A 111,887-nucleotide genomic window follows, 5' to 3' on the forward strand; every position below is an offset into this window, starting at 1 on the left:
TCGGCGAATGGCTGCGCTCCCGCCACCTGGACATCCCGGAGGTCCTGCTGTGACCGTCCTGCCGTCGGTGCTGGACCCCAACGGCCCCGACCACCGCGCGCACCGCGAGGCCATGCTCGCCAAGCTCGCCGACCTCGACGCCGAGCACGCCAAGGCGCTGGCGGGCGGCGGCGAGAAGTACGTGGCCCGCCACCGCGCGCGCGGCAAACTCCTCGCCCGGGAGCGCATCGAGCTGCTCCTCGACCCCGACACGCCCTTCCTGGAGCTGTCCCCGCTGGCCGCCTGGGGCAGCGAGTACACCGTCGGAGCCTCGCTCGTCACCGGCATCGGGACCGTCGAGGGCGTGGAGTGCCTGATCACCGCCAACGACCCCACCGTGCGCGGCGGCGCCAGCAACCCCTGGTCGCTGAAGAAGGCCCTGCGCGCCAACGACATCGCGCTCGCCAACCGGCTGCCCTGCATCAGCCTGGTCGAGTCCGGCGGCGCCGACCTGCCCTCGCAGAAGGAGATCTTCATCCCCGGCGGCGCGATCTTCCGGGACCTCACCCGGCTGTCGGCGGCCGGCATCCCGACCGTCGCGGTCGTCTTCGGCAACTCCACCGCCGGCGGCGCGTACGTCCCCGGCATGTCCGACCACGTGATCATGGTCAAGGAGCGGGCCAAGGTGTTCCTCGGCGGCCCGCCGCTGGTGAAGATGGCCACCGGCGAGGAGAGCGACGACGAGTCCCTGGGCGGCGCGGAGATGCACGCGCGCGTGTCCGGCCTCGCCGACCACTTCGCCGTCGACGAACACGACGCCCTGCGCCAGGCGCGGCGCGTGGTCGCCCGCCTCAACCACCGCAAGGCGTACCAGGACCCGGGGCCGGCCGCGCCCCCCAAGTACGACCCCGAAGAACTGCTCGGCATCGTCCCCGGCGACCTGAAGGTGCCCTTCGACCCGCGCGAGGTGATCGCCCGGATCGTCGACGCCTCCGACTTCGACGAGTTCAAGCCGCTGTACGGGACGAGCCTGGTCACCGGCTGGGCCGCCCTCCACGGCTATCCCGTCGGCATCCTGGCGAACGCCCAGGGCGTGCTCTTCAGCGCCGAGTCCCAGAAGGCCGCCCAGTTCATCCAGCTCGCCAACCAGCGCGACATCCCCCTGCTCTTCCTGCACAACACCACCGGCTACATGGTCGGCAGGGAGTACGAACAGGGCGGCATCATCAAACACGGCGCGATGATGATCAACGCGGTGTCCAACTCCAAGGTGCCGCACCTGTCCGTCCTCATGGGCGCCTCCTACGGCGCCGGCCACTACGGCATGTGCGGCCGCGCCTACGACCCCCGCTTCCTGTTCGCCTGGCCCAGCGCCAAATCGGCCGTCATGGGCCCGCAGCAGCTCGCCGGCGTCCTGTCGATCGTCGCCCGCCAGTCGGCCACGGCGAAGGGCCGGCCCTACGACGACGAGGCCGACGCCGCCCTGCGCGCGATGGTCGAGCAGCAGATCGAGTCCGAGTCCCTGCCGATGTTCCTGTCCGGGCGGCTGTACGACGACGGCGTCATCGACCCGCGCGACACCCGCACCGTCCTCGGCCTGTGCCTGTCGGCCGTCCACACCGCGCCCTACGAGGGCGCGCGCGGCGGCTTCGGCGTCTTCCGGATGTGAGGCCCAGTGATTACCTCCGTACTTGTCGCGAACCGGGGCGAGATCGCCTGCCGCGTCTTCCGCACCTGCCGTGAGCTGGGCATCCGCACCGTCGCGGTGCACTCGGACGCCGACGAAGGCGCCCTCCACGCGCGCGTGGCCGACACGGCGGTACGGCTGCCGGGCGCGGCGCCCGCCGACACCTACCTGCGCGCCGACCTGATCGTGAAGGCCGCCGTCGCGGCCGGCGCGGACGCCGTGCACCCCGGCTACGGCTTCCTCTCCGAGAACGCCGCCTTCGCCCGCGCCGTCCGGGACGCCGGCCTGGTCTGGATCGGACCGCCGCCCGAGGCGATCGAGGCGATGGCGTCCAAGACCCGCGCCAAGGCCCTCATGGGACTCGCCCCCCTGCGCGCGGACGAGGTGTCCGACGCCGACCTGCCGGTGCTGGTGAAGGCGGCCGCGGGCGGCGGCGGGCGCGGCATGCGCGTCGTACGCCGCCTGGCGGACCTGGGCGCCGCGCTGGAGGCCGCGCGCGCCGAGGCCGCGAGCGCCTTCGGCGACGGCGAGGTGTTCGTCGAGCCCTACGTGGAGAACGGCCGCCACGTGGAGGTGCAGGTCCTCGCCGACACCCACGGCACGGTCTGGGCCCTCGGCACCCGCGACTGCTCCCTCCAGCGCCGCCACCAGAAGGTGATCGAGGAGGCGCCGGCGCCCGCGCTGTCCGAGAAGCTCTCCGAGGAGGTGCACGCGCTCGCCGTGCGCGCCGCCCGCGCCGTCGACTACGTCGGTGCCGGCACGGTCGAGTTCCTGGTGGCCGGCGACACCGCCCACTTCCTGGAGATGAACACCCGGCTCCAGGTCGAACACCCCGTCACGGAAGCCGTGTTCGGCGTCGACCTGGTCGCCGAGCAGATCCGCGTCGCCGAGGGCCACGCCCTCACCGGCCACCCCCCACGCGCGCGGGGCCACGCGATCGAGGCCCGCCTCTACGCCGAGGACCCCGCGAACGGCTGGACCCCCCAGACGGGCACCCTCCACCACCTGGCCGTCCCCGACGGCGTCCGCCTGGACACCGGCTACGACGACGGCGACGAGATCGGCGTCCACTACGACCCCCTCCTCGCCAAGGTCGTCGCCCACGCCCCCACCCGCGCGGAGGCGGCCCGCGCACTCGCCGGAGCCCTGGAACGGGCGGCGATCCACGGCCCGGTCACCAACCGCGACCTGCTCGTCCGCTCCCTGCGCCACGAGGAGTTCGCCTCGGCCCGCATGGACACCGGCTTCTACGACCGCCACCTGCCCGCCCTGACCGCACCGGCCCCCGACCCGTACGCCCCCCTCGCCGCCGCGCTCGCCGACGCGCACACCGGCACCGGACCCGGCCCCCGCCTCGGCGGCTGGCGCAACCTGCCCTCACCACCGCAGACCAAGCGGTACGCCATGGCGGGCGAGGAGCACGAGGTCCACTACCGGCACACACGCACCGGCCTGACCGCGCAGGGCGTACGGATCGTGCACGCCGACGCGCACCTGGTCGTCCTGGAGGCCGACGGCCTGCGCCGGCGCTACCAGGTGGCCCGCTACGGCGACCAGGTCCACGTCAACGCCACCACCCTCACCGCCCTGCCCCGCTTCCCCGCCCCCGAGACCCAGCGCGCCCCCGGCTCCCTGCTGGCCCCGATGCCCGGCACCGTCGTCAAGATCGCCGACGGCCTCGTCACCGGATCGAGTGTCCAGGCGGGAGAACCGATCGTCTGGCTCGAAGCGATGAAGATGCAACACGTCATTTCCGCCCCGGCGACGGGGACGCTGTCGTCCCTGCCGGTCACGGAAGGACAACAAGTACAGGTCGGCACTCTGCTGGCGGTAGTGCAAGAGACCTAGGGGCGCGGGGAACCGCGCGACCAGCCACGACGACGCCGCACCCGAAGGAGCCACAGTGACCACCCTCATCGAATCGGACGAACACAAGGCACTCCGCGCGGCGGTCGCGGCCTTCGCGAGGAGCCATGACCACGCCTCCAAGACCCTCTGGCAGGACGCCGCCAAGCTCGGCTACATCGGCGTCAACCTGCCGGAGGCCTACGGCGGCGGAGGCGGCGGCATCACCGAACTCTCCCTCGTCCTCGAAGAACTCGGCACCGCCGGCAACCCCCTCCTCATGATGATCGTCTCCCCGGCGATCTGCGGCACGGTGATCGCCCGCTTCGGCACGGAAGCCCAGAAACAGGAGTGGCTCCCCGCCCTCGCGGACGGCGCCCGCATCATGGCCTTCGGCATCACCGAGCCCGACGCCGGCTCCAACAGCCACCGCATCACCACCACCGCCCGCCGCGACGGCACCGACTGGCTGCTCACCGGCCGCAAGGTGTTCGTCTCCGGCGTCGACATCGCCGACGCCACCCTGATCGTCGGCCGCACCGAGGACGCCCGCACCGGCCGGCTCAAGCCCTGCCTCTTCATCGTCCCGCGCGACGCGCCGGGCTTCACCCGCCGCGCCATCGACATGGAACTGCACAGCGTGGAGAAACAGTTCGAGCTGGTCCTGGACGACGTACGGCTGCCCGCCGACGCACTCGTGGGCGACGAGGACGCGGGCCTGCTCCAGCTCTTCGCCGGCCTCAACCCGGAACGGATCATGACGGCCGCCTTCGCGATCGGCATGGGCCGCCACGCCCTCGCCAAAGCCGTCGCGTACGCCCGCGACCGCACCGTCTGGAAGACCCCCATCGGCGCCCACCAGGCCATCGCCCACCCCCTGGCACAGGCCCACATCGACCTCGAACTGGCCCGCCTGATGATGCAGAAGGCGGCCCACCTGTACGACGCGGGGGACGACATCGGCGCCGGCGAGGCCGCCAACATGGCCAAGTACGCGGCCGGCGAAGCCTGTGTGAAGGCCGTCGACCAGGCCGTGCACACCCTCGGCGGCAACGGCCTCACCCGCGAGTTCGGCCTCGCCCGGCTGATCACGGCCTCCCGCGTGGCCCGTATCGCCCCGGTGAGCCGCGAGATGATCCTGAACTACGTCTCCCACCAGACCCTGGGCCTGCCCAAGTCGTACTGAGCGGCACCGTGGGGTGCCAGTCGCGCCAGGAGGAACCAGCCATGTTCCGCAGCGAGTACGCAGACGTCCCGCCCGTAGAACTCCCCATCCACGACGCCGTACTGGGCCACGCCGCCGACTTCGGCGACCAGCCCGCCCTGGTCGACGGCACCGACGGCACCACCCTCACGTACGACCAACTCGACCGCTTCCACCGGCGGATCGCCGCCGCCCTCGCCGAGGCCGGCGTCCGCAAGGGCGACGTGCTCGCCCTGCACAGCCCCAACACCATCGCCTTCCCCGCCGCGTTCTACGCGGCCACCCGCGCGGGCGCCACCGTCACCACCGCGCACCCCCTCTCCACCGCCGAGGAGTTCGCCAAACAGCTCGGCGACTCGGCCGCCCGCTGGATCGTCACCGTCTCCCCCCTGCTGGAGACGGCCCGCCGCGCCGCCGAACTCGCCGGCGGCGTCCAGGAGATCTTCGTCTGCGACAGCGCCCCCGGCCACCGCTCCCTCCTCGACATGCTCGCCTCGACGGCCCCCGAACCCCGCGTCGACGTCGACCCCGCCGAGGACGTCGCGGCCCTGCCGTACTCCTCCGGCACCACCGGCGTCCCCAAAGGCGTGATGCTCACCCACCGGCAGATCGCCACCAACCTCGCCCAGCTCGAACCGGCGGTCCCGGCCGGACCCGGCGACCGCATCCTCGCCGTCCTGCCCTTCTTCCACATCTACGGCCTCACCGCCCTGATGAACGGCCCCCTCCGCAACGGCGCCACCGTCGTCGTCCTGCCCCGCTTCGACCTGGAGACGTTCCTCACCGCCATCCAGAACCACCGCATCACCGGCCTCTACGTCGCCCCGCCGATCGTGCTGGCCCTCGCCAAACACCCGGCCGTCGCCCAGTACGACCTGTCGTCCCTGCGGCACGTCATCAGCGCGGCCGCCCCCCTCGACGCCGACCTCGCCGCCGCCTGCTCGGCCCGCCTGGACCTGCCGCCCGTAGGCCAGGCCTACGGCATGACCGAACTCTCCCCCGGCACCCACGTCGTCCCCCTCGACGCCATGCGCGACGCCCCCGCCGGCACCGTCGGCAAGCTCATCGCCGGCACCGAGATGCGCATCGTCTCCCTCGCCGACCCCGACAAGGACCTCGGCGTCGGCGAGGCCGGCGAGATCCTCATCCGCGGCCCCCAGGTCATGAAGGGCTACCTCGGCCACCCCGACGCCACCGCCGCCATGATCGACCCCGACGGCTGGCTGCACACCGGCGACATCGGCCGCGTCGACGGCGGCGGCTGGCTCTTCGTCGTCGACCGCGTCAAGGAACTCATCAAGTACAAGGGCTTCCAGGTCGCCCCCGCCGAACTGGAGGCACTGCTGCTCACCCACCCCGGCATAGCGGACGCCGCCGTCATCGGCGCCTACGACCCCGACGGCAACGAGGTCCCGCACGCCCACGTGGTCCGCCAGCCCACCGCCGGCGACCTCACCGAAGGAGAGGTCGCCCTCTACGTCGCCGAACGGGTCGCCCCCTACAAGCGCGTCCGCCGCGTCACCTTCATCGACGCCGTACCGCGCGCCGCCTCCGGGAAGATCCTCCGCCGGCAGCTCAGGGAGGACCGCACATGACATCACCCGTCGGCCGCACCCGCGCACGAGGCGTCGAGACCCTCAGCCTCGACGCACCCGACACCCGCAACGCCCTGTCCCGCGCCCTGGTGGCCGAACTGGCCGACGCGCTGAAGCAGGCCGATGCGGACCCCGGCGTCCGCGCCGTCGTCCTCACCCACACCGGCGGCACCTTCAGCGCCGGCGCCGACCTGCGCGACCCACCCGACCCGGACGCCTTCGTGGACCTGCTGCGGCAGATCGTCCAGCTGCCCACACCGGTCGTCGCCCGGGTCACCGGACACGTCCGGGCCGGCGGCCTCGGCCTGCTCGCCGCCTGCGACATCACGGCCGCGTCCACCGGGGCGTCCTTCGCCTTCACGGAGGTGCGCATCGGCGTCGCCCCCGCCGTGATCTCCCTGCCCCTGCTGCTCCGCACCGACCCGCGCGCCCTGTCCCGCTACTACCTCACCGGCGAGCGCTTCGACGCCGCGGAGGCCGCCCGCATCGGCCTGCTCACCGCCACCGGCGACGATGTCGACGCCGTCCTCGCACCCGTCCTGGACGGTCTGCGCAGATCCGCCCCGCAGGGCCTGGCCGAGACGAAACGACTGCTCACGGCTAGGGTGCTGGAGGCATTCGACCGGGACGCGGCCGCCCTGACCGCGCTCTCGGCCCGCCTGTTCTCCTCCGCGCAGGCCCGCGAGGGGATGACGGCCTTCCTCGAACGACGGGATCCCTCATGGGTGCTGTGACCGCAGCCGACCGCGACCGCGCCCCCAAGCAGGACCGCAGCCGGGCCACCCGGCAGCGGCTCCTGGAAGCCGCCGTCGCCTGCCTCGCCGAACGCGGCTGGGCGGGCTCCACGGTCTCCGTCGTCGCCGAACGGGCGGGCGTCTCCCGGGGCGCCGCCCAGCACCACTTCCCCACCCGCGAGGACCTGTTCACCGCCGCCGTCGAGTACGTCGCCGAAGAACGCTCCCTCGCCCTGCGCGCCCTGTTCCCGCAGGGCGCGTCCGGCGACCGGCGCGCGGTGGTGACGGCCTTGGTCGACCTCTACACCGGCCCCCTCTTCCGGGCCGCCCTGCACCTGTGGGTGGCCGCCTCCGACGAGGAACAGCTCCGCCCCCGCGTGACCGAACTCGAGGCCCGCGTCGGCCGCGAGACCCACCGCATAGCCGTCGACCTGCTCGGCGCCGACGAGTCCCGCCCCGGCACCCGCGAAACCGTCCAGGGCCTGCTCGACATGGCCCGCGGCCTGGGCCTCGCCAACCTCCTCACCGACGACGCGGCGCGCCGCGAACGGGTGGTGGCGCAGTGGGCGGCACTGCTGGAGGAGACGCTCCGCTGACGGGCCCCGGGCCCGGCTCAGGGGCTCAGCCGCTCCACCCGCCAGCTGCCGTCCGCCCGCGCCACGTACCGCAGCCGGTCGTGCAGCCGGTTCTCCCGCCCCTGCCAGAACTCCACGGACTGCGGCGCCACCCGGAAACCACCCCAGTGCGGCGGCACCGGCACCTGCTCGCCCTCGGGATACCGGGCCTCCAGCTCGGCGTAGGAGGCCTCCAGCTCGGCGCGGGTGGCGATCACCGAGGACTGGGCGCTGGCCCACGCGCCCAGCTGCGAGCCGTGCGGCCGGGTCCGGAAGTACGCGGCCGTCTCGTCCCGCCCGGTCCGCCGGGCCACACCCCGCACGATGACCTGCCGGGCCATCGGATGCCACGGAAAGAGCAACGAGACGTACGGGTTCTCCGCGAGGTCGCGGGCCTTGCGGGAGTCGTAGTTGGTGTAGAAGACGAAGCCCTGCTCGTCGAAGTGCTTCAACAGCACCGTGCGCGAGCTGGGCCGCCCCTCGCCGTCCGCCGTGGACACCACCATGGCGTTCGGCTCGAACAGATGGGCCTCCGCCGCGGCCTGCTTGAACCAGCGCGCGAACTGCTCCAGCGGCGTGGCGGCCAGGCCGGACTCGGCGAGGCCCTCGGCCCGGTACTGCTTGCGCATCGAGGCGGGGTCGGGGGAGGCGGCGTCTGCGGGAGTCACGCGGTCATCTTGCCGTACCGGCGCACCGAAACCCAGGGTGGCACTGAGTGCCGCGAGGACTCCCCAAACATGGCACTCAGGGATATGGTACTGATACCGGCCCCGGTCGGATGACCGTCGGCCGCACGGGGCGTCACAGGGATGACCGCCCAGGACCGCGAGTCCCCGGACCGCGGAACCCGGCACACCGGTCACACTCAGCCAGTCACCACCACCCTCACACCACCCGTCCCGCTCCACCCGCCCCCACCATCCGTCGCACACATCACGAGGAGCCGCCTGATGTCCGACTTCGTACCCGGACTCGAAGGAGTCGTCGCGTTCGAGACGGAGATCGCCGAACCGGACAAGGAGGGCGGCGCACTCCGGTACCGGGGCGTCGACATCGAGGAACTGGTCGGCCACGTCTCCTTCGGCAACGTCTGGGGCCTGCTCGTCGACGGCGCCTTCAACCCCGGCCTGCCGCCCGCCGAGCCGTTCCCCATCCCCGTCCACTCCGGCGACATCCGCGTCGACGTCCAGTCCGCCCTCGCCATGCTCGCCCCCGTCTGGGGCCTCAAGCCCCTCCTCGACATCGATGCCGAGCAGGCCCGCGAGGACCTCGCCCGCGCCGCCGTCATGGCCCTGTCCTACGTCGCCCAGTCCGCCCGCGGCCAGGGCCGGCCCATGGTCCCGCAGCGCGAGATCGACAAGGCCCGCTCCGTCGTCGAACGCTTCATGATCCGCTGGCGCGGCGAGCCCGACCCCAAGCACGTCGCCGCCGTCGACGCCTACTGGACCTCCGCCGCCGAGCACGGCATGAACGCCTCCACCTTCACGGCCCGCGTCATCGCCTCCACCGGCGCCGACGTCGCCGCCGCCCTCTCCGGCGCCGTGGGAGCCATGTCCGGCCCGCTGCACGGCGGCGCCCCCTCCCGCGTCCTCAACATGATCGAGGAGATCGAACGCACCGGGGACGCCGAGGCCTACGTCAAGCAGGCCCTGGACCGCGGCGAGCGCCTCATGGGCTTCGGCCACCGCGTCTACCGCGCCGAGGACCCCCGCGCCCGCGTCCTGCGCCGCACGGTCCGCGAGCTGGGTGCCCCCCGCTTCGAGATCGCCGAAGCCCTGGAGAAGGCCGCCCTGGAGGAGCTCCACAACCGCCGCCCCGACCGCGTCCTCGCCACCAACGTCGAGTTCTGGGCGGCCATCGTCCTCGACTTCGCCGAGGTCCCGGCGCACATGTTCACCTCGATGTTCACCTGCGCCCGCACGGCCGGCTGGTCGGCGCACATCCTGGAACAGAAGCGCACCGGCCGCCTGGTCCGCCCCTCCGCCCGCTACATCGGCCCCGGCTCCCGCAGCCCCCGCGAGATCGAGGGCTACGCGGACATCGCCCACTGAGCCCCACGGCAGCCCCACACGTCACGCGGGGCCGAACCGCTCCGCGTGACCGACACGCGTGACCGACACCCCACCACCGCCGCAAACGCAGGCGACCCGCGAGTCTGGCCCTCCGGAGGAGGGGCCGGCCGGACGTACCGGCGACTCGCGGGTCGGGTGACTGCGTGGAATTGGCCGGCTGCGTGCATCTCACACACGCGGGTCCGGCGCCGAACCGAGTACGACGACGGGCTGCTAGCCCGCAGTCACCTCTTCCGTCCGGTATGCATACATCTGCCGAACCACCTCCTTTCCGAAGTACCAGCCACCCTAAGAACCGCTCCGGCACCGAATCAACTGTTTTTCGAAAGTCCTGGCGACGCGGTTGCCAGCACATGGCCGACCAGCGGGTTCCGGTCCTCCGTTCGCCGGGCGAGGGCCACCGTGGTGTGGGCGGTGGGCTGGTCGAGGGGGCGGAAGGCGACGCCCTCCAGGCGGACGCGGCGGATGCCGGACGGGGCGAGGGACACGCCCAGGCCGCTCTCCACCAGGGCGCAGACCGTCACCCACTCGACGGCCTCCTGGGCGACCCGCGGGGTGAAGCCGGCGGCGGCGCACACGGCGGTGATGCGGTCGTGCAGGCCGGGGCCGGTCGCGCGGGGGAGGAGGACGAAGGGGGAGTCGCGGAGGTCCGTGAGGGCGACGGCGGGACGGGCGGCCAGGGGGTGGGACGCCGGGAGGACCGCGACGAGCGGCTCGGTCAGGAGCGGGGTGAACGTCAGGTCCGGGTCCCGCGCGGGCGGCTCGCGCAGGAGCCCGACGTCGAGGGAGCCCTCGCGCAGGGCGGTCAGCTGCGGGGCGGTCGTCATCTCGTGGAGGTCCAGGTGGACACCCGGGAACCGCTCCCGGTGGGCGCGGAGCAGCCCCGGCAGCACGGTGAGGGCGAGCGAGGCGGCGAAGCCCAGGCGGAGCCGGCCGGTGCGGCCGTCACCGGCGGCCCTGGCCGCGGCGAGGCCGTCCGCGAGGCCGGTGAGGGCGCAGCGGGCGGCGGGCAGCAGCTGCCGTCCGGCCGGGGTGAGCGCGGTTCCGCCCGGGTCCCGTGTGAACAGGGGGTGGCCGACCTTGGCCTCCAGGCGCCGGATCTGCTGGCTGAGCGGCGGCTGGGCGATGCCGAGGCGGTCGGCGGCCCGGCCGAAGTGGAGTTCCTCGGCGAGGACGACGAAGGCGTGCAGCTGGGGGAGGGGCAGTTCCGGGCGCTCCATACCTCCAGAGATATCAGATGGCATGCAGGTGCGTATTGGACGTATCTGCGCTGGCCCGCCTACGGTTCCGGACATGAGCGAGCGACGTGCCATCCTCAGCGGGTCCCTGTTCGAGGAGCGGATCGGATACGCCCGGGCCGTCGTCGACGGCGACTGGGTGCACGTGTCGGGGACGACCGGCTACGACTACACGACGATGACCATCGCGGACGACGTGGTCGAGCAGGCCGAGCAGTGCCTGCGGAACATCGGGGCCGCGCTCGCGGAGGCGGGCTGCGGGTTCGCGGACGTCGTGCGGGTGCGCTACCTGCTGCCGGAGCGGGACGACTTCGAGCCCTGCTGGCCGGTGCTGCGCCGCTGCTTCGGGGAGGTGCGGCCGGCGGCGACGATGATGGTGTGCGGGCTGGCCGACCCCCGGATGAGGATCGAGATCGAGGTGTACGCGCGCCGGCCGCACACGCGTTGACGCGCGCGGGGGGCCGCGTTTTCCTGTCCCGTGGAGACGTGGTGCCGGCCGCCACGAGGAGGGCCTGCGGTTCGCGGTGGCGCGCGGCTTCGTGGAGATCGAACGGTATGTGCTCGACGGCGGGAGCGACGTCTGGGTCGACCTGCGGCTGGCCGCCTCCGGGCAGGCGGCGTGAGCGGTGCAACGATTCCTCTGCAATCTTGCGGGAACCCTATGTGGGCTGCGTCACGTTCGAGTTGAATGAGGGCACGTGAGCGAACCTGCAGGGGGTCCAGGTGAGTGCTTCCCGCCGTAGTGGGACCACCGACGAGCTGGGGCCGGACGAGCCCGAGCGGTCCGGGCCGGGGGCCTCGGACTGCCCGGCGGGTCCGCACGGCCCGGCGGTTCCGGACGGCTCGGATCTGCTGGCCGCGCTGCTCGACGGCATGGACGCGGCGCTGTGCGCCTTCGACGCCGACGGTGTCGTCACCCACTGGAACCGGGAGGCCGAGCGGATCCTCGGCTGGAGCGCGGAGGACGCGGTGGGCCGCCGCGGCTTCGCCGGGTGGGCGGTGCGCGAGGCGGACGCCGCGGACGTCGAGAGCCGTCTGCTGGCGGCCATGCACGCCCCGGGCCGGCAGGTGCACGAGTTCGCCCTGGTGACCAAGGACGGCGGCCGGGTCCTCGTGCGCACCCAGTCCGCCGCCGTGCGCGGCCCCGAGGGCAAGCCCGCCGGCCTGTACTGCGCCTTCAGCGAGGTGCACGCCCAGATAGACCTGGAGCGTTCGATAGCGCTCAGCGAGGCCCTGTTCGAGGACGCCTCCTGGGGGGTCGTGCTCGTCGACGCCGACCTGCGCCCCGCCGTCGTCAACGCGCACGCCGCCCGCGCGCTCGGCACCGGCCGTACGACCGTCCTGGGCCGCCCGCTGGGCGAGCTGCTCACCCGGGGCGTCGAGGAACTGGAGAACGCCCTGACGCATGTCCTCGCCGAGGGCGCCCCGCCCGCGCCCGCCGAGATGTGGATCGGTGTGCGCACCCCGGAGGGCGAGAAGCGGCGCTGCTGGCGCAGCGGGTTCCTGCGGCTGGCGTCGCCGCTCACGGAGGAGCCGGTGCCGCTGGGGGTGGGCTGGCTGTTCCAGGACGTCACCGAGGCCAAGCAGGGCGAGCAGGAGGCCGCGCTGCTGCGCTTCCGCGCCAACCAGCTGCACCGCGCCTCCCGCGCCGCCGCCGAGTGCGAGGACGCGGCGGAGGCGGCCACCGTGCACCTCGACTTCGCGCTCGCCGGCTTCGCCGACCACGCCCTGATCGACCGGGTGGCGGGCGCCCCGCAGGCCGACGGCGAGTCCGCGGCGCCGCCCCGGCTGGTGCGGGTCGCGGCCACGCCCTCCGGTGGCCCCGGCCCCAGCGCGCTCACCGGCCGCGCGGGCCTGCCCGTGCGCTACGACGACGGGCACCCGGCGCTCCAGTGCGTGGCCCGCGCCGGTTGCGTGCGCTCCTCCGCCGGTGCCGTGCCGCAGGACCGGGCACAGGAGTGGGCGCACGCGCGCCAGTGGCCCGAGGACACCGTGCACGCCCTGTGCGCCGTGCTGCGCAGCCGCGGCCGCACCCTGGGCGTCGTGACGTTCCTCCGGGGCGCCGCCCGCACCCCGTTCGAACGCTCCGACGCGACGTACGCCGAGGACGTCGCCGTCCGCATAGCCCTGGCCCTGGACCTGGCGGCGGCGACGGCACCGGGGGAGCGGGACTGACACCCGGGGGCGCGGGAGGGACGGCGTCCGGAGAGGGCCGGGCTCTCTGCGCAGCAGGCCTGCCCGACCGGCACCTGAGCGTCAGCCCGCCCGCCCCCGTATTGACAGCACACTGGTCCAGACCGCACGGTGATCCGCGACACGGACACCGGACACCGGACCGATGACCCGCGACACGGACACCGGACACCGGACCGGTGGTCCGCGACACCGACACCGGACACGGCAGAGGGGCCCTTCGGATGAGCGACCGCACGCCCGCCGCCCAGTTCTTCGACGCCGCGATCGGCCTGCTGCACCGGGTCCGCGACGAGGAGGCCGGGGCCATCGAGGCCGCGGGCACCCTGCTCGCCGACACCGTCGCCTCCGGCGGCCGCCTCTTCGCCTTCGGCGCCGGTCACTCCTCGCTGGCCGCGCAGGACGTCGTCTACCGGGCCGGCGGCCTGGCCCTGATGAACCTGCTCGCCGTCCCCGGCGTGGTCGGCGTCGACGTCGTGCCCGCCACCCTGGGCTCCGCCCTGGAGCGCGTCGACGGCCTGGCGGGCGCCGTCCTCGGCACGTCCCCGCTGCGCGCGGGCGACGCCCTGGTGATCGTCTCCCTGTCGGGCCGCAACGCCCTGCCCGTCGAGATGGCCCTGACCGCCCGCGGCCTGGGCGTGCGGGTCATCGGCGTCACCTCGGTGGCGTACGCGACCGAGACCGTGTCACGGCACACCTCGGGCACGTTCCTGAAGGACCACTGCGACGTCGTCGTGGACTCCAAGATCGCCGTCGGGGACGCCGAGCTCACCCTCGACACCGTGCCCGCGCCCTTCGCGCCCGCCTCCACGGTGGTCACCGCGGCCCTCCTCCAGGCCGTCGTGGCCACCGCCGCCGCCTCCCTCGCCGCCCGTGGCGTCGAGCCCCCGCTGCTGCGCTCCGGCAACGTGGACGGCGGGCACGAGTGGAACGGACGGATCATGGACGAGTACGGGGACCGGATCTTCTACCGGCACTGAGCCCACTCCCGTCGGCCCCGTCCCACGAGCCCGATCGTCTCCCGAGCTCGATCGTCCCCCGCGCCCGATCGGCCCACCAGCTCGATCGTCCCCCGCGCCCGATCGGCCCACCAGCTCGACCGCCCCACCGGCCCACACGGCCCCACCCGGCCCCACCCGGCCCCACCAGGCCCGTAGGCCTCCGCAGGGCACGGCCGCGTGCCCGCCCCCGGACGGCCACCGGCCAAGGATTCCCCGATGTAACCGCCTCGTTCCACCGGCGCGGCACGCTTGTCAGTGCCATCCGGCAGAATTGAAGCCAGGGCCAGCGCACGCGCCGAAGAGCCGTCGAGCCTTCGGCACATCTCATCGAGGGGCACGTATGTCCGGACTGATCGACACCACGGAGATGTATCTCCGCACCATCCTCGAACTGGAAGAGGAAGGTGTGGTCCCGATGCGCGCCCGGATCGCCGAGCGGCTCGACCAGAGCGGGCCGACGGTCAGCCAGACCGTGGCGCGCATGGAGCGGGACGGCCTGGTCTCGGTGGCCAGCGACCGGCACCTGGAGCTCACGGACGAGGGCCGCCGGCTGGCCACGCGCGTGATGCGCAAGCACCGCCTCGCCGAGTGTCTCCTCGTCGACGTGATCGGCCTGGAGTGGGAGCAGGTCCACGCCGAGGCGTGCCGCTGGGAGCACGTGATGAGCGAGGCCGTCGAGCGCCGTGTCCTGGAGCTGCTGCGCCACCCCACCGAGTCGCCGTACGGCAACCCGATCCCGGGCCTGGAGGAGCTGGGCGAGACGGACGGCGCCCATCCGTTCCTGGACGAGGGCATGGTCTCGCTCGCCGACCTCGACCCCGGCCTGGAGGGCAAGACGGTCGTCGTCCGCCGCATCGGCGAGCCGATCCAGACGGACGCGCAGCTGATGTACACGCTGCGCCGGGCGGGTGTGCAGCCCGGTTCGGTGGTGAGCGTCACGGAGTCGGCCGGCGGCGTGCTGGTGGGCAGCGGCGGTGAGGCGGCCGAGCTGGAGTCGGACGTCGCGTCGCACGTGTTCGTCGCCAAGCGCTGAGCGGAAGCCGGCCGCACCGGAGCGGGGCCGCCCGGAGCCGGGCCGCCCGGAGCCGGGCCGGCACTGGACCCGGGTACGCCCCGTACCGATCACCCGTACCGATCACCCGTACCGGCCGCCCGTACCGACCACGCGGGCGGCGGCGAGACCGGCCGAGACCGGCGGCGGGGCTTCCGCAAAGCCTGAGCATTGTTCAACTCCTGGGGTGCGTCGGGCAGTTGAGGTGACGCATCGATGTCGTCGAATCGGTGATTCCCTGTGCCGAATCGCAGCGCTCCGGCGCTTCGCGTGCCAATCTGTCGCGAGAGGCATATGACCTGAGGGGGCGGGGATGATGTGCCGCAGACGAACGGAGGGCCCCGGCGCCGTGTGGCGCCGGGGCCTGTCCTCCCCTGTCCTGACCCGGAGCCCCGAGCTCTCAGGGTCAATCCCCTCGGACCGTTTTCCCCGAGCGGTCCGCCTCCCGTTGAAGATCTCCCCTCGAGGGTGGCGATCATTCCTTGAGGGTGGTCACTCGAACGAGCGGTGTTGGCCGCGTAAGTGGGTGTTTTCGAATGCTCATTCGATAGCCTGCGGGTGAAGGCCCCGCGCGGGGCGGATCACGGCCGTGACGGTTCAGGGTCGTGACGCGGACCGCGCGAGGTGCGCGATGGGCGAAGGCAGTGGACAGCACAGCGGTACGACGGCAGACACGACGCGTGACCGGACCGGCCGGCTCGAACGGGAGCGAGGGGTCCGAGCGGAGCGAGGGGGGTGCCAGGACCTATGGCGCGACGCATCGACGTGACCGGGGCGGGCGGTGTACGCCTGGCGGCCTGGGAGTTCGGTGACCCGCCCAAGTCCGACCCGGCGCAGAACGGGTCGGAGCCCACGATTCCGGCCCAGTCGTCCGGGGGAGGGGCGGTGCCGGACGGGCCCGCCGACCCCGACCGGACCACCGGCGTGCTGTTGCTGCACGGTCTGATGGGCCGGGCCTCGCACTGGGCGTCCACCGCCCGCTGGCTCTCCGGACGGCACCGGGCGATCGCCCTCGACCAGCGCGGGCACGGCCAGAGCGAGAAGCCCCCGCAGGCCGCCTACACCCGCGAGGCGTACGTGGAGGACGCCGAGGCCGCCCTGGAGCAGCTCGGCCTCGCCCCGGCCGTCGTCATCGGCCACGCCATGGGCGCCCTGACCGCCTGGCAGCTCGCCGCCAAGCGTCCCGACCTGGTCTCCGGGCTGATCATCTGCGACATGCGGGCCTCCGCGCTCGGCGCGGCCTCGCAGCGCGAGTGGGCCGACTGGTTCCGCTCCTGGCCCGTTCCCTTCGCCACCCTCGCCGACGTCCGCAGGTGGTTCGGCGAGGACGACCCCTGGGTGGAGCGCCCGAACCCGGCGCGCGGCGAGTTCTACGCCGAGGTGATGCACGAGTCCACCGACGGCTGGCGCCCCGTCTTCGAACCCGAGCAGATGCTGAAGTCCCGCGAGACCTGGATCTACGACGCCCACTGGGAGGAGCTCGCCCAGGTGCGGTGCCCCACCCTGGTCGTGCGCGGCCTCGACGGCCAGCTGGGCCGCGCCGAGGCCCAGGAGATGGTCCGCGTCCTCCCGCGCGGCGAGTACGCCGAGGTCGCCGACGCCGGCCACCTCGTCCACTACGACCAGCCGGAGGCGTGGCGCGCGGCCATCGAGCCGTTCCTCGACGGCGTCCTCACCGGGTGAGCGGGGCCGTCACGGCCGACATGGCCTGCACGGCCGTCTCGGCCGTCTCGGCCTGCACGGCCGTCTCAGCCGTCTCAGCCGTCCGTCCCGGACCGTGCCGGCGGTGCCGTCACCGGTCCCGCCCGCACGCATAGGCCAGCGGCGAGATCAGCTCCTCCGCGTCCGGCAGCCACCGGTTCGCGGGAGTCGGCCGGCAGGCCCACTGCACGGCGCCCCGCGACCCGAACCGGGTGGGCGGCGCGGCCACGTACGTCCCCTCGCCCAGCGCGACGAGATCGAGCGACCCCGGCGACCAGCCCAGTGCGCGGATGCGTTCGGGCAGCTTCGCGGACGCGCCCGGCAGGACGAAGAAGTGCATCCGGCGGTCCGGCGTCAACGTCACCGGCCCCAGCGTCAGTTCCATCCGCTCCATCCGGGCCAGCGCCAGGAAACCCGCCGTCTCCGGCACGGAGATCGCGTCGAACGTCCGCCCCGTGGGCAGCAGGATCGAGGCGGACGGCTGCTTCTGCCACATCCGGCGCGCGACGGTCGCACTGCCCGTGGCCTGCGTGGCCCAGTCCGGCCGCGCGGGATGCGCCCCGGGCGCCGGACACGCGGCGTCACCGCAGGAGCACCGCTGCGTCCCCTCCACGGCCTCCAGCCAGGTGCCGGGAAAGACGTCCCAGTGACGTTCCTCGGCGTAGCGAACAGCGGTGTCCAGCAGCGATTCCCCGCGCTGCTTCGGGATCTGAGTGGCTTCGGCGCCCGCGATGGTCTCTTCCACGATGAACACAACTCTGGGCGTCACCAGGGGTTACGCCCGCCCACGTGCGCGGGGGAGGAGCATCGATCCCGCGTCCGGGGCGCATGGGTGCATCGGCGGGGGCGCGCGGCAGGAATGAGCGCGGAAGCGGGTAGTCACGCTTGGGGGTCGGCTTCCGCCATTACCCCGGCAATCGTCACATGCCTCGCATTCTCGCCGTATCCGTGGGGCATTGATCTTCACGGCCGGAACTATTCGGTGGAAGACACATCAACTCGGTGCGCGGGACGGCACCGCAGCCACAGGGCGGACGAGCCGAAGGGAGCGCCGGCGCCGGCGGGACGAACGGGACGGAGGCCCACGGGCCCGCCGGGCCGTCCTCCCGGCACCAGCGGCGCGCTCCGGAGGTGAGCCGCCGAGAAACAGGGGGTAGTGCCCATGGCCGCAAGGCCTCTTGTCGCGCGGCAGCCGAACGAACGGTTGCAGGCGCTCATCCAGGAAGCGGGTTGCTCGAACGCCGGGCTCGCCCGCCGCGTCAACATGTGCGGCGCGGAGCACGGCCTCGACCTGCGCTACGACAAGACGTCCGTGGCCCGCTGGCTGCGCGGACAGCAGCCGCGGGGACGCGCCCCGGCGATCATCGCCGAGGCGCTGGGCCGCAAGCTCGGCCGTACGGTCACGATCGACGAGATCGGCATGGCCAACGGCAAGAACCTCGCGTCGGGTGTCGGACTCCAGTTCTCGCCGACGGTACTGGGGGCCATCGAGCAGGTCTGCGAGCTGTGGCGCAGTGACGTGGGCCGCCGGGACTTCCTCTCGGGGTCGTCCGTGGCCGCCTCGGCGCTGGTCGAGCCGAGCCGCGACTGGCTGATCTCCTCCCCGGACGCGCAGGTGGCGCGCTCGGCGGGCCCGCGGGTGGGGCTGTCCGACGTGGCGGCCGTCAAGGCGATGACCCAGGCGCTGGTCGACCTGGACCACCAGTACGGCAGCGGGCATGTGCGCCCGGTCGTCGTGCACTACCTCAACAGCGTCGTCTCGGGCCTGCTCGCCGGGTCCTACCGGGAGGCGGTGGGGCGTGAGCTCTTCGCGTCCGTGGCCCGGCTGACGGAGCTGGCCGGCTACATGGCCGTCGACACCGGACAGCCGGGGCTCGCCCAGCGCTACTACATCCAGGCGCTGCGCCTCGCCCAGGCGGCCGGCGACCGCGGTTACGGCGGTTACGTCCTCGCCGCCTCCATGAGCCACCTGGCCGCGCAGCTCGGGAACCCGCGCGAGATCGCCCAGTTGGCACGGGCGGCGCAGGAGGGCGCACGGGGGCGCGTGACGCCGCGGGCGGAGGCGATGTTCCACGCGGCCGAGGCCCGTGGACACGCGCTCATGGGCGACGTACGGGCGGCCCAGGAGGCGGCCGGCCGGGCGGTGGCGGCACTGGAGGCGGCCGATCCGGCGGCCGGCGACGACCCGTCGTGGATCGCGCACTTCGACGAGGCCTATCTGGCCGACGAGTTGGCGCACTGCCACCGCGATCTCGGCCAGGCCGAGGCGGCGGCCCGGTGCGCCGAGCAGTCCCTGGCCGGGCACCCGCGGAGCCGGGCCCGCCGGCGGGCCATCGGGTATGTGCTCCTGGCCACGGCGCAGGTGCAGCAGCGCGAGGTGGAGCAGGCCTGCAACACCGGTACGAAGGCGGTGGAGTTGCTGGAGACACTGCGCTCCAACCGGGGCGCGGAGTACCTGGAGGACCTCCAGCAGCGGCTCCAGCCGTTCCGGGAGGAACCCGTGGTCAGGGAGTTCGGGGCCCGGCTGGACCTCCAGGCCGCCGCGTGAACGGACGGAGCGTCAGTGCGTGAACGGCCGGGGAACGGCCCGTCGTCGCGCGGGGCGCGGCGGGCACGGCGCACGGCGCTCCGGTTCCGTCACACATCTCACACTCGTCCCATTGGGAGGGAGATCACGTCCTGAGCTGCGTGGCACGGGGTTCCGCCGACCCGGTAGCGTGAGCCGACGATTCCGAAGGTCCCCCATCAGTTGGAGTCCCGGTGACGCAGAGTGGACAGGGCGAGGAGCCCTCGGCGCGGCCCGCGCGCGAAGGCATCGTGCTGCCCTCCGACGGCGGGGAACCCCTGCTGCCGGGCATGACGAGCAGTTCCCCCGACGGCAGGCGGCCGTACGGGCAGCAGGCGCCGCCGCCGGTGTCCGCGCCGTCCGGCGGGCAGACCTGGGGCGGCCCGTGGGGCCCCGAGCAGCAGCAGCCGGGCGGCCAGGGCTGGCCGCCTCCGGCGGACGGGCAGTGGGGCGCCGCCCCGCAGCCCGCGGGCCACGACGCGTGGGGCTCCGGGACCCGGCCGGGCGCCGCCCCGCTGCCGCCCGAGGGCGCCCCGGCCCCGTCGTACGGCCACGGCGTGCCGTCGGCCCCGCTGCCGCCGCCCGCCGACGCCGCCACCCAGTACATCCCGCCGGTCCCGGCCGGTCCCGTCGGCGACGGCGCGACGCAGTACATACCGCCCGTGTCCGCCGTCCCGGTGGACGACGGTGCGACGCAGTACATACCGCCGGTGCCCGCGGCCCCCGTGGACGAGGGCGCCACGCAGTACCTGCCGCCGGTGGGACCGGGCGCCCTGCCCCCGGAGGCGCCGTCGGAGTCGACCCACTTCCTGGGCCGCTCGGCCGGCCACGGCCCCGGCCCGATGCCGGGCGGCGCGCAGCCCGGCTCCTTCCCGGGCGCGGGCGCGGGCGCACACGCGGGCGCAGGCCCCGTCCCGGGGGCTCCGGCGTACCCCGGCGCTCACCCCGGTCCGCTGCCCGGTGCCGCGCACCCCGACTCCGAGGCCACGCAGTACATCCCGCCGGTGACCGGTCAGCCGCCGTACGGCGGGGGCGGCGCGGACCGGCAGCCGCCCGCGGAGTTCGAGAACCTCTTCCGGGGCGGGCCCGCGGACGACGGACCGGCCGGGTCGACGCAGCAGCTGCCGCGGTTCTCCGAGCCCGAGCCCGCCGGACACGGCGGTTACGGCGCCGGGCCCGGTCACGGGTCCGCCTCGTACGCCCCGCCCGGCGGCGGGGGCGGGCGGCGCGCCGCGCGGGACGACGACCACGGGCGCGGCCGCGGAGGCCGCACCGGATCGCGGGTGCCGCTGTTCGCCGCGGTCGGCGTGGCGATCGCCGTCGTCGGGATCGGCGCGGGAGCGCTGCTCGCCGGCGGGGGCACGAGCGACCAGGGCGACGACAACAAGACCGTGGCGGCGTCCGCGCCCGCCACCGAGGCGTCCCCCTCGGCGTCGGCGGCCGACCCCGCCGAGCAGCAGGCGATCGCGCTGGACGCGCTGCTCGCGGACAGCGGCAGCAGCCGGGCCACCGTGATCGGCGCGGTGGCCGACGTGAAGAAGTGCAGCAACCTCGCCCAGGCCGCCAAGAACCTGCGGGACGCGGCGACGCAGCGCACCGAGCTGGTGACCAGGCTGTCCGGGCTGAGCGTCGACCAGCTCCCGAACCACGCCGCGCTGACCACCGCGCTCACCAAGGCGTGGCAGGCGTCCGCGTCCGCCGACAACCACTACGCGGCCTGGGCCGACCAGGTCGCCGCCAACAAGAAGAGCTGCAAGAAGGGCCAGGCCCCGACCACCGCCCAGACGCAGGCCGGCAACCGCGAGAGCGGCACCGCCAGCACCCAGAAGACCCAGGCCGCCACGATCTGGAACCAGATCGCCGGAACGTACGGCCTGACGGAGCGCCAGCCGACCCAGCTCTGAGCCCCGGTGATGCTCACCGGGCGGCCCCACTGTGATGCTCACCGGGCGGCCCGGCAGGGAGCGCTGCCGGGCCGCCCGGCTGGGGGTCCCGTCGGCCGGCCCGGTTGCGAGCTCCGTCGGCCGGCCCGGTTGCGAGCTCCGTCGGCCGACCCGGCTGTGAGGCTCGCCGGCCGACCCGGCTGTTGACCCGCCGGCCGACCCAGCAGGGAGTCCACCGGCCGATCCGGCAGGGAGTTCCGCCGGCCGATCCGGCAGGGAGTCCTGCCGGCCGACCTGGCCGGGAATCCCGCCGGGCGGCCCGGCTGTAGATGCCTGCTGGGCTGCCCAGCTGGGGCCCGTCGGCCGGCCCGGTTGCGAGCCCCGCCTGCCGACCCGGCTGTGAGGCTCACCGGCCGGCCCGACTGTTGACCCGCCGGCCGGCCCGGCTGTGAGGCTCACCGGGCGGTCCGCCCGGCGGGCTCAGTCGACGTCCGCGTTCTCCAGCGTCTTCGTCACGTCGACGAAACCGTCCCGGGCGGCCACCAGCCGCCCCTTGCATACCGTCTGGAGCGTCACGTCGGCGTTGACCAGGCGCGGGAAGCCGATGGAGGCGAGCTTGTCGCTGAACTCCCAGCGCAGGGTCGGCGTGAGCCCGCCGGTGCTGATCTCCAGCCCGTCGTCCAGGGCACCGCGCACGCTGTCGGCGGTCACCTCGCCGCTGCCCAGCGACTCCACGACCCGCCGGAACACGGTGTAGGCGATCCAGGTGGTCTGCACCCCGGTGTCCGACGCGTCGATCCGGGTGTCGGAGAAGGCCTGCTCGCTGATGACCTTCTTCATCGCGTCCCAGCGCGAGTCGTCCGCGACCGGGTACCAGCCGGTGACGTACGACCCCTCGAAGGGGCCGCCGGCGCCGCCGGTGGAGTTGATCACCGCCTGGTCGACGCTGCCGAGGACGGTGGCCGTACGCACGGCGGGGTAGTCCTCGCGGGCGCGGCGGAAGGAGTCCATGTAGGTGCTGGTGCGGTCGCCGAGCGCGGGCACCACGCACCCCTTCCCCTTGGCGTCGCCGCCGTCGGTGGCGTACTCCAGGGCCGCCTCGGCCTGTGCCGTGTACTGGGCGGCGTCCTCGGCCGCCAGCTGGTCGTCGGCCGCGTCGTGCGCGCCCGCCTTCAGCCCGGCGTCGAGCATGGCGGGCAGCGCGTCGCCCGCGATGGTGTCGGGGCGGACGAGCGCGACGGATCCGCAGACCGCGGCGAGTTCCCTGCCGAGTCCGGCCAGCAGCGCCGGCGCCCCGCCGTTGACCGGGTAGGAGAGGGGGCTGGTGAACTCCTCGTTGGTGACGCCGTAGCCGCCGATGTAGGGGATGCCGGCGCCCTCCAGGGGCGGCAGGAAGGACTCGGAGTGCTGGCTGTAGGAGCCGACGACGGCGACCGCCCCCTCCTTGACCGCCCGCCGGGCGCATTTCGCGGCGTTCACGGTGTTGTTGTGGTCGTTGCAGGTCAGGACGGTCAGCTTGCGGCCGCCCAGCCCGCCGTGGGCGTTGATCCAGCGGGCGTAGGCGCGGGCGAAGGCCGGCATTCCGGGCTTGTTGGTCGCGGCCGTGCCCTCGGGGGCCCAGGTCATCACGACGATCGGATCGTCCCCGGAACCCCCCGTGGTGCCGGGGACGATCCCGCATCCCGCGGCGAGTGACGCGCAGGCGATCAGGGCGCCCGCCGACAGGGCGGTGGCTCTGGCGGATCGGGTGAGGCGGAGGTACCTGGGGAGGAAGGTGCTTCGCGTGCGTCGCCTACCGGTCATGAACCCGCACGATTCCGCCACATCACCAACCGCCGAGTGACTCTTGGTCAACGCGCGGTGACGCGCAGGTGAATTACCGGGGCGGGTGGGACGCCCGGGGCGCGGAACGTACGATCGATGACCGTGCAACAAGGTTCGGAGAACTCTTCCCGTCGCAGCCGTCGCTCCTCCACCATGGGCGGCATGCCACTCAACGACATGCCGTGGTGGCGCTGGCGCAGCAATGTGCGCTCCGCGCTGCACATGCTCTCCGACCCGCTGTTCCAGCGGGACGTCTGGCTGGCCGGGGTCGAGGGGTACGGCGACGTCACCGACGCCGTGTACCGCCTGGTCGAGGACACCTGGCTGGACAACTGGTCCGCCGAGAAGTACGTCGGCACGATCTTCCGCGACTCGCAGGAGGCGGCGCTCGTCGACACCGCGGTGCTGCGGGTGCTGCGGATCATGCACCAGGTCGGCCCGGACGCGCCGGTCTCCGCCTACGTCGACCACCAGGCGTGGCCGGAGGCGGTGCGGGCGGCCCGTGACGCGCACGTACGGATGGCCGTGGCCGACGGGGAGGACCCGGACGCGCCGCCGCGCACGCTGGAGGTGCTGCGGATCCTGACCCGGTCCGCGTAGGCAGGCCGGTCCGCGCAGGCAGGCCGGTCCGCACAGGCCGGGGAGGGCGTACCGGAGCGGGTCCGTCCTGCGGACGGAGTTCCGCCGGGCCGGTGCGGTCGTGAGACCCTGTCGTGCATGAGTGAGCAGTCCACCCGCGCCGCGGCGGCCCCCGCCGACCAGTACGTCCTCACCCTGTCCTGCCCCGACAAGCAGGGCATCGTGCACGCCGTGTCGAGCTACCTCTTCATGACCGGGTGCAACATCGAGGACAGCCAGCAGTTCGGCGACCACGACACGGGCCTGTTCTTCATGCGCGTCCACTTCTCGGCGGAGCCCCCGGTGACCGTGGACAAGCTGCGGGCGAGCTTCGCGGCGATCGGCGACTCCTTCCACATGGACTGGCAGATCCACCGGGCCGACGAGCGGATGCGGATCGTCCTCATGGTCAGCAAGTTCGGCCACTGCCTGAACGACCTGCTGTTCCGCGCCCGGATCGGCGCCCTGCCGGTGGACATCGCGGCGGTGGTGTCCAACCACACCGACTTCGCCGAGCTGGTGGCCTCCTACGACCTTCCCTTCCACCACATCCCGGTGACGAAGGACACCAAGTCCGAGGCCGAGACGAAGCTCCTGGAGATCGTCCGCGGGGAGAACGTCGAACTGGTCGTCCTCGCCCGCTACATGCAGGTCCTCTCCGACGACCTCTGCAAGCAGCTCAGCGGCCGGATCATCAACATCCACCACTCCTTCCTGCCGAGCTTCAAGGGCGCCAAGCCGTACCACCAGGCGCACGCGCGGGGCGTGAAGCTGATCGGCGCGACGGCGCACTACGTCACCGCGGACCTCGACGAGGGGCCGATCATCGAGCAGGAGGTCGAGCGGGTCGGGCACGACGTGACCCCGGACCAGCTGGTCGCGATCGGGCGGGACGTGGAGTGCCAGGCGCTGGCGCGGGCCGTCAAGTGGCACGCGGAGCGCCGGATCCTGCTGAACGGACGGCGGACGGTCGTCTTCGCCTGACCCCTTCCCCGGCTCTCCCCCGGGCTCACCGAGCCGTCCTCCTGGCCCGTTTCGACGTCGTCGGCCCCGGCCTGCTCACCCGCATGGCCCCCGAACAGGCCTCAGGATCACAGCGGTCGACCGGGGCGCCGTCACCGCGACGACGCCGGCGGCGTCACCGGCGGCCGGTGGGCGGGCGTGGACGGTGGCCTACATCCGGCTCAGGGACGCCGCCGCGAACAGGACGTCCCTGATCGCCTCCGGGTCCCCGACCTGTCCCGCCGCCGCCTCCTCCGGCGACACATGGCCCGCCGCCAGCCGGCAGAACTCCACGTCGTCCAGGGCGACATGGGCCACCTCGTGGTCGGCGGAGCCCACCGCGGCGGGGGAGTCCAGCGGGATGAGCCACTCGCCGCCGCCCGAGCCCTCGATCTCCAGCCGCAGACTGCGGCCGGGCCGGCCGGCGGTCACCAGGTGCCGGCGGCGTCCCGGCGCGGCGAGGCCCGCCCGCCGCCGTTCGGCGAGGGCGCCCGGCAGCAGGCGGGCGGCCAGGTCGATCATGTCGTGCAGGTGGCGCGGCGCGGGCGGCGCGTAGGGGTAGTCGACGGCCTCCGCGATGTCCTCGGCGTGCACCCAGCACTCGAAGGCCCGGTCGGCGAGCGCGTCCCGCAGCGGCAGTTCGAAGCCGCCGTACGACACCGGCAGGGTGCCGCGGCCGCCGCCGGTGAAGGAGACCGTGCGGACGACGGCGTGGGTCTGCTCCCGCCACGGCGCGCGCACGGTACGCGTCGGCGGGAAGCGCGAGGCCCCCCAGTACGCCTCCGTCCGCTCGGCGGGCGTCTCCGCCGGCTTGTCCCCGGCCAGCGGGTCCTCCAGGCCCAGGGCGACGGCGATCAGTCCGTCCACCGCGAGCAGATGCGCGATGACCCCGGCGACGGTCGTACGGCGGCTCGTCCCGTCCTCGCCCCCGAACCAGCGCAGCCGGACCGGCGCGTGCCACTCCGCGTCCCCGAAGTCCTGGAGCAGGGCGTCCAGGCGGGCGGTCTCGGCGTCGTACGACGTGGCCCACGGGGGCACCGGGACGCGGGGCGGGCGCCGGTCCAGGCAGCCGTCCAGGACGCGGGTGCGCAGGCCGGGGTCCAGGTCGAGGCTCTCGGGCCGCTGGAGCAGGCCGACCGCCTCGCGCAGCCGCCGGGCCTCGTCGGCGCAGGTGCCGCAGCCGCCCAGGTGCTCCTCCACGGCGGCGGTCTCCTCGGCCGAGCAGGCGGCCAGCGCCCACGCGCCCAGCAGCGACTTGAGCACGGGGTGCTCCAGGCGCGGGGGCGTCGGGCCGGCGGGGTCCGTGGCGGACGCCGGCGGCGGACCGCCGCCGTCCGCACCGCGGGAGCCGCCGGAACCAACGGGGCCGTCCGCACCGCCGAAGCCGCCGGCCGGGCCGGGGGCGCTCGGAGCGCCGGGGCCGTGGGCGTCGTCGTCGAACGCCGCGAAGCGTTCCGTGCCGCTCATGCCGCGCCCCCGTATTCGGGCGGTGCGCCCGGGGCGGCGGTGTCGTGGGCCGTGGAGAGCAGTTGCAGGCCGAGACGGAGGCGGCGGCGGGCCTCGTCCTCGGTGATGGCGAGGTCGGCGGCGGTCTGGCGGTAGTCGCGGCGCTGGAAGTAGGCGAGTTCGAGGGCGTCCCGCAACGGGGCCGGCATGGACTGGACGATGTAGTCGGCGCGGGCGGCGACGGAGGCGTGGCGGACCTTGTTCTCCAGTTCCTCGGTGGTGCCGGGGCCGCCGCGGGCGAGCGCCGCGGTCTCGGTGGCGTGCAGCCGCTGCACGGCGAGACGGTGGGTCAGCGCGGCGACGTAGGTGCGCAGCGGGCCCTGCGTGGGGTCGTAGGCGTCGGGGTGCTCCCAGACATGGGCGAAGACCTCGCGGGTGATGCCGTCGGCGGCCCGTTCGTCTCCGAGCACACGATGGGCAAGTCCGTGCACGAGCGAAGCGAAGCGGTCATAGAGCTCACCGAGGGCGGCGGCCTCGCCGCGCGCGAGCCGCTGCTGCATCTTGCGGTCCCAGCGGGGTGGTGCGTCCTTCCGCGCCATGCGACCCCCTCGTCGTCCTCGTGTATGCGTCCAGCGTGGGTCCACCGTCACCTCGAATGTAGTCGGCACGTCCGACGCCGCACGCCCCTTTGATGCAATGTGCGCCCCCTGCCGGGCGGAGGGTGGTATAGGGCGTTGCCTACCCGGCTCGGTACTGATCAGACACGATCGGATCAGTACAAGATTGATCACCGGAGATTGAACAGGACTGAATATGACAGGAATCGGCCTCTTTTCTTCAGTGGCCGTTTTCCGTGCGGCGTTTCGGGGCACGGCCGCTGGGCAGCCGCGCTGCAAGGAAGCGAAGGGACAGCTTCCGTTTACGGCGAGCGAAGGGCGTGGTGGTGGCGTTCAAAGTGACCGGCGGCGAGCGGGGCGGATGGGCCGTGCTCCACGTGTCGGGCGAGCTGGACCTGGTGACGTCGCCGGTGCTGCGTCAGCGGGTCCACGACGTGGTGGCCGAGGGCCGCCACAGCCTCGTCCTGGACCTCTCCGAGGTGCATTTCTGCGACTCCAGCGGCGTCGGCGTCCTGATCGCCGCCCGCCGCCTGATCCGGTCCTGCCGGGGCCGGCTGCGCCTGATCCTCCCGGCGCGCGGCGCCGTCGAGGACTCCCACGTCAACCGGGTGCTCGGCGCGTTGGGCGTCCGCCGGCTCTTCGACGTGTACGGCGATGTCGCGGAGGCCGTCGACGAAGGGACCGAACCCCTGTCGGCGTGACCGGCGCCACCCGCTCGGCCACACTCTTGTCCCGAAATTCCCCCCGTCTTGGCACAACCGTCACTCAGCCGCCGCCGGAGCGTCGCCGGCGTCGTACGCTCCCTGCCGGAAGCACCCGCACGCGACGACGTAAGGCGGCCCGAGAAGACATGGTCAGCAGCGAGTACGAACGCAGGATCGCCGGCCGGTTCGCCACCTTCGACCAGGACGGCAACGGCACCATCGACCGGGAGGACTTCGGCGCCGCGGCCAAGGCCCTGCTCGCCGAGTTCGGCACCCCCGCCCGGTCCGACAAGGGACAGGCCCTGTACGCCGGGGCCGAGGCCTTCTGGCAGGGCATGGCGGGGATCGCCGACCGCGACGGCGACCAGCGCATCAGCCGCGACGAGTTCGTGAACGGCGCGGTCAAGCGGCTGCGCGACAACCCGGACCGGTTCGCCGAGATCGCCCGCCCCTTCCTGCACGCCGCCCTCGCCGTCGCCGACCCCGACGGCGACGGCCGCGCCACCGTCGAGGACACCGCACGCGTCCTCAAGGCCCTCGGTGTCCCCGACGAGACCGCCCGCACGGTGGCGGCGGCACTCGGCACCGGTGCCGACGGCACGGTCGGCGAGGCGGACATCGTGCCGGCGTTCGCCCGCCACTTCACCGTGCCGGAGTAGCCGAGGGCGCGACGCCGTCCGGCTGAACGCCGGTCAGGCCCGCGTCCACACCGATCTGACATCACGTCAGGCATATAACAGGGTTCACCTGGGAGGCGGAGTCCCGGCCCGCACATAGGTGCACTCGATGTGCGTGCAACCACACGGAGGGTGACGAGATGTCCCCTCGCGACCCCTGGGCGCGGATGCGGCGCCACGGCGCCGGCCTGCGGTGATGGACGACTGGCGGCGACAGTGTCACGGATCGTGGCGTGCCGATGTCACGGAGCGTGAATTGCGGTTGTGTCCGAGGCGTGACCCGTCACGGCCCGGAGTCGGGGAGTCGCTCGGGTACCGTCTGTGAAATGCGACTGGTTCCGAGTGCGAGCCGTGCCGGTGGCGCCCCGGGGGCGGTGCCGTACACGAGGGTGCGCACCCCTGCTCGCAGGGCGTATGTGCGCCGGGGCCCCGTCTGTTCGACTCCCCGGGGCGAGCGTCGCACAGTATGCCGCACGGGTACTCCTTCGCGCTGGAATATGCCCGAAGCGCTTGTTGGGGTGACGGTGCGTCAACCAGGCTGTCTCGTAAGGGATTCACGTTCCGTCACGCTGCCTCTGGCCATTGTTCTGGTCATGCAGAAAATGGCTACGATCGTGGCTCTCGTCGTCATGGTGCTCGCGTGGCTTGCGTGGCTCACGTGGCGCGCGGCCATGTGTCCGCCGGTTCGGATGGTGTGAGCGGTGCAGGTGCTTCAAGTGCAACTGGAGATCCGGCCCGACCCCGCTGAGGTGGGGCGGGCCCGGAGGTGGGCCCGTTCGCGCCTGGCCGGGTCCGGGATAAAGGCCGACGAGCCGCTCGCCGAGACGCTGATCCTGCTCGTCTCCGAACTGGTCACCAACGCCGTGGTGCACACGGGCTGTCCGGCCGTGCTGCGCCTCTCCCTGCCGCGCGGCGCCGGAGGGGAGACGGGGGGCTCCACCGTCCGTCTGGAGGTGGCCGACAGCAGCAGCCGGGCGCCCGTGCCCCGGTGTGTGGACGGCGACGCCACGGGCGGCCGCGGTCTGGCCCTCGTCGACTGCCTCGCGGACCGCTGGGGCTGGAGCGTCGAGGGGCCCGGCAAACGCATCTGGTGCGAACTCGACCGCTGTGCGCGGCCCCGCGCGGACGAGGCCGAGTGCGGGGGCGCGGCGGACCGCGGCGGTACGCCGTCCCGTCCCGAACCGGCGGTGGCCTACCGGGGGCCGGCGTACGAGGGGTTCGCCTGCGAGGCCGTGTGACGGCTGGGCGCGTCCGCGGCGCGATCCGGACGACCTGCCCCAGGGGCGCACGGCCGACGGGTGTACGGGTGCGGGCCGTGCGGTCGGCCGGTGTCCGGTGGGTGGCGTGCGCCGGGTGTGCTTCCGTGCGCGCCCATCGCAAAGAGGGCGTAAGTGATGAATCACCGATCCGGTGTTGACGCGGCGTGTCCGTTTGATCACGCTTGTGGTCGGTGATTCGCCGTGAGGGGACGACGAGGGTTCCGGTGACGGGAGTCCTCGCCGAGTGCGGGTCACCGGTTCGGCGTCGGATCCCTCAGGGCCGAGGGGAACCGATGAGGGTCCCCCCGCTCGGGCGAACCGCGAGTGGGGAGGCGTACGCCGAGTCGGACGGTGGCGCGCGCTGCCGTGCCCGGGGCGGGCCGGGGACGTCTCCCGCCCGGGCGCAGTCGGCAGGGGGAGGCGCGCCGCCGTCCGGCGTTCACCCGCTTCTCCACAGGCTGTGGACAACTCTTGGCGACGCCGGGACGCCGAGGACGCCGAGGACGCCGAAGACGCCGCGAACACCGCGAACGCCGGGGGCGCCGCGATCACCGGATCACGTCCGGACGGTGGCCCGGAAGGTGCGGCGGTAGGACGTCGGCGTCACCCCGAGCGCCGCCTGGAGGTGCTGCCGCATCGACTGGGCGGTGCCGAAGCCGGCGTCCTGGGCGACCTGCTCGACGGACAGGTCCGTGGACTCCAGCAGGTGCCGGGCCCGTTCGACGCGCTGCCGGGTGAGCCACTGGCCGGGGCTGACGCCGACCTCCTCCCGGAAGCGCCGGGTGAAGGTCCGTACCGACATGGACTCCTGGGCGGCCATGTCCCGCAGCTGGATCGGTTCGTGGAGGCGGCCGAGGGCCCAGGCGCGCGCGGAGGTCGTGCCGGACAGCTGCGGATCGGGCACCGGCCGCTCGATGTACTGCGCCTGGCCGCCGTCGCGGTGCGGCGGCACGACCGTACGGCGGGCGACGTCGTTGGCGACGGCGGTGCCGTGGTCGCGGCGCACCATGTGCAGGCACAGGTCGATGCCGGCGGCGACGCCCGCCGAGGTCAGCACGTCGCCGTCGTCGATGAACAGCACCTCCGGGTCGACGTCGATCTTCGGGAACAGCCGCTGGAGGCGCTCGGCGTCGGCCCAGTGCGTGGTCGCGGGGCGGCCGTCGAGGAAGCCGGCGGCGGCGAGGACGTAGACGCCGGTGCAGATGGAGGCGAGGCGGGTGCCGGGGCGCAGGTGGGCGAGGGCGGCGGCCAGTTCCTCGGTGAGCACGCCCTGTTCGTGGACCGGGCCCAGTTCGTAGGAGGCGGGGACGATCACGGTGTCGGCGGTGGCGAGGACCTCCGGGCCGTGCTCCACCTGGATCGCGAAGTCGGCGTCCGTCTCGACCGGGCCGGGCGGGCGGACCGAGCAGGTCACGACCTCGTACAGATGCCGCCCCAGGGCGTCGCGGGGGCGGCCGAAGATGCGGTGCGGGATGCCCAGCTCGAAGGGGAGCAGGCCGTCCAGGGCGAGGACGGCGACACGGTGCGGGCGGAACTGCGGTGCGTCCGGCTCACAGGTCATGGCCCGATCCTAGCGAACCCTGTCTTTCGGGCCACTCGTTCGCGCGAGGCGGGTACCGGAAGCTCGATGGCGTGACCCAGACAAGCGAAGCCCCAGTGACCGCCGTCCGTCGGGAGAGGCGGCCGACGCGCGTCCACCGTGCCTGGTTCGTCGCCGCCGTCACCTTCGTGACGATCATCGGCGCGGCCGCCTTCCGCTCCCTGCCCGGATTGCTCATCGACCCCCTGCACCAGGAGTACGGCTGGTCGCGCGGCACGATCGGCGCCGCCGTCTCGGTCAACCTCGCGCTGTACGGGCTCACCGCCCCGTTCGCCGCCGCGCTGATGGACCGCTTCGGCATCCGGCGTGTGGTCGCCGTCGCCCTGACCGTGATCGCGGTCGGCTCGGGCCTGACCGTGTGGATGACGGCGGCCTGGCAACTCCTGCTGTACTGGGGCCTGCTGGTCGGTCTCGGGTCGGGGTCGATGGCGCTGGCGTTCGCCGCGACGGTCACCAACCGCTGGTTCACCGAGCGCCGGGGCCTGGTCAGCGGCATCCTCACCGCGGCCTCCGCCTCCGGCCAGCTGATCTTCCTGCCGCTGCTGTCCTGGATGGTCACGCGCCACGACTGGCGCCCGGCGGCCGTCACGGTCGCCCTCGCCGCCCTCGCCGTCGTCCCGTTCGTATGGCTGCTGCTGCGCGACCACCCGGCGGACGTGGGCCTGAAGCCGTACGGCGCGCGGGAGTTCGTGCCGAAGCCGCCGCCGGTCACGGGCGCCGCGCGCCGCGCGGTCACCGTCCTGTTCTCGGCCGCGCGCACCGGCCCCTTCTGGCTGCTGGCCGGCACCTTCGCGATCTGCGGCGCCTCGACCAACGGCCTCGTCCAGACCCACTTCGTGCCCGCCGCCCACGACCACGGCATGCCCGTCACGGCGGCGGCCTCGCTCCTCGCCGTCATCGGGGTGTTCGACGTGGTCGGCACGGTCGCCTCCGGCTGGTTCACCGACCGCTTCGAGGCACGCCGGCTGCTCGCGGTGTACTACGCGCTCCGGGGTGTCTCGCTGCTGTTCCTCCCGATGCTGCTGGCCCCCACGGTCCACCCCCCGATGATCTTCTTCATCGTCTTCTACGGCCTCGACTGGGTCGCCACCGTCCCGCCCACCCTCGCGCTCTGCCGCGAGCACTACGGCGACGACAGCGCCATCGTCTTCGGCTGGGTCCTCGCCTCCCACCAGGTCGGCGCCGCCCTGGTCGCCTTCCTCGGCGGTGTCGCCCGCGACGTCTTCGGCTCCTACGACGTCGTCTGGTACGCGTCGGGGGCGCTGTGCGCGGCGGCGGCGCTGATGGCCCTGGTGATCCGGCGGCGCCCGGACACCGGGACGGTCCGGATCGCGGTGACGGGCTGACCGCCGGACCGGGCCGACCGCCGGGCCGCCGGACCGTGCCGACGTACCGCTGTGGGGCCGGTCCACGGGGCCGGTCCTACAGCGCCGCCAGGACCTCCTTCGCCACCCGCTCGCCCGACCGCACGGCCCCGTCCATGAAGCCCATCCAGTAGGTGGACGTCTCCGTCCCGGCCCAGTGGATGCCGTCGACGGGCTCCCGCAGGGCCGGGCCGTAGCGGGTCAGCACACCGGGCGGGGCGATCGCCACCGGGCCGCCGCGGGTGTGGGCCTCGTTGTTCCAGCGCTGGAGCACGAAGGCCATGGGGGACTGGGCCCGGTCGCCGAAGTACGTGGCGAAGTCCGCGAGGACGGCGGCCCGCACGGTGTCCGCCGGGGCCGCGTCCAGCTCCCGCATCCGGTCGGCCTCGATGAAGCCCATCAGCGCGCCGTAGGAGGCGTCGGGCGGGGAGTTGTCGAAGGTGGAGCTGACCACGCCGGTGTCGCTGACGACCTGGCCGTTGAGGCCGTCGGCACGCCAGAAGGGGGTGTCGTAGACGGCGATCGCCTTGCCGACCGAGGCCATCGGCATGCGCTGGGTGAGCTGGTCGCGGCCGGCGGGCAGGAGCGGGTCGTAGGAGATCCGGGCGGCGAGCGGCGGGGGTACGGCGACGACGACGCGGTCGGCGGTGACCGTCGTGCCGTCCGCCGCCACCACGTACCGGCCGCCGGAGCGGGTCACCGAGCGGACCGGGGCGTTCAGCACCACCCGGTCGCCGAGCGTCGCGGCGAGCCGGAGCGGCACCAGCTGGGAGCCGCCGTGGAAGCGCAGTTGCTGCGCGCCGTCCGCGGTCTCGGTGAGGCGTTCCAGGGTGCCCGGGTGCGACGCGTCGCCGGCGGCGGCGATGTAGAAGAGGACGAACAGGAGGGAGAGCTCCCGGGGTTCGGCCGAGAAGACGGAGGTGCAGGCCACGTCGAGGAGGAACTTGGCGGACGGGACGACGGCGTTGGCGCGCAGCCAGGTCTCGAAGGTCTGCCGGTCCCACTCCTCGGCCCGGGCGGCGGTCCAGGGCGCGTCGACCGGGACGAGCTTCGCCATGTCGTCGAGCTCGGCCTGCACGATCGCCGCGTTGGCGAGCCCGGCCGCGTCGACCGGCGGGACCGCGCCGAGCAGGCCGTCCGTGGCGTACGGGGTCCTGGTGCCGTCCTTGTGGAGGAGGTTGCTGCCGGTGTTGTAGGTGGGGAAGGTCGCCACGCCGAGGGAGTCGGCGAGCGCCCGGATGCGGTCCTGGGTCGGGCCGATGAACTCGCCGCCGCCCTCGGTGACCTGGCCGCCCGGCAGGGCCAGGTTCACCACCCGGCCGCCGACCCGGTCCTGGGCCTCCAGGACGGCGACCGTCCTCCCGGCCGCGACCAGGTCCCGGGCCGCGGTGAGTCCGGCGAGACCGGCGCCGACGATCGCGACGTCCACGTCCCGGGCGGCCGCCGCGGCCGCCGGGCCGGCGGCGGACGCGGTGAGCGCGGTGAGCGCGGTGGCACCGGCGGCCACCGCGGCGGAGCCGCCGAGCAGGGAGCGGCGGGAGAGCTTTCTTCCACGGGCCACGTGCGTCCTCCGTCGTGCGTCGAGTGCGTCGAGTGCGTCGAGTGCGTCGAGTGCGTCGAGTGCGGCGGGAGCTTCGAGACCTTCGAGAGTTTCGAGAGCTTCGGGAGCGAGAGGGGTGGAACCAGAAGAAGATGAGCAGGGCTCACATTCTGGGGGCACGGGCAGGCGGGCGACAACGCCCCGGTCGCATCCGGCGCACGGGGCGGGGCCGGGCGTCGGGGCGGGGCCGGGCGTCGGGGCGTGCCGTCGTCAGGGGCGGCGCAGGTGGGCGCGTACGGCCTTGGCGATCCGTTCCGCGTCGAGCGCGACCTCGCGCAGGGTGCCGCTGAGCGGTGTGGTGAAGCCGGTGAAGTACAGGCCGGGCGCGTTCTTCGGGGTGCGGGGGCCGTGCGCGACGGGGAGGCCGCGGCCGTCGAGGACGCCGAGGTGGCCGACCAGGCCGTCGAGGGCGCGTACGTAGCCGGTGGCGGCGACGACGGCGTCCGGGGAGATCCGGGTGCCGTCGGCGAGGACCACCTTGCCGTCCTCGAAGCCCTCCACGGCGGCCACCACCTCGACCCTGCCCCGGCGCACGGCGTCGAGCAGACCGACGTCCTGCACGGGTACGGCCCCCTGTCTCGCCCGGGTGTACAGCCCGGTGTCGGGGCGCGGCAGCCCCCGCGCCGACAGGTCGGGCACGCTCGCCCGCGCCAGCACCCGGGAGAGCCGGTCGACGAGGGCGACCGGGAGCCGGCGGACGAGGATGCCGCTGTACTGGGCGGCCCAGCCGGCGGTCGAGCGGCGCACGATGTGCGGCACGGTCCGCACGGCCAGCCGCACCCGTCCGGCGCCGCTCTCCACCAGGTCGACGGCGATCTCGGCGCCGGTGTTGCCGACGCCCACGACCAGGACGTCCCGGCCGGCGTACGGGGTGCCGTCGCGGTAGGCGGAGGCGTGCGCGAGGTCGCCGGCGTACGTCTCGCGGCCCGGCCAGTCCGGCAGGTGCGGGGTGTGGTTGTAGCCGGTGGCGACGACGACCGCCGCGCCCGTCAGCTCCCGGCCGCCGGAGGCGCGCAGCAGCCAGCCGGTGCCGTCGGCGGTGCGCTCGACGCGGGACACCTCGACGCCGGTGACCAGCTCCAGTTCGTGGTGCTCGGCGTACTTCTCCAGGTAGCGGACCACGTCGTCGCGGGCCGGCCACCGTCCGAACCGGCGCGGCATCGCGAGCCCGGGCAGGGCCGACAGACGCCGGGTGGTGTGCAGGCGCAGCCGGTCGTAGTGGCGCCGCCAGGACGCCCCGACCCGGTCGGACCTCTCCACCACCACGGCCCGTATCCCCCGGGTGCGCAGCGCGTAGGCGGCGGCGAGTCCGGCCGGGCCGCCGCCGATGACGTAGACCGGGCGGCCGGCGGGGTTCGGGGCGGTGGGCGCGGAGGGGCTCGGGGACGGTGTGGAGTCGGCCATGAGCGGGAGCGTAATCAAGCACAGGATTGATGGGTCTCGGTCAAGACCGGAATCGGTTGCGGATTGATCACGCTTGCGGAGGCGGGTCTGCGGCCGGTGGCGTACGCCGTTCCGCCCGCGCCCTCCACAGAAGAAGCCGCGCCGCCGGGCCCAGGTGCGCTGGGGTCCGGCGGCGCGGCGGACGGCGTCGGTTCTTATGACGGGAAACGGACGCCGTGTCCAGGGGCCGCTACTTCTTCCTGGCCTTGTAGCCCGCGACCTTCGCGATCCAGGCGATGAAGTCGCCCGGGTCGGTGTTGGAGCCGTGGCCCTCGTCCCAGTAGTAGAGGTGGCTGACGTCGTCGCCGAGGGTGTGCGCGGCGGCGGCGATGTTGGCGGAGACCGTCAGCGAGGTGTCGGAGTCCTTGGTGCCGAGACGGATCCACCAGTGCTTGGTGCGGTTCTCGTTGGGCTCGTCGACCAGGTGGTACATCGGGTTCATCAGGCGCAGCAGCTCGGGGATGTCGCTGTCGAGGCGCTTGGCGGTGAGCCCGGTGGTGTCGTTCTTCAGGCCGTACGCCGTGAAGTGGCGGGCGATGGTCGTGCCCTTGCCGAACTCGTTGTTCTCGCCCGTCGACAGGTCGAAGCCGTCGAAGGCCGGGATGGTCTTCTTGCGGGCGCCGACGTGGGTGAGGAAGTCCGCCCAGGTGAAGGACGCCTTGCCGTTCTTCCAGGTGATGAAGGTGTTGGCGGCCAGGTAGGTCTCGCGCGCGGAGTCCGACAGGGCGGCGAGGTAGGTGGTGGCCGACGGCTGGAGGTACTGCTCGACCAGGTACTCGTCGTAGTTGCGGGCGGTCAGCGTGCCGAAGCCGTCGAGGCCCTTGAGCTTCAGGCCGGCCTGGTACTCGGCGAACTGCGCCTGGAGCTCCTTCGACACCGTCTGGTCGGCGACCTCGCCGGTGGACAGGACGTTGGTGCCCCAGTTCCACTCGTAGGCGCCGTCGGCGTGCTCCAGGTCGGTGATCGGGCACCAGGCGCCGGTCGCGAAGATCGCGTCGGAGGCGTCGGCCGCGCCGAGCTCCTTCAGGTACTTGGCGTAGATCGGGCTGTCGCCGGAGGCGCCGAGCAGGGAGGACAGGGCGCCGCCCGCGCTGGTGCCGGAGGAGACGATCCGGTCGGTGTTGCCGGGGATGCGGCCCTTGTTGGCGCGCACGTACCGCACGGCGGCCTTGAGGTCGACGATCGCGGCCGGGGCGACGCCGTAGTACTCGCCCGCGGAGTTCTTGAGGGTGCGGCCGCGGGCGCCGGGCTCGACGACGACGTAGCCGGCCGCCAGCGCCAACTGGGGGAGGCTGACCATCTTGCCGGCGTTCAGCATGGCGTTGCCGCCGGAGGCGACCTCGCCGGTGCCGGTCGACGCGGAGGCGCTGGGGGCCGCGCTCGCGGAGGCGCCGCCGGTGCCGCCGGTGGGCGCGCCGGTCATCCCGCCGCCGCCCACGCCCGTCGCCTCCGCGACCGAGGACGGCATGTAGCCGCCCACCGAGTTCGCGAAGAGGATCGGCGCGTTGCTCGCGTCCACGGCCGTGCCGTCGATCTCGACGGGCACGCTGACGTTCAGGCTCTGGTAGGCCTCGTCGACCGGCTTGGCGACGTAGGTGATCGCCTTCCAGAAGTGGTACGTCACCTCGTGGTCGGTGCCGTCCGCGTCGGTGATCGTCGTCGTCAGCTTCGTGTAGGCCTCGGGGTCGAAGACCAGGGAGTCCGAGGAGGACGAGGAGTCGCCGGACGCCTGCGCGGTCAGGGCGATGCCGCCCACTGCCGCGACGCCGGCGGTGGCCCCGATGCCGATGACGACGGACCTGCGCTTGACTGCCCTGTGCTTCACGATTCGACTCCTCGCTGCATATGGCTTGCGGGTGTGAACGTAGTAGCAGTGCCGACAAAATTGCCAACAATCTTCGAACTTCATGGCCGATGCACAGCTTCATGGGCACCCCACAGGCTGGCCGGGCGTGCGCGCGGGCTTCGCGGAACGGGAGGTGACGGGCGGTCGGGCGGGTGGTTCGGGCGGGCTCGCCTTCGGGGGGAGGCGGGGCGCGCCCACCTGGTCGGACGGGTGTTCAATGACCGGATGACCGACATCCGCGAGCCGCTCGTTCTTCCCGCCACCCCGGTCCTCCAAGGTCATGGCCTGCGCCTGCGCGCGTGGGACCCCGCGTCCGGCACCGATGTGAGCGCCTGGCTGCGAGGCGTGGCCGACCCCGACTTCCTGCGCTGGAACACACCGCTGCGGACGGTCACCGACGCCGACGGCGCGCGGGAGTCGCTGTGGGCGAGGGCCGCCGACGCGGAGGCCGGTACGGGCATCTCCCTCTGCGTCACGGACGCCGGCGACGGAACGGTCCTCGGCCAGATCGGGCTCGCCGCCGTCGACCCCGTCCAGAGCGTCGCCACCGTCGGCTACTGGGTCCTGCCCGAGGCCCGCGGCCGCCAGGTCGCCACCCGCTCGCTGCTGCTGGTGGCACGCTGGGCGTTCACCGGACTCGGCCTGCACCGCCTGGAACTGGGCCACGCCCTCGGCCACGAGGCGTCCTGCCGGATCGCCGAGCGGTGCGGCTTCCCGTACGAGGGGACCCTGCGCGGGGCGATGTGGGAGGCGGGCCGCAGGGACGCCTGGCGGGACGTCCACCGCCACGGCCGCCTCGCGACGGACCCGGAGCCGGACCTCGGGGGGCTGTGAGCGGCCGGTCCGCCGGTCCGCGGGCGGGTGGCGTCGGTACCGGGCGATCGGTGCCGGGCGATCGGTGCCGGGCGATCGGTACCGGGCGATCACCTGGGGAGGCCGCCGTCGCGAGAGGGCCGCGTCGTCGCGACGGGCGGTCCGTCGTCCTGAGGGGCGGTCCGTCGTCCTGAGGTGAGGGGCGGGTGATCCGTTCGTCCGTCCCCGTCTTCGCGGTGGCGCGGGCGCCCTACGGCCAGAGCAGCTCCGCGACCCAGTCCCCGGCGTCCCGCCGGTACCTCAGCCGTACGTGCCGTCGCCTCTCGTCGCCCTGGAAGAACTCCACCGTCTCCGGACGCAGCCGGTACAGCGTCCAGGTCGGGGACGGGGTCGCCGGGTCCCGCCGGGCCCGTTCCCAGGCCGCCTCCGAGGCCCTCGCCAGCTCCTCCACCGAGCCCAGGACCTCGCTCTGCCGCCCGGTCAGCGCGGCGGCCAGCGCCCCCGTCGACCGCATCCGCAGGTCGGCCCGCGCCGCCTCCGCCGGGGCGACGCCGACCGGTCCGCGGACGCGGACCTGGCGGCCCAGCGTGGGCCAGTAGAAGGTGAGGGCGGCGTAGGGGCGGGCGGCGAGCTGGCGGCCCTTGTCGCTGGTCGCGTGGGTCGCGAAGGACCAGCCGTGCGCGTCGGCGCCGTGCAGCATCACGATCCGGGCGTCCGGCAGGCCGTCCTCTCCGGCGGTCGCGAGGGTCATCGTGTGCGGCTCGCGTTCGCCGGCCGCGGCGGCCTCGGCCAGCCACCGGGCGAACAGCGGCAGCGGCTCGGCGGGGGCCGCCGCCGGGTCGAACGCCCGCAGCTCGGTCACCTCCGGGTCCCACACCCGCAGCGACCTCAGCAGTTCGTGAAGATCCGTTCCCATGGCCCGAGTATCGCCCCGGGGCGGTCGCGGGGTGCCGGGGCGGTCGAGGGTGCCAGGACGGTCGCGGGGTGCCGGGGCCGTCGCGGGGCGCCGGGGCGTTCGCGGGGTGCCGGGGCGGTCATGGGCGGCTCACCCCCCGAGGGCCAGCCGTTGCACCAGCAGGAACGCCCCGATCCCCAGCATCGCCGCACCCGACGTCCGGGTGACCGCGCGGGCCGCGGACGGGCGGGTGCCGAGCAGGGAGCGGGCCATGACGCCCACCGTCAGGTAGACGGCGGCGCAGCACGCCATGTGGAGCAGGCCCAGGGCGGCGGTCTGCGCGGGGACCGGCAGGCGGGCGTCGTGGGTGACGAGGAACTGGGGGAGGACCGAGAGGTAGAGCAGCAGCCCCTTGGGGTTCAGGCCGCTGATCGCCGCCCCGCGCAGGAAGACCCGCCGTCGGCTCTCCTCGACCGCCTCCCCCGCCTCCGGCACCCCCGGCCGGCGCAGCACTCCCCACCCCAGCCACACCAGGTACGCCGCGCCCGCCACCGTCAGCGCGGTGAGCAGCGCGGGCGAGCCGGCGACCAGGACCGCCAGGCCGGCCGCCGCCAGTGCCGTGTGCAGGGCGTAGCCGCTCACCAGGCCGCTCACCGCGGCGCCCACCGAGCGGCCGCGCAGTCCGGCGGAGATCGCGTACGCCCAGTCGGCGCCCGGCACGCACACCAGCAGCAGGTCCACGGCGAGGAAGGAGATCAGTGGTGCGGAGTCCATGAGGGGAAGGTTAGTTACGCTTTGGCCAAAGATGTTCCCGAAGTTTTCACCGCCACGGCCCCGTAGGGGGAAGATCTGCCTCATGGACGACGTGGACCGGAAAATCCTTGCCGAGCTCCAGCAGGACGGGCGACTGACCGTGACCGAGCTGGCCGCGCGCGTGCGGCTGAGCGTCTCGCCGTGTCACCGGCGGCTGCGGGAGCTGGAGCGGTCCGGGGCGATCAGCGGGTACCGCGCGGTGGTGGAGCCCGCCGCCGTCGGGCTGACCTTCGAGGCGCTGGTCTTCGTCTCGATGCGGCAGGAGGACCGGGACACGGTCGCCGACTTCGAGCGGGCCGTCGGAGAGCTGGAGCACGTGCTCGACGCGCAGCGGCTGTTCGGGGAGCCGGACTACCTGCTGCGGGTGGCCACCGCCGACCTCGCCGCCTTCCAGCGGCTCTACGACGAGCGGCTGGCGACGCTGCCGGGGGTGCAGCGGCTGACGTCCACGCTGGTCATGAAGCACGTGGTGAAGGACCGCCCGCTGCCCGCGTGAACGCCGGGGCGCCTTCCCCGCGACAGGGACCGGAAGGCGCGACAGCCGCCACACTGTGTGAAGCCGCCACACAACGCCACAGCCGCCACACAACGCCACAGCCACCACGCAACGCCACAGCCACCACACAACGCGACCGCCGCCACACAACGCGACAGGCGGTGGTCACCCGGAGCGACCGGGTGACCACCGCCTGCCAGACAGGACTTGGGGCCGGAAAGGCCTGGAACAAAGAAAAAAGGGGGAAGCGGAAGCGCTGCCGCCGCGGCTACTTCGTCGGCTTCCTGCCGGTGATGCCCAGGTGCACCAACAGCGCCAGATTGGGCTTGATCTCGGCCTGCTTGACGCCTCCGGCCAGGTAACCCTTCTGATGCGAGGCCACCGCCGCGAGCATGGCGACCAGGGCCCCGGCGATCGCGGCCGGGTTCACGTCCTTGTCGACCCTGCCCTTGGACTGCAACTCCGCGACGGCGTCCGTCAGGGAGCTGTTCACCGAGTTCAGGATCTTCATGCGCAGTTTGTAGAAGCGTTTGTCGCCCTCGGCGGCGCCGAGCTCGACGACGCGCAGGATGGCGTCGTTCTTCTTCCAGAACTCCAGGAAACCGTCGACGAGTTCCTGCGCGGTCTGCCAGCCGGCCTTGCCGACCCACGACCGGCCGCCGACCAGTTCGGTCAACCCGGCGCCCTCGGCGGCCATTTGCTCGGCGATCTCCAGGACGGCGCCCTCGACGTCCGGAAAGTACTGGTAGAAGGTCGCGGGCGAAGTGCCCGCCTTCCGGGCGACGTCGATGACCTTGACGTCCCGGTAAGGCGATGAGCTGAGCATGTCGCTGAGGCAGTCGAGCAACTTCTGCCGCGTCGCCTGCCCGCGCCGACCGGCCACACGGCCGTCGACGGTACGCACTTGTCCTGTCATGCCGTCAGCTTACCGAGGGGTGATCTGAGCGCGATTCGGCCGACTGCAAATGGGGTGCGAGGGGGTGCGGGCGAGGCTTTGCCTGGTCTGCGGGTTGCGGGAACCGCCGTTAGTTTGGCTGCATGGCCGAAAACAGGGCATCGGTGAGCGCACAGGGAGTCACGGAGGGCGTCCCCTGCTGGGTGGACGCGCAGCTCCCCGACGTGGAGGCGGGGCGCCGGTTCTACGGCGAGCTTTTCGGATGGACGTTCGATTCGATGGACGGCGCCTCCGTGTGGGCCCGGCTGGACGGCGAGCCGGTCGCCGCGCTCGCCCCCAAGACGGACGGCCGGATGCCCACCGTCTGGACGGTGTATTTCGCCACCCCGGACGCGGAGGCCACGGCCCGCCGCATCCTGGCGGCCGGCGGGCAGCTCGTCACGGCGCCGTTCCCGGTCGGCGGCCTGGGCACCGCCGCCCTCGCCACCGACCCCGAGGGCGCCGTCTTCGGTCTCTGGCAGCCGGGCGGCCACCGGGGCTTCGGCGTCCGCCACCGGCCCGGCGCCTTCGCCTGGGCGCAGCTCTACGCCCGCGACACCGACACCGTGAACACCTTCTACGGCCACCTCTTCCACGACGCCCTGTTCGGCCCCGGAGCCGACCCCGACTTCGGCCGGGCGCCGGTCTCCGACGTCTTCCCGGAGGTCATGCCGCCCCACTTCCTCGTCCACTTCGGCGTGGAGGACTGCGAGGCGGCGCTCGGTGCGGTGAGCCGGCTCGGCGGGCGCGTACAGGCGGGCCCGTTCACCGCCTCCTACGGAACGGTGGCCGTCGTCACCGACAATCAGGGGGCGTCGTTCGCACTGCTCCAGCGCTGAGCCGCGCCGCGGCCGGCGCCGTCGGCCGCTGTCGTTGGCCGGTACAAGCGTCGCGTTCGCCGGGACAACCGCGCTCTTTGCCGGTATATGAAAGGAGACACCCCGATTGTCCGCGGGTTCGCAACCGGTGGCCCGGCCAGGAAGAATCGGGGTGCGTGCCGCCATGGCGGTGCGGTGGTGAGACGCTGCACTTCGGTCGCGTACACATGTGGGTGGCGCGGCTCGTACGGGGAGGTGGCAGGCAAGTGGTGGATCAGCTGACGCAGCACGATCCGCGGCGGATCGGGCCGTTCGAGGTGCTGGGACGGCTGGGGGCCGGCGGCATGGGGCTGGTCTATCTGGCGCGCTCGGCCTCGGGCCGGCGCGTGGCGATCAAGACGGTCCGCACCGAGCTCGCCGAGGACCAGCTCTTCCGCGTGCGCTTCACGCGCGAGGTGGAGGCGGCGCGGGCGGTCTCCGGCTTCTACACGGCCGCGGTCGTCGACGCCGACCCGCGGGCCGCCGTGCCGTGGCTGGCCACCGCGTACGTGCCCGCGCCCTCGCTCGAGGAGATAGTGAACGAGTGCGGGCCGCTCCCGGCCCAGGCGGTGCGCTGGCTGGCCGCGGGCGTCGCGGAGGCCCTCCAGTCCATCCACGGCGCCGGGCTCGTCCACCGCGACCTGAAGCCGTCCAACGTGCTGGTCGTCGAGGACGGCCCCCGGGTGATCGACTTCGGTATCGCCTCCGGTGTGTCGAACACCCGGCTGACGATGACGAACGTCGCCGTCGGCACCCCCGCCTACATGTCCCCGGAGCAGGCCAAGGACTCGCGCAGCGTCACCGGCGCCAGCGATGTGTTCTCCCTCGGCTCCACCCTGGTCTTCGCCGCCACCGGCCATCCCCCGTTCCACGGCGCCAACCCGGTCGAGACGGTCTTCATGCTGCTGCGCGAGGGCCCGGACCTGGCGGGCCTGCCCGACGAACTGCGCCCGCTCATCGACTCCTGCATGCAGATGGAGGCCGCGGGCCGCCCCAGCCCCGCCGACCTCCAGGCCCAGCTCGCCCCCCACCTCTTCGGCTCCGGCTCCGACGACAGCGGTACGGCGTCGGCGTGGCTGCCCGAGAAGGCGGTCGCCCTCATCGAGACCCGCCGCGGCGGCCGCCCGCCCGCCAAGCCCGCCGCGCCCGCCGCGGGCCGCGGCGGCGGCGCCCCGGCCCGCCCGGCGGTACCGCCCCCGCCCTCGCACGACCCCGTCGTCCCGGCGCCCGCGCCGGTCGCGGTCGGCGCCCCCGACACCGGCCCGGTACGGCTGGCCGGGGCGGCCGTCCCGATCGGCCCCGGCCCGGTCGTCGCCGACGTCCGCGCCACCGCCGCCGTCAAGGCGCCCGTGCCCGAGCCCGGTCTGGTCGCCTCCTGGTCCCGGCCGCGCCCCGGCGTCAACGGCGCCGACCAGACCGCCGCCCCGGCCGCCCCGCCGGCGCCCCCGGAGAGCCCGCCCGGCTGGCGGCCCTGGCGGTTCCGCATGTCGAACGACGTCTGGGGCACCCCGGCCGTCGACGGCGACCTCGTCTACGTCACCTCCTTCGAGGTGCACGCCCTCGACGTGGCCACCGGCCGCCGCCGCTTCAAGACGCGGGACGTGGCCTGGTCGATGGCGGTCGCGGACGGCCGCGTCCACGCCTCCGACGGCCCGACCCTCTTCGCGCTGGACGCCCGCGAGGGCACCGACCTGTGGCGGCTGCCCACGGACGCCTGGGTGTACTGCCTCAAGGCGGAGCGGGGCACGGTCGTCACCGGCACCCGCGGCGGTGGCGTCCAGGGCTGGGAGGCCTCCACCGGCCAGAAGCTGTGGGAGGTCACCGGCTGCCAGACCGACTTCGAGTCCCCGGAGGCCGGTCCCGCCCTGCACGACGGCACGGTCTACGTCTGGCAGGACGCCCGGCTGCGTGCCCTGGACGCCCGCACGGGCGAGGAGCGCTGGTCGTACCCGATCGGCGACGCGGCCTCCTGCGGCGGCGTCCCGGTCCGTGTCACCTCCGCGCCCGACGGCTGCGCCTACATCTCCGCCGGCACCCGCGTGCTCGCCGTGGACGTGGCGAGCGGCATGGTGCGCTGGCACTTCGAGGCCCCGGCGGTCTTCCTCTCCCCGCCCGCCTTCGTGCCCGGCCCCGCCGTCACGGGCGGCGGCATCTACCTCGCCGACTACCTCGGCACGGTCTACGCCCTCGACGCCACCGACGGCCGCGACCGCTGGCGCATCGCCACCGAGGCCCGCTCCTCGGTCGACCCGGTGCTGGTCGCCGCGGGCCACGTCCACGTCGGCAGCGGCAAGGGCCTCTACACCCTGGACGCGGTCACGGGCACGCCCAAGTGGCGTTTCCAGGCGGGCGGCGACATCGTGGGCGCGCCCGCGGTCGCCGAGGGCCGTATCCACTTCGGCTCCACCGACCACCTGCTGTACACCCTGAAGGCCGACGACGGCCGGCTCCGCTGGAAGCTGGCGACCGGCGGCGAGATCACCGGCTCCCCGGTGGTCCGGGACGGGGTGGTGTACGCGTGCAGCAAGGACCGGTGCGTGTACGCGCTGGACGCGGAGAAGGGGACGGGGACGGCCCGCACGGCGTGACACCGCCGTACGGGCCGCCCCGCTGTGGCAGGAGGCCCGCCGGGCGCCCGCCGGTCGACCTCTGGTGACATGACCGTGACAGAAGTTGCCTAAAGTGGCGATCATGAATCAACGGGGACACACACGAGGACGCGGGTTCAGGCTCACCGCCGTGGCCGCACTGGTGGTGCTGGCGCTGACCGGGTTCTCCACCGGACGCGGTCACGGCGGCAGCAGCCACAGCGACTCGGACGGCGGCGGGGGCGGGTGCAGCAGCTCAAGCCAGGACCACGACGACTCGTCGTCGAGCGGCGGCGGAACGACGTCGTCCGGTTCGAGCGGCTACCGCGACTACGACAAGGACGACGAGGACGACGACACCGCCGACACGGGCGGCTCCGGCTCCTCCTCGGTGACCACCTCGGAGCCGGCCACGGTGGAACTGGTGAGCTGCGCGACGGCGGACCAGCCGTACGCCACCGTCGAGGTCACCAACCCGAACGACGTCCCGTACGACTTCGCGGTCAACGTGTACTTCCTGGACGCGTACGAATCGATGCTCGACGCCGCCCAGCCGACCGTGACCGTGCCGGCGCACGGCACGAAGAGTGTCCGGGTGGCGTTCGACGCCGACGCGGCGGGCGAGGCCCCCGACCGCTGCGAGACCGAACCGACCGCCCAGCCGAAGGCCTGACCGGCTGACCGGCCGCCCGGCCGGAGGCCTGACCGGCTGACCGGCCGCCCGGCCGGAAACCGGGCCCACGGACTCCGGACACACGTCGGCCGCGGCGGCTCCCCTCCGCGCCGCCGCGGCCGATACCCGTTCCGGTGAGGTCCGGGTCAGACCGGCTCGCCCGTGGCGTGGATGTTGTCCGTGCCGGTCTCGGTGGTCTCCGCGGTCTTGGCGGTCGCCGCGGTCGCCGCGGTCTCGGCGGGCTCCGCGGTTCCGGCGGCCGCCTCGACCGGGTTCGCGGCGACGAGCGGCTCGCTCGTCGCGTGGATGTTCTTCGTCTCCACGGCCGTGGCCGCGGCGTCCGTGGCGTGGATGTTCTCGGTGCCGATGGCGTCGCTCATGGCGAGTGCCTCCCCTGACAGTTCGGGTGCCCTGAAATGATCACCTGTCCGGCGGCTCCCCCGCGGGCCGCCGGACAGGTGGTGGTGACCGCTCACCGTAGTGCAACGGCCCAGGTCGCCCCGTCTGCCCCCCGACGCGACGGAACGACACGACAAGCCTGCCGGGCGGCGATAAACGAACGATGAACGTTCGGTCGGGTGCCCCGCCCTCACCGCACGCGGGACCGTGTCACCGCCTCACCGCCTCACCGCCTCACCGCGCGCGGGGCCGTGTCACCGCGCTCACGCCATGGCGAGCGGCTTCAGCAGGGCGCGGACGGAGTCGGCCTCGGGCGCTCCCAGCGCCTCGAACGACTCCAGGGCCTCGCGCCAGCACACCTGGGCCCGCCCGGGCTGCCCGATGCCGCTCAGGGCGTGGCCGAGGACGAGCAGCACGTTGGCCCGGCGCCAGTCGCCGCCGATGCCGCGCAGGACGGTGAGGGCGGTTTCGGCGCTCGACGCGGCCTGCGCCGGACGTCCCGCGGCGAGGTCGACCTCCGCGAGCCGGAACAGGGACATGCCCTCCCACAGGCGCTGGCGGCTGTCCCGGAACACCTTCAGTGCCTCCTGAAGGCGCGCGGCCGCCTCGGGCAGCCTGCCGTGCTGGGTGAGGGCGAGACCCAGCGCGTACCGCCCGTTGGCGCCCTTGAGGGCGTGCCCCATGGCGTCGTACATCTCCGTGCCCTGCCGCGCCAGGGAGACCGCGCTGTCGGTCCGGCCGGTGGCGAGGTGGATGCGGGAGAGGTTGCACAGGGCGCTCGCCTCACCCGGGCGGTCGTCGCAGGCGCGGAAGCTCTCGATCGCGTGCGTGAGGTGGGCCTCGCCGTCGTCGTGGCGGCTCCGGTAGAGCGCGATCACGCCGAGGACGTTGGACGACCAGCAACTGGCCAGCGGGTCGGTGGCGGCGCTGGTCAGCTCGCGGGCGCGGGACGCCTCCTCGTCGGCCAGGTCGAACCGGCCGGTGACGCTGTGGGCGTAGGCGAGCGTGATCAGCGCCCGGGCCTCCGCGCGCGGGTCCCCGCCCTCCCGCGCCGCCGCGCGCAGGGCCGAGGCGACCCCCTCGTACGCCTTGGAGTTGGTGCCGGACTCGGCCAGGTCGACGGCCGCCCACAGCGCGTCGACGGCCCGCCCGAGCAGCCCCGACGCAGCGGACTGGCGGACACAGGCCAGCAGCGACACCGCTTCCGCGTACAGCCAGTCCTGCGCCCGGCGCCGGTCCTGGAAGGTCAGGCCTGGGTACACCGGCGTCGCCAGGTGATCCACCAGCCGGTCCCCGGGACGTTCGATCGCGTAGACGCCCGCCGCCGTCGCCAGGTAGAAGTCCAGCAGCCGGGACAGCGCCGCCTCCCGCTCGCTCGGCGGCCACTCGTCCCGTTCCGCGCACGCGCGCGCGTAGAGCCGGACCAGGTCGTGGAAGCGGTACCGGCCCGGGGCCGCCGACTCCAGCAGGGAGGTGTCGACCAGGGACTCCAGCAGGTCCTCGGTGTCCTCCGGCGGCAGGTCCAGTACGGCCGCGGCGGCGGCCAGGGAGATGTCGGGGCCGTCCGCCAGGCCCAGCAGGCGGAACGCGCGCGCCTGGGCGGGCTCCAGCTGGCTGTAGCCGAGCTCGAAGGTCGCCTTCACGGCCAGGTCGCCCGCCTGGAGTTCGTCCAGCCGCCGGCGTTCGTCGCCGAGCTTCGCCGCCAGGACCGACACCGTCCAGGTGCGGCGGGCGGCGAGCCGGGAGGCCGCGATGCGGATGGCGAGCGGGAGGAAACCGCAGGCCGCCACCACGTCGAGGGCCGCCTCCCGTTCCGCCGCCACCCGCTCCTCGCCCACGATCCGGGTGAACAGCTGCAACGCCTCGTCCGGGGACATCACGTCCAGGTCGACCGGGTGCGCCCCGGCCAGGTCCACCATCCGCACCCGGGACGTGACCAGCGCCGCGCACCCCGCCGTCCCGGGCAGCAGCGGACGTACCTGCGCGGCGTCCTTCGCGTTGTCCAGCAGCACCAGGACCCGTCTGCCGTCCAGCACCGAGCGGTACAGGGCCGCCCGTTCCTCCAGGGAGTCCGGGATGGCCGAGTCCGCGGTGCCCAGGGCGCGCAGGAAGGAGCCGAGGACCGTCTCGGGTTCCGCCGGCCGGGCGCCCGCGCCCTGGAGGTCGACGTACAGCTGCCCGTCCGGGAAGGCCGTGCGGGCCTGGTGGGCCACGTGCACCGCCAGGGTCGTCTTGCCGACGCCCCCGATACCGGCCAGCGCCGACACGGCCATCACCCGGCCGGTGTCCCCGCCGTCGCCCGACGCCCCGGCCAGCACCTCGCTGAGCTCGGTCACGAAGGACGCCCGACCGGTGAAGTCCGGTACGGTCGCCGGGAGTTGTGCCGGGCGTGCCGGGGTGGACTGCGCCTCGGCCGCCGGTGCCGACGGCTCCGCGAGGTCCGGGTCGGCCTGGAGGATCCGGCGCTGGAGGTCGCGCAGCCCCGGCCGCGGATCCACCCCCAGCTCCTCCGCCAGCAGCCGCCGGGTGTCCGCGTACACCGCCAGCGCCTCCGCCTGCCGGCCGCTGCGGTACAGCGCCAGCATCAGCAGCTCACGGAACCGCTCGCGCAGCGGGTGCGCCGCCGTGAGCGCCGTCAGCTCGGAGACCGCCTCCGCGTGGCAGCCCTGCTCCAGGTCCATCTCCAGCCGCGTCTCCAGGAGTTGCAGCCGCCACTCCTCCAGCCGGACGCGCTGCGCCTCCGCGTACGGGCCGGGCACGCCCGCCAGCGCCTCGCCGTCCCACAGCGCCAGCGCCCGGTTCAGCAGCTGCCGGGCGTGGTCCAGGTCGCCGGCGGCCCGCGCCTTCTCGGCCTCGGCCGCGCACTCCTGCGCCACCGTCAGGTCCAGGACGCCCTCCCCGAGCCCGCGCACCGCGTACCCGCCCGACTCGCTCACCAGCACGCCCGGGTCCAGCACCTTCCGCAGCCGGGAGGCGTACGTCCGCACCGCCGCCAGCGCCTGCGACGGGGGGTCCTCGCCCCACAGCGCGTCGATCAGTTCGGCGGCCGTCGCCGTACGGCCCTCGCGCAGCAACAGGGCGGCGAGCAGGGCGCGTTGCTGAGGGGACCCGGTGGCCAGCGGCTCCTCGCCGCGCCGGGCGCGCACCGGGCCGAGCACGTCGAAGCGCAACGCCGCCGGCTTCTCGGAGAAGCCGGGACGCCTCTGCTCCGGCACGCGCGGTACACGGTCGTCCATCGGGGCTCCCTAGGCATCCTGACCAACGGGGGTCAGTTTGCCCTGTCCGTGCGGGAACCGTCAGCCGTGCGAGACGCCGATCACAAGGCGGCACGCGGGAGACACACACCGCGCACACGCTCTCCGCACACGTCCGCGCGAGGGCGGCGGCCGGGACTCTCGGCGCGCCGGGGCCGACGAAGCCCCGGACGCCATAACGCCAAGGTCAGTAGGCTGCTGGCGTTGGTCGACATCACCGTGGGGGGTACCGGGCCGATGAGCCATGCGACGGAGGTTTTCCAGCCACTCCAGGCCGACGACCCGCCCGTGGTGGCGGGCTACCGACTTGCCGCGCGGCTGGGGGCCGGTGGCATGGGCCGGGTGTATCTGTCGCACACGCAGGGCGGCCGTCCCGTGGCGATCAAAGTCGTGCGGCCGGAGCTGGCCGACGACCCGAGCTTCCGGCGGCGGTTCGGCCGGGAGATCACGGCGGCTCGACGGGTCCGCGGGGCGTACACCGCCGAGCTGATCGACGCGGACGCGGACGGCGTACCACCGTGGCTGGCCACGCTGTACGTGCCGGGGCCGTCGCTGACGGAGGCGGTGGCCCGGGGCGGGCCGCTGCCGGTGCCCGCGGTGCTGTGGCTGATGGCGGGGGTGGCCGAGGCGTTGCAGGCGGTCCACGCCGAGGGCATCGTGCACCGGGACCTGAAGCCGTCGAACGTGCTGCTGGCCGCCGACGGTCCACGGGTGATCGACTTCGGTATCGCGCTCGCCGCCGACGGAACGTCGTACACGGGGACGGGGGGCACCATCGGCACGCCCTCCTTCATGGCCCCGGAGCAGGCGTCCGGAGGTGAGGTGACGGCGGCGACCGATGTCTTCGCGCTCGGCCAGACGGCGGCGTTCGCGGCGTTGGGCAGGCCGCTCTACGGCGACGGTCCGGCCGTCAACGTGCTGTACCGGATCGTGCACTCCGAACCCGAACTGTCCCTGCTGCCGGCGTCGCTGCGGCCGCTGTTCGCCCGGTGCCTGGCCGCCGACCCGGCGGAGCGGGCCACGCCGGCGGAGGTCGTGCAGTGGTGCCGGCAGAGGCTGGGGGCGGACACCGACGGAGGTGGGGGGCCTGCCGTGTGGCGGGAGGTCACCGGGTCGGAGATCGTGGTCCCGGCGCCGGTACCCGAACCGACCCCGGTGCACCCGCGGCCGCCGGTGCCCGCGCCCGCCCCGGTGCACCCGCGGCCGCAGTTCGGGCGGCCGCAGCCGACGCCGGATGAGCGCAGGGCTCGCAGGCGGCGCACGGCGCTGATCGCGGCCGCCGGTGTGTCGGGAGGCGCGTTGCTCGTGGCGGCGCTGGCATGGTCGCTCATGGACGCGAAGGACCGGCTGGGCGACCGGGACACGGCCGGCTCCGGGCCGTCCGCCTCGGAACCGGCCGCACGGTCGTCGGCATCCGCGCCGGGATCGTCGTCGGGCCCCTCCTCGGATTCGTCGGAGGTCCAAGCCGGTGACGGCTCCTCTGGGGACGCGGCGTCACCGTCGGACTCGCCGCAGGTACCGCGGCCGGAGGGGTTTCCCCTGGTGATGCTGGACGCGAAGAACTCGCTGAGTCTCGACAGCTCCGAGCCGACGCTGAAGAACCGCAAGGGTGACATCCGCTTCGGTTGCGAGTCGACCGGCTGCGAACTGAACGGAGACGGCACCGTGTTCGTTCAGATGTTCGGGACGCGCGGCACCACCCTCGATGAGTGCCTTCTCATGCTGAAGAGTGCCGAGAGCCACAGCTGGCCGCTGGCTGCGGCGGCGGCCGGCACCGAGATCTGCATGAAGGACACCGAGGGCAACGTCGGGCTGTACGTCATCCAGACGAAGTCGACCGCCGTACCGGACATCGCCTTCCTCCAAGGAGACCTGACCATCTGGCGGGACGCGGCCTAGGCGTGTTGTCCCGGGACGTCGGTGGCACGCGTCCTGGGTGCTTGAACAGGTGAGGGCCTTCTGGGGGGCGGTGGGGTCGGACTGGCCCTCCTGCCGTATGCCGTGCACGATGTACTCGTTATGCGGACAAGAGGTGCAAAAACCTCATGGAAGGGATTTCGTGGCATGAGCGCCGACGCGTCGGATGCGAAGAGACCACCGCGACGAGCCACGGCCCGCGCCCGCGCCCGGGGGGCCGCCGCCGCGTTCGCCGGGCTGGCCCTGGGCTGCGCGGGCGCGGTGGCGCTCGTCTCGTGCGGTACGGGCGGCGGCGACGGCGGCGGCGCCACGTTCACCCCGACGCCCACGGGGGCCGACACCGTCTCCTTCTCCGGCGCGGTGCCCTCCGCGCTCGCCTCGCTCGGCGCGTCCGTCAAGGAGTCCGCCCGCGCGGCGGCCTCGGCCGCGGCCTCCTCGGCCTCCGCGCGGGCCTCGGCGTTCGAGGCGTCGGTGTCGGCGGAGGTCGCCCGCGCCAACGCCGCCGCCCAGCAGGAACTGAAGGACGTCGCGGGCAAGGGCAACGCCACCGCCGACGTGTCGCTCACCGGCAAGCCGCGGTCCGAGACGGGCGGCCTGCTCGCCGTCGTCGTGAACATCACCAACAGCACGGACGACGCCGCCTCCTACGCCGTCCAGGTCGACTTCCGCGACTCCGACGGCAAGGTCGTCGAGACCCGCTACGTCGGCGCCGAGGACCTCGCACCCGGCGACCGGGCCCACCCCCTCGCCATCAGCCGCAAACCCCCCGAGCCGCAGCTGACCGCCGTCGTCGCCAAGGCCCAGCGCTACTGAGACCCGCACGTCTCATTCACCCCGCGGACACCAGCGGTTGCTTCAATGGTGGACGACGCGCGTGACGAGAACGGGTGGTGGGGATGCGGGTCGTGACCTGGAACCTGTGGTGGCGCTTCGGGCCCTGGGAGGACCGGCAGAAGGCCATCCTCACCACCCTGCGCGACCTGCGCCCCGACGTGGTGGGCCTCCAGGAGGTGTGGGCCGCCGACGGCGAGAACCTCGCCGAGTGGCTCGCCGGCGAACTGGGCCTGCACTGGGCCTGGGCCCCGTCCCACGCCCCCGAGCGCTGGCGGCGGCGGATAGGGGGCGCGCCGGTGGACGTCGGCAACGCGGTGCTGAGCCGGTGGCCGGTGGCGGAGACGGCGGTCCTCCCGCTGCCCGCCCCCGCCGACCTGGACGACGGCCGCCCGGCCCTCTACGCCCGGCTGGCCGCCCCGGCCCACGACATCCCCTTCTTCACCGCCCACCTCACCTCACAGCTCCACGCCTCGGCCGTCCGTCGCGACCAGGTGACCGCCCTCGCCGAGTTCGTCGCCCGGCACCGCGGCTCCACCCCCTTCCCGCCGATCGTCACCGGTGACTTCAACGCCCGGCCCGACTCCGACGAGGTCCGCCTCTTCGGCGGCCACCTGACGGCGCCGGTGGTGCCGGGCCAGGTCTTCCTCGACGCCTGGGAGTACGCCGACCCGGCCGCCCCCTCGGCCACCTGGGACGCCGCCAACCCGTACGTCGCGCGCGGCGGCTCACCGAGCGCCCGCATCGACTACGTCCACGTCGGCGCCGTCCCCGGCACGCCGGGCCGGGTACGGGCGGTGCGGCGGGCGGGCGACGGTCCCGTCGACGGGGTGTGGCCGTCGGACCACGCGGCGGTCGTCGCCGACCTCACCGACTGACCGAGGCGAGCAGCGCCGCGAAGGCGGCGGGGGTGGCGGAGAGGACGGCGCCGGTGGGGTCGGCGGATTCGGTGAGGTGGATGGTGGCGGGGGAGGGGGCGTGGGCGGCGGATATGTGGACGCAGGATTCGCCTTGGGCGCAGTAGGACGACTTCTGCGCGGTGGCGGCGACATGGACGCAGGCGTCGCCCTCTTGGCAGTAGGACGACTTCTGGGCCGTGGCGGCGACATGGACACAGGCCTCGCCTTGGGCGCAGTAGGACGACTTCTGCCAGACGATGGGGGCCATCTTGAGTCCCTTCACAGGCTTTGCCCGAGGTCTTGGATGAGGTTCTGCGATTCGGTGGGAGAGAGTGCGGTTGCTTCCAAGCGCTCCAGCAGCATTCGGTATTGCGCCAGTTGGGCCTCGGAGTCGATGAAGACCGGACCGTGGGACTGGTCCAACTGCGCCGTGTCGAGGGCTGGAACCGAGCCGCTGACGAAGTACACCGACTGTCCGGACCCGGGGTAGGAGCCCGCGTCGAACGGAATCACGCGGATCGTCACACGAGGGCGGTCGCACATCTCGACCAGGTGTCGCAACTGGGCGCGGGTCACATTCGGGCCGCCGAACTTCATCCTGAGGGCCGCCTCGTGAATGACCGCGCGGTACGGGACGGCGTCGTCTCTGTACAGCACCGTCTGGCGCTTGACGCGGAACGAGATGCGGTGCTCGATTTCGGGCGGTGACATCTCGGGAACGGCTTGGCGGAAGATCTCGCGTGCGTAGTCGACGGTCTGGAGCAACCCGGGAACATGCATGCTGTGTGCGGCGTGCAAATGGGTGCCGTAGTGCTCGATCTCGGCGAGGTCGAGGAGTCTGGGCGGCAGGATCTCGCGGTACTCCTCCCACCAGCCCCGTTTGCGATCTCCCGTCATCTCTGCAAGCGCCTCGGTCAGAGCGGGGTCCGTGCAGGAGTAGATGCGGGCCATGACGCGGATGCGATCTGCGCTCACGCCGAACCGGGCTACTTCGATGTTGCTCAATTGGCCCGAGCTGGTCCCCAGGAGGCTGGCTGCTTGCGTGGTGGTCATCCCGGCGTGCTCGCGCATCTTGCGCAGCTCGGTACCAAGCCGAGTGCGGCGGGCGGTTGGGGCAGCTCTGCCTGCCATGTTGGGCTTCTCCCTGAGGCGTGCTGATACGTGCGTCACCCACACGAGTGGAAAGCTAAAGGAATCCGGTCAACTGGTGAAAGTAATCCTTGCGCCAGTCCTACTCTGCTGTCCACGGCGCCTCGCCCGTCCAACTCCCCTCAGTGACCGGAGACTTCCATGGCCACCGTATCCCCGTCCTGGAACTACACCCTGCACCTTCCGCGTGATCCACGCGCACCGGGTATCGCGAGGGGCTCCCTGCGGCTGATTCTGGCCGCTCATGAGATGGGCGAGCTGACCGCGACCGCGGAGCTGCTCGCGGCCGAGTTGCTCACCAACTCGCACAGCCACACCGAGGGGCCGTACGCCCTGCGGGTCCTGTCGCCGCGGCCTGGGCGCGTCCGGGTGGCGGTGTGGGACACCGACCCCCGCGTCCCGCCCGGCTTCTCGGACGACAAGGCGGCCCCGGCCCCGCTCGACGCCGAGGGCGGCCGCGGCCTGCACCTGGTGCGGGCCTGCGCCGACGAGGTGGGCGTGTCCGTGCTGCGGCACCTGGGCGCGTCCGGGGGCGGGAAGCTGCTGTGGGCGGACTGCGGAGGTGAGCGCGCGTGGTGAGCACGCGGTGCCCGTCCTGGCCGGGCGTAGCCATACTGGAAGGCGGAGCCACGTCCGTTCAGCAGGAGCAGATCATGAGCGCACAGCCCGAGCACGGCTGGGGAGCGATGCCCCTCCCGGCGATCCGCACGGTGGACGACCTGCGCAGCGCGCTCAGCCGCTACGGCTTCCCGGGCGACCGGGAGCGCTTCGAGGAGGAGCTGGCAGCCGCCATAGGAGCCTCACCGACCAACGACTTCGAGGGCGCCGCAGCGGTCGTCCGGGCCTACCGGCACCGGATCCTGATCAGGAACTCGCCCGAGATCATGGCTGCTCTGGAGGACGCGCGGGCTGGGGGCGGCGGTACGTGAACGGAGTCCCACTGGAGGAGGCCGAGCCCGCGAGGAAGGCGTTCGGCGACCTGACGGAGGGGGAGCGGGAGGCGGTGCGCGAAGCGCTCGCGGCGATCGGGCGTGACCCGGCGGTGGGCCGTGAGATCCCCGGCTGGCGGCCGCCGTCCGTGGAGTACACGTACACCACTCCTCTCGCCCGTGACTCGGCCGAGGCGATCACGGTCGTGTACACGCACACCCCGGGCATGGGAGTGACGGTCGTCTACTACTTCCGGGACCCGCAGGTGGTGGGCTGACCCGCCCCGGTCACCGCCCCAGGAACACCGGATTGGTGAACGCCGCCAGCGCCCCCGGCAGGGGTCCCGCCGCCACCTCATGGCGTACCTCGGCCCGTACGTACGCGGCGTACGCGGCCGTCGTGCGCCATTCCACGGTCCCGGAGCCGGTCACCGGCAGCGGGTCGCCGGTGAGCAGGACGCCCTGGTCGGTGATGAGGCGGACCGTGCAGCGGGGGGCGCCGGTCACCTCCAGGCGGACGGTCACCGGGGTGTCCGGGGCGACGGCCAGGCGTTCGCCGAGGCCCGCGTGTTCGCCCCAGGCGCCCGTCGCGGTGAGGGTCAGCGACAGCCTGGCGGACTCGGCGACGTAGGACCGCCCGGCGCGGATGCCGTCCTGGATCGCCCGGCGGGTGAGGTCCTCGGCCCACACCACCGTCTGGGGCAGGCCGACCACGTCCGGGTCGCGGTGCGCGTCGCTGCTGCCCATGGCCGGGATCCAGTCCCGCCGGCCCTCCCGCGCCCCGGCCACCAGCATCGCGTCCCAGTCGGCCAGGGCGACCTCGTCGTCGGGTGTCCAGGGGCCGTTCCACACCTCGACCGCGTCGGCGTCCCCGAAGCCGAACTTCCAGGAGCAGCCGACGCAGGTGGCGTGCGGGTGGGCCGGGACGACCAGGCCGCCCGCCCGCCGGATCCGCCGCGCGAACCGGCCGAAGCGGTTGTCCCGCGCCCGGTACCGCCAGTCGACGAAGGTCCCCGGGTCGGTCCCGACGGCCAGCACGTGGCCGTTCCGCGTCGTGACCTCCTCGCCCAGCAGGACCAGCAGGTCGTCCCCGGCCACGTCGGCCCACCGGCCGTGCCCGGCGTGGGTGTTGTGCTCCGAGGTGTTGACGAAGTCCAGGCCGGCCGCGCGCGCCAGCGCCCCGATCTCGGCGGGCGTGCGGCGGCCGTCGGAGTACCAGGAGTGCAGGTGGCAGTCGCCCCGGTACCAGGCCCGGCCCCGCCCGCGCGCCCGCTCCGGCGGGTACACCGGCGCGGCGGCCTCGCCCGGTTCGCCGTACGTGAGGGTGATCGTCAGCTCGTACGCCAGCCCCTGCGGCGCGACCGTGTACGGGCCGAGGGCGATGTGCCAGGTGCCCGGCCGCACCGGACCGGCGACGTACCCCGGCGTCGCCTCGTCCGCCCGCAGGAAGAACTCGGTGCGGGCGCCCCCGGACCAGCCCCGGAAGCCCTCCCCGCCCAGCTCGGTGCCGCGTTCGTCGAAGACGCCGATGTCGAGCGCGTTGCCGGGGGTGCCGGCGGGGACGGAGGGGCGGTCGTAGGCGTACGCGACCCTGAGCTCCCGGACGCCCGGCGGAACCTCCACGGGCACGTACACGAAGTCCGGCGACCCGGTGGGCAGGGTGCCCCGGACGGTCCTCGTCTCCGGCTTCCGGCCGGAGGCCGCCGCGAAGCTCACGCCTCCCACCGTAAGCGCGGCGGCGGAGCCCGTCACGAACAGTGCGCGTCTTCCGATTCCCTGGGCGTCGTCACACATGTCCGGCAGTGTGGCGGCCGGGGGTGAACTCCCGTGGAAGAACGGGGGATCTGCGAGCGGCGGTATGTCATGAGCACGGAATGCGGGACCCGTTGCGGCACGGATGCCGACCGGTCGGTATCGACAGGCGGGGTCCAGGGCGGTACAGATGACCGCAGGCACCGCCCGCCAAGGGACGCCCCCCGTGCACCCACCAGGTTCACCCGTGTACCGAAGAGCACCCGTGCACCTGCGGGCACCCGCACCGTCCACCCGTCCAGCCGCGCTCCCCGGCCACGCCGCCCGACCGCGCCGTCCACCCGCGTACGAAAGGCCCCCCATGCGCATCGCCGTCACGATCTTCCTCACCGACGAGACGATCACCCCGACCCGCCTCGCCCGTGAGCTGGAGCGGCGCGGCTTCGCCGGCCTCTACCTGCCCGAGCACACGCACATCCCGGTGGAGCGCACCACGCCCTACCCCGGCGGCGGCGAACTGCCGCGCGAGTACGGCCGCACCCTCGACCCGTTCGTCGCCCTCGGCCAGGCGGCGGCCGTCACGGAACACCTCGGCCTCGGCACCGGCATCACCCTCGTCGCCCAGCACGACCCGATCGACCTGGCCAAGCAGGTCGCGACCGTGGACCACCTCTCCGGCGGCCGCCTCACCCTCGGCGTCGGCTTCGGCTGGAACGTGGAGGAGGCCGCCGACCACGGCGTGCAGTGGCGCACCCGGCGCGAGCTGGTGCGGGAGCGGATGGCCCTGATGCGCGCCCTGTGGAGCGAGGAACCCACCGCCTACGAGGGTGAGTTCGGCGGCGTGCGGGCCAGCACCGCCCATCCCAAGCCCGTCCGGAAGCCGCGCGGCCCCGTCACCGGCCCGCGCACCCTCGTCGGCGGCGCCGCCGGGCCCCGGCTCTTCTCCGACATCTGCGCGTACGCCGACGGCTGGCTGCCCATCGGCGGGCGCGGCCTGACCGAGTCACTGCCCGCCCTGCGTGCCGCCTGGGCCGACGCCGGCCGCGACCCGTCCGCCCTCCAGGTCGTCCCCTACGCCGTCCACCCGAGCCCCGGCAAGCTCGCGCACTTCGCGGACCTCGGCATCGAGGAGACCGTCGTACAACTGCCCCCGGCGGGGGAGGCGGAGGTGCTGCGGGCCCTGGACGGGTACGCGCCGTACCTCCAGCGGTCCTGACCCGCCGGCCGGTGGGCCTGACCCGCCTACGCCGACGGACCGAAGGCGGGCGGCGTCAGCACGGCCTCGGCGGGCTGGTCCTCGCCCGCCCGCCACCCGGGGTCCACGGCACACGACGTGGAGGCGCCGCCGGTGAAGTAGCCGCGGTCCGCGTACCAGTGGAAGGACACCCGCTCCTCGCCGTCCGACCGCGAGGCGAACAGGTCCCACCGGTCGCCGGACACGTTCTCCCGGTACGAGGAGATCTCCCAGCCGGTGTCCTCCAGGTGCCGGTGCAGCCGGCGCAGACCGGGGACCGCCTGCCCGGCGGGCACGTCGTCGAGCGCCCAGCTGTGACTGACGCGGTAGGCGCCGTCGACCGTCTCGTCGGTCACCCCGCCCGCGTAGCAGTAGTCCGCGGCGAGGGTGTTCTCGGGCGAGACCCCCGGGTCCTCGACGCCGGGCTCGACGGTACGCGTGAACCCGAGGACGTCGTACGCCTCCTGGGAGCGCTCCACCGCGCGGCCCGCCATCTCCTCGGGCGCGACGCGGGGGAAGTCCGACGCGTCCTTCGTCACCACGGCGAGCCAGACGACCAGGGCGAGGACGAGCAGCAGCGGCACGGCGACGAGCGCCGCGCAGCCGATCCCGACGGCCCGTGCGGCGGTGGTGCGGGCCGGGGCGGGGGCGGGGGCGGTGGTGATCTCCTCGGGCATGGGGGGACCGTAGAACGGCCGGGGCGCCCGGCGTATCGGTGCGGCAGCGCACGGGGGATGGGTACGCGTACTCAGGGCTTCCAGGGCTTCCAGGGCTTCCAGGGCTTCGAGGGCTTCGAGGGCTTCCAGGGCTTCCAGCAGGGCTCCGCCAGCCCGGGGAGCCCGTAGGCGGGGTGTGCCGGTCGCTCCCGGCCCCGGCACCCTGACGCGGGGTGCGTCAGGGGCCGGGGGGCCGGGTGCGGGGATCGGGGGCCCTGGGGGGTCGGGACGGCGTTCGGCGCCGTCGGAGGACACCTTCCCCGCCGGGAGGCGTCAGCAGGGCTCGGCGGGGAGTCGGTGCCGCTCGGGGCCGGCGGGGTTCGCGGTGGAGTGGGGCGCCCTCGCGCGGCGCAGCTCGTCGGCCTCGTCGCGGACCGCGTCGAGCCTGGTCTCCAGCATGCCGACCCGCTCGCGGCAACGCTCCAGCTCGGCCCGGACGAACTCGGCGTCCGCCACCTGACGGGCCGCGTCCTCCCGGACCGCGGCGGTCTCCTCCGCGAACCTCCGCTCCGCGGCGTCGAGCGCCGTGACGGCCATCTCGGCCGCCTCCTCGGCGAGCGTGGCCCGCTCCTCGGCGGCCAGGATGCGCTGTGCGGACGCGCGGGTGACCGTCTCGATCCGGGCCTCAGCCGCCGCGGAGTCGGTGATGATCGCCAACTCCTCGATGTAGGAGGGCAGATCGGCGGAGAGCTGCTTGATGAGTGTGACCAGGGCGTCTCGCGACCGCCCGGCCCGGTCTTCACCGTGCCCGCCGTCGGCCATCGGCATCACGCTCATCGCCGCTGCCGGCTCGCCGCCCGCACCCTCCCCCGGAGCCGGAGCCGGAGCCGGAGCCGGAGCCGGAGCCGGAGCCGGAGCCGGAGCCGGAGCCGGAGCCCCACCGCCGGCTGCGGGCGGCGCGTCCGGGCCCCCGTGGGCGTGGCCCGGGGCGGCGGGCCAGGAGGGCTCGGCGTCCTGCGCCTGGACGCACTTCGCGGCGTTCCGGGCCTCGGCGGCGGCTCGCCTGTCCTCCTTGCGCTGCTGCCGCTTGGCGCGGAACTTGCGGAACGCGCCGAGCGCGTTGTGCTCGGGATGCCCGCAGTAGCGGTGCGCAGCCCCCTCGGCGCCGGGCTCGGCCGGGTTGTCACAGTCCGGGTACGCGCAGGTGGGGACGGTCTCGGTGGCGGTGGCGCTCATGTTCTGCCTCTCATCGCTGACGTGGCGGAGTGTGCCTCTTCAGTGCGCCGGGGCCGCCGAACGTTACAAGCCGATGCGACGGCTGGTTCGGGGACGGCCGGTTCGCGGGGCTTCGAGCGTCCGCTTGTAACGTTCGGCGCCCCTTCCGTCTCTGAGTCCGGTGTGCACACGACGCCGGGTCACTGCGACCACCACCGGACCGAAACGGAGACTCCCATGTGCCGCACCAAGCGCCGCCGCCCCGCCCTCTGGATCACCACCGCACTGGTCGTCGTTGCCGTGGCCGTCGGGCTCGCCTTCTTCCAGCCGTGGCGGCTGTTCACCACGGTCCGGGTGGACGAGGCCCCGCCGGCCTCCGCCGCGCGGCCGGCGGCCTCCGCCTCCGCCCCCGACCCGTCCTCCTCGACCGCCGTCGAACAGCCGTTGACCGGCACGTTCGTCTCACACGAGCACGAGACGAGCGGTGCGGTGACGGTCCTCCGGCCCGGTGACGGGACGACGACGCTGCGCCTGACGGATCTGCGCACGTCCGACGGCCCGGCCCTGCACGTGTGGCTCAGCGACCAGCCGGTCGAGCGTGACGGGGGCGGCAACCTCGACGACGGTGAGCACATCGACCTCGGCTCCCTCAAGGGCAACGAGGGCAACCAGAACTACTCGATCCCGGCGCACACCGACCTCGGCGAGTTCTCCACCGTGACGATCTGGTGCGAACGCTTCAGCGTGTCCTTCGGCGCGGCCGAACTGACCCGCCCCGCCTGACACCTCCCCGGCCGGTTCCGGGACCGGACCGGCCGGCCGCGGGCCTACTGCCGGCGCCAGTTCCGGAACGCGGCGAGCAACTGCCCTCTGGCGTCGGGCGAGATGCCGTCCGGGGTCAGTTCACCCGTCGTGGCGATCGTCTGACGGAACTGGTCGAGGTACACCTCGCACTTGGGGCACTCGGTCAGGTGGCCGACGAAGCGCTGCTCGTCCTCCTCGGAGAGGGCGCCCTCGAGGAAGTCGGTCACCAGTTCCACGAACTCGTCGCAGTTCACGCTCGCTCCCTCCCGCCCGCGGCCTCGGCCAGATACGTCTCCAGTCTGCCACGCAGCAGGGCCCTGGCCCGGTGCAGCAGAACGCGCTGGTTCCCGGGCGAGACGTCCAGCAGGGAACAGACTTCCGCCGAGCCGTACCCCGCGACGTCGCGCAGCGTGAGCACGGCACGGAGGCGGGGCGGAAGCTCGTCGATCGCCTTCGCGATCACCTCGCGGACCTCGCCGCGCAGCACATGGTCCTCGGGAAGGTGCCAGGGCCGTGGCTCCTGGCCGACGGCCCAGTGCCCGGCGTACGGCTCACCGGGGCTGCGGAAACGCGAGGGGTCGACCGTCGGGCCCTCCTCTTCCGCCGGCAGACTGCCGAAGGGCACGGTTCTGCTCTCCTTCGTGCCGAGCGCCTTGGCCGTGTTGACGAGGATCCGGTAGACCCAGGTCTTGAACGTCGCACGGCCCTCGAAGCCGCCGATGCCCTTGATGACCGCAAGCCAGGTGTCCTGGACGGCCTCCTCGGCGGAGTCCTTGGTCGACACGAACGACATCGCCAGCCGCAGCATGCCGCCGGACCAGGCGTCCAGCACCAGGGCGAAGGTGTCCTCGTCACCGTCACGCAGTCGCTGTACCAGAACCTCGTCCGGGGGCAGTTCGCGTGCGCCCGCCATCGTCCCTCCTCGCCGGCCGCCCTGTGGGGTCGCCAGCCTATGTGCTCCGCCGAGCCCGTCACGCCGCACCTCGCAGGCGGCGAACTCCGCCGCGGGTACGGCCGTTCGCCCGATCCGTACGTCGGGCCCGGCCGGGCTGCCGCCGACGCCGAGCAGCGCAGGTACGGCAGACCCCGCGACGGCCCGCAGGTCAGCGCTCGCGCCGGCCTCGCCCACCCCGAGCCCGCGGCTGCTCGACGAGCACGGCCGTCACCCTCATCACCGCAGGTGAGACCGTGCGCCGAGCCGCTCCGAGAGGTGCGTCGGGCATCCCGGTATCCCTGATCGGCTCGAAAGTATGCTCACAGCATGACGACTTCCGCGAGCTCCGGAACCGGCCCCACCGACCGCCCCGGCGGCACCGGCCCGACCGAGAACGCCCTGCGTCGCGCCCTCAAACGGGCCCGGGACGGCGTCGCCCTCGACGTCTCCGAGGCGGCGGTCCTGCTCCAGGCCCGCGGCGCGCACCTGGAGGACCTCGCCGCGTCCGCCGCCCGGGTGCGGGACGCCGGCCTGGAGGCGGCCGGCCGCCCCGGTGTCATCACGTACTCGAAGAGCGTCTTTATCCCGCTGACCCGGCTGTGCCGGGACAAGTGCCACTACTGCACCTTCGTCACCGTGCCCGGGAAGCTGCGCCGGGCCGGGCACGGGATGTTCATGTCCCCCGACGAGGTCCTCGACATCGCGCGCAAGGGCGCCGCACTCGGCTGCAAGGAAGCCCTGATCACCCTTGGCGACAAGCCCGAGGACCGCTGGCCGGAGGCGCGCGAATGGCTCGACGCGCACGGCTACGACGACACCCTCGCGTACGTCCGCGCGATCTCGATCCGCATCCTGGAGGAGACCGGACTCCTCCCGCACCTCAACCCGGGCGTCATGACGTGGACCGACTTCCAGCGGCTCAAGCCCGTCGCGCCGAGCATGGGCATGATGCTGGAGACGACCGCCGAGAGGCTCTGGTCCGAGCCCGGCGGTCCGCACCACGGCTCCCCGGACAAGGAGCCCGCCGTCCGCCTGCGGGTGCTGGAGGACGCCGGCCGCTCCTCCGTCCCCTTCACCTCGGGCCTCCTCATCGGCATCGGCGAGACGTACGAGGAGCGCGCCGAGTCCCTGTTCGCGCTGCGGAAGGTCTCCCGCGCCTACCACGGCGTCCAGGAACTGATCATCCAGAACTTCCGCGCCAAGCCGGACACCGCGATGCGCGGCACGCCCGACGCCGAACTGGACGAACTGGTCGCCACGGTGGCCGTCGCCCGCCACCTCATGGGCCCCTCCGCCTGCCTCCAGGCCCCGCCGAACCTCGTCGACTCCGCGTACGAACGCCTCATCGGCGCCGGCATCGACGACTGGGGCGGCGTCTCCCCGCTCACCATCGACCACGTCAACCCGGAACGCCCCTGGCCGCAGATCGAGGAACTCGCCGAGCGTTCCCGGACGGCCGGGTTCGAGCTGCGCGAACGGCTCTGCGTCTACCCCGAGTTCGTCACCCGCGGCGAACCCTGGCTGGACCCGCGGCTGCTCCCGCACGTCCGCGCGCTCGCCGACCCCGAGACGGGCCTGGCCCGCCCGGACGCCGTCGTCGAGGGCCGGCCGTGGCAGGAGCCGGAGGAGGCGTTCACCGCCAGCGGCCGCACCGACCTGCACACCACGATCGACACCGAGGGCCGCACCTCCGACCGCCGCGACGACTTCGACGAGGTCTACGGCGACTGGGGCGCCCTGCGCGAGGCCGCCGCCCCCGGCATGGCACCCGAGCGCATCGACACCGACGTACGGGCGGCGCTGGCGACGGCCGCCGACGACCCGACGCGGCTCACCGACGACGAGGCCCTCGCCCTCCTGCACGCCGACGGACCCGCGCTGGACGCCCTCACCCGGATCGCGGACGACGTGCGCAGGGCGGCCGTCGGCGACGACGTGACGTACATCGTCACCCGCAACATCAACTTCACCAACGTCTGCTACACCGGCTGCCGTTTCTGCGCCTTCGCCCAGCGCCGCACCGACGCCGACGCCTACACCCTCTCCCTGGAACAGGTCGCCGACCGCGCCCAGCAGGCCTGGGACGTCGGCGCGGTCGAGGTCTGCATGCAGGGCGGCATCCACCCCGACCTGCCCGGCACCGCCTACTTCGACATCGCGAAGGCGGTGAAGGACCGGGTCCCCGGCATGCACGTCCACGCCTTCTCCCCCATGGAGGTCGTCAACGGCGCGACCCGCACCGGACTGTCGGTCCGCGAATGGCTCACGGCCGCGAAGGAAGCCGGGCTGGACTCCATCCCCGGCACCGCCGCCGAGATCCTCGACGACGAGGTCCGCTGGGTCCTCACCAAGGGCAAGCTGCCGACGGCCACCTGGATCGAGGTCATCACCACCGCCCACGAACTGGGCATCCGCTCCTCCTCGACCATGATGTACGGCCACGTCGACCAGCCCCGGCACTGGCTCGGCCATCTGCGCACCCTGTCCCGCATCCAGCAACGGACCGGCGGCTTCACCGAGTTCGTCACCCTCCCCTTCATCCACACCAACGCCCCCGTCTACCTGGCCGGCATCGCCCGCCCCGGCCCGACCACGCGGGACAACCGGGCCGTCACGGCGATGGCCCGGCTCCTCCTCCACCCCCACATCCCCCACATCCAGACCAGCTGGGTGAAGCTGGGCACGGAGGGCGCGGCCGAGATGCTCCGCTCCGGCGCCGACGACCTGGGCGGCACCCTGATGGAGGAGACCATCTCCCGGATGGCGGGCTCCTCCTACGGCTCCTACAAGTCGGTCAAGGACCTCGTCGCCGTGGCCGACGCGGCCGGCCGCCCGGCGAAGCCGCGGACGACCCTCTACGGGGAGGTCCCCGAGGAGCGGCAGCGCGCGGCACACGCCTCGGACGGCCACCTGCCGCAACTGCTGCCGGTACTGGACTGAGGGACCGGCGACAAGGGCTCGAAGCCGGGACCGGCGACAAGGGCTCGAAGCCGGGACCGGCACCAAGGGCTCTGAGCCGGGACCGGCACCAAGGGCTCTGAGCCGGGACCGGACTGTAGGCGGGCGGACAGGGACCCCACAGTAGGATGATCCAACCCCCGGACCCCCGGGGGCCGAAGACTGAGGAGAGGCGTGCCCGTGGCTGCCCGACGGCTTCCCTCGTGGGCCTGGGTCACCGGTCTGACGGCCGGCGCGATCGTCGTGATCGGTGCTCTGACGGTGAAGGCCGAACAGGGCCCGCATCCGACGGCGGCGTCGGTCGAACCGTCCGCCTCCGCCTCCGCCTCGGCGGGGACGAAGCCCGCCCCCGCCCCCTCCGCGAGCCCGACGGCGCAGTCCGTGCCGGAGGCTTCCGGCACGGGCCGCCGTGTCGTCTACTCGCTGGAGCAGCAGCGGGTCTGGCTGGTCGACGCCGACGACCAGGCCCGCCGCACCTTCACGGTCTGGCCGGGCACGGTGGACCCCGCCCCCGGCAGCTACACGGTCTCCGTGCGCAAGGGCGCCACCACGGGCTCCGACGGCGTCGAGATCGAGCACATCATCTACTTCTCCGTCCGGTCCGGCGTCAACATCGCCTTCTCCAACGCCGTCGACGGCTCCTCCCCGCCCCCCGCCGCCGGCACCCAGACCGGCGGCATCCGCATGGCCAAGGCCGACGGGGCGGCCCTGTGGGCGTTCGGGGCGACGGGGACGATCGTCCGCGTCGTGGAGTGATCAGACGTCCCGCCCGGACCGTGAGCTGATCAGGCGTCACCTCCGGGCGTACGGCCCGCCGGCAGGTACTGGACGATCAGCACGATCCCGCTGAGGACGAAGACGCGCAGCGCCGCGTCCAGCCCGTTCCAGTCGCCGGACTGCCACATCGCGAACCACTCACCCCCGATCGCGATGAACCCGCCGCCGAACAGCAGCATCAGCATCAGCAGCCCGTAGGTGGAGACCTGACGGGCACGGGCCTCGTCCCGCCGTATCCACAGCCAGGTCCCGGCCAGGAGGACCAGCGCGGAGACGGTCTCCCACGCGATGATCGCGACGTACGCCGCGTCCTGGAGCCACGCGCTGGTGACGGCCCGCCACATCAGGTCCTCGTCCTTGAACGTCGTGTCCATCGCGAGGACATGTCTGACGAACTGCTGGTTGGTCCCGAAGTCGGTGATGTTCCCGAGGGCGACGAGGGTGATGTAGAGGGCGACCGTGGCGGTCAGGACCGTGGTCGCCGTGGTGCGGGCGCGGTCGGTCGGGGTCGATGTGGGACGTGAGGTGGTCGTGGTCATGGGGGAGATCTGCCCGGCCGGGGGCGCGGCCTCCCGCACACATCACGCCAGAATGGCGCCGGCGGCGACGGAAGGTCCCCGGCGTGTGGACCAAGGGTCCACCCGCTCGACGGCCCCCCGTTGCCTCTGTCGATTACAGTGACGGACGTCGTACGTACGGACGGTGCCCGGGAGGACTTGGTGGGTGCGACAACCGGCGCCGTCTGGGGCCGCAGCGAACAGCAGGACTTCCGCAGCCGGGTGCGTGGCACGCTGCTGGGCGCGGCCGTCGGGGACGCGCTCGGGGCCCCCGTCGACTTAACGGACCTGGAGGAGATCCGCCGGGTCCACGGCCCCGAGGGCCTCGTCGACCTCGCCCCCGCCTACGGCCGCCGCGGCGCCGTCACCCACCTCACCCAGCTCACCCTCTTCACCGTGGACGGCCTGATCCGCGCCCAGGTCCGCCGCGACACCGGCGCCTGGCACCCGCCGACCGACCTGCACCGGGCGTACCTGCGCTGGGCGGCGACCCAACGCGACTGGGGACCCGACCTGCGCCGCAAGGACGACGGCTGGCTCGCCCGCGAGGAATGGCTGTACGCCCGCCGGGACCCGACCCGGCCCCTGCTGCTCGGGCTCGGCGACGACACCATGGGAACCCTGGAATCGCCCAAGAACACCGGCGCCACGGGCCCGGAGGCCACGGTCCGGTCGGCGCCGTTCGGCCTCCTCGTCGGCTGGGAGCCGCAGCTCGTCGCCCAGCTCGCCGTCGAGTGCGCGACCCAGACCCACGGCCACCCGACAGCCTGTCTGTCGGCGGGCGCGTACGCGGTGACCGTGCACGCCCTGGCCCGCGGCGACAGCCTCGACGGCGCGGTGCAGCGGGCGCTCGCCCTGCTGGCCGCGCGGCCCGGACACGAGGCGGTGTCGCAGGCGCTCCAGCACGCGCTGGGCGCCGTACGGCAGGGTCTGCCGGGCCCGGCGCGGGTGGAGGAACTGGCCGGCGCGGGCACGGCCGAGGCGGTCCTGGCCGCCGCCGTCTACTGCGCCCTGGTCGCGGAGGACGTCCGCCACGGCCTGCGCCTCGCCGTGAACCACGGCGCCCCCTCGGCACCCACCGGTGCCCTGACCGGCGGCCTGCTCGGCGCCCTGCACGGCGAGACGGCCCTCCCGCCGGCCTGGCTGGCCGAACTGGAGGGCCGTCCCACGATCCTCGAACTCGCCGACGACTTCGCCATGGAGATGACCCAGGGCCCGGCCCTCCACAACCCCACGGGCGCGTCACCGGGCTGGCTGGCGCGCTATCCCCGGGGCGACAGGACGTAGGCCCGCGACCGCGCCGGTGGGCCCAACAGGCCTACCAGCGCGAGCCGTTGCGGCCGGCGATGTGAACGGGGCGTCCGAAGCAGGACACACGGGCGGCTGCTAACGTCCCGGTCGGTGAGCGACAACGTGTACGTGGGCAACGCGGGCGAGGACGCGGCACTGGACCGGGGCTGGCTCCTCGGGCACTTCAAGGACCCCGGCGATCCGCGCCACAGCGAGGCCGTGGAGATCAAATGGGGCGTCCACCCCCGTGGCGCCGAGCGGGCGCGGTGGGTACGCGGCGAGGAACGCACGGCCCTCCTCGTCCTCGTCAGCGGCCGCTTCCGGGTCGACGTCCCCGGCCGCAGCGTCCTCCTGGAGCGGCAGGGGGACTACGTCGTGTGGGGGCGCGGGGTCGACCACTCGTGGTGCGCGGAGGAGGACTCGGTGGTGCTGACCGTCCGGTGGCCGTCCGTGCCCGGTCACGCCGTGCCGGAGGCGCGGCAGGAACCGCCGGGGAGCTGAACGGAAGCCTCCCCGTCGGCCTCAGGGGCCGGGCGGGAGGACGACTTCGGGTGCTGCCGCGACCCGCACCGTGAAGTCGGACCTCGGCACCCGGGGACGGTCACCCGCCAGCTTCGCCACGACCGCGGTCGCACCGGTGGCTATCCCGCTGATCAGGCTGATCTCGGGGGACGCGCCGGCCGCGCCCAGGCCGTACCCGACCAGCGAGCCGACGGCCAGGTTGACGGTCTCGTTCAGCGTCCTCTGCACGAAGGTCACGCCCCTGTGCTCCTGCGGGCCGACCGCGAACCTCCTGAGCTCCGCGACGTACGCGCGGAGCGCGTCGCCCAGCTCGGCCTCCGCACGCTCCGTCGGTCCGCTGCTCCAGGCGAGCCGCTTCGTGAAGTACTCCTCCGCCCGGTCGCTCTTGCGGATCGCCACGAGGCTGCCGCTGTCGGCCCGCAGCAGCGTCTCCACGGACGGCATCCTCACCTTCAGGGTGAAGGCCGCCGTCCCGCCCGCCGGGGCCGGTGCCCCGGCGTCCAGGTCCGAGATGACCGGACCGGCGTTCCGGAAGAGGACGCCGGGAACGTTCTGGGTGACGGAGTAGTTCTGGTCGAGGCCGAACTGCTCGGTCTGGCTGCGCTGGTAGCAGAGGTTGACCGTGTCGACGAGCAGCCGCACCTGCTCGACGTCCGGCGCACCGCCCTGCCGCGACCTGGCCACCGCCTCGCCCAGCAGGTCACCCGGCTTGGTGAAGGTCTCGTGGGCCTCCAGGAGACCCAGGCGCCTGCCGAGGCTGTTGAAGATCTCGCCCCGCCTGATGCCGGTGCCGCCGGCCAGGTGGGTCGTCAGCCGCGCGTCCTCCAGGGACGCCTCGCGCAGCGGGCGCGTCGCCGACCACGTCGAGCGCAGCCCCTCGTCGCCCGAGGAGAGCTCGTCGCGGGAGAACACCCGTGTCATGAGGTCACCGAAGGCCGTGCCCATGTCCGGTGGCCACACCAGGCGCCTGCGCTCCGCCGACCTGCTGTAGCAGTGGTCCAGCCAGCGGGCGAACTCCGGTGGTGAGGTCGCGTACTGGCTCGCCCGGACTCCCATGACGTTGCTCTCGCCGATGTCCCGGCGCAGGCTGGTCGCGAAGTCGTGGGTCCCCTGGTCCCGGAAGGCCGGGACCACGAGCGACTCCTCGAGCGCGCGGGTGAACAGGGAATGGCGTCCGCCCTCCGCGAGCTCGATCAGGAACGTGCAGTTGAAGAAGAAGACGTCGGTGATGAGCAGCCCGTTCGGCTCCAGGAGCAGGTTGTAGACCAGGCTCTCCCGGAAGTCGCGACGCGTGATGGAGTGCTCGATCCCGCCGTCCGTGGGGGAGAAGTACAGAAGACGGTCCCTCGCCGGTGTGGGCATGCTGGCCTCCGCAGGTAGACGCCTGTACCCAGGAAGACCCAGGAGAACGCACCTCCGGTTCTCCGTCGAGCCCCCCGGCCGGCAGGCGCCTGGCGCAGGCACACACACCAGGGGGCGCGCGTCCCGGTCGCAAGTGCGCCCGGCGATACCGCGCGCCGTCGTTCGCGCCCCGCAACGCCCTGCCGGTGCGGCCGGGAGCCGCCGTAGTCTCCGCTCTCGGGCGGGAGTCCACACTTTCGATTCCACGGGGGGAGTCGCATGGTCTGGTTCAGCATTGCCAAGGTCGTGGGCGGAGCGCTCGCGACGGCGTTGGTCCAGCGGACCGTCGAGAGCTGGCTCAGCGACAGCAAGGCGACCGAGGCCGCGCGACTGCTGTTCCATCAGGCGATCCTCGACGACCACGGACAGGTCCCCGCCGAGAGGGCCCTCACGGAGGAGGCCGGCCTCCGGTTCGCGGTGACGCCGCTCGGCCTGAGCGACGAGGTGCGGGGACCGGTCCACTTCATCGAGGCGACGAACACCCTCATCGACGGCAACCAGCCCGAGCGCACGCGGTACTTCCTCCACAACGGGGAGAACCAGGCGTTCTGGCTCACCGGCCCCGGGGGCACGCTCACCGGGACGGCGCCGAGTCCGACCAGGCTGACCCGGGTGACCCCGCCGGCCCGCACCGGCGTCATGGCCGAGCCGTCGGACTGGTTCGTGCACCGTGGCCTGCGCGACCCGCACCTGTACATCCCCGCCGTCAGCCTGTACAAGCTCGTGACGGACACGAAGCAGAACCGCCGCGCCGCACAGAGCGTCGCGGCGGCCTTCCGTGAGACGTACGTGGGTCCTCAGGGACGGGTGACGGCCGACGGGTCACCCGTCGCGGTGGGCGACCTCACCTTCTGGGTGACGCCCCTCAGGCCGACGGGCGCGTCGGGGCGCGTCGTCCTCCACCACGTCCTGGTCGTGAACACCGCGACGGCCAGGAACCATCCGCTGCGTGTCCTGACCCTCCTGCACAGCGCCATGACCGGTGCGCTCGCGTGGGCGACCTGAGAGGGCGCGCGCCTCTCACCGGTCCTCGGCCGGGGCCCGTACGACGTCCTGCACGGGCTCCGCGGGGAGCGGGACCGCCGACCCCGCCGCGCCGGGGCCGTCCCCGTCCGAGTTGATCCGGTCGATGATCGCCAGCCGTTCCGGGGTGTCCTCCGGCTTCAGGAAGCCGATCAGGACGTACAGCACCAGCGACACCGCGAGCGGCACGGACACCTGGTACTGGAGCGGCACCCCGCCCTCGACGTTCCAGTTGATCGGGTAGTTGACCAGCCAGAAGGCGAGCAGTCCCATCGACCAGCTGGTCAGGGCGGCCGTCGGGCCGGAGCGGCGGAACGGGCGCAGCAGGCCGAGCATCATCGGGATCGCCATCGGTCCCATCAGCCCGGCCACCCACTTGATCACGACGGTGATGATGTCCTTGAAGGTGGGCGAGTTGACCTGGGTGGCGGCCGCCATCGACAGGGCGAGGAAGACGACCGTCGCGATCCGGGCCGCGATCAGGCCGGAGCGCTGGTTCCAGGCGCGGGCCCGCGCCGAGATCACCGGTGCGCAGTCGCGGGTGAAGACGGCGGCGATGGCGTTCGCGTCGGAGGAGCACATGGCCATCGTGTGGGAGAAGAACCCGACGATGACGAGCCCCAGCAGACCGTGCGGCAGGAGCTGTTCGGTCATCAGGCCGTAGGAGTCGGAGCCGTCCGGCTTCTGCGACTCGACGAGCAGCGGCGACATCCACATCGGGTAGAACAGGACCACCGGCCACACGAGCCACAGCACCGCCGACAGCCGGGCCGAGCGCGCGGCCTCCTGCGGGGTGGCGGTGGCCATGTAGCGCTGGGCCTGGTTGAGCATGCCGCCGTTGTACTCGAAGAGCTTGATGAAGAGGAACGCCAGCAGGAACACCGTGCCGTACGGTCCGACCAGTGGCTTGTCGTGGCCCTGCAACGCCGGTTCGTCCCACGCGCCGAGGAACCCGATGTTCCGGTCGCCGAGCTCCAGCACGACCGCGATGAACATCGCGACACCGGCGAGGAGCTGGATGACGAACTGTCCCAGCTCGGTCAGCGCGTCCGCCCACAGCCCGCCGATCGTGCAGTAGACCGCCGTGATGCCGCCGGTGATGAGGATGCCCTGGTTCAGTGAGATACCGGTGAACACGGACAGCAGGGTGGCGATGGCGGCCCACTTGGCGCCCACGTCCACGATCTTCAGCAGCATCCCCGACCAGGCCAGTGCCTGCTGGGTCTTCAGGTCGTACCGGTTCTTCAGGTACTCCAGCGGGGAGGCGACGTGGAGACGGGAGCGGAGCCGGTTGATGCGGGGCGCGAACAGCTTGGAGCCGATGGCGATGCCGAGGGCGATGGGGAAGGACCAGGTGACGAAGGACGTGACGCCGTAGGTGTAGGCGATGCCGGCGTAGCCGGTGAACATCACCGCGCTGTAGCCCGACATGTGGTGCGAGATGCCGGACAGCCACCAGGGCATCTTGCCGCCCGCGGTGAAGAAGTCGCTGACGTTGTCGACCCGTTTGTGAGACCAGACTCCGATGGCGACCATCACACCGAAGTAGCCGATGAGCACGGCCCAGTCGAGACCGTTCATGTGCCCCCTTCCAGGGTTCGCACGCCAGGGTCAGGCATGTGAACTCTCGGTTCGGTGACATGGCCGCGGCAAGCGAGCGGAAGGTCAAGAGCGGGTAAAATAGTTCTCCGTGGTGACCTGGGTTCACGGATCTGAACAGCTGTGAGGTGTGCGGGAATTGGCCGAAAACGAGCGGTCAGCCCGGGGGAGCCCCGGTCACTTCAGCTCGTCGGGGCACGGGGTCCCCCGACGCAGCTGATACGGCGCCGCCAGCCGGTAGGTCCCCGCCGACGGGGCGACCAGCATGGTCCACCGGTCGCCGTCCGCGTCCTCCTCCGTCTCGAACAGGCAGCCGTTCAGGTTCTCGTACGTCTTCGGCTCGCCCTCGGCCCGGTTCTCGGACGCCTCCGTCTCCTGCGGCGGCTCCAGGCCCTTGCCCTCCGCGTCGACCAGGCTCAGCCAGGGGGAGTACGGGATCCGGATCAGGACCCGCCCCGCCTTGCGCACCTCGATCGTCATCTCGCCCTGCGCCGCCCGGTCCACCACGGCGTTCGGCTCGGCGAGCGGGGCCGGATCGGTGACCCGGAACAGCTGCCAGTTGGCGTCGCCCCAGATCTGCTTCAGATACGGCAGCCCCCGCTGCACCAGCTCCCGCTCCCGCTGCCCGCCGTCCCCGTCCGGCTCGTCCTTGGGGACGACCACGAAGTGCACGGCCCACCGCTGGAGCCACTCGTGGTAGTTCGCCGAGTTGAGGGTGTCGTCGTAGAAGAGCGGGTTGCGCTCCATGTCCGCCTGCCGGTTCCAGCCGCGCGCCAGGTTGACGTACGGCGCCAGCGCGGAGGCCTCGCGGTGCGAGCGGGCCGGGACCACCTCCACCCGGCCCTTCTCCGCGCCGACCTCCTGCAACTCGTTGACCAGCGGCGCCAGCTCACGCGCCCAGGACGCGGCCGGCGTCGTGCGGACGATGTCGTCCACCGACTTGTAGCCGATCCAGCCGACGAAGAGCACCGACGACAGGACGATCACGTACCACTTGCGGCTGCGCGGCACCGCGAACGGCAGCGCCGCCATCAGCACCACGCCCGCGAACAGCATCGACAGACGCGTGATGTTCGACCCGATCTGCGAGCTGATGACCCACACCAGCAGCACCGCGAGCCCGTACACCGCCGCCGTGATCCGCACCGTCTTCCAGTCGCGCGGCACGACCGCGAAGACGACCACCGAGAACAGCAGCGGCAGGGACGCCGAGCCGAACGACATCGGCTGGGTGCCGGAGAAGGGGAACAGCCAGGCGGAGACCGCGACGACCGCGCTCGGCGCGAGGCCCAGCGCCCACGCGCCCGGCCGCCGCTTCTGGAGGAACAGCGCGGCCGCCACCAGACCCACGAACAGGCCCGCCACCGGCGACCCCATGGTGGCGAGCGCGGCCAGCGGCGCCGCGCACAGCGCCTTCGCCCACCGCTTGTAGCGCCAGCGGTACGGCCAGCAGAACACGACGGCGACCGCCGCCAGCGCGAACATGTTGCCGAGCCCGAACGTCACCCGCCCCGAGACCGCGTTGCACAGCAGGGCGAAGACCCCCGCCAGCGCCGGCCACAGGGGGTTCCGCACCGGCCGGCAGCGCAGCAGGATCAGCGTCAGCAGCCCCGCCGAGAGCGTCCCGGCGATCATCATCGTCGTCCGGACGCCGAGGACGGACATCAGATACGGCGACACCACGCTGTACGACACCGGGTGCATCCCGCCGTACCAGGCGAGGTTGTACGCGGAGTCGGGGTGGCGGCCGACGAACTCGGCCCACGCGTCCTGCGCCGCCAGATCCCCACCGCTGTTCGCGAACGCGAAGAACCAGACGACGTGCAGGACGCCGGACAGGACCGTCACGGAGAACACGAGGTGCCGCCGCAGCCATGCGGCGACCCGGCCGAGGAGCACCCTCACGCGGGACGCGCCGGCGGCGGGCTCCCGCTCGCCGGTGCGGCGGTCACCGGGGGCGCCGTCGCCGTCACCGGGGCCGCCGGCGCCGTGGCTGTCGCCGGGGGTGCGGTCACCCCGGTCGCGGTCGCCGGGGGCGCCGGGGGCGCCGTCACCGGGACCGCGGTCGTCGGTGTGACGGTCGTCGGTGTCGCGGTCGTGGTCACCGGCCTGAGGTGCGGGCAGGTGCAGCCGCGGGCCGGTGTCCGGGCCCGGATCGGTGTCGTCGGCGCGTGTCGGCTCCGCAGTGGCCACCTGAAGGCAACTCCCCGTGTCCCGTCTTCTCTTCTCGGCCGCGTCCCGTTCGCGCCCGTTTCACGGCCGCGTCGCCGCGACCGCCGACCTGTCCGTTTCGTGACGCTAGCACGCACCCCGCCGGGCGGAGGCCCTGGCGGGGTGCGGTAGGGGTGCGAGAGGGGCCGTGCGCGGCCGGCGGGTCAGCCGACGCGGGTCAACTTGTCCGTGAAGCCGGGCTCGACCAGGTCCGTCTGGAGGGCGACCGGTACCTCGACCGCGCCGCCGGAGCCGTCGCCCACGGTGAGCGTGCCCACCTGGGTGCCCGCCTTCGCGGTGTGCGGCACCTCCCCGGCGGCGAACGACAGCTTCGTCGTCAGCCCGGCCCAGCCGACCGCCGTGACGTCCTTCGTGACCACGACCGGGGTGTGGTGGCCCAGCTTGTCGTCCACGTACCCGACGACGTCGCCCTTCGTGAGGATCTTCGACGAGATCAGCGCGTCCTGCGCGGCGAGCAGCGCGGTCTTGCTGACCGCGTTGACCGTGTCGATGATCGACGGCTTGTGCTGGCCGAGGACCGCGCCGACCAGGGTGACCGTTTCCCCGCCGACCTCCTTGGTGGCCGCGAACAGCAGGTTGCCGCCGGCCTTGGTGGTGGAGCCGGTCTTGATGCCGATGGCGCCGTTGTAGGGGACGAGCGTGTTGTAGTTGCGCCACTTCTGACCGGACGGGTCGGTCCACTCCGGCAGCCTGGTGATCTCCATCAGCGCGGGGATCTTCACCAGCTCGTTGCCCAGCTTCACCTGGTCCTCGGCGGTGGAGACGGTGGTCTCCTTCAGCCCGGAGGCGTCGGTGTACGTCGTGTTCTTCATCCCGAGCTCCTGGGCGGTGGCGTTCATCTTCTCGATGAACTCCGCCTCGGTGCCCGCGTCCCAGCGGGCCAGCAGCCGCGCGATGTTGTTCGCCGACGGGATCATGATCGCGGAGAGCGCCTGGCGCAGGGTCAGCTTGTCGCCCTCCTTGACGGTGTTGAGGGTGGACTCGCCGTCCGCGTCGTAGCCGCCCTCCTTCTCGGCGGTGGCGTCGACCGGGACGCTCGGCCCCTCCTCGCCCGACTTCAGCGCGTGGTCCTTGAGGACGACGTACGCCGTCATGGCCTTGGCGACGGAGCCGATGGCGACCGGGTCCTGGTCGCCGAAGCCGTCCATCGTGCCGATGCCGTCGACGTCCATCCAGCCCTGGCCCTCGTCCGGCCACGGCAGCGACAGCTCGCCGCCCTCGAACGTGTACGAGTCCTTCGCGGTGAGCGTCAGCGCGGTCGCCGGCAGCGGCCGCACCGCCTGCGCGATCGCAAAGACGATGATCAGCAGGATGACCAGCGGCGTCCAGATCTTGACCCGGCGGGCGAACGTCCGCAGCGGAGTCGGCGGGGGCGGCGGGGTGTTCGTCAGCTCGGCCAGCAGGTCCAGCGGCGGCTTCGGCGGCAGCGGCTGCTGGGTGGTCAGCTCGGGGCCGATCTGCGGGACGACGGCGGTGGCCTCGGCGGGAGCGGTTCCGGGGGCCTTGCCCGGTGCCTTTCCGGGGGCCTTTCCGGGCGTGGCGGGCGTGGTGGGCTCCGCCGGCTTCGGCTTGCGGGTGGACGGGTCGTCGAGCGGCTTGAGCGCGACGAACTTGCTGGTCCGCTCGGCCTCGGCTTCGGCCTCGGGCTCGCCCTTCGGGCCCTGCCGGCCGGCGCCGGGCTTCGCGTCGGCGCCGGGCTTCGCGTCCGCCTTCGCGTCGGTCTTCGCCTCGGTCTTGGAGTCCGGCTTCGCGTCCGTCTTGGAGTCCGGCTTCGCGTCGGCCTTCGCGGCGCCGCCCAGCTTCAGCATGGTGGTCGGCTGGTCGACGGCGGGCGCGGGGGGCCGTACGGCCTTGAAGACGGCGGTGGGCTGGTCGACGGGGGAGGCGGGGTCCTCGTCGGACGTGTCGGCCGCGGCGGGCTCGGTGCCCTCGGACCCGGGGGCGCCGGCCGCGGCGGGCTTCGGCCCGCCCGACTTCGGTTCGTCGGCCTTGGCCTTGGCGTCGGCCTTGGATCCGGACTCGGACTTGGAGCCGGACTCGGTCTCGGATTCGGACTCGGTCTCGGCGTTCCCGTCGGAGCCCGTGGCCCACTTGGGGGCGGCCTTCGGCGCGGACTTGGCCTCGGGCTCCGGTCCGGCGTCGGCACCGGCGTCCGTGTCGGCGTCGGTAACATCGCCGGACTTACCGGACTTGCCGGTCTTGTTGGTGTCGTCGGTGTCGCCGGTGTCGCCGGTGTCGTCGGTCGTGCCGGTGTCGGCGGACCCGTCGGCCTCTCCGGTGCCGGCGCCGCCCTTCTCGCCCTTGTCGTCCGCCGAGGTCACCCACTGGGCCACGGCGGCCTTCAGGCGCGCGTCGCCGCCTTCGGGGGCGCCGGAGCCGCCGGAGGCGGCTGCGTCCGCCCCACGCGCCCCCTCGCGCGCCTCCCCGGCCGTCTCGGCGGCCTCGGGGCCCGTGGAGGCCTTCCCGGTGCCCTCGGGCTTCTCCCGGCCCTCGGTGTCCGCCGTGTCCTCGGTGTCCGCCGACGCGCCCTCGGCGGGGTCGGCGCCGTCGGTGGAGTCCTCCGCCGTGTCCTCGCCGTCGCCCTCGGTCTTCAGGTCGCGCACGGCGAACACCCGGGTCGCCGTGTCCACTCCGCCCCGGGACGGGCCCGGCGCCGAAGCCGACGCCTCGTTCTCCCGCGTCACCGGGATCCGCGGATCCCGGGCCTCGGGAACCGTTCCCGCGCTCCCCGACGTCGGTTCCTCCGACGACTCACGCTGCTTCGACCTGTCGGGGGACTCGCCCGCCACCGATGCCTCCTCCATGTGCCGCACGCCACCGCGCGCCTGTCGAACCATGAACCGCCCGCCCGGGACACCGCCTCACGGGCTGTCCGAACCATGTACCAGTGTCCTGTGTCGAGGGCTTGGCTCCAGCGGTAGACGAGAACGACATACCTACTGGTTCCACTACGAACAGGTCACGCACCCTCGACAGATGAATGTGAGAGGGGTCACCCTGTCATTCATCCACGCGGGGAGGCATGGATGGGCAGGAGCCGCAGAACACTTCCGGAGGAGCTTCTGTTGCTGGCACTGGACCCGACCACGGGTACCACTGCACAGCCGCAGTCGCTCGACCTTGGTCTGGCCGGAGCACAGCTAGTGGAGCTGGCGCTGGCCGGACGGATAGCCCCAGACGGGGATCGTATCGCCGTGGTGTCCCCACGGCCGACTGGAGATCCAACACTGGACTGCGCGTTGGAGTTGCTGCGAAGGCGCGGCGCACCGGTGCGGGCCGTCCACTGGATCGGCGGGCCGCGTCTCGGGCTACGCCAGACCTACCTCTCGCATCTGGAGCGGTGCGGCATGGTGCATGCCGTCGCGGGCCAGATGTGCGGAGTGCTGCCGACGACTCGCTACCAGGCGACGGACACGGCGATCAGCCGGGAGATCAGGACCCGGCTGGACTCCGCGATCCGCACCGGCGTGCCGCCGGACCCGCGGACCGCGGCGCTCGCCGCGCTGGCGCACGCGGTGGGCCTCGGCAAGCACCTGTACCCGGGCAACGAGGGGCGGTCGTCCCGGTCCCGGTTGCGGGACCTGATCCGGCACGACCCCATGGGCGGCCTCGTGGCACACGCCGTGATGGACGTTCAGAACGGTGCCGGGGCCCAGCCACGCCGTAACCCGGCCCAGGCGCCCGGCCGCCAGGCCGGACCGGGAGCCAGGTCCGCTCCGGAACCCGCTCGTGGCGTTCCGGCGCAGCCGGGCCGAGGCCCCATGGCGCGCGTCGTGGCCCACTGAGCCGCCGTCCCACGCCGTACCCGTACGGCCCGTACGACCCGTACGACCCGTAAGGGACCCGGTGCGCAGGCGCCGGTCCCCTGCGCCCCCGCAAGACCCGCAGAACCCGTTCGGGAGCCGCGCGGCCGCGCGGGGCGGTGAAGCCGTACGTCCTCCGGGACACCCGGCGCCACCGCCCCGCGCGGACGCATGTCCGGCGGAAGTGAGGGCGGGGAGTGGCGGGGCGGGAAGCGGTGAGGGCGGGGCGGGAAGCGGTGGGAGCGGGACGGTGGAAACGCCCAAGTGACGTGTACCGGCCGCATATCCACCGTTTTCCAGCGGTAGTGAGCACCTTGGTGGCAGTCTGCTCAACAGCAGATACGCAAAGTGTCAATGACAGGCATGCAGCCGGAGGTGCACGTCCCGTGGCGTCCAATGTCAATCCCACCGTCCGGCGGCGCCGGCTGGGCCAGGAGCTGCGCAAGCTCCGCGAGGACAAGGGCATGACGGCCGAACAGGTCGCCGACCGCCTGCTCGTGTCCCAGTCGAAGATCAGCCGCCTGGAGAACGGCCGCCGCAGCATCAGCCAGCGCGACGTCCGCGACCTGTGCGGGGTCTACGAGGTCGAGGACCAGCGGATCGTCGATTCGCTGATGCAGATGGCCAAGGACTCGCGCCAGCAGGGCTGGTGGCACGCCTTCGGGGATGTCCCCTACAGCGTCTACATCGGCCTGGAGACGGACGCGGCGAGCCTGCGCGTGTACGACCCGCAGGTCGTGCCCGGCCTGTTGCAGACCCGCCAGTACGCCGAGACGCTGATCTCGGGGGCGTTGCCGGAGACCGCGCCCACGGAGATCGAGAAGCGGGTGCAGGTGCGGATGCGGCGGCAGGAACGAATCAGCGCCGAGGAGAACCCGCTGCGCCTGTGGACGGTGATGGACGAGGCCGCGCTGCGCCGCGTCGTCGGCAACCGCTCCCTCATGCGCGACCAGTTGGAGTACCTCGTCGAGCAGTCCCAGCTGCCGCACGTCACCGTCCAGGTGATCCCCTTCGAGATGGGCGCGCACCCGGGGCTGAACGGTCAGTACGCCATCCTGGAGTTCCCCGACGCGTCCGACTCCAGCGTCGTCTACATCGAGGGCGTCACCAGCGACCTCTACCTGGAGAAGCCGAACGACGTGCAGAAGTACAGCGTGATGTACGAGCACCTGCGGGCCCAGGCCCTGAACGTGGACCAGTCCCGCCAGTTCATCGCCGACATCGCGAAGGACTACGCCCGTTAGGACGTTCTCGTCGGAAAAGTGCCGCACGATACACGTCACCCGGCCGGTATGGAAGACCCACCTGGAATATGCCAACCGGTCGAGTGAATAGTCGCTTCGGAAGTCGATGTCAGCCAGTAGCGTCGATCACGCCACCGGACACCACCGTTGGCGCAAACCGTGCCGTGGGCCCGCAGTCGTGCCCCGCGTACGGCGACAGCAACTCATCTCACTGGCAAAGCGGAGCGAAAATGGCAATTCGTCAGGGCAGCACGGACACCTGGACCAAGTCCTCCTACTCGACCGGCAACGGCGCGTGCGTCGAGGTCAAGTCGCCGGTCGTCGCGGCCATGGCCGTACGGGACTCCAAGGTCCAGGACGGGCCCGTGCTGGACTTCCCCGCCGACGCGTGGAACCTCTTCGTCGCCTCGGTCAAGGCGTAGGGCGGGGATCCTTCCCACACCACCGGAGCCCTCTCGACGAGCTCGCCGTCCTTGCCGAGGGGGCCCGGCTGTTCCAGCTCGCCGCTGCCCTCGTCGACAGCGGCGTGCGCACCGCGCTCAGCCCAGCTGGCCCTCGACGGCGGCGACGACCTCCGCGGACTCCGGCTCCGTCTGCGGCGAGAACCGGGCGACGACCCTGCCGTCCCGCCCGATGAGGAACTTCTCGAAGTTCCAGCGGATGTCACCCGCGTGGCCCGCCGCGTCCGCGAAACCGACGAGGCGCTCGTACAGCGCGTGCCGGCCCTCCCCGTTCACCTCGACCTTCTCGGTCAGCGGGAAGGTCACGCCGTACGTGGCCGAGCAGAACTCCGCGATCTCCTCCGCGGTCCCCGGCTCCTGCCCGAGGAACTGGTTGCAGGGCACCCCGAGCACGGTGAAGCCGCGGTCCGCGTACCGCTCCTGGAGCCGCTCCAGGCCCGTGTACTGCGGGGTCAGGCCGCACTTGGACGCGACGTTCACGATCAGGACGGCCCGGCCCGCGTACTGCGCGAGCCCGGCGGAACCGCCCGTGAGCGCACCGATCTCGACGTCCAGGGGGGAAGTACCGGTGTTCGTAGTCATGCCCGGATGCTAGCCCCGGAGTCCGGACGGCCGGGGACGGCGGGCCGGGAGCAGCCGGACGGGAGTGGCGGGCCGGGAGCAGCCGGACGGGAGTGGCGAGCCGGGGCAGCCGGACGGGAGTGGCGAGCCGGGGTGGCCGGACGGGCGTGGTGAGCCGGGGTGGCCGGACGGCAGGTGACGGGGCCGGGACCGGGGGCTCACGGGGTTCTTCGGCGAGCCCCCGCCAGCGCCTCGCCCGCCGCCGTCCGCGAGTACAGCACCGAGCGGCCCGCCCGCCGCCGTTCCACCAGGCCCGCGTCCAGCAGGACCCGCAGGTGCCGTCCCACCGAGCCGAGCCCCTGCCCGGTCAGGGCGACCAGCTGGGTCGTGCTCAGCGGGCCCTCGCCGAGGAGGGTCAGGACACCCGCCCTGGCCGGCCCGAGAAGGGCGCTCAGGGCGGCGGGCACGGCCCGCTCCCGGTGGTCCTCGGCGAGGACGCCCGTACAGGGGTAGACGACGGCGTACCGCTCCCTCCCGTCCTCCCACGACACCCACCCCGTCCGCGGGGTCACCGGCACGAAGAGCAGCTCGGCCCCCGAGACCTCCCTCGGCGGATACGCGTGCGGGTTGACCTGGAACCGGTTCTCCCCGAGCCACCGCGTCCCCGGCCGCAACGAGTCCAGCACCGCCGCCCACCCGCCCCGGCCGACCCGCGCGGTCCGCGCGGCCACATCGGCCTCCAGCACCCGGCGCCGCCGTTCCCAGGAAGGCCGTACGGCGGCGTCCCAGACGTACTCCAGGAGCCGGGCCGCCCGCTCGGCCAGGTCGTCCCGGTCCAGGGCCGGCGGCAGCTCCCCGGCGAGGGAGACCCGCAGGTGCGCCCGCACGTCGGCGGGGCGCGCCGCGCGCACCCGGGTGACGGCCTCGTCGAACCGCTCGCCGTCGCGCGGCGTGGGGGTGAGGAAGTCCGCGATCCAGTTCCGTCCGAGTCCGGCCCGGATCAGGGACGCGGTCACGGGATCGGCGGCCAGCCGCTCCCGGTACCCCGGCAGATGCGCCCGCAGCCACGCGTCCTCCCCGGGATGCGCGGCCACCCCCGTGTGCAGCAGCTTCACAGCCGCGAAGGTCTCGGCGAACGCGGAGACCACGAACCGGCTGCCCGCCAGCGTGTCGGCGTTCACCTGCCACCAGCCCATGAACCGGCCCCCTCCTGCCCGTACGACCCGCGCCTCGCCCCGGTCTCTCGCCCGGACCCCGTGCCCCGGCCCTTCGGTCCGACCCCTCGCCGGGACCTTTCGCCCTGACCTTTCGCGCGCCCGCGAAACAATAACGACCGGCCGGGTCCCCGCCCGAGACTCCGCGTATGACCAGCTACCGACAGCTCTTCACGACACCGGAGTTCAGGCCTCTCCTCCTCTCCTCCGCCGCGCACACCGCCGCCCAGACGGCCGCGGGCCTCGCCCTCGCCACGCTGGTCTACCGGGCGACGGACTCCCCGCTCCTCGCGGCGGTCAGCATGTTCGGCCCCTCCCTCGCCCAGGTCCTCGGCGCGACCCTCTTCCTCTCGGGTGCCGACCGGCTGCCCCCGAGGGCCGCCCTCGCCGGTCTCTCCGTCGCCTTCGCCGCCGCCACGGCCGTACTGGCCGTCCCCGGCCTCCCGGTCGTCGCCGTCTTCGCCGTGGTCCTCGCCCAGGGCCTGGTCGCGGCCCTCGGCGGCGGTGTCCGCTGGGGCCTGCTGAACGAGATCCTGCCCGCGGACGGCTACCTGCCCGGCCGGGCGGTGTTCAACATGATGAGCGGCCTCACGCAGATCGCCGGCTACGCCACCGGCGGCGCCCTGCTCACCGCCCTCTCCCCGCACCGGGTCCTCCTCCTGGCCGCCCTCCTGTACGTGACCGCCGGCGCCACCGCCCGCCTGGGCCTGACCGTCCGTCCGCCCCGGGCCGCCGGCCGCCCCTCGGTCGCGGCGACCCGGCGCACCAACGCCCTCCTGTGGTCCTCCCGCCCGCGCCGCCTGCTCTACCTGGGCCTGTGGCTCCCCAACGGCCTGGTCGTCGGCTGCGAGGCCCTCTTCGTGCCGTACGCCCCCGGCGCCGCGGGCACCCTGTTCGCGTGCGCGGCGCTGGGCATGCTGGCCGGCGACCTCACCGTCGGCCGTCTGCTCCCGCCCGCCGTACGCGCCCGCCTGGCGACCCCCCTGCTGCTGCTCCTGGCCACGCCGTACGCCTTCTTCGCCCTGCGCCCGGCCCCGCCGCTCGCGGCGGCCTGCGCCGCCCTCGCCTCCGTCGGCTTCGGCGCGGGCCTGGTGCAGCAGGAGCGCCTGATGGCCCTCACCCCGCCCGCGCTCGGCGGCCATGCCCTGGGCCTGCACTCCGCCGGCATGCTCACCCTGCAAGGGATCGCCGCGGCCCTGGCGGGCGGGGCGGCCCAACTCACCTCACCGGCGACGGCGATGAGCCTGATGGCGCTCGCCTCGATCACGGTGACGGTGACACTGGCGTTCGCGGGCCGTGGTGGCCGTGGTGGTCGCGATGGCGGTGGTGGCCGCGATGGCCGCGACAACGGCCGACCGCACGTCCCGGACCACACGGGCGATCCGAGCCCTACGGCCCCTACGGCCCCTACGGCCCCTACGGCCCCTACGGCCCCTACGGAACCTGCGGCACGTACGAGCCCTACGGGTCCTACGAGCCCTACGAGCCCGAAGGGGTGACCTCGGGGCTGGTGGGGTCCGTGGGGTCGGTGAACACCTCGGGGACCTTGTTGTCGAGGACGACGCGGGAGAGCAGCGCGGCGAGCCGTTCGCGTTCGGTGCCGGTGAGTCCCTCCGGCAGGGCGGCGATCCGCCGGCGCGTCGCGTCGTAGAACTCCTGGGCCAGCCGGGCCCCTTCCTCCGTGAGCCCGACGCGCACCGCCCGCCCGTCCCGCGGGTCGCCCTCGCGCCGCACCAGACCGCGCTGCACGGTCCGGTCCACCAGCCCGGTCAGACTGGACTTGGCGAGTCCCAGCAACTCCCCGAGGTCGCTCATGCCGTACGGCTGAGGCATGAGGACGCACAGCAGCTGGCCCTGCTGGGGGGTGATGCCGAACGCCCGACTCGACTCGGCGTACACGGCGTTCACCAGGAACGTCGACCGCACCAGCGCGGTCACGACGCCCATCTGCTCACCTGCGGCTCTGCCCATACGGGAAGCGTAACCGGGCGCGTGTGCCGGTCCCGCACACGCGTGTGCGGGAGTGAAGGGCGGTCGGGGGAGGTCGGGTGAGGTCGGGTGAGGCCGGGCACATGGTCGCGGGCTCTCCCTCTCCGCTCGGCCCGGGCAGCAGCCTCCCCCCGGCCGTCTCGACCCGGTCGCCAGGCAGGCGGGAGTTCGACGACAGGGCCTAGCGTCGGAAGCGGGGCGGTGGCGCCCGGCGCGGGGGAGCGGGCGCCGCCTCCCTCGGGCCACGGGACCCGGCACCCCCGGACGTCAGGGGCGGGGAAGGGAGACGAGGACCTCATGCTGTTGCCGACGATGCTCGCGGACCTGGAGGAACTGGTCCGTTGCGAATCCTTCTCGGCCGACCACACGGCGGTGGCGCGCAGCGCCGAGGTGGTCGGTGCCCTCGGCGCGAGACTCCTGGGCGCCGAACCGGAGACGCTCGTCGTCGACGGGGTCACCCACCTGCGGTGGACCTTCGGCACCCCGCGCGTGCTGCTGATCGGTCACCACGACACGGTGTGGCCCCTCGGCTCGCTCCGCTCCCGCCCCTGGTCGGTGACCGACGGGATCGCCCGCGGACCCGGGGTCCTGGACATGAAGGCGGGCCTGGTGCAGATGTTCCACGCCCTGGCCTCGCTGCCCTCCCCGGAGGGGGTGTGCGTCCTGGTCAACGGGGACGAGGAGGTCGGTTCCCCGACCTCCCGGCACCTCGTCGAGGAGACCGCGCGGCGCTGCGCCGCCGCCTTCGTGCTGGAGGCGGCGGCCGACGCCGAGGGCACCCTCAAGACGGCACGCAAGGGCACCTCGCGGTACGAGGTGGTGGTCCACGGCAGGGCCGCGCACGCCGGCCAGGAACCCGACAAGGGCGTGAACGCCGCCGTCGAGGCCGCCCACCAGGTGCTGGCCCTGACCGAGCTGGGGTCGGCGGTGGGCGCGGCCGCCACCCACCCCGTACTGGGTGCGGCGACGGTCACCCCGACCCTGCTGTCGGCCGGCAGCTCCCGCAACACGGTGCCCGCCCTGGCGCGGGTGTCGGTGGACGTCCGCGTACCGACGGAGGCGGCGCAGCACCGCGTCGACGAGCTCGTACGGGCCCTCGCCCCCCGTACGCCCGGAGCACGCCTGGAGATCCGCGGCGGCGCCGGACGGCCGCCCCTGTCACCGCACTCCTCCGCCGCCCTCTTCGCCCTCGCCCGCCGCGTGGCCGAGGACCTCGGCCAGGAACCCCCGGGGAACAGCGCGGTCGGCGGCGCCTCCGACGGCAACGACACCGCCGCGGCGGGCTGCCTCACCCTGGACGGCCTGGGCGCCGTCGGCGGAGGCGCCCACGCGGACACCGAGCACGTCGACACCACGCGGATGATCCCCCGCACCCGCCTGCTCGCGGGCCTGATCGCCCGGGCCGTGACCCTCGACCACCTCGACCGCCCCACGGCCGACACCCCGCCGCCCTAGGCTGCCGACCACCGAGGCGGAAGGAGCGGACTGACGTGAGCGACGACGGGCGGGACGCGGCCGAGGTGCGGGACCTGGACGGGGCCCGGGACCCGGCCGGGGTGCGGCGCGTGGTGACCTGCTCGGCCGGCGCGGAGCGCCCCCTTTTCTTCCTCGACGTCGACGGGCCGCTCATCCCGTTCGGCACGCCGTCCGGTCGGCCGCGCGGGACCCCCGCCGCTGCCGCCCCTCCCACGGCGTCCCCCGGCCCGCAGAACCCCCTGCTGGAGCGCCTCGACCCCGCCGTCGGTCCACGCCTGCTGGCGCTGGGGTGCGACCTGGTGTGGGCCACGACCTGGATGGACGACGCGAACGAGGCCGTCGCCCCGCGCATCGGCCTGCCGCCCCTGCCCGTCGTCAGGTGGCCGGAGACGCCCACCGACGCGGGTCCGCGCGGCCTGCACTGGAAGACCTCCCGCATCGTCGAGTGGGCCGGCGCCCGCCCGTTCATCTGGGCCGACGACGAGATCGGCCCGGTGGATCGCCTCTGGGTCTCCGGCCGGCACGAGGGCCGGTCACTGCTGCGCCGCGTCGACCCGGCCGAAGGCCTCACGGACGCCGACTTCGCCGCCTTCACGCGCTGGCTCCGGTCCGTGACGTCCGACGGGCCCGGAGCGCCGTAGGGGTGCCGGGCCGGGGCCCTGGCCGGTCTCACCGCCGCTCCGGATCACCGACTCCGCCGCGGCACGGCATCGCACGACCCGCACCACCTCGGACAACGTGATCTTCAGTGTTCGCTCCGGCGACCTGGTGAACCCCGGTGGTCGCCGCACCTCCACGGGATCGCCACACGGCATTGGTGAACACCCGCTGACGCGTGCGCAGTTGAGGTACAGGATGGACAGTGTGGGACAGCGCACCGACAGTGTGCGGGCGTGAACGAAGGGGGGAAGCGGTGGCCTATCTCGTGGAAGTGCCGGTCAGCGGGGCGGACGGGGCGTCGGAGGTGGTGAAGGTCCAGATCGAGGCGAACGGTGACGGTTTGGTCAGGGTCGCCAGACCGGGGCAGGTCGTCGCGCGGGCCACTCGCTCGTTGGGCGAGATGGTGGCCGCGGTCAGACCGGTCGCCCAGAACTTCGTCGACGGCTTCCGGGACATGGCCCGCGCGCCCGACGAGATCAGCGTCGAGTTCGGGCTGGCCCTGTCGGCCGAAGCCGATGTGGTGATCTCGAGCACCTCGGCGCAGGCCAACTTCAAGGTCGCGCTCGTCTGGCACAAGCCCGCCGTTGAACCCGCGGGCGCCGCGACGAGAGACGAGCCCACGCCGTGACGGCGACCGAGCCGGGCCGGGCGACGCCCGACCCCTCCGGTTCCGGCGCCTCGGCGGCTGATTCCCAGGGGCCCGAGGCAGCTCCTTCTCCGGGGCCTGAGGCTGTCGAGCCTCCGGGACCTGAGGCGGCTCCTTCTCCGGGGCCTGAAGGTGCCGAGTCTCCGGGGCCCGAGGCTGTCGAGCCTCCGGGGCCTGAGGCTGTCGAGCCTCCGGGGCCCGAGGCCGTTGCTTCTTCGGAGCCCGAGGCGGTCGCTTCTCCGGCGCCTGCGGCTCCCGGCCACGCTTCCGCCCCCGCCGACGCGGGCCTCCACGCCCTGGACGCGGCCGTGCTCCAGATCCGGGACCGGCGGGGCGAGCCGGTGGGGCTCGGCTTCCTGGTCACCGACGAGCTGGCCCTGACCTGCGCGCATGTCGTCGACGCCGCGCTCGGTACGGCCCCGGGGACCGAGCCCGCCGACCACGCCCGGATCGAGGTGGCGCTCCCCCTGCTCCGGTCCCCGGCCGGAAGCACGCCGGACAGTGCCGCGGCCGGCGCGCCGCACGTCACGGCGAGGGTCGAGCACCGGGTTCCCCCGCAGCCGTCCGGCGCCGGAGACGTGGCCGTGCTGCGTCTGAGCGCCGTGGTGCCGGGCAGCCGGCCCGTCCGCCTGGTGGACGAACCGGATGTGTGGCAGCACCCCGCACGGGTGTTCGGTTTTCCCGTGGGGCGCCCCGGCGGTGTGTGGCACTCGGCCCTGCTCCGCGCGCGGCAGGCCGACGGCTGGATCCAGGCCGATCTGGCGGAGGGCGGCTACCGGGTGTCCGGCGGCTTCAGCGGCAGCCCGGTGTGGGACGAGGAACTCAAGGGCGTCGTCGGCATGATGGCGCTGGCCGAGGAGGGCGAGCCCCCGGCGAGCTATCTGATCCCGGCGGCCGGTCTGCTGGACGCCTGGCCCGCACTGCGGCCCCTGGTGCTGCCGCCGTCACCGTTCCGGCGGCTGTCGGCGTTCGAGGAGGCCGACGCCGCGGTCTTCCACGGCCGTGTGGCGGAGTCCGACGCGGTCGCCCGGATGGTCGCCGCCGAGCGCTGGACCGCGATCGTGGGCCCCTCCGGCTCGGGCAAGTCCTCCCTGGCCCGGGCCGGGGTCGTACCGAGGCTGCGGCCGGACGGCACCTCGGTGATCGTGCTGCGGCCCTCGGCGGGCAGCACCCCGACGGCCGGCCTGGCCCTGGAGCTGCTGTCGCTGCTGGAGCCCGGCCTGTCCGAGACGGACCGGCTCGACCGCGTCCCCACGCTCACCCGGGTCCTGGCCAGGGAGCACGGCCTGGCCGACGCCGTCCCGCGGCTGCTGAAGCGGCAGGGGAGCCGGCGGCTGCTGGTCGTGATCGACCAGTTCGAGGAACTGCTCGCGCGCGACGCGGCGGCCGTCGACGATCTGGCCGGGGTGCTGTTCGACGAGACCCTGCCGGACACGGTCCGCGTCCTGACCACCCTGCGGGCCGACTTCCTGGGCGCAGTCCTCGCCCACCCGCGCCTCGGGCACGCGTTCGACGGGCGGCGGGCGTACGCCCTCGGCCCGATGCACACCGACCAGCTCCGTGACATCGTCACCCTGCCGGTGGACGCCGTCCCCGGCGTGCACTACGAGCCCCACCTGGTCGACCGCATCCTCGAGGACACCGGAGCCGAACCCGGTGCGCTGCCCCTGCTCGGCTTCGCCCTCGACCAGCTCTGGCGGGAGCAGCAGCAGACCCACGGACGGCTCACCCACGCGGCGTACGAGAAGATCGGAGGCGTCGCCGGCGCCCTGCACGACCACCTCGTCAAGGTCTGGGCCACCCGTGTCCCGGAGTCCGACGAGGAGGCGGCGCGCCGGCTGTTCACCCAGCTCATCCGCGTCCCCCTGGAATCGGCCGGTGTCACCCGGCGGGTCGTCACGCGCACCGAACTGGACGCAGCGGAATGGCGCGTCGCGCAACGGCTCGCCACCACCCGCCTGCTGGTCACCGGCCGCGACGCCGACGGCACCGAGACCGTCGAACTGGCCCACGAGGCCCTCATCTCCAGCTGGGACAAACTGGCGGGCTGGGCCGCGGAGGACCGTTCCTTCCTGGTCTGGCGGGAGTCCCTGCACCACGACCGGCGCCGCTGGGACGACGGCGGACGCTCACCCGAACTGCTGCCCACCGCCGCCGCCCTGGCGACCGCCCGGCCCTGGCTGGACGACCGGGGAGCCGAACTCACCGCCGCCGAGCACGAGTACCTGGACCTCGGCCGCGCACATCACCGCACCCGCACCCGCAGGCGCCGGGCGCTCCGGTCCGGCTTCGGCATCCTCGCCGTGCTCGCGTTGCTGCTCGGCACGCTGTTCGCGTACACGCGACAGGAGAGCGAGGAACGCCGGGCGCTCGCCGACTCCCGTTCCCTGACCCAGTTCTCGCAGGACCAGGCGGACTTCGACCCGGTGCTGTCGGTGAAGCTGGCGCTCGCGGCGTACGAGACCGCGCCCACGCAGGAGGCGCGCAGCCAGCTGCTGCGGCAGTACCTGGCCTTCTCGGGCTCCACCCGTGTGCTCTCCGGCCTGCTGGGGACGGTCGAGCAGTTCCAGACCAGCCGGGACGGCGACGTCGTCTTCGCCCGGTCGACGCTGGGCCGCGCGACGCTCTTCACGCGCTCCCTCACCGGCACCGTGCGCAGCGAACAGTTCTCCCGCAAGGCGGTGATCAAGGTCATGGTGTCGCCCGACGGCAGCCGTGCCGCGTTCATCTGCGACGACGAGACGGCCGGCTGGTTCGAGGTGCACCCGGACGCCGACCGGCTCATCGGCACGGTGCACGAACTGCCCGCGGTGGAGGACCTGCTCGTCTACACCTTCGAGAACAGGAACGGGTTCGCGATGTCCACGGACGGACGGATCGTCGCCGCCCGCACGGAGGACGGCCTGGTCTGGTGGGACCTGGACCGCGGCACCGTCGGCGGCACGGTTCCCGCGCCGGCGGACACGAGCGGCAAACTGTGGATCGGCCCGGGCGGCCGGAGCCTGCTGGTGGAGACCTCCGCCTACGACGGGGACGACTACCGCGTCGGCCTGGCCGAGGTCGACCTGGCCACCGGCAGGACCCGGACCGTCGTGCGCGACGCCGACGAGGTCCTGGTCTCGGGCGACCGGTCGTCCGTCGTCGTCTGCCACAGAGGCGACTCCGCCGCGTCGTACACCCTGCGGCGGATCTCCGACGGCGCCCAGCAGGGGCGTCGCTACGACGGGGAGGACTACAGCAGCTGCGAGACCGAGGGCGTCGACCCGACCGGGCGTCGCATCGCCACGGCCGACGGGGACACCCTGTCGCTGGTGGACCTCTCCCAGGGCGAGCTGATCAGCCAGGCCACCCAGCTCGGCGAGGTCACGGCGACCGCGTGGGACCTCGTGTCCAGCGGCGGCTCACTGTACGTCGCCGGACACGGCGACTCGCTGATCAACTTCGTCGAACTGCCCGACGAGCGCAACTTCTTCCACGTGAGCGAACAGAAGCTCAGCGCGGACGGCGGCGAGATGATCAGCCTCGTGGACGACGGCGCGAGCCTCCAGGTCCACTCCGTGAAGGCCACCGCGGTCGACCCGCCGATGGCCGAGGCGAGCCGCCCGCGACCGTACTGGTACCCCGAGGGCTACCAGCTCGTGCTCAACCCGGACCGGACCCTCCTGGCCGACTGGGACACGGAGAACACCCTCTCCGTCCGGAAGGTGTCCACACTGGCGAGGACGGCCCGGATCACCGTCCCCAAACCGCCGTCCACCTCCGACTTCCACTACTTCTTCGACCGGAACGGACACCTCGTGACCGTCTCCGGGACGACGGTGCAGCAGTGGGACGCGCGCACGGGCGAGGAACTCGCCCAGTTCGACATCAAGACGCTCATCGCCAAGAGCCCCGGCGCGGAGACCCCGGCGTCGACGCACGTCGCCCTCTACCCCGGGGACAACCAGGTGGCCGTGCTCCTCTGGGGCGACCGCACGGTCCGTGTCGTCGACCTCGGGACGGGACGCACGACGACGACCGTGAAGGTGCCCGAGGACGCCGTCGCCACGCAGTTCGACCCCAGCGGACGCTACTTCGCCGTCCTGCGCAGCGGTGGCATCGTGGAACTGTGGCGACGCGACCCGCTGCACAAGGAACTGGGCCCGCTGCGCAGCGTCTCCGAGGACTCCGCGACGCCGTACGTGGCCGGATTCATCGACGGGGAGGGCGGCTTCGCCGTGGCCGCGAACAGCTCCGTACGCATCTACGAGGTCGGCAGCAGCGTCTCCCGCGAGTCGTACGACTTCGGGCGCGCGCCCTCCGACGGCATCCTGTCGGACGGCTCGTACGTCTTCCGGGACATGACCCCGGACGGCAAGAACGTGATCTACCAGGACGCGAACAACGGCGGCGGACCCCTGCGCCTCGACCCCGCGCAGTGGCGGCGCGAACTGTGCGACCTGATCGGCGACCAGCCGTTCACCGCCGAGGAGAGAGCCGGCTTTCCGGTGCGGGTGCCGAGTCGACCGCTGTGCCGTTGACCGCTGTGTCGTTGACCGAGGTGTCCCTGAGCGCGGCGCTCCGGCCGTGGCGTCGGGCGCGGCGCGGCTTCGGAACGCTCCGGCCGTGGCGTCGGGCGCGGCGCGGCTTCGGAGTGCCGACGGAGTGCCGTCGTGCCACGCTGGGACGAGAGTTCGATCCGGTCCGGGACGCTCTGCCGACCGGACGGCCCTGCCACCCCCAGGGAGCCCGACGTGTCCACTGACGCCACCCGACCCAGATGGGCCGACGCCGACCCGCGCCCGTGGCATGGGCCCACGTCCGGTACCACCGTCTTCGCCGCGGCATTGATGATCTTCGGTGGGGTGATGGCGGTCTTCGAGGGGATCGCGGCCATCGCCCAGGACGACCTGTTCGTCGCCGTGCGCCACTACGTGTTCGAGTTCAGCCTGACGGGCTGGGGCTGGGTCCACCTGATCCTGGGCATCGTCGTCGTCCTCGCGGGGTGCGCCGTGCTCAGCGGAGCGCTGTGGGCGCGCTTCTTCGGCGTGTTCGTGGCGGGGCTGGGCGCGCTCGCCAACTTCCTGTGGGTGCCGTACTACCCCCTGTGGGCCTTGACGCTGGTGGCCGTCAACGTCTTCGTCATCTGGGCACTGTGCGCGGGGATGCACAGAGAGGCCGGCGACGGCGCGTAGCGCGCGCGTCAGGAGGTCCGGACCGGACGGCCCGTCAGCGCCGCGTCGAGGGGAGGCGGAAGCCATGCCGTCCACCAGGAATACGTTTCTGGATGCCGACAAGGACGTGGCCGGATACACCAGGTCGTCGTGGTGGCAGCGCACCGTTGCGCACGTGGCGGAACTCCAGTGTCAGCTCAACCGCATCAAGTCGCTCAAACCGCACGGGTTCGAGCCGCACGAGGAAGAGATCGCGAACAAGATCGAGACTCACCTCAACGCGGCACGGCAGGCGGCCGATCGCAAAAAGAACCCTTGGTCCATGATCTCCGGGTCGGACATCGATCGGGCATTGGCCAACATTCACCGGGCGGAAGCGAAGATTCTTCGCCTCACACCCGAGAACGAGCTGGGTGAATTGGGGCCGTTCGTGCTGGCGAACGCCCGGCAGCATCTCGGCGACGAAGATCCTCGGCGTGTCAAACTGGAAGAGCTGCTCCAGGCCAACGGTCACCGGCTCAGCAAGGAAATGCGTGAACTCGCCGTCACGACGCTGCTGGCCGCTCAGACGGCGGAGGAGCAGGAGCGGGCGAGGGCCCGGAGTTTCCGGAACATCCTGATGGCGTCCGTGGTCGCCACGGCGGTGATCGCCGGGATGTTCATTTTATGGGGCTTCTTGTCCCCGTCGTCGATCGCGTCGAACATCTGCTTCACCCCGGATCCGGTCAAGCCGCAAGTGTGCCCGATCGGCACCACGGAAACCGGCCAGGACATGCTGATCGTGATGGCGTTCGGTTCGGCCGCGGCGGCTTTCGCGGCGGCGGTGTCCCTGAAGGGAATCCAGGGAACCTCCACTCCGTATTCGGTCCCCTTGCTGCTGGTGCTCCTCCGGATCCCGGTGGGAGCCTTGGCCGCCCTGATGGGTCTCGTCCTGATACACGGCGGATTCATCCCAGGCCTTTCGAACCTGGACAGCGGGCCTCAGATCATCGCGTGGGCCATCATCTTCGGCATATTGCAGGAGAGCGTCACGCGACTGGTGGACCGCCAGGGCAAGGACGTCCTGAACAACGTGCGTGGACCCGAACGCGAATTCCAGACGGGTTCGAGCGGGGCGTCGGAGGTGCGCGATAACTGAGCCGACGCAGTGGCGCCCGCTGGAGCCGGTCCGGGTGCCGGGCCGGGCGGGGAGGGGCCGCCCGGCCCGGCCGTTCCGCGTCGGGCTCAGCTCGCGGTGCAGGAGATCCTGGCGGCGTCGGCCGCCATGCGGACGCCGCTGGTCGCCTCCTGGCCCCGGTCGTGCAGCTTCAGGGTCAGGAGTCCGGCGGTGATCCGCACGCTCGGCCCGTCCACCCAGTCGCCGATGGCGGTGCGGGAGGGGAAGCGGTCGGCGTCGGGGGCGGCCGGGCGGCCTCCGGGGCCGGTGCCGTCGGGGCGGCGGGCGGCCGGGCGGGAGCCGGCGGTGGAGTCGGCGCCTCCGATGAGTCCGCCGGCCGGCCTGCTCCCGGTGCCGTCGGGCGCCGGCCGCTCGGGACCCGGCGCCGGAGGGAGCGTGCGGCGGCCGGTGTTGCGTGCTGGCGGTGGCTGGGGTTGCTGTACTTCGTTGCTGCACCGCGTCACAGATCCACTCGGAACTCCGTCTCCCGACTCCCCTGCCGCATCACGACGTGGGCCGGCCTGAACGGCAGACTGCGAAGGGCTGGCTCCATCACCTTGAAGAGAGCTTCCGCATCGGCCCCGTAGGCGTACAGCACGGCTTCGCCTCCGCCGAACTCGTTCCCGTCCACCTCGCCGACTCCCGCCTCTTGGACAGCGGCCGCCATCGTGCGCTCAGCGTCGAAGACGGCCTCACGCTCGGCACGCGAGCCGTACTGGTCATCACTCAGACGGTAGCGAGCGATGACGGCTTCTTCTGGTGTCTCGGGTTCGGGGAGATCAAACAGCGTGTCCATGCGGGCACGATCCCACCAGCCTCTGACAACGCGTCTGCACCGTGCCCGCCGCTGAGCTCGACGCCGCACGCTTTCCAACTGTGGTGGCGGGTTGCAGTGCAGGGTGCAGGGTGCAGGGGCGTTTACCTGCGTTCATGGGCGGCTGGTCGGCGGGCTGGTCCCCGCCCGGTCCCGTCCGATCGGCCGCGAACGGTGGCAAAACCCGGGATCGGCCGCCCGGCTGGATGAGCAGGACGGCTTCGCCCTCTTCAGCGCCCATGCCGCCGGTCTCGTAGTCGTCGTAAGACAGGAAGAGGTACGCCATGCGCCGCTCCTCGCCGGGCTCCCCGGGGACGGGGAACTGCCCGATGAAGTCCAGTGGCTCCCCCGTGCTGGGGCGCACCGGCCAGAAGGGCTCGTCCAGCCATACGGGGGCACCGCCCAGCTTGGCGACGGGCTCGGTGATGGGCTCCTCGGCCGGGTGGAACGTCATCTCGAACCGGGGGAGGTAGCCGGCATCGTACGGCCCTGCGGCCCCGCCTCAGTGACGTGGGTCAACCGGCCGTAGTCCTCGGCTGATCGTTCGTTGGGGTTCGGTGCTGACCGGTGCTGACCGGTGCTGTCCGGGGCTGTTGGTGTCAGGCGGTGGTGTCAGCCACCACAGGCGCACTTGACAAGATCCGCTGCTGTTGCGCTCCCGGTGGTTGCCCTCAGGAGCTGGCACGTCTCGGCGAGCATCACCAGTCGGTGCGAGCACCACCCCTTCATCCGATTGGCTCGTTGCAAGAAGGAAGTGCCCGGTGATGGATCAAGGTGCCTGACCGTCTCGTTGAAGGGAAGACCATGGGTGGTGTTGGCCCGGCACAATTGGCCGCTGTAATCGCCTTGATCGGCATCGGAGTCGCACTGGCGATCTACGGGTGGCGCATGGCCAAAGGGCCAGAAGGGACGACAGCACGAGTGGAGGTCCTTTCCGGTATGGGAGGTGGCCTGATCACGGGCTTCGCCGTTGGGCTGAGTGTGTTGTTTCTGGAACGTGGGTTTGTGGCTGCACAGGAGCGAGCAGTTTGGCGCGCCAATGTGGAGATCGCCGAGAGCATTCCCGGATTTACCCCTGGGCGGCGTTCACTGGAGGGGATGCACTTCACTGCCAAAAAGTTGAAGGGAGCCAATTTTACTGGTCTCGATCTGAGGGGCATGAGCTTCCGTGACGCTGAACTGCTGGGTGCCGACTTTGACAACGCTGACTTGCGTGGAGCTGACTTCACGGGCGCCAACCTTGAAACGGCCAGCTTTCGAAGAGCCGACCTTTCCGACGCCCTGCTGCTCAGCGCAAATCTCGGCCGCGCGGAGATGAGGAGCGTCAAGGCGATGAATCGTACGCAGGCAAACAAGAAAACATGCTGGCCTCCCAAACTGTTCCAAGAGCGGACAGATCTCGAAGGCCAGGTCAGGGCGATGGACTGGTTCGATGAAAATGGCGAGACCGTTAAAAGTAAGGGAGGCAAAGGGCCATGCCCCGATTGGGCTACTGGCTGACGTTTCCCAGCTTTCGCGTTCCGTCCGAGGTGACGTCGGGAGAAACTCCCTACGCGGGCGCTCCGTTCGGTGATCGACGGCTGGCACCCTCGATGCAGTCCTGTCTCAACCTCGCCCGACGACGGTCAGCCACCGTCATCGGGCGAGTGGCTGCCTGTCATCGTGGCTTCGCACGTGGAGGCCGTTGCCGTCCAGAGCGTCCATGAGTCGGACCGCGAAGACTTCGGTATGCGGTCGCTGACCTCGTCGGGTGTAAGCCAGGAGACGGCGTGGATTCGGTAGAGGTGCGTTCGGCGCCGCCGGAGGGCTTGCAGCGGAAGACGTGGGCGACGACGCCGCGAGTCATGTTCTTGTAGACGCCGGTGAGTTCGTCGACCTCGACGTGGCTTTGCATCGCGCACCTTTGTCGGCACCGCATGCGGCAGGCGGCTGCGCGCGCCAGGGCGGGGGAGAGATGGCAGAACTCGGACTACGTCTTCGCCACCCGCACCGTCCGCCCCGTCGAGCCGCGCAACCACCACCGCTCCTCCACCCGCGTCGCCCAGTCCGCCGGCCTCCGCGTGATCCGGCTCCACGACGCCCGCCGCCACGGCACCGCAACCCGCCTCACGGCGGCCGGAGCGGCGCCCCGAGTCGTGATGGAGGTCCTGGGGCACTCGCAGATCAGCATCACCATGGACGTCTACACCCACGTCGTCCAAGACACCCAGCGCGAGGCCATGAGCCACATGGACCGGCTGCTGCGGAAGCGGCGCCCCGGTCGTCAGTGACCGTCGCCGTTGATGTCAGATCTGGATGTCAGAAGGGGGCCACCTCCGAAATTTCGGAGGTGGCCCCCTTCTGAACTGGTGCCCCCGGCAGGATTCGAACCTGCGATACCCGCTTTAGGGCTTTTCTCTGGGCGGGGCTGTGACCTGCGGAAACGTCCACCGCGTGGTGCCTGGCCTGGGGAAATACCCCTCCGTAGTTCTCACGTGTTCACGGCGCTTCCCGGCCTGATGTGTGCTGAATCCGTTCCGTGTGGGCACCGCTTGGACGGCATGGAGTCCAGGCTTGGTTCGGTGGTAGCGTTACGGATCCACTCACTCGGCTCAGCTGGGCCGACATCCAGCGTCCGGGGTGCGGCGACGGCTCCTCAGTTAGATGCATAGCCCTGTGGGATGCCAAGGCGTGAGCCCCGTGCCGGTGCTCGTGAGCCTGTTCCGTGGGTCGAAATCAGACTCACGAGCTGCGCCCATGAAAGGGCCGAGTGACGCCTGTGCCTACGTGCAACGTGGACTAATCGCGCAGCAGGCGCATAGCCAGTACGGAACCGTCCGGATGTATGGAGATGGGACCGTTCCAGCGTGGTGCCCAGGCGTCGCGTGGCCATGTGGACCGGCGGGCGTAGATTTCCCGGCGGTACTGTTCCACCCGTCCTTCCTCAAGGCGGCGGAAGAGATCCTCCGCGGCTCCGGAGAACGCCTCGACTCGCTTCCGGTTGAGCCGGAAGACGTGGTCGGTGCCGACGAAGTCGATGCCGAAGAACCGGTGCCGTGCATCCTGGACGCTGTCCGTGGCCGCGTGCGTAAAGCCTGCGAAGTGTCGTTGCCCTTGTCGTTTCGTCAGGTACGGGACGGTCGCACTTGTGTCTCCGGCGAAGGCCGTAAGACCGGCTGCGGCTGTGCGGGCAAGCACGTGTTGAAACCACCCGTAAAGTTCGGGACTCACGTGATAGCCGGGTTCGGGCCCCGAGGGCTTGTCGCTTTGCGCCGGTGGCTGGATGCCGGGATACACGTTCTCGTCCTCCAACGCGTGATCAAGAATGCGCTCCGGAGCGTCCAGCCAACCCCCTTCTCCGCCCGCCTCCAGGGTGTGAACCGTCAGCGGGCCGTCGAGTGGGAGTTCTGTGCTGAACACCAGACACGGTGTCTCGTCCCATGCCCCGATGTGCACTGCCTCCACGTGGGCGGAAGCCGAGGCAAGCTGAGTATGAGAGGCGGAGAGCCCGCTGTGGTTGCCTTTGCACGCGATCGGGAAGACGCGAGAGGGCTCGCCGGGCATCCACACCTCGGCGAAGAACTGCGGTCGGTATCGGTAACCCGACTTCTGACCAGAGTCCCTGCTGGTCAGGGCCCACCCTGCGCGCAGAGCTGTGTCAGCCGGCACGATAGAGACGAAGTGGTTCGGATAGCGCCTGCTTAGGAGCCGTGTAGCGAGCGCCAGCGCGAAACCGGTGCCGAGTTCTCCTGACTGAAGCGCCTTGTAATACTCTGCGGTCTCCTTGCCCTCGGTGGAGAGCGCCATGAAGGAGTCCGAGTTCCCGGTCAGAGCTTGGTTGTACTTCAGGCAGCCCCAGTGTTCGGCGAGGCCGCGTCCCGCTCCGCGCCGTGCCAAGGTGATTGCCCGTCCAAGAGAGTGCAGCACACTCCAGGGTGTGAGCTGCGTGAGTCGGCCAAGATCCTTTGCAGCTATGGGGGCCAGCCCAGGCTTCCGGCGAAGCCGATCGAGCTCCTTCTCCTCTCTTTGCTTGTCGTCGTCCGCCGCCGCGGTGCTCACGTCCCCGGCCAGTTCCGGGTTCGAGTGGACCGCGACGTTGGACGGCTCCGCAAGGTCTCTCAGCACTTCTGCCGTGATCTTCAATCTGCTCCCCCTCGTGATCCGATGTGCTTGGATTGGGCACTGTGGCCCGGCAGCCACGCCGCAGATTTGTTGTGTGTCGGCCTATGGGTCGGCTTCGGGCTGGCTGGCCGCGAGGTCGTTGAGGGCGCCGTTCACGACGTACCAGGACACGGTGAGCGTGTCGCGGTCGGGAGTATGCGCCTCGCGGAACTCACGCCGTGGGTGAACGAAATTGCGGTACTTGCAAACGGCCTGGCTGAAGCGCTCCATGTCGACGTCGATCCAGCCCGCCTGGTGGCAGATGTCGATGAGGGCCTTGAGGCCGATGAAATTAGGGTCCTTGTTACTCAGCAGGGAGACGTCGCGCTCCTCGATCACCGTAAGCAGGACGCCTTCGAGGAGGCTGCCCAGCATGATGATGGCCGCGACATGCGCGCCGTTGGCGTAACACGTACGGGCTTCGTCCAGTCGGCGCTGGAGCAGTGCGGCCATCCGTGGTTCACGGATGATCTCGGCCATCGTGGCCTTGAGCTCGACCGGCGCCTGCTGGCCGGGGTGCGCCATGGCCGGGTCGCAGACAACGATCCTGGGTCGGCCGCCCGGATTCTCCAAGCGGAAACCCTCGTGGACGAGGAAGGTGTTGACTGCGCTGACGACGGTCGGAAGGACATCGGGTTCGTCAAGGTACTCGCGTGCGTCCGCGAGTCTGACCAGTACGTTCTCCAGCTCGGTGGGGCTATCACGACGAGCAGTGAGGAGCTGGAGAGTCCACTCGCCCCGGTACTCGCCGTCGTACTCGGGCACATTGAGCCACCCGGCGTTCTCCAGGAACTGGGCGATCTCGAACCCTCTGCGGTAGTAGAGGTGGTCGTCACCGCAGATGATGCGGGCCAGCTCCTTCAAGGTGTTGCCGTCGAGCGGGCCCAGAACGGCTTCTTGCGTCATGCTGCGTCGTCCTCTGCGGTGTCGTCGTCGATTCGGTCGTCGGTCTGTTCATCCCCGGTGTCCTCGTCGGCGGCGAGCCCGTCGTCCGAGGAGAGGTCGAGCGGCTTCCACGCGGCTTGGGAGCCGGCTGCCTGGGCGGCTGGAGCGGAGTGCGCGTAGCTGGCGGGGCGGATCTCCTGGCGGTCGAGTTCCTCCCACAGGCCGTCGAGCGCCGCGTCGGGATCGAAGCGGAATTCGCTCTCCCGTATCCGCCAGAACTCCCAGCCCACGCGCTTCAGTTCGCGGTCCCGCCGCTGGTCGTTCTCGATCTGCTCCCGTGTGGCGTGGTGGAAGGCGTCGCCATCGCACTCCACGGCGAGACGGCCGCGTGCCCCCACGACCACCAAGTCAATGCGCTTGCTGCCGGCCGGGAACTGCGGGATCACGTGGTAGCCCCGCTTCTTGATCTCCAGATACACCTGCTGTTCGAAGAGCGAGTCGAAGGGAGCCCTGCGGATATCCGGTAGCACCGGTCCGATGTCGTCAGCGGCTTCCAGCGCGGCGGGTGGGTTCTCCATGTATGTCAGGAGGTTGAGCCGTAGGTCGTGCGGCTTGAGACGGTCCGGCGGGACCGAGTAGAAGAGCCACATCTGATCCTGGGCCCTGCTGGCGGCGACGTTGTACGCCTGCTGCTCGCTCTTGTTCCCGCCCGCTGCGCGCGGCGGGTTCGTCACGACCATGGACAGCAGGATCACGTGACGCTCGTCGCCCTGGAAGGAGGCCGCGTTGCCGACACGGATCCGGTGACGCTCGCGCACGGTGGCTGGCAGCCGCTTGATGAGGGACTCCAGGAGCTTGATCTGTCCGAAGCCCTGGAGCACGATCACGCCCATGGTCTTGTCCTGGTAGGCGGGGGCCTCGGCCAGACGGGCCAGGCAGTCGACGATCGCCTCGGCCTCCTTGGGGTTGTGGACGCGGCTTTCGCGGCCCGCGACCACGGCGCCCTCGACGAAGTGGGTACGCAGCGGGTCCAGCCGTTCGGCGCCGTACTGACGCAGGGGCAGAAGCTTGTTGTTGTAGAACGTGTTGGAGGACCAGTTGATGATCTCCGGCACACAGCGGAAGTGCTCTTCGAGGCGGATCACCTGTGGGAAGAAGGTGGACAGCAACTGGTACAGATTGGTGTGCGGCGTGTAGAGCTGGCGCAGTCGGCTGGGCATGTCCGGTAGATGGGCGGCCAGCTTGTCCTGGATGGCTTGGTGACGGCCGTTGCGTGTGAGGGCGGGCGCGCACTGTTTGTCGTCACCGACGACGATCACGCGGGGAGCCAGCCACAGGAGGAACAGTGCGTCCATGCCCGCCTGACTGGCCTCGTCCACGATGACGACGTCGAAGGCATCCCGCCTCGCCTGCACCATCTCGGCGACCTGAGGGATGGGCATGACCCACGCGGGCACCGCGTCCTGCGCCACGGACATCGCGTCGCGTGCCGCGGCTCTGAAGAGGCCCGTGTTCTTCCCCTTGCCCTTGCCGAGGGACGCCATGTGGGTCCGGTACGCCTGGAGCGCCGAGCGCTGTTGCTGCGTCATCCGCTCCAGGCAGTGCAACCGGCCCCAGGCCGCGGCGAGTTCACCGGTTACCTGTTCCAACCGGTCTTCGTGCTCGCTCAGGTCGCCTTCGAGCTTGCGCTCCAGACCGGGCGTGCGCTGCCTGTCCAGGAAATGTGAAGCCTTCGCCCACGCCCATGCCCGCTCCAGGGAGCCCAGCCGTTCCTCCCAGTCGGGATCGTCGGCGTTGTCGAGGAGGCGGCCCGCGAGCAGGGAGTGGCCGGCGCGCAGGGTGCCAAGCAGTTCGGTGCACCGACGCGTACGGTGCTCCCGCCGGTGCGCGGCCACCAGTGCCTCCAGGGACTCGGCATAAGCCTCCACGTCCTGGTCGCGGAGAGCCTGGGCCAGGGCCATGGACTCCGCGGTCAGCTGCGTGCCGCTTACGGGGGTACGAAGGAGTTCGTCCCACGCGGCCAACTGCGCAACGGCCTCGTCGGCGGCCCGTCGCCCACGGAGTGCGGCGACACCGGCGTTAAAGTCCTGCCACGCCTGGCAGGAGGCGATCGTCAGCCGTACCCCGTGACTCACGAGAAGCGCGTCGACACGGTCCCGGGCCGAGCCGAATGCCTGTATGTGCTCAAGGCGCTCGGCGCGTGCGGTCAGTTCGGCCAGCCGCACCTCCACGTCCCCCGGCGGGACGGCGGCGTTCACCTGCTGCCAGCGCGTGGCCGCGCCGGCGAGCGCAGAGTGCGCCCGGAGGTGGGCCAGCACGGCGTCCAGATCCTCAGTCGTCTGCGGTGTACGGCCGTCGACAGTGCAGCAGTCCAGCAACTCCTGGGCGTTCTTCTGCGCTTTGCCCGGGAACCGGGACCGCAGTGTCTTGCCTGTGGCCAGGTGGTTTCGGAGAGCTACACCGGCGTTTGTCAGCTGGCCTGCCTTCTGAGCGGTCAGGTCCTCGGGCATGGTCACCAGGCGCAGACCCAGCGCATCCACGTCCCCCGCAACCTCTCGGATGTCGTCGGTGACGGCTGCCACCCGCTGCCACAGTCCGAGGTCGGATCGGGAGAGCCGGTCCGTCAGCGCCCGGGTGATCCAGGAACCGAGATCCCAGCGTGTGGCGTCGGCAGGCATCCCGAGGTGATGAAGGGCCGTCTCGCAGGTATCGAGCAGCGAAGCCAGTTCGGAGGTCACGGATACGTCGAGATGGGCGAGTACGTTCCGGATCTCGACGGCCTCTGCGGACAGACCCTCATCGCTGAGGCGGCTGGCCGCGAACACGTCCGCGACTTGTCGGGGCGAAGGAAGATCGGCAGGCACGGGAAGCGCGCCGCCAGCCCGCGGTTCACCCGCGCCGTCACGCAGCAGGACGAGCAGTTCGTGGGCCTGCTCGGAGGCCAACGGCGGGACGTCCTCGGCGGTGTCGGGGAGGCGGCCGATCCATCCGAACTCCTCAGCGCCGGCATGGACCCGCTCCACGATCTCGGCGAGCGTTCCTGCGTATCCCGGCGCCACGCTCCGATGCCGGTACTCGGCCTCCCGAAGCGAGATCACTTGCTCAGTGAGCGTCTCGATCCGTCCCCGTGCCTCGTCCCGCTCGCCGGTGAGGCGGCGGATCTCAGCACGTAGTTCGGCGGGGTCACTGGTGGCCACTTGGTCGGTGAGTGCGTTGATGGTGCGCTCCAACTCGCCCTCGCTCTCGCCGCCGTGGCGAGTGGAGCTGAGGAGCAGGACGCACAAGTCCCGCACAGGGTGGGGAAGTTTGTCCCGCAACACGGTGAGGGGCTGGTCACGGGCGCTGGTGACGAGGACCCGTTGGCCCTGTGCGAGCAGTGCCGACACAAGGTTGGTGATTGTGTGGGTCTTGCCCGTCCCTGGCGGACCCTGGACCACCACACCGGTGTCGTGCTCCAGGCGCCCCAGCACGCTGCGCTGCTGAGCGTTCGTCTTGCCCGGGAAGAGTGGATCGTCACCGAAGAGCGGCGCCCTCTGGGTCCCGTCCCAGGTGGAACGGTCGGTGCTTTCGATGTTCATGGCCATCTGGGCCAGGCCCAGAGGTGCCCGGTTCTCCGAGGCCACCGTCTCGGCGATCTGGTCGTAGAACCGCAGCAGCGAGTTGAGGTTGCGCGGGCGCAGGACCAGGGCCGGTGCGTAGGTAAGACGCGCCCCCAGTTCAGGTGCGCGGGGTGGCTCCCACGCTGCGCTGAAGCCCATGGGCCGAGTGGTCGCCCGCTCCTGCCATTGCGCGAGTTGCTCCAGTGCCTCGGGCCCCAGCGGATCCATCCCGCGAGCCGTGATCTCCTCCGAGAGAGCGGCCCCGCGCTCGCGTACCCAACCATCATCACTGTCCAGGAAGTCCTGGTCTTCGAGACGTAGGGCGCTCTCCGGTGAGAGTTGCACCGTAAGCCGCGCCGTGCGGCGATCCACCGATGTCTCTACCCGATGGGTGAACAGATGGCGGTGCACTACGTCACCGTCCGGGGAGACCCAGGTCAAAAGCCCTATGCCCAGGCTGAGTTCCGTCTGGTCGTCCTCCCGGGCCAGCTTCTGGTGCCACGCGTACAGCCGGTCGTAGAGCTCGCGGAGATGTCGTTCCGCGCGCTCCCGCGCCGCCCACCGGCGCCAGCGATCCAGCCATGTTCCGTAGGCCCGTAGCACGTCACCGGCCTCTTCACGGCGCAGGGTGCCTTCCTCGGCCGACTGCTCCCTCTCGTCCGCGACGCGTACTAGCTCGCCCCCCGGTCCCTCTTCCGCAAGAGGCGGATCACCCGAATCGGGGTCGAGGCAGCGCGTCGGCTCGACCCAGCCGTCGAGCGAATCGGGCAGGTCCGGCGGCGCACTCTGCGGCACGTGGTCGAGCGTCAGCAGCACGCCGTCAGGGCGCGCTGCCGGCCTGCGGACAGGTTCCGGCAGCCTGGCCAGCCACAGGCGTTCACGGCTGCGGTCGTCGCGCTGTCGTTGGTGGCTGCTGTGGACCATGTCGCGTAGGAAGTTGACCAGCCCCGCTGTCTGCCCGATGACATCGGGATCACTCGCGTGGCGTCGCGGATCGTTCACCGTTCCCCTCTCGGCCGCTGACGAACGTTTCAGGATGAGGGTCGGTTGAGAGGACAACAACGAGCTCGGGGCACAATGACCGGATCCGTTTCACGGATTCGGCGCCATGCACGTCGCTGAATGGGCTGTTCGCGTACGGGCCGAAGGGTCTGGCTGGGTGCGCTTCGCAGTGCTTCCGTCAGGTGCCTCTACGCAGGTGGGAGGCGCTGCGGAGAGTCGTCGGGAGATACCGGCACGTACTTGCATGCGAGGTGCTCCGGGCCTGCGAAACGGAGGGTTTAGTCCACGGCGAATGATGGCCGGTTCCGGTGCAAACTGGACGTGCGGCTTGTGTACTGGGTGGCCCCACGCCACCTGGCCGATGACGACGACGCGCTCGCCGAGCGGGTCGACGAGACCCTCTCCGGCCTTGGCTGGCGCGTGTGGCCGACTTCCCGCCACACCATCCTGTACGTGAGCCCGGACGAGCTGTGCGGCGTCGAGTGGATCCTCGCCGGCTACTCGCTCGGCGGACTGCCCGTCGCCCTGCAGCTGAGCGCTCGCTCGCACGCGGCCTCCGTGATGACGGAGTGGAACGCGTACTTCACGGCCGGCGTGCCGCACGAGGCGATCACTGACCTTCTGATCACGCTTGATGCCCGCGAGGAGATGCCCTGTGCCAATGTCAAGGAACCCGAGGTGGTGCTGACCGCGCAGGGCTGGATCCGGGACGTGGACCGGCCCCACACCAGAGCCTCGGATCCCGGTTTCTGCTCCAGCGTTTCTCAGAAGATGGTGCCGCCGCTGATCCAGGACGTCGACCCGCGCCCTGACCTGCTCGGCTGGCAGGCTTGGGCGGAGCCGGTCCTTGGCCCCCCGTACATGTGGTGCGCCAGCTTCAGCGCCAGCGTTCCCCATGAGCGGAGGGTCGGCTCACCGTCATCCGCCGCAGATGATCCCCGCACATCCATCTGCTGCTGCGCTACAAGGGCGGGACAGAGACGGACCTGGTGGAGCCCTGGCGTGCGCCCCTGGCCCTACTCGATGGCCGCCGAGCGGTTCGCCGTGGGCGGTCGGCGGTTCGGCGTTGTCCGGGCCATGGGGACTTGGCCGTGGATCGTGTCGGATGGCCTGTGGGAGCGGATTGAGCCGCTCCTGCCGGAGTGGGAGAGGCGGTTCAGGTACCCGGGTCGCAAGCCGGTCCCGGACCGGCCAGATGCCGTGCGGGATCCTGTTCGTGCTGCACACCGGCGTCCAGTGGGAACACCTTCCCCAGGAGCTCGGCTTCGGGTCCGGCATGGCGTGCTGGCGACGGCCGAGGGACTGGAATGAGGCCGGGGTCTGCAGCAGCTGCATGAGGTACTGCCGGCCGAGCTGAATGCCGCCACCCGCCTCGACTGGTCGAGAGCGGTCGTCGGCTCCAGCCACGTCAAAGCGTTGGAACAGGCATGCACCTCCACTCAGTGATCAGAAGTTGAGAGAGTGTGGCTGTACGACTCGGATCCGAGGGAGACGGAGCCACCCGCCTTGATCATTCTGGACGCGAACATCCTCAAGTCGACCTCGCTGCGGAGTCCCGCCGCCGACATGCTCCGCGCGATCCGGGCCGCGAAGGTGGAGCGGGTCGCGGCTCCTTGGATAGCCATGGAGGAAATCGCCGCGCAGCAGGTCCTCAGCTACCAGGCGAAACACGATGCGGCCTTGGAGGCAGTGGATACCCTGCGCAAGGCCACCCCTTGGGCAGACATCGTGCACCCTAAGCGGTTCGACGACGAGCACGTACGCAAGCACTGGCGGGCACGGTACTCGGAGATCGCGGATGTCATCCAGACGCCCGCGTCCGCCTACCAGATGGCGATGTTCCGCGAGACGAACCTCCTCGCCCCGTGCAAGACCGTCAACAGCGGCAAGAACAAGACCGGTGCCCGAGATGCCGCGATCTGGCTGACGGCCGTCGAGTACGCCAGGAAGCACCCGAAGGAGACCGTCTACTTCGTTAGCAATAACACGGAAGACTTCGGTGACGGCACGTCCTTCCCCTCACCCATGGACAAGGACCTCCGGGGCCTGGAGAACCGGTTCTTCCTCTTCACCTCGCTCGACGGCGTCCTGAAGAAGTTCGCCACCGAAGTTGACGCAGAGGTCGAGGACGTCCAGGCGCTCCTGGGCACCAAGGAGAGCCATACGGCGGTCTTGGAAGCTGCCCGGGGTGCGAGCCGGCGCTTCCGGACGGTCTATGGATCCGTGCTGTACGAGGACGGAATGCGCGGGACCCTGAGCAGCGCTCGGGGGTGGGACCCGCGAGCAGTTGCTCTCGACACTGTGTCGGAGGTCAGCGCCCGCGAGATCGACGGGCATAAATGGTTCACTGCGTCCGTGCGCTGGCTGTTCGCGGAAGACGGGCATCAAGTTCGCCGGTTCGGCAGGGAGTGCGACAGGGTTGCCTACGCTTGGCAGACGCGCGTCCTGCTGAGCCCAACGGCTTCGGACAGCAGCTTGACAATTCTCGACTCGAAGCGTCCTGGCCCGGTCAGTAGGGACGACGTCCCTAACGTTCCGATAATCGTCGAGTCTGAAGAGCTGACAGCACTGTTGGAGGCAGCACTCGCTGGCGACCTCTCAGGCTCGTCCGTGCAGTTTCGGCAGATCTTGAACGCTCTGAGGCATGGCATGACCGACCGCAGCACTCGGGAAACGGCGCTGCGTCTCTTGGCCGATAAGGATGACGCCGCAGCCTTCAGGTTGCTGAGGAACGCAGTGCACGATCTTAGCGAGGAGGACACTGACGAAGCGCCGTAGCGGCGACGAGCGACTGAGGGGGCAGTCGGCCGCCCGCGCTTAGCCCTTACAGCGGCTGACACAATGAGTTCAGTTGAAACCAGCTCATTGTGTCAGCCGCTGTAAGACCAGTTCGCCAATAGCAATGAGGCACCTCCGCCCTACACCTTTCGTGTCGACTGGGAGATGCTCTATGGCGCCACGATTGCAATCGCTGCCAGCGTCTAAGGCAGCTGGCGCGTCTTTTGGCGCTTCGGTCGCTTCTCAACAGGGACCAAACCACGGCGAATCTTCATCAGATGCTCGTCCTTCGTGTTCTCGCGCACTGCGAGACGACTCAGGATTCGATGCTGCGTTTCCGGAGTCCAGAATATTTCGAGACGCTCCCGAGCGCGTGTGATCGCGGTGTAGAAAATGCTGTGGGAGATACTCTCCTCGTTGGCATCCGTGATGACAATCTTTACTGACTCGTACTCAACACCCTGTGCTTTGTGGATCGATACGGCGTAAGCGATCTGAAACGGCACCATGGTGGTGACAGAGTCGTCGTCATCGTCGCTGTTGCCGCGCTCGAAGACGTCGAACTGGACAGTCGAGCCTTCCACCCAGCGCAGACCGGTGAAGAGCGCATCGTCTTCAGTGACATCCCGTTCGAGATTCACATCGAAAGTGATACGGCCGGGCACGCGATCGATCTTGACGATTTTTCCCTTCAGGTTGTTAAAGATGACTGGACTGAACCGATCAGACTCGTTGAAAAGTACTGGATCTCCGACCTTGTATGTGGACTCGCTCCATGTCACAGCTGGATTCGGGTTGCTCGCCTGCAGGAACCGGTTAACGTTGTTGATGCCATACAGGCCGTCATAGTTAAGGCAGAGTACGATCTCGTCGTCGCTTCTATGTTGAAAGAGCGAGTCTCCCAGAACCGTCGAGTAGCCATTCTTGGAGAGCGACTCCTCGATGTGGTCGTCCAGGTTCCGCACCCTACTCCACAGCGTGAGAAGGCTCTGATCGGTCGTCCTGAAGGGCGCTGTGAGTTCGAATACAGACTCGCTCGGGATGTACGACCGGATGATGCTGAACCAGTTACCAAACTCAATCGATTCGATCTGGTATACGTCGCCAACAAGCACGAGCAGATCGAAGGATGTCTTCTCAAGTACATCAAGCAGGCTTGCGTTGCTCACCGTGCTGCATTCGTCGATTACCAAAACGTCGTACATTGCTCCGAATGACGTACCGGTGCGCACGTGCTTGCTGATCGTGCTGAACTCGGAGTTCGGCGCCTGTACTCGTCTCTTCAGGTTGTCGACAGCCGGATTGGTATGCGCCAAGAAGAGCTTCCGCGCGCCCTCAAAGTAGTTCGCGATGTGATTCACCATCGTCGATTTTCCGGTACCGGCCGCGCCGTAGACGAGGGCGACATTCGAGTGCTCGAACAACTTGGTCAGAGCTGCAGCCTTCAAAGGGTCATCGATGACGCCCGGGTTCGCGTCAATCCATGCCTGCACGTCGCTGCTGTGTTGGGGGACGCCAGTAGCAGAGATTTCCCGGAGTTTGTTGATTATCGAGACCGTATCGTCCTCATAACCGACGATGAACACATGCCCATTTGCTTGAGCCAGCTTCCTGCGCGCGTGCCGTTCTGTGGGGGGAAGCATGCGGTTGTGACGCGCGATCAGCTCGTCGAGGTCACCGAGGTCCTCCAACTCGGCTGCCGGCGTATAGATCACACCGTGCTGCTCGACATTGCTCCTGACTCGTCTGGCCAGCAGCTCGTGAGGCCGAGTCCTCGCGTCCAGGCTCTCGGCAAGGTCCCCAAAGCGCGGGTTATGTCCGCGTGGGGATGTGCAGAACGGCATCGTGTCGAAGGGCTTGCAACCCCAAGATACGCGCAGCCCGGAGAGTGCGGAACACTGGTCGACGTCGAACTGTGCCTTGATAATGCGGTTGTTCATCCGCAGCATGAGGTAGCGCAACAGGCGAGAACCTGGCCGGTTGTTGCGGATGAGGGACCGCGCGCGGTCAAGGACTGGAAAAATAACCTCATCTCGTTGAGTGCCGACTAGTGCCCAGGAGCGGAGAGAGCCGTAAGCAGCGTCAGTCATATCCATGAGATCAAGCAGACTTGATCGTGTTGTTGTGAGATACCGCATCAGGTTGCGGTACTCGGAATGCGACCTACTGACCTCTCCGTGCGAGGCGTTGAAGAGGCGTGCGAAGTTGTCGAACTCGCACGGTCGAATTGACACCTCCCATGAGCGGATCAGCGTGATGGGCATTTTCTTGCCGAGCACCTCGATCGTGTCGCTCGCCAGCTCCAGACTGGCCGCGTATTTGTCGGTGACGTCGATGTCAGTGAAGCCAATGATGCGATCGAACTTGCTCGTCCGGTTGTGGGCGAGATGAAACGTTACCTCATAATAGATACGGCCAGCGATGAAGAATGGTCGCGAGCTGTGAATGTAGTATCGCTCGTGACGTGGGCTTGAGGAAAGCCTCGTCTTTTCCTGCTCGATGCAGGCAGCAATCTTCTCGTAGTACTCCCGCAACGAGGGGTCGAGGTCGATCGGGAACTGTTCGATATTGGCCAGGATCGTTATACCGAGCTGATCCTTTGCGAGGTTGCGGGTGCGGAGTAGGTACTCGTAGTACTTCAGCATCAATCGCTCGGAGGGGTCACGATCCAGCGTGTAGTGCGAGACGCTGGCCTGGAGTAGGCCATGGAATCTACTCAGGAGCCTGATCTTAGCGAGCGCCTTAACGGCATCCAGAGCTGGCCCGACCTGGTTGTAGTGAAACTCAGCCGAGCGATCATTAAGGTGCGCCCAGACAGCAAGACCCTCGACAAGATTCCGGAGTTGCCCCAGCACGTTTTGCGAGAGGAAGCCTCGGTCGCCTACTGGGTTGGCAAGGTTCCGGCAGATCACGTCGTCGGCGCTCTTCACTTGCTGTTCTACTGTTGCCATCGCTCCCGCTCTACTTCCCCGAAGGGGCGTGCGTCACCTTCGATGGCGAGGCACGCAGTCCTGGCCTCCCCGCCCCGAGCTGAAGTGCACCGGACGGTGTCTGCGCATGTGTTTCGTCCTGCTGCCGAACAGTGGACGCCGCCCCGATGCACAACATCAGACGACAATAGAACCACTCAAGAGCCCGCGAACGCCCCGCTTTTCGAGACTGCCCTGCTTGCCACACAGGCTCCTGACCTGACCTGTACGGTCCCGAGACCAGAGGTGGCTTGCGCCACCCCCTGGCCGCCCATGTAAGGCCACAAGCGGCTAACAGATGCGGGGGCATCCATGGGGGTTCGCGTGCCAGATCAGAGTGGATGTGTGTGCATCCGCGCCAGCCAGTCCATGAACACCCTTGGTTGGTGCGTCTGGCGCCTGCTCGAACTCTTCGCGCCGCAAGGCTGACCCCGGGCTGGAAGTGCCGCCCACGTCCTCATGACGAGAGTCTGCCGTGTATGAGCTGCGGTCCCGGTTCGACGGCCCCAGCGGGGCGGCGCCGCATGCTCCCGGGGCCGCCGCATCCAGGCCGTGTCGCCGGTACCGGCGCGCTGTCGCGGGTGCGGTCAGTGACAGGCGCGGATCATCACGGTGAGGATCGGCGAGGCTGGTGACGGCTGACTCAGCCCGATGTCCTCGTATCCCCACGACTTGTAGAGCGCGTGGACCCTTCCGTCCCCAGCGGCCGGGTTGACCATGAGAGTGACGTACGGCTCGTCGCGTGTGGCGAGGAGGGCGTCGTGGATGCGGCGGGCGGTGCCGGTCTTGCGCCAGACCGGCCGGACGCCGATCTCCTTCAGGGCCACAGCCGGGCGCTCGGTGTACTTGCCCGCCGGCGCGGGACTGGTGCGCTGCCAGTAGCGGTCGCCGTGCTCGATGGTGTTGCCGTAGGCGTAGCCGACCGGATGGTCGTCCGCGTACGCGAGGACGACCGTGAACCCCGGCTCGCCGCCGTGTCGGTCCAGGCGCTCGCCGAACGCGGTGACCGCGTAGTTCGGCAGGTGGAGGAGCGGGGCGCGGACTTCGGCGTACACGTCGAGGAGGTCGCCGCGGACGGTGTCGAGGGTGGTGAACGTGCGCAGTTCGATGGCGGGTGCCGTGGTCATGCGGCGGTCCTCCAGCGGGCGGTGTGCTCGGTCCAGGTCTGTACGGTGGAGCTGCCCGGCGCGGTGGCGCGCAGTGCCGCCCCGAACTCTTGCAGCATGCGCGTTACCCGCGCGTGCTGGGTGGCGGCGTCCGCAGGGACCTTCATCGCGGTGGCCGTGGCGGCGTCGGCGTCGCCCTGTGCGAGTTGGGCGTGCGCGAGCCGGGTCGTGGTGATGGCCCGGGACCGGACCATGTGGGGCCGCAGCGCGGACAGGCAGCGGTGGGCGTGGAACTCGGCGGTCGCGTAGTCGCCGAGCGCCAAGTAGGCGGACAGCGCCAGGGAGTCCAACTCGGCCTGGTCGTAGAACGCGAGCATCCACACCGGCCGGTACTCGGCCGGGTCGGCGCGCAGCATGGCGTCCTGTGCCTGATCGAACGCGCGGCGGATGCCAGTGCGGTCTTGCGCCGTACCGTGAATCGCCGCCTGCCGGGCCAGACCCAGGGACGCGAACAGCGGGTCACGGCGCGTGATGTGTAGGTTGCGGGCCACGTCGTTGGCGGCGAGCGCGTCGGCGGGCCAGCCCATGTGCCGGTACATCGCCCCCGCGTGGCTCCAGATGCGGAACTTGATCGCCTGATCGCCGGACATCTCGGCGAGGGCTTGGGCCTCACGCATGTGCGCCTTGGCGACGTCGTAGCGACGGCCGTCGATCGCGGCCCACATCGCCGAGGAGCGGAATGCCGCCGCGGAGGCATAGAGGCTGCTGCGTACGCGCTGGGTGGCGCTGCCGGCGTTCTGGAGGTTCAGCGCCTCGTCGGCGAGCGCGGCAGCATGCTGCTCGATGCCGAGTTGTCCGCCGTGGCGGTGGTCGCTGGCGATGATCTCGGCGAAGCGCGTGTTCAGGCGGTTGACGTCGCTCATGCCGATGCCTCGCGGGGATGCGGTGCCGGGCGCTGCTGCTACGGCGGCAGCCGCTGCAATGCCGCCGACGAGGGTACGACGCTTCATGTCGGGGTCCTCCTGCTGCGGTGGGGCTGGGCTGGACGGAGTCCGGCCCCGTGGCACGAACCCTAGAGCGACGGCGGGCAGGCCACTGACGTCCTCGAGCGCCTTGCGGGTAGCCGATTTGGGCCACGTGACCCGGCCTGCTTTCCAGGCCCGGACCGATGAGCCGTCGAGGCCGCCAGGCCGCCCGGTCAGCCGCTCTAAGGCGCTGTTCACAGCGTCGGCAAGGCTGTTGGAGCTATAGCCGTGTTCGGCCATCCACGCCTCAAGAACGCTGTTGCGCGGGGTGTCCATGCACGCACGGTAGCTCTCACGCCCCTTCCACCACCAGGTAAAGGGAAGGTCAAATCACCCTAGGTCTTTCTTCCGGGTGGATGGCTAATCGCCCTAACCACCTGGCTGCAAAGGCGAGTTGTCTGGTTGCTGGTCGCTCGCCACTCCCTCCGGTGCGGGCGGCTGTTGACGGCCCGGCCCGCCTCTGGCGCCTTCTCAGGGGTGAGCCGGGCACCGAGACAACGCGAAGGCTCAGCCCCAATGACGAGTCTCATTACGCCATTTCAGGCCGCTCCCATCGGCCATCCCGCCTACAGCCAGACCTTCCCGTGCGAGCCGGCCACGGCCGAGATCGGCCGCCAGCTCGTCCGTGACGCCCTCGGCGTATGGCGCCTCGACAACCTTGCCGATGTCGCCGCGCTGATCATGTCGGAGCTGATTGCGAACGCCGTCAGGCACACCTCATGCCACTCGATCCGGCTGATCGTTGGGCGGCCGAGCGCGATACGGGTGCGTGTCGGGGTGGTGGACCGGGCACCCTTGCGCCTGCCGGTTCTCGGTCAGGCTGGTGACGACGACGAGTCAGGCCGTGGCCTGCTCCTGATTGACGGCATCGCCGACCGCTGGGGCTATGACCTGCACGGCCCGGACAAGCGCCCATGGGGCAAAGAGGTCTGGGCCGAACTCCTCATAGGGGGCGACGAGTGAGCACCTCGGCCACGGTGACCCCGCCCATCCCGGACGTCGCGGGCCTCCGGCCACGCCAGCAGATGGCCATGGAGTGTGCCCGCTGCGCCCGGTACTTGGGTGCGAGCGGCGAGGTCTTGGTCGATGTGCGTCATCGGGGCCTGCTGTTCCGGCTCTGGGTCTGTGGGCCCGCCTGCCGGTCGCCCACCCCCAGGCCGCAGAGCGGAGCCTAAGCGTTGTCCCGTAACTGCTGTTCATGGGTGAGATGATCTTGCCGTGGCTGGTGTGATCACGGCGTCGGAGCTTTCCTGGATAGCCCCGTTCACCGGGCTGAGCCCGCGTCAGTTCGGCAAGTTGGTCACCGCGCTGCGGCGCGAGGGTGCGGATCCGGTCCGCAAGGGCCGGCCCTGGAGCCTGCCGCTGGAGGACCGGGTCCTGCTGGTCGCCGCGTACTGGCGCACGAACCTCACCCTGCGGCAGTTGGCGCCGCTGTTCGGGGT

At 71.9% G+C, this 111,887-nt stretch carries 92 protein-coding genes and 4 pseudogenes (1 of these 96 only partly in view); 56 read left to right on the forward strand and 40 right to left on the reverse strand.

All coding sequences use genetic code 11. The annotated features are described in order from the left end of the window. The 7 genes in view from ACFYWQ_RS32655 to ACFYWQ_RS32685 are tightly spaced (at most 55 nt apart) and all read left to right on the forward strand, a layout consistent with a single transcriptional unit that may run on beyond the window. Positions 1-53 carry the 3' end of an acyclic terpene utilization AtuA family protein gene (locus ACFYWQ_RS32655; RefSeq protein WP_389521458.1) on the forward strand. Its footprint begins 1,615 nt before the window's first position, so the window shows 53 of its 1,668 coding nt (coding positions 1,616-1,668); the start codon falls outside the window, past its left edge; it ends in the stop codon at positions 51-53. Continuing rightward, positions 50-1,648 carry an acyl-CoA carboxylase subunit beta gene (locus ACFYWQ_RS32660; RefSeq protein WP_389521460.1) on the forward strand — a complete coding sequence of 533 codons (1,599 nt, stop codon included), beginning with the start codon at positions 50-52 and terminating at the stop codon, positions 1,646-1,648. The genes ACFYWQ_RS32655 and ACFYWQ_RS32660 overlap by 4 nt, the downstream gene beginning before the upstream one ends. A 6-nt stretch (positions 1,649-1,654) precedes the next feature. Further along, entirely contained in the window at positions 1,655-3,514 is a 1,860-nt protein-coding gene (locus ACFYWQ_RS32665; protein WP_389521461.1) for a biotin carboxylase N-terminal domain-containing protein, read from the forward strand. Positions 3,515-3,569: 55 nt separating this feature from the next. Further along, on the forward strand, positions 3,570-4,697 hold the full coding sequence (locus ACFYWQ_RS32670; protein WP_389521463.1) for an acyl-CoA dehydrogenase family protein: 1,128 nt from the start codon (positions 3,570-3,572) through the stop codon (positions 4,695-4,697). Positions 4,698-4,738: 41 nt separating this feature from the next. After that, complete coding sequence (locus ACFYWQ_RS32675; protein WP_389521465.1) at positions 4,739-6,310, forward strand: 4-coumarate--CoA ligase family protein; 1,572 nt, start codon at positions 4,739-4,741, stop codon at positions 6,308-6,310. Then, entirely contained in the window at positions 6,307-7,044 is a 738-nt protein-coding gene (locus ACFYWQ_RS32680; protein WP_389521466.1) for an enoyl-CoA hydratase family protein, read from the forward strand. The genes ACFYWQ_RS32675 and ACFYWQ_RS32680 overlap by 4 nt, the downstream gene beginning before the upstream one ends. Then, the gene (locus ACFYWQ_RS32685) at positions 7,032-7,640 is read left to right on the forward strand and encodes a TetR/AcrR family transcriptional regulator (protein ID WP_389521468.1); all 609 of its coding nucleotides are present in this window, start codon (positions 7,032-7,034) and stop codon (positions 7,638-7,640) included. Before ACFYWQ_RS32680 ends, ACFYWQ_RS32685 begins: the two co-directional genes overlap by 13 nt. Before the next feature lie 17 nt (positions 7,641-7,657). Here the strand turns inward: ACFYWQ_RS32685 and pdxH are convergent, their stop codons facing one another. Beyond that, entirely contained in the window at positions 7,658-8,287 is a 630-nt protein-coding gene (pdxH, locus tag ACFYWQ_RS32690) for a pyridoxamine 5'-phosphate oxidase (RefSeq protein ID WP_389521619.1), read from the reverse strand. A gap of 321 nt (positions 8,288-8,608) precedes the next feature. Between pdxH and ACFYWQ_RS32695 the strand changes: the two genes are divergently transcribed. After that, positions 8,609-9,709: a citrate synthase 2 gene (locus tag ACFYWQ_RS32695; protein WP_385070815.1), complete on the forward strand. Its 1,101-nt coding sequence runs from the start codon at positions 8,609-8,611 to the stop codon at positions 9,707-9,709. Positions 9,710-10,041: 332 nt separating this feature from the next. On the opposite strand, the gene ACFYWQ_RS32700 is transcribed toward ACFYWQ_RS32695, so the two are convergent. After that, on the reverse strand, positions 10,042-10,950 hold the full coding sequence (locus tag ACFYWQ_RS32700; RefSeq protein ID WP_389521470.1) for a LysR family transcriptional regulator: 909 nt from the start codon (positions 10,948-10,950) through the stop codon (positions 10,042-10,044). A gap of 73 nt (positions 10,951-11,023) precedes the next feature. Here ACFYWQ_RS32700 and ACFYWQ_RS32705 point away from each other — a divergent pair, with 73 nt between their 5' ends. The 5 genes from ACFYWQ_RS32705 (at position 11,024) to ACFYWQ_RS32725 (ending at position 16,896) form a co-directional block, all read left to right on the forward strand. Next, a complete protein-coding gene (locus ACFYWQ_RS32705; protein WP_389521472.1) occupies positions 11,024-11,416 on the forward strand; it encodes a RidA family protein in 393 nt (130 codons plus the stop codon). A 275-nt stretch (positions 11,417-11,691) separates the two neighbouring features. Further along, complete coding sequence (locus ACFYWQ_RS32710; RefSeq protein WP_389521473.1) at positions 11,692-13,143, forward strand: PAS domain-containing protein; 1,452 nt, start codon at positions 11,692-11,694, stop codon at positions 13,141-13,143. Positions 13,144-13,385: 242 nt separating this feature from the next. Continuing rightward, the gene (locus ACFYWQ_RS32715; RefSeq protein WP_389521475.1) at positions 13,386-14,141 is read left to right on the forward strand and encodes an SIS domain-containing protein; all 756 of its coding nucleotides are present in this window, start codon (positions 13,386-13,388) and stop codon (positions 14,139-14,141) included. A gap of 361 nt (positions 14,142-14,502) precedes the next feature. Next, positions 14,503-15,195, forward strand: coding sequence for a metal-dependent transcriptional regulator (locus tag ACFYWQ_RS32720; protein WP_385070831.1), 693 nt, complete (start codon positions 14,503-14,505; stop codon positions 15,193-15,195). A gap of 765 nt (positions 15,196-15,960) precedes the next feature. Further along, positions 15,961-16,896 (forward strand): alpha/beta fold hydrolase, encoded by a 936-nt coding sequence (locus tag ACFYWQ_RS32725; RefSeq protein WP_389521477.1) that lies wholly within the window; start codon positions 15,961-15,963, stop codon positions 16,894-16,896. A 109-nt stretch (positions 16,897-17,005) separates the two neighbouring features. Here ACFYWQ_RS32725 and ACFYWQ_RS32730 read toward each other — a convergent pair whose 3' ends face one another. Further along, positions 17,006-17,668, reverse strand: coding sequence for a bifunctional DNA primase/polymerase (locus ACFYWQ_RS32730; RefSeq protein ID WP_389521479.1), 663 nt, complete (start codon positions 17,666-17,668; stop codon positions 17,006-17,008). 408 nt (positions 17,669-18,076) lie between these two features. Here ACFYWQ_RS32730 and ACFYWQ_RS32735 point away from each other — a divergent pair, with 408 nt between their 5' ends. Both ACFYWQ_RS32735 and ACFYWQ_RS32740 read left to right on the forward strand, forming a co-directional pair. Beyond that, positions 18,077-19,462: a transcriptional regulator gene (locus ACFYWQ_RS32735; RefSeq protein WP_389521481.1), complete on the forward strand. Its 1,386-nt coding sequence runs from the start codon at positions 18,077-18,079 to the stop codon at positions 19,460-19,462. 212 nt (positions 19,463-19,674) lie between these two features. Beyond that, on the forward strand, positions 19,675-21,384 hold the full coding sequence (locus ACFYWQ_RS32740; protein ID WP_389521482.1) for a hypothetical protein: 1,710 nt from the start codon (positions 19,675-19,677) through the stop codon (positions 21,382-21,384). A 459-nt stretch (positions 21,385-21,843) separates the two neighbouring features. On the opposite strand, the gene ACFYWQ_RS32745 is transcribed toward ACFYWQ_RS32740, so the two are convergent. After that, entirely contained in the window at positions 21,844-23,166 is a 1,323-nt protein-coding gene (locus tag ACFYWQ_RS32745; RefSeq protein ID WP_389521484.1) for an ABC transporter substrate-binding protein, read from the reverse strand. Between the two features lie 117 nt (positions 23,167-23,283). Between ACFYWQ_RS32745 and ACFYWQ_RS32750 the strand changes: the two genes are divergently transcribed. Then, a complete protein-coding gene (locus ACFYWQ_RS32750; RefSeq protein ID WP_389521485.1) occupies positions 23,284-23,787 on the forward strand; it encodes a hypothetical protein in 504 nt (167 codons plus the stop codon). Between the two features lie 117 nt (positions 23,788-23,904). Further along, a complete protein-coding gene (purU, locus tag ACFYWQ_RS32755) occupies positions 23,905-24,789 on the forward strand; it encodes a formyltetrahydrofolate deformylase (RefSeq protein ID WP_389521487.1) in 885 nt (294 codons plus the stop codon). A 189-nt stretch (positions 24,790-24,978) separates the two neighbouring features. On the opposite strand, the gene ACFYWQ_RS32760 is transcribed toward purU, so the two are convergent. Together ACFYWQ_RS32760 and ACFYWQ_RS32765 are read right to left on the reverse strand one after the other, a co-directional pair. Then, positions 24,979-26,274, reverse strand: a complete 1,296-nt coding sequence (locus tag ACFYWQ_RS32760) for a maleylpyruvate isomerase N-terminal domain-containing protein (RefSeq protein WP_389521489.1) — start codon at positions 26,272-26,274, stop codon at positions 24,979-24,981. Further along, positions 26,271-26,852, reverse strand: a complete 582-nt coding sequence (locus ACFYWQ_RS32765) for a sigma factor (protein WP_389521491.1) — start codon at positions 26,850-26,852, stop codon at positions 26,271-26,273. Before ACFYWQ_RS32765 ends, ACFYWQ_RS32760 begins: the two co-directional genes overlap by 4 nt. A gap of 338 nt (positions 26,853-27,190) precedes the next feature. On the opposite strand from ACFYWQ_RS32765, the gene ACFYWQ_RS32770 reads away from it, so the two are divergent. The 3 genes from ACFYWQ_RS32770 to ACFYWQ_RS32780 all read left to right on the forward strand — a co-directional run bounded on the left by ACFYWQ_RS32770 (position 27,191) and on the right by ACFYWQ_RS32780 (position 29,489). Further along, the gene (locus ACFYWQ_RS32770) at positions 27,191-27,571 is read left to right on the forward strand and encodes an STAS domain-containing protein (protein WP_389521493.1); all 381 of its coding nucleotides are present in this window, start codon (positions 27,191-27,193) and stop codon (positions 27,569-27,571) included. 149 nt (positions 27,572-27,720) lie between these two features. Beyond that, a complete protein-coding gene (locus ACFYWQ_RS32775; protein WP_389521495.1) occupies positions 27,721-28,233 on the forward strand; it encodes an EF-hand domain-containing protein in 513 nt (170 codons plus the stop codon). A gap of 734 nt (positions 28,234-28,967) precedes the next feature. After that, positions 28,968-29,489: an ATP-binding protein gene (locus ACFYWQ_RS32780; RefSeq protein WP_389521621.1), complete on the forward strand. Its 522-nt coding sequence runs from the start codon at positions 28,968-28,970 to the stop codon at positions 29,487-29,489. 577 nt (positions 29,490-30,066) lie between these two features. Here ACFYWQ_RS32780 and ACFYWQ_RS32785 read toward each other — a convergent pair. After that, entirely contained in the window at positions 30,067-31,071 is a 1,005-nt protein-coding gene (locus tag ACFYWQ_RS32785; protein ID WP_389521497.1) for a GlxA family transcriptional regulator, read from the reverse strand. Between the two features lie 71 nt (positions 31,072-31,142). Here ACFYWQ_RS32785 and ACFYWQ_RS32790 point away from each other — a divergent pair, with 71 nt between their 5' ends. Continuing rightward, entirely contained in the window at positions 31,143-32,456 is a 1,314-nt protein-coding gene (locus tag ACFYWQ_RS32790; RefSeq protein ID WP_389521499.1) for an MFS transporter, read from the forward strand. A gap of 76 nt (positions 32,457-32,532) precedes the next feature. Here ACFYWQ_RS32790 and ACFYWQ_RS32795 read toward each other — a convergent pair whose 3' ends face one another. The 3 genes from ACFYWQ_RS32795 to ACFYWQ_RS32805 form a co-directional block, all read right to left on the reverse strand. Then, on the reverse strand, positions 32,533-34,035 hold the full coding sequence (locus ACFYWQ_RS32795) for a flavin monoamine oxidase family protein (RefSeq protein ID WP_389521501.1): 1,503 nt from the start codon (positions 34,033-34,035) through the stop codon (positions 32,533-32,535). 249 nt (positions 34,036-34,284) lie between these two features. Then, a complete protein-coding gene (locus ACFYWQ_RS32800) occupies positions 34,285-35,478 on the reverse strand; it encodes a flavin-containing monooxygenase (protein WP_389521502.1) in 1,194 nt (397 codons plus the stop codon). Positions 35,479-35,707: 229 nt separating this feature from the next. After that, the gene (locus ACFYWQ_RS32805) at positions 35,708-37,342 is read right to left on the reverse strand and encodes a subtype B tannase (RefSeq protein ID WP_389521504.1); all 1,635 of its coding nucleotides are present in this window, start codon (positions 37,340-37,342) and stop codon (positions 35,708-35,710) included. Positions 37,343-37,588: 246 nt separating this feature from the next. On the opposite strand from ACFYWQ_RS32805, the gene ACFYWQ_RS32810 reads away from it, so the two are divergent. Next, positions 37,589-38,197 carry a GNAT family N-acetyltransferase gene (locus ACFYWQ_RS32810; RefSeq protein ID WP_389521506.1) on the forward strand — a complete coding sequence of 203 codons (609 nt, stop codon included), beginning with the start codon at positions 37,589-37,591 and terminating at the stop codon, positions 38,195-38,197. Between the two features lie 229 nt (positions 38,198-38,426). Here ACFYWQ_RS32810 and ACFYWQ_RS32815 read toward each other — a convergent pair whose 3' ends face one another. Both ACFYWQ_RS32815 and ACFYWQ_RS32820 read right to left on the reverse strand, forming a co-directional pair. Continuing rightward, positions 38,427-39,092 (reverse strand): pyridoxal 5'-phosphate synthase, encoded by a 666-nt coding sequence (locus ACFYWQ_RS32815; RefSeq protein WP_389521508.1) that lies wholly within the window; start codon positions 39,090-39,092, stop codon positions 38,427-38,429. Between the two features lie 129 nt (positions 39,093-39,221). Continuing rightward, entirely contained in the window at positions 39,222-39,845 is a 624-nt protein-coding gene (locus ACFYWQ_RS32820) for a LysE family translocator (protein ID WP_389521509.1), read from the reverse strand. Positions 39,846-39,927: 82 nt separating this feature from the next. On the opposite strand from ACFYWQ_RS32820, the gene ACFYWQ_RS32825 reads away from it, so the two are divergent. After that, positions 39,928-40,380, forward strand: a complete 453-nt coding sequence (locus ACFYWQ_RS32825; RefSeq protein ID WP_389521511.1) for an Lrp/AsnC family transcriptional regulator — start codon at positions 39,928-39,930, stop codon at positions 40,378-40,380. Between the two features lie 268 nt (positions 40,381-40,648). Here the strand turns inward: ACFYWQ_RS32825 and ACFYWQ_RS32830 are convergent, their stop codons facing one another. Further along, the gene (locus tag ACFYWQ_RS32830; RefSeq protein ID WP_389521623.1) at positions 40,649-41,284 is read right to left on the reverse strand and encodes a TetR family transcriptional regulator; all 636 of its coding nucleotides are present in this window, start codon (positions 41,282-41,284) and stop codon (positions 40,649-40,651) included. 134 nt (positions 41,285-41,418) lie between these two features. On the opposite strand from ACFYWQ_RS32830, the gene ACFYWQ_RS32835 reads away from it, so the two are divergent. From ACFYWQ_RS32835 to ACFYWQ_RS32845, 3 genes are all read left to right on the forward strand, one after another. Further along, positions 41,419-42,153 carry a VOC family protein gene (locus tag ACFYWQ_RS32835; protein ID WP_389521512.1) on the forward strand — a complete coding sequence of 245 codons (735 nt, stop codon included), beginning with the start codon at positions 41,419-41,421 and terminating at the stop codon, positions 42,151-42,153. Between the two features lie 245 nt (positions 42,154-42,398). Next, entirely contained in the window at positions 42,399-44,759 is a 2,361-nt protein-coding gene (locus ACFYWQ_RS32840) for a PQQ-binding-like beta-propeller repeat protein (RefSeq protein ID WP_389521514.1), read from the forward strand. A gap of 151 nt (positions 44,760-44,910) precedes the next feature. Next, positions 44,911-45,432 (forward strand): hypothetical protein, encoded by a 522-nt coding sequence (locus ACFYWQ_RS32845; RefSeq protein ID WP_389521516.1) that lies wholly within the window; start codon positions 44,911-44,913, stop codon positions 45,430-45,432. Positions 45,433-45,578: 146 nt separating this feature from the next. On the opposite strand, the gene ACFYWQ_RS32850 is transcribed toward ACFYWQ_RS32845, so the two are convergent. Further along, positions 45,579-45,812 (reverse strand): hypothetical protein, encoded by a 234-nt coding sequence (locus ACFYWQ_RS32850; RefSeq protein ID WP_389521518.1) that lies wholly within the window; start codon positions 45,810-45,812, stop codon positions 45,579-45,581. A gap of 282 nt (positions 45,813-46,094) precedes the next feature. Beyond that, positions 46,095-49,067, reverse strand: a complete 2,973-nt coding sequence (locus ACFYWQ_RS32855) for a BTAD domain-containing putative transcriptional regulator (RefSeq protein ID WP_389521520.1) — start codon at positions 49,065-49,067, stop codon at positions 46,095-46,097. A gap of 255 nt (positions 49,068-49,322) precedes the next feature. On the opposite strand from ACFYWQ_RS32855, the gene ACFYWQ_RS32860 reads away from it, so the two are divergent. The 3 genes from ACFYWQ_RS32860 (at position 49,323) to ACFYWQ_RS32870 (ending at position 52,711) form a co-directional block, all read left to right on the forward strand. Continuing rightward, a complete protein-coding gene (locus ACFYWQ_RS32860; RefSeq protein ID WP_389521522.1) occupies positions 49,323-50,984 on the forward strand; it encodes a serine/threonine-protein kinase in 1,662 nt (553 codons plus the stop codon). A gap of 165 nt (positions 50,985-51,149) precedes the next feature. After that, the gene (locus ACFYWQ_RS32865; protein WP_389521524.1) at positions 51,150-51,815 is read left to right on the forward strand and encodes a hypothetical protein; all 666 of its coding nucleotides are present in this window, start codon (positions 51,150-51,152) and stop codon (positions 51,813-51,815) included. An 83-nt stretch (positions 51,816-51,898) separates the two neighbouring features. Next, entirely contained in the window at positions 51,899-52,711 is an 813-nt protein-coding gene (locus ACFYWQ_RS32870; RefSeq protein WP_389521525.1) for an endonuclease/exonuclease/phosphatase family protein, read from the forward strand. Here the strand turns inward: ACFYWQ_RS32870 and ACFYWQ_RS32875 are convergent. Then, complete coding sequence (locus ACFYWQ_RS32875) at positions 52,701-53,000, reverse strand: DUF397 domain-containing protein (RefSeq protein ID WP_389521527.1); 300 nt, start codon at positions 52,998-53,000, stop codon at positions 52,701-52,703. The genes ACFYWQ_RS32870 and ACFYWQ_RS32875 overlap by 11 nt on opposite strands. A gap of 11 nt (positions 53,001-53,011) precedes the next feature. Continuing rightward, positions 53,012-53,863 carry a Scr1 family TA system antitoxin-like transcriptional regulator gene (locus tag ACFYWQ_RS32880; protein ID WP_389521528.1) on the reverse strand — a complete coding sequence of 284 codons (852 nt, stop codon included), beginning with the start codon at positions 53,861-53,863 and terminating at the stop codon, positions 53,012-53,014. Between the two features lie 159 nt (positions 53,864-54,022). Here ACFYWQ_RS32880 and ACFYWQ_RS32885 point away from each other — a divergent pair, with 159 nt between their 5' ends. The 3 genes from ACFYWQ_RS32885 (at position 54,023) to ACFYWQ_RS32895 (ending at position 55,088) form a co-directional block, all read left to right on the forward strand. Further along, the gene (locus ACFYWQ_RS32885) at positions 54,023-54,460 is read left to right on the forward strand and encodes an ATP-binding protein (RefSeq protein ID WP_389521530.1); all 438 of its coding nucleotides are present in this window, start codon (positions 54,023-54,025) and stop codon (positions 54,458-54,460) included. A gap of 74 nt (positions 54,461-54,534) precedes the next feature. Beyond that, positions 54,535-54,810: a hypothetical protein gene (locus ACFYWQ_RS32890; RefSeq protein ID WP_385074286.1), complete on the forward strand. Its 276-nt coding sequence runs from the start codon at positions 54,535-54,537 to the stop codon at positions 54,808-54,810. Next, positions 54,807-55,088 (forward strand): hypothetical protein, encoded by a 282-nt coding sequence (locus tag ACFYWQ_RS32895; RefSeq protein ID WP_389521532.1) that lies wholly within the window; start codon positions 54,807-54,809, stop codon positions 55,086-55,088. The genes ACFYWQ_RS32890 and ACFYWQ_RS32895 overlap by 4 nt, the downstream gene beginning before the upstream one ends. 10 nt (positions 55,089-55,098) lie before the next feature. On the opposite strand, the gene ACFYWQ_RS32900 is transcribed toward ACFYWQ_RS32895, so the two are convergent. Then, the gene (locus tag ACFYWQ_RS32900; protein WP_389521534.1) at positions 55,099-56,604 is read right to left on the reverse strand and encodes a CehA/McbA family metallohydrolase; all 1,506 of its coding nucleotides are present in this window, start codon (positions 56,602-56,604) and stop codon (positions 55,099-55,101) included. 319 nt (positions 56,605-56,923) lie between these two features. Between ACFYWQ_RS32900 and ACFYWQ_RS32905 the strand changes: the two genes are divergently transcribed. After that, entirely contained in the window at positions 56,924-57,778 is an 855-nt protein-coding gene (locus tag ACFYWQ_RS32905) for an LLM class F420-dependent oxidoreductase (RefSeq protein WP_389521536.1), read from the forward strand. 26 nt (positions 57,779-57,804) lie between these two features. On the opposite strand, the gene ACFYWQ_RS32910 is transcribed toward ACFYWQ_RS32905, so the two are convergent. Continuing rightward, complete coding sequence (locus ACFYWQ_RS32910; RefSeq protein ID WP_389521538.1) at positions 57,805-58,473, reverse strand: hypothetical protein; 669 nt, start codon at positions 58,471-58,473, stop codon at positions 57,805-57,807. A gap of 312 nt (positions 58,474-58,785) precedes the next feature. Next, positions 58,786-59,688, reverse strand: a complete 903-nt coding sequence (locus ACFYWQ_RS32915; RefSeq protein WP_389521540.1) for a hypothetical protein — start codon at positions 59,686-59,688, stop codon at positions 58,786-58,788. Between the two features lie 216 nt (positions 59,689-59,904). Here ACFYWQ_RS32915 and ACFYWQ_RS32920 point away from each other — a divergent pair, with 216 nt between their 5' ends. Next, complete coding sequence (locus tag ACFYWQ_RS32920; RefSeq protein ID WP_389521541.1) at positions 59,905-60,450, forward strand: DM13 domain-containing protein; 546 nt, start codon at positions 59,905-59,907, stop codon at positions 60,448-60,450. 44 nt (positions 60,451-60,494) lie between these two features. On the opposite strand, the gene ACFYWQ_RS32925 is transcribed toward ACFYWQ_RS32920, so the two are convergent. Then, a complete protein-coding gene (locus tag ACFYWQ_RS32925; protein ID WP_389521543.1) occupies positions 60,495-60,725 on the reverse strand; it encodes an anti-sigma factor family protein in 231 nt (76 codons plus the stop codon). Continuing rightward, complete coding sequence (locus ACFYWQ_RS32930) at positions 60,722-61,384, reverse strand: RNA polymerase sigma factor (RefSeq protein WP_389521545.1); 663 nt, start codon at positions 61,382-61,384, stop codon at positions 60,722-60,724. Before ACFYWQ_RS32930 ends, ACFYWQ_RS32925 begins: the two co-directional genes overlap by 4 nt. 348 nt (positions 61,385-61,732) lie before the next feature. On the opposite strand from ACFYWQ_RS32930, the gene ACFYWQ_RS32935 reads away from it, so the two are divergent. Together ACFYWQ_RS32935 and ACFYWQ_RS32940 are read left to right on the forward strand one after the other, a co-directional pair. Continuing rightward, on the forward strand, positions 61,733-64,345 hold the full coding sequence (locus ACFYWQ_RS32935) for a bifunctional FO biosynthesis protein CofGH (protein ID WP_389521547.1): 2,613 nt from the start codon (positions 61,733-61,735) through the stop codon (positions 64,343-64,345). Positions 64,346-64,537: 192 nt separating this feature from the next. Continuing rightward, a complete protein-coding gene (locus ACFYWQ_RS32940) occupies positions 64,538-65,119 on the forward strand; it encodes a hypothetical protein (RefSeq protein ID WP_389521549.1) in 582 nt (193 codons plus the stop codon). A 29-nt stretch (positions 65,120-65,148) separates the two neighbouring features. On the opposite strand, the gene ACFYWQ_RS32945 is transcribed toward ACFYWQ_RS32940, so the two are convergent. Then, positions 65,149-65,679, reverse strand: a complete 531-nt coding sequence (locus ACFYWQ_RS32945; RefSeq protein ID WP_389521551.1) for a DUF2165 domain-containing protein — start codon at positions 65,677-65,679, stop codon at positions 65,149-65,151. 180 nt (positions 65,680-65,859) lie between these two features. Here ACFYWQ_RS32945 and ACFYWQ_RS32950 point away from each other — a divergent pair, with 180 nt between their 5' ends. Both ACFYWQ_RS32950 and ACFYWQ_RS32955 read left to right on the forward strand, forming a co-directional pair. Then, positions 65,860-66,984 (forward strand): ADP-ribosylglycohydrolase family protein, encoded by a 1,125-nt coding sequence (locus ACFYWQ_RS32950; protein WP_389521553.1) that lies wholly within the window; start codon positions 65,860-65,862, stop codon positions 66,982-66,984. A 114-nt stretch (positions 66,985-67,098) separates the two neighbouring features. Further along, entirely contained in the window at positions 67,099-67,488 is a 390-nt protein-coding gene (locus ACFYWQ_RS32955; protein ID WP_389521554.1) for a signal peptidase I, read from the forward strand. 21 nt (positions 67,489-67,509) lie between these two features. On the opposite strand, the gene ACFYWQ_RS32960 is transcribed toward ACFYWQ_RS32955, so the two are convergent. After that, complete coding sequence (locus ACFYWQ_RS32960) at positions 67,510-68,871, reverse strand: hypothetical protein (protein ID WP_389521556.1); 1,362 nt, start codon at positions 68,869-68,871, stop codon at positions 67,510-67,512. Positions 68,872-69,129: 258 nt separating this feature from the next. Between ACFYWQ_RS32960 and ACFYWQ_RS32965 the strand changes: the two genes are divergently transcribed. Then, complete coding sequence (locus tag ACFYWQ_RS32965; protein ID WP_389521558.1) at positions 69,130-69,915, forward strand: hypothetical protein; 786 nt, start codon at positions 69,130-69,132, stop codon at positions 69,913-69,915. 15 nt (positions 69,916-69,930) lie between these two features. Here the strand turns inward: ACFYWQ_RS32965 and ACFYWQ_RS32970 are convergent, their stop codons facing one another. The 3 genes from ACFYWQ_RS32970 to ACFYWQ_RS32980 all read right to left on the reverse strand — a co-directional run bounded on the left by ACFYWQ_RS32970 (position 69,931) and on the right by ACFYWQ_RS32980 (position 76,568). After that, positions 69,931-71,514: a sodium:solute symporter family protein gene (locus ACFYWQ_RS32970; protein ID WP_389521559.1), complete on the reverse strand. Its 1,584-nt coding sequence runs from the start codon at positions 71,512-71,514 to the stop codon at positions 69,931-69,933. A 195-nt stretch (positions 71,515-71,709) separates the two neighbouring features. After that, positions 71,710-73,725, reverse strand: coding sequence for an MFS transporter (locus tag ACFYWQ_RS32975; protein WP_389521561.1), 2,016 nt, complete (start codon positions 73,723-73,725; stop codon positions 71,710-71,712). A 182-nt stretch (positions 73,726-73,907) separates the two neighbouring features. Next, positions 73,908-76,568 (reverse strand): D-alanyl-D-alanine carboxypeptidase, encoded by a 2,661-nt coding sequence (locus tag ACFYWQ_RS32980; RefSeq protein WP_389521563.1) that lies wholly within the window; start codon positions 76,566-76,568, stop codon positions 73,908-73,910. A 222-nt stretch (positions 76,569-76,790) separates the two neighbouring features. On the opposite strand from ACFYWQ_RS32980, the gene ACFYWQ_RS32985 reads away from it, so the two are divergent. The 3 genes from ACFYWQ_RS32985 to ACFYWQ_RS32995 all read left to right on the forward strand — a co-directional run bounded on the left by ACFYWQ_RS32985 (position 76,791) and on the right by ACFYWQ_RS32995 (position 79,233). Continuing rightward, positions 76,791-77,549 (forward strand): GPP34 family phosphoprotein, encoded by a 759-nt coding sequence (locus ACFYWQ_RS32985; protein WP_389521565.1) that lies wholly within the window; start codon positions 76,791-76,793, stop codon positions 77,547-77,549. Positions 77,550-77,953: 404 nt separating this feature from the next. Then, positions 77,954-78,811 carry a helix-turn-helix domain-containing protein gene (locus tag ACFYWQ_RS32990; protein WP_389521567.1) on the forward strand — a complete coding sequence of 286 codons (858 nt, stop codon included), beginning with the start codon at positions 77,954-77,956 and terminating at the stop codon, positions 78,809-78,811. A 230-nt stretch (positions 78,812-79,041) separates the two neighbouring features. Then, on the forward strand, positions 79,042-79,233 hold the full coding sequence (locus tag ACFYWQ_RS32995) for a DUF397 domain-containing protein (protein ID WP_389521569.1): 192 nt from the start codon (positions 79,042-79,044) through the stop codon (positions 79,231-79,233). A gap of 117 nt (positions 79,234-79,350) precedes the next feature. On the opposite strand, the gene ACFYWQ_RS33000 is transcribed toward ACFYWQ_RS32995, so the two are convergent. Together ACFYWQ_RS33000 and ACFYWQ_RS33005 are read right to left on the reverse strand one after the other, a co-directional pair. Beyond that, a complete protein-coding gene (locus ACFYWQ_RS33000) occupies positions 79,351-79,854 on the reverse strand; it encodes a glutathione peroxidase (protein WP_389521571.1) in 504 nt (167 codons plus the stop codon). 197 nt (positions 79,855-80,051) lie between these two features. Beyond that, complete coding sequence (locus ACFYWQ_RS33005) at positions 80,052-81,029, reverse strand: ArsR/SmtB family transcription factor (protein ID WP_389521573.1); 978 nt, start codon at positions 81,027-81,029, stop codon at positions 80,052-80,054. Between the two features lie 167 nt (positions 81,030-81,196). On the opposite strand from ACFYWQ_RS33005, the gene ACFYWQ_RS33010 reads away from it, so the two are divergent. Next, positions 81,197-82,546, forward strand: a complete 1,350-nt coding sequence (locus ACFYWQ_RS33010; protein WP_389521575.1) for an MFS transporter — start codon at positions 81,197-81,199, stop codon at positions 82,544-82,546. Here ACFYWQ_RS33010 and ACFYWQ_RS33015 read toward each other — a convergent pair. Beyond that, positions 82,527-82,994 carry a MarR family winged helix-turn-helix transcriptional regulator gene (locus ACFYWQ_RS33015; protein ID WP_389521625.1) on the reverse strand — a complete coding sequence of 156 codons (468 nt, stop codon included), beginning with the start codon at positions 82,992-82,994 and terminating at the stop codon, positions 82,527-82,529. The genes ACFYWQ_RS33010 and ACFYWQ_RS33015 overlap by 20 nt on opposite strands. A 354-nt stretch (positions 82,995-83,348) precedes the next feature. Between ACFYWQ_RS33015 and ACFYWQ_RS33020 the strand changes: the two genes are divergently transcribed. The 6 genes from ACFYWQ_RS33020 (at position 83,349) to ACFYWQ_RS33045 (ending at position 92,109) form a co-directional block, all read left to right on the forward strand. Beyond that, entirely contained in the window at positions 83,349-84,491 is a 1,143-nt protein-coding gene (locus ACFYWQ_RS33020) for a M20/M25/M40 family metallo-hydrolase (RefSeq protein ID WP_389521626.1), read from the forward strand. 113 nt (positions 84,492-84,604) lie between these two features. Then, on the forward strand, positions 84,605-85,153 hold the full coding sequence (locus tag ACFYWQ_RS33025; RefSeq protein WP_389521628.1) for a hypothetical protein: 549 nt from the start codon (positions 84,605-84,607) through the stop codon (positions 85,151-85,153). A gap of 272 nt (positions 85,154-85,425) precedes the next feature. Further along, a complete protein-coding gene (locus ACFYWQ_RS33030; protein WP_389521577.1) occupies positions 85,426-85,800 on the forward strand; it encodes a CU044_2847 family protein in 375 nt (124 codons plus the stop codon). Between the two features lie 326 nt (positions 85,801-86,126). Beyond that, complete coding sequence (locus tag ACFYWQ_RS33035; protein ID WP_389521579.1) at positions 86,127-90,338, forward strand: trypsin-like peptidase domain-containing protein; 4,212 nt, start codon at positions 86,127-86,129, stop codon at positions 90,336-90,338. A gap of 309 nt (positions 90,339-90,647) precedes the next feature. Then, positions 90,648-90,992 (forward strand): hypothetical protein, encoded by a 345-nt coding sequence (locus ACFYWQ_RS33040; RefSeq protein ID WP_389521630.1) that lies wholly within the window; start codon positions 90,648-90,650, stop codon positions 90,990-90,992. A 64-nt stretch (positions 90,993-91,056) separates the two neighbouring features. Then, positions 91,057-92,109 (forward strand): hypothetical protein, encoded by a 1,053-nt coding sequence (locus tag ACFYWQ_RS33045; RefSeq protein WP_389521581.1) that lies wholly within the window; start codon positions 91,057-91,059, stop codon positions 92,107-92,109. Between the two features lie 86 nt (positions 92,110-92,195). Here the strand turns inward: ACFYWQ_RS33045 and ACFYWQ_RS33050 are convergent, their stop codons facing one another. From ACFYWQ_RS33050 to ACFYWQ_RS33060, 3 genes are read right to left on the reverse strand one after another with little or no spacing between them, the layout of a single operon-like run. After that, a complete protein-coding gene (locus ACFYWQ_RS33050) occupies positions 92,196-92,591 on the reverse strand; it encodes a hypothetical protein (protein WP_389521583.1) in 396 nt (131 codons plus the stop codon). Next, positions 92,588-92,923 carry a hypothetical protein gene (locus tag ACFYWQ_RS33055; protein WP_389521585.1) on the reverse strand — a complete coding sequence of 112 codons (336 nt, stop codon included), beginning with the start codon at positions 92,921-92,923 and terminating at the stop codon, positions 92,588-92,590. The genes ACFYWQ_RS33050 and ACFYWQ_RS33055 overlap by 4 nt, the downstream gene beginning before the upstream one ends. Then, positions 92,907-93,227 carry a hypothetical protein gene (locus ACFYWQ_RS33060; protein WP_389521587.1) on the reverse strand — a complete coding sequence of 107 codons (321 nt, stop codon included), beginning with the start codon at positions 93,225-93,227 and terminating at the stop codon, positions 92,907-92,909. The genes ACFYWQ_RS33055 and ACFYWQ_RS33060 overlap by 17 nt, the downstream gene beginning before the upstream one ends. A gap of 488 nt (positions 93,228-93,715) precedes the next feature. Between ACFYWQ_RS33060 and ACFYWQ_RS33065 the strand changes: the two genes are divergently transcribed. After that, entirely contained in the window at positions 93,716-94,441 is a 726-nt protein-coding gene (locus ACFYWQ_RS33065; RefSeq protein ID WP_389521588.1) for a pentapeptide repeat-containing protein, read from the forward strand. 135 nt (positions 94,442-94,576) lie between these two features. Here ACFYWQ_RS33065 and ACFYWQ_RS33070 read toward each other — a convergent pair. Continuing rightward, positions 94,577-94,826: pseudogene (locus ACFYWQ_RS33070) on the reverse strand (NUDIX hydrolase); the annotation flags it as partial. A gap of 1 nt (position 94,827) precedes the next feature. Here ACFYWQ_RS33070 and ACFYWQ_RS33075 point away from each other — a divergent pair. Continuing rightward, positions 94,828-95,211: pseudogene (locus tag ACFYWQ_RS33075) on the forward strand (tyrosine-type recombinase/integrase); the annotation flags it as partial. A gap of 508 nt (positions 95,212-95,719) precedes the next feature. Here ACFYWQ_RS33075 and ACFYWQ_RS33080 read toward each other — a convergent pair. The 3 genes from ACFYWQ_RS33080 to ACFYWQ_RS33090 all read right to left on the reverse strand — a co-directional run bounded on the left by ACFYWQ_RS33080 (position 95,720) and on the right by ACFYWQ_RS33090 (position 102,567). Further along, positions 95,720-97,063 carry a hypothetical protein gene (locus ACFYWQ_RS33080; protein WP_389521590.1) on the reverse strand — a complete coding sequence of 448 codons (1,344 nt, stop codon included), beginning with the start codon at positions 97,061-97,063 and terminating at the stop codon, positions 95,720-95,722. Positions 97,064-97,144: 81 nt separating this feature from the next. Beyond that, a complete protein-coding gene (locus ACFYWQ_RS33085) occupies positions 97,145-97,987 on the reverse strand; it encodes a hypothetical protein (RefSeq protein WP_389521592.1) in 843 nt (280 codons plus the stop codon). After that, a complete protein-coding gene (locus ACFYWQ_RS33090) occupies positions 97,984-102,567 on the reverse strand; it encodes an AAA domain-containing protein (protein WP_389521594.1) in 4,584 nt (1,527 codons plus the stop codon). Before ACFYWQ_RS33090 ends, ACFYWQ_RS33085 begins: the two co-directional genes overlap by 4 nt. A gap of 453 nt (positions 102,568-103,020) precedes the next feature. On the opposite strand from ACFYWQ_RS33090, the pseudogene ACFYWQ_RS33095 reads away from it, so the two are divergent. The 3 genes and pseudogenes from ACFYWQ_RS33095 to ACFYWQ_RS33105 form a co-directional block, all read left to right on the forward strand. Continuing rightward, positions 103,021-103,197, forward strand: a pseudogene (locus ACFYWQ_RS33095) (DUF317 domain-containing protein); the annotation flags it as partial. Between the two features lie 447 nt (positions 103,198-103,644). Beyond that, a pseudogene (locus ACFYWQ_RS33100) lies at positions 103,645-103,983 on the forward strand (transposase); the annotation flags it as partial. A 90-nt stretch (positions 103,984-104,073) separates the two neighbouring features. Beyond that, a complete protein-coding gene (locus tag ACFYWQ_RS33105) occupies positions 104,074-105,345 on the forward strand; it encodes a PIN domain-containing protein (RefSeq protein ID WP_389521595.1) in 1,272 nt (423 codons plus the stop codon). 203 nt (positions 105,346-105,548) lie between these two features. Here ACFYWQ_RS33105 and ACFYWQ_RS33110 read toward each other — a convergent pair whose 3' ends face one another. From ACFYWQ_RS33110 to ACFYWQ_RS33120, 3 genes are all read right to left on the reverse strand, one after another. Further along, the gene (locus ACFYWQ_RS33110) at positions 105,549-108,296 is read right to left on the reverse strand and encodes an ATP-dependent RecD-like DNA helicase (protein ID WP_389521597.1); all 2,748 of its coding nucleotides are present in this window, start codon (positions 108,294-108,296) and stop codon (positions 105,549-105,551) included. 605 nt (positions 108,297-108,901) lie between these two features. Beyond that, a complete protein-coding gene (locus ACFYWQ_RS33115) occupies positions 108,902-109,441 on the reverse strand; it encodes a GNAT family N-acetyltransferase (protein WP_389521598.1) in 540 nt (179 codons plus the stop codon). Further along, positions 109,438-110,721: an XRE family transcriptional regulator gene (locus ACFYWQ_RS33120; RefSeq protein WP_389521600.1), complete on the reverse strand. Its 1,284-nt coding sequence runs from the start codon at positions 110,719-110,721 to the stop codon at positions 109,438-109,440. The genes ACFYWQ_RS33115 and ACFYWQ_RS33120 overlap by 4 nt, the downstream gene beginning before the upstream one ends. 240 nt (positions 110,722-110,961) lie before the next feature. Between ACFYWQ_RS33120 and ACFYWQ_RS33125 the strand changes: the two genes are divergently transcribed. Further along, positions 110,962-111,408 (forward strand): ATP-binding protein, encoded by a 447-nt coding sequence (locus ACFYWQ_RS33125; protein WP_389521601.1) that lies wholly within the window; start codon positions 110,962-110,964, stop codon positions 111,406-111,408. A 255-nt stretch (positions 111,409-111,663) separates the two neighbouring features. Continuing rightward, the coding region (locus tag ACFYWQ_RS33130; RefSeq protein ID WP_389521602.1) for a transposase family protein at positions 111,664-111,887 on the forward strand (224 nt) is incomplete at its 3' end.

Origin of the sequence: Streptomyces sp. NPDC003247 (genome assembly GCF_042888135.1) — a bacterium.
Classification (GTDB): Bacteria; Actinomycetota; Actinomycetes; order Streptomycetales; family Streptomycetaceae; genus Streptomyces.

Excerpts from the sequence above, each read along its gene's own strand:
- ACFYWQ_RS32675 (WP_389521465.1), top strand. The coding sequence starts at position 4,739 with ATGTTCCGCAGCGAGTACGCAGACGTCCCGCCCGTAGAACTCCCCATC.
- ACFYWQ_RS32680 (WP_389521466.1), top strand. The coding sequence starts at position 6,307 with ATGACATCACCCGTCGGCCGCACCCGCGCACGAGGCGTCGAGACCCTC.
- ACFYWQ_RS32685 (WP_389521468.1), top strand. The coding sequence starts at position 7,032 with ATGGGTGCTGTGACCGCAGCCGACCGCGACCGCGCCCCCAAGCAGGAC.
- pdxH (WP_389521619.1), bottom strand. The coding sequence starts at position 8,287 with ATGCGCAAGCAGTACCGGGCCGAGGGCCTCGCCGAGTCCGGCCTGGCC.
- ACFYWQ_RS32695 (WP_385070815.1), top strand. The coding sequence starts at position 8,609 with ATGTCCGACTTCGTACCCGGACTCGAAGGAGTCGTCGCGTTCGAGACG.
- ACFYWQ_RS32700 (WP_389521470.1), bottom strand. The coding sequence starts at position 10,950 with ATGGAGCGCCCGGAACTGCCCCTCCCCCAGCTGCACGCCTTCGTCGTC.
- ACFYWQ_RS32705 (WP_389521472.1), top strand. The coding sequence starts at position 11,024 with ATGAGCGAGCGACGTGCCATCCTCAGCGGGTCCCTGTTCGAGGAGCGG.
- ACFYWQ_RS32715 (WP_389521475.1), top strand. The coding sequence starts at position 13,386 with ATGAGCGACCGCACGCCCGCCGCCCAGTTCTTCGACGCCGCGATCGGC.
- ACFYWQ_RS32720 (WP_385070831.1), top strand. The coding sequence starts at position 14,503 with ATGTCCGGACTGATCGACACCACGGAGATGTATCTCCGCACCATCCTC.
- ACFYWQ_RS32725 (WP_389521477.1), top strand. The coding sequence starts at position 15,961 with ATGGCGCGACGCATCGACGTGACCGGGGCGGGCGGTGTACGCCTGGCG.
- ACFYWQ_RS32735 (WP_389521481.1), top strand. The coding sequence starts at position 18,077 with ATGGCCGCAAGGCCTCTTGTCGCGCGGCAGCCGAACGAACGGTTGCAG.
- ACFYWQ_RS32745 (WP_389521484.1), bottom strand. The coding sequence starts at position 23,166 with ATGACCGGTAGGCGACGCACGCGAAGCACCTTCCTCCCCAGGTACCTC.
- ACFYWQ_RS32750 (WP_389521485.1), top strand. The coding sequence starts at position 23,284 with ATGACCGTGCAACAAGGTTCGGAGAACTCTTCCCGTCGCAGCCGTCGC.
- purU (WP_389521487.1), top strand. The coding sequence starts at position 23,905 with ATGAGTGAGCAGTCCACCCGCGCCGCGGCGGCCCCCGCCGACCAGTAC.
- ACFYWQ_RS32760 (WP_389521489.1), bottom strand. The coding sequence starts at position 26,274 with ATGAGCGGCACGGAACGCTTCGCGGCGTTCGACGACGACGCCCACGGC.
- ACFYWQ_RS32765 (WP_389521491.1), bottom strand. The coding sequence starts at position 26,852 with ATGGCGCGGAAGGACGCACCACCCCGCTGGGACCGCAAGATGCAGCAG.
- ACFYWQ_RS32775 (WP_389521495.1), top strand. The coding sequence starts at position 27,721 with ATGGTCAGCAGCGAGTACGAACGCAGGATCGCCGGCCGGTTCGCCACC.
- ACFYWQ_RS32785 (WP_389521497.1), bottom strand. The coding sequence starts at position 31,071 with ATGACCTGTGAGCCGGACGCACCGCAGTTCCGCCCGCACCGTGTCGCC.
- ACFYWQ_RS32800 (WP_389521502.1), bottom strand. The coding sequence starts at position 35,478 with ATGGCCGACTCCACACCGTCCCCGAGCCCCTCCGCGCCCACCGCCCCG.
- ACFYWQ_RS32810 (WP_389521506.1), top strand. The coding sequence starts at position 37,589 with ATGACCGACATCCGCGAGCCGCTCGTTCTTCCCGCCACCCCGGTCCTC.
- ACFYWQ_RS32815 (WP_389521508.1), bottom strand. The coding sequence starts at position 39,092 with ATGGGAACGGATCTTCACGAACTGCTGAGGTCGCTGCGGGTGTGGGAC.
- ACFYWQ_RS32820 (WP_389521509.1), bottom strand. The coding sequence starts at position 39,845 with ATGGACTCCGCACCACTGATCTCCTTCCTCGCCGTGGACCTGCTGCTG.
- ACFYWQ_RS32825 (WP_389521511.1), top strand. The coding sequence starts at position 39,928 with ATGGACGACGTGGACCGGAAAATCCTTGCCGAGCTCCAGCAGGACGGG.
- ACFYWQ_RS32835 (WP_389521512.1), top strand. The coding sequence starts at position 41,419 with ATGGCCGAAAACAGGGCATCGGTGAGCGCACAGGGAGTCACGGAGGGC.
- ACFYWQ_RS32850 (WP_389521518.1), bottom strand. The coding sequence starts at position 45,812 with ATGAGCGACGCCATCGGCACCGAGAACATCCACGCCACGGACGCCGCG.
- ACFYWQ_RS32855 (WP_389521520.1), bottom strand. The coding sequence starts at position 49,067 with ATGGACGACCGTGTACCGCGCGTGCCGGAGCAGAGGCGTCCCGGCTTC.
- ACFYWQ_RS32860 (WP_389521522.1), top strand. The coding sequence starts at position 49,323 with ATGAGCCATGCGACGGAGGTTTTCCAGCCACTCCAGGCCGACGACCCG.
- ACFYWQ_RS32865 (WP_389521524.1), top strand. The coding sequence starts at position 51,150 with ATGAGCGCCGACGCGTCGGATGCGAAGAGACCACCGCGACGAGCCACG.
- ACFYWQ_RS32870 (WP_389521525.1), top strand. The coding sequence starts at position 51,899 with ATGCGGGTCGTGACCTGGAACCTGTGGTGGCGCTTCGGGCCCTGGGAG.
- ACFYWQ_RS32875 (WP_389521527.1), bottom strand. The coding sequence starts at position 53,000 with ATGGCCCCCATCGTCTGGCAGAAGTCGTCCTACTGCGCCCAAGGCGAG.
- ACFYWQ_RS32880 (WP_389521528.1), bottom strand. The coding sequence starts at position 53,863 with ATGGCAGGCAGAGCTGCCCCAACCGCCCGCCGCACTCGGCTTGGTACC.
- ACFYWQ_RS32885 (WP_389521530.1), top strand. The coding sequence starts at position 54,023 with ATGGCCACCGTATCCCCGTCCTGGAACTACACCCTGCACCTTCCGCGT.
- ACFYWQ_RS32890 (WP_385074286.1), top strand. The coding sequence starts at position 54,535 with ATGAGCGCACAGCCCGAGCACGGCTGGGGAGCGATGCCCCTCCCGGCG.
- ACFYWQ_RS32900 (WP_389521534.1), bottom strand. The coding sequence starts at position 56,604 with ATGTGTGACGACGCCCAGGGAATCGGAAGACGCGCACTGTTCGTGACG.
- ACFYWQ_RS32905 (WP_389521536.1), top strand. The coding sequence starts at position 56,924 with ATGCGCATCGCCGTCACGATCTTCCTCACCGACGAGACGATCACCCCG.
- ACFYWQ_RS32910 (WP_389521538.1), bottom strand. The coding sequence starts at position 58,473 with ATGCCCGAGGAGATCACCACCGCCCCCGCCCCCGCCCCGGCCCGCACC.
- ACFYWQ_RS32915 (WP_389521540.1), bottom strand. The coding sequence starts at position 59,688 with ATGAGCGCCACCGCCACCGAGACCGTCCCCACCTGCGCGTACCCGGAC.
- ACFYWQ_RS32920 (WP_389521541.1), top strand. The coding sequence starts at position 59,905 with ATGTGCCGCACCAAGCGCCGCCGCCCCGCCCTCTGGATCACCACCGCA.
- ACFYWQ_RS32930 (WP_389521545.1), bottom strand. The coding sequence starts at position 61,384 with ATGGCGGGCGCACGCGAACTGCCCCCGGACGAGGTTCTGGTACAGCGA.
- ACFYWQ_RS32935 (WP_389521547.1), top strand. The coding sequence starts at position 61,733 with ATGACGACTTCCGCGAGCTCCGGAACCGGCCCCACCGACCGCCCCGGC.
- ACFYWQ_RS32945 (WP_389521551.1), bottom strand. The coding sequence starts at position 65,679 with ATGACCACGACCACCTCACGTCCCACATCGACCCCGACCGACCGCGCC.
- ACFYWQ_RS32960 (WP_389521556.1), bottom strand. The coding sequence starts at position 68,871 with ATGCCCACACCGGCGAGGGACCGTCTTCTGTACTTCTCCCCCACGGAC.
- ACFYWQ_RS32965 (WP_389521558.1), top strand. The coding sequence starts at position 69,130 with ATGGTCTGGTTCAGCATTGCCAAGGTCGTGGGCGGAGCGCTCGCGACG.
- ACFYWQ_RS32970 (WP_389521559.1), bottom strand. The coding sequence starts at position 71,514 with ATGAACGGTCTCGACTGGGCCGTGCTCATCGGCTACTTCGGTGTGATG.
- ACFYWQ_RS32980 (WP_389521563.1), bottom strand. The coding sequence starts at position 76,568 with ATGGAGGAGGCATCGGTGGCGGGCGAGTCCCCCGACAGGTCGAAGCAG.
- ACFYWQ_RS32985 (WP_389521565.1), top strand. The coding sequence starts at position 76,791 with ATGGGCAGGAGCCGCAGAACACTTCCGGAGGAGCTTCTGTTGCTGGCA.
- ACFYWQ_RS32995 (WP_389521569.1), top strand. The coding sequence starts at position 79,042 with ATGGCAATTCGTCAGGGCAGCACGGACACCTGGACCAAGTCCTCCTAC.
- ACFYWQ_RS33000 (WP_389521571.1), bottom strand. The coding sequence starts at position 79,854 with ATGACTACGAACACCGGTACTTCCCCCCTGGACGTCGAGATCGGTGCG.
- ACFYWQ_RS33005 (WP_389521573.1), bottom strand. The coding sequence starts at position 81,029 with ATGGGCTGGTGGCAGGTGAACGCCGACACGCTGGCGGGCAGCCGGTTC.
- ACFYWQ_RS33010 (WP_389521575.1), top strand. The coding sequence starts at position 81,197 with ATGACCAGCTACCGACAGCTCTTCACGACACCGGAGTTCAGGCCTCTC.
- ACFYWQ_RS33015 (WP_389521625.1), bottom strand. The coding sequence starts at position 82,994 with ATGGGCGTCGTGACCGCGCTGGTGCGGTCGACGTTCCTGGTGAACGCC.
- ACFYWQ_RS33020 (WP_389521626.1), top strand. The coding sequence starts at position 83,349 with ATGCTCGCGGACCTGGAGGAACTGGTCCGTTGCGAATCCTTCTCGGCC.
- ACFYWQ_RS33040 (WP_389521630.1), top strand. The coding sequence starts at position 90,648 with ATGATCTTCGGTGGGGTGATGGCGGTCTTCGAGGGGATCGCGGCCATC.
- ACFYWQ_RS33045 (WP_389521581.1), top strand. The coding sequence starts at position 91,057 with ATGCCGTCCACCAGGAATACGTTTCTGGATGCCGACAAGGACGTGGCC.
- ACFYWQ_RS33055 (WP_389521585.1), bottom strand. The coding sequence starts at position 92,923 with ATGGACACGCTGTTTGATCTCCCCGAACCCGAGACACCAGAAGAAGCC.
- ACFYWQ_RS33060 (WP_389521587.1), bottom strand. The coding sequence starts at position 93,227 with ATGGCGTACCTCTTCCTGTCTTACGACGACTACGAGACCGGCGGCATG.
- ACFYWQ_RS33085 (WP_389521592.1), bottom strand. The coding sequence starts at position 97,987 with ATGACGCAAGAAGCCGTTCTGGGCCCGCTCGACGGCAACACCTTGAAG.
- ACFYWQ_RS33110 (WP_389521597.1), bottom strand. The coding sequence starts at position 108,296 with ATGGCAACAGTAGAACAGCAAGTGAAGAGCGCCGACGACGTGATCTGC.
- ACFYWQ_RS33115 (WP_389521598.1), bottom strand. The coding sequence starts at position 109,441 with ATGACCACGGCACCCGCCATCGAACTGCGCACGTTCACCACCCTCGAC.
- ACFYWQ_RS33120 (WP_389521600.1), bottom strand. The coding sequence starts at position 110,721 with ATGGACACCCCGCGCAACAGCGTTCTTGAGGCGTGGATGGCCGAACAC.
- ACFYWQ_RS33125 (WP_389521601.1), top strand. The coding sequence starts at position 110,962 with ATGACGAGTCTCATTACGCCATTTCAGGCCGCTCCCATCGGCCATCCC.